Source organism: Corynebacterium sp. A21, assembly GCF_052266655.1.
In the GTDB taxonomy this organism is placed as follows: Bacteria; Actinomycetota; Actinomycetes; order Mycobacteriales; family Mycobacteriaceae; genus Corynebacterium.
In genome coordinates, this window is sequence record NZ_JBQPQY010000005.1 from 1 (window position 1) to 115,343 (window position 115,343).

95 protein-coding genes, 6 tRNA genes and 1 rRNA gene (1 of these 102 running past the window's edge) are annotated in these 115,343 nt (G+C 62.5%); 63 read left to right on the top strand and 39 right to left on the bottom strand.

Features of this window, described 5'->3' with window-relative positions:
- Window positions 1-182 precede the first annotated feature (182 nt).
- The 7 genes from rrf (at window position 183) to ACTU46_RS09500 (ending at window position 7,710) form a co-directional block, all read left to right on the top strand.
- Window positions 183-300: ribosomal RNA gene (gene rrf / locus ACTU46_RS09470) — 5S ribosomal RNA — on the top strand.
- Between the two features lie 1,130 nt (window positions 301-1,430).
- Window positions 1,431-1,925 carry a transposase gene (locus ACTU46_RS09475; protein ID WP_443381294.1) on the top strand — a complete coding sequence of 165 codons (495 nt, stop codon included), beginning with the start codon at window positions 1,431-1,433 and terminating at the stop codon, window positions 1,923-1,925.
- 133 nt (window positions 1,926-2,058) lie between these two features.
- Window positions 2,059-3,498, top strand: a complete 1,440-nt coding sequence (locus ACTU46_RS09480) for an MFS transporter (protein WP_443381295.1) — start codon at window positions 2,059-2,061, stop codon at window positions 3,496-3,498.
- Between the two features lie 284 nt (window positions 3,499-3,782).
- Window positions 3,783-4,661 (top strand): sugar phosphate isomerase/epimerase family protein, encoded by an 879-nt coding sequence (locus ACTU46_RS09485; protein WP_443381297.1) that lies wholly within the window; start codon window positions 3,783-3,785, stop codon window positions 4,659-4,661.
- A gap of 12 nt (window positions 4,662-4,673) precedes the next feature.
- Complete coding sequence (locus ACTU46_RS09490; RefSeq protein WP_443381298.1) at window positions 4,674-5,687, top strand: Gfo/Idh/MocA family protein; 1,014 nt, start codon at window positions 4,674-4,676, stop codon at window positions 5,685-5,687.
- 11 nt (window positions 5,688-5,698) lie between these two features.
- Window positions 5,699-6,862: a Gfo/Idh/MocA family protein gene (locus ACTU46_RS09495; RefSeq protein ID WP_443381300.1), complete on the top strand. Its 1,164-nt coding sequence runs from the start codon at window positions 5,699-5,701 to the stop codon at window positions 6,860-6,862.
- Window positions 6,862-7,710: a sugar phosphate isomerase/epimerase family protein gene (locus tag ACTU46_RS09500; protein WP_443381301.1), complete on the top strand. Its 849-nt coding sequence runs from the start codon at window positions 6,862-6,864 to the stop codon at window positions 7,708-7,710. Before ACTU46_RS09495 ends, ACTU46_RS09500 begins: the two co-directional genes overlap by 1 nt.
- A 303-nt stretch (window positions 7,711-8,013) precedes the next feature.
- Here the strand turns inward: ACTU46_RS09500 and ilvD are convergent, their stop codons facing one another.
- Window positions 8,014-9,726: a dihydroxy-acid dehydratase gene (ilvD, locus tag ACTU46_RS09505; RefSeq protein WP_443381303.1), complete on the bottom strand. Its 1,713-nt coding sequence runs from the start codon at window positions 9,724-9,726 to the stop codon at window positions 8,014-8,016.
- A 205-nt stretch (window positions 9,727-9,931) separates the two neighbouring features.
- Between ilvD and ACTU46_RS09510 the strand changes: the two genes are divergently transcribed.
- Both ACTU46_RS09510 and ACTU46_RS09515 read left to right on the top strand, forming a co-directional pair.
- Window positions 9,932-10,711, top strand: a complete 780-nt coding sequence (locus ACTU46_RS09510; protein ID WP_443381304.1) for an ABC transporter ATP-binding protein — start codon at window positions 9,932-9,934, stop codon at window positions 10,709-10,711.
- A gap of 17 nt (window positions 10,712-10,728) precedes the next feature.
- Window positions 10,729-13,281, top strand: a complete 2,553-nt coding sequence (locus ACTU46_RS09515; RefSeq protein WP_443381306.1) for an ABC transporter permease — start codon at window positions 10,729-10,731, stop codon at window positions 13,279-13,281.
- 130 nt (window positions 13,282-13,411) lie between these two features.
- Here ACTU46_RS09515 and ACTU46_RS09520 read toward each other — a convergent pair whose 3' ends face one another.
- Genes ACTU46_RS09520 through ACTU46_RS09530 form a run of 3 tightly spaced genes read right to left on the bottom strand, consistent with a single transcriptional unit; the run spans window position 13,412 to window position 15,583 of the window.
- Window positions 13,412-13,801 carry a fluoride efflux transporter FluC gene (locus ACTU46_RS09520; protein WP_443381308.1) on the bottom strand — a complete coding sequence of 130 codons (390 nt, stop codon included), beginning with the start codon at window positions 13,799-13,801 and terminating at the stop codon, window positions 13,412-13,414.
- On the bottom strand, window positions 13,798-14,151 hold the full coding sequence (locus ACTU46_RS09525; protein WP_443381309.1) for a fluoride efflux transporter family protein: 354 nt from the start codon (window positions 14,149-14,151) through the stop codon (window positions 13,798-13,800). Before ACTU46_RS09525 ends, ACTU46_RS09520 begins: the two co-directional genes overlap by 4 nt.
- A gap of 10 nt (window positions 14,152-14,161) precedes the next feature.
- The gene (locus ACTU46_RS09530; protein ID WP_443381520.1) at window positions 14,162-15,583 is read right to left on the bottom strand and encodes an alanine/glycine:cation symporter family protein; all 1,422 of its coding nucleotides are present in this window, start codon (window positions 15,581-15,583) and stop codon (window positions 14,162-14,164) included.
- 354 nt (window positions 15,584-15,937) lie between these two features.
- On the opposite strand from ACTU46_RS09530, the gene pgm reads away from it, so the two are divergent.
- The 3 genes from pgm (at window position 15,938) to ACTU46_RS09545 (ending at window position 18,880) form a co-directional block, all read left to right on the top strand.
- Entirely contained in the window at window positions 15,938-17,596 is a 1,659-nt protein-coding gene (gene pgm, locus ACTU46_RS09535; RefSeq protein ID WP_443381311.1) for a phosphoglucomutase (alpha-D-glucose-1,6-bisphosphate-dependent), read from the top strand.
- A gap of 244 nt (window positions 17,597-17,840) precedes the next feature.
- Entirely contained in the window at window positions 17,841-18,566 is a 726-nt protein-coding gene (locus ACTU46_RS09540; RefSeq protein WP_443381313.1) for a DsbA family protein, read from the top strand.
- 241 nt (window positions 18,567-18,807) lie between these two features.
- Window positions 18,808-18,880 (top strand) — tRNA-Ala (locus ACTU46_RS09545).
- Between the two features lie 337 nt (window positions 18,881-19,217).
- Here ACTU46_RS09545 and ACTU46_RS09550 read toward each other — a convergent pair.
- On the bottom strand, window positions 19,218-20,555 hold the full coding sequence (locus ACTU46_RS09550; protein WP_443381315.1) for an MFS transporter: 1,338 nt from the start codon (window positions 20,553-20,555) through the stop codon (window positions 19,218-19,220).
- Window positions 20,556-20,898: 343 nt separating this feature from the next.
- Between ACTU46_RS09550 and ACTU46_RS09555 the strand changes: the two genes are divergently transcribed.
- Both ACTU46_RS09555 and ACTU46_RS09560 read left to right on the top strand, forming a co-directional pair.
- Complete coding sequence (locus ACTU46_RS09555) at window positions 20,899-21,288, top strand: tautomerase family protein (RefSeq protein WP_443381317.1); 390 nt, start codon at window positions 20,899-20,901, stop codon at window positions 21,286-21,288.
- Window positions 21,289-21,367: 79 nt separating this feature from the next.
- A complete protein-coding gene (locus tag ACTU46_RS09560) occupies window positions 21,368-21,853 on the top strand; it encodes a winged helix-turn-helix transcriptional regulator (protein WP_443381319.1) in 486 nt (161 codons plus the stop codon).
- Between the two features lie 64 nt (window positions 21,854-21,917).
- On the opposite strand, the gene ACTU46_RS09565 is transcribed toward ACTU46_RS09560, so the two are convergent.
- Window positions 21,918-22,520: a TetR/AcrR family transcriptional regulator gene (locus tag ACTU46_RS09565; protein WP_443381321.1), complete on the bottom strand. Its 603-nt coding sequence runs from the start codon at window positions 22,518-22,520 to the stop codon at window positions 21,918-21,920.
- 169 nt (window positions 22,521-22,689) lie between these two features.
- Here ACTU46_RS09565 and ACTU46_RS09570 point away from each other — a divergent pair, with 169 nt between their 5' ends.
- Both ACTU46_RS09570 and ACTU46_RS09575 read left to right on the top strand, forming a co-directional pair.
- The gene (locus ACTU46_RS09570) at window positions 22,690-23,769 is read left to right on the top strand and encodes an alkene reductase (RefSeq protein ID WP_443381323.1); all 1,080 of its coding nucleotides are present in this window, start codon (window positions 22,690-22,692) and stop codon (window positions 23,767-23,769) included.
- A gap of 105 nt (window positions 23,770-23,874) precedes the next feature.
- Window positions 23,875-24,591, top strand: coding sequence for an SDR family oxidoreductase (locus ACTU46_RS09575; protein ID WP_443381325.1), 717 nt, complete (start codon window positions 23,875-23,877; stop codon window positions 24,589-24,591).
- Window positions 24,592-24,760: 169 nt separating this feature from the next.
- On the opposite strand, the gene ACTU46_RS09580 is transcribed toward ACTU46_RS09575, so the two are convergent.
- Window positions 24,761-25,522, bottom strand: coding sequence for a DUF6882 domain-containing protein (locus ACTU46_RS09580; RefSeq protein ID WP_443381327.1), 762 nt, complete (start codon window positions 25,520-25,522; stop codon window positions 24,761-24,763).
- A 152-nt stretch (window positions 25,523-25,674) separates the two neighbouring features.
- Here ACTU46_RS09580 and ACTU46_RS09585 point away from each other — a divergent pair, with 152 nt between their 5' ends.
- Together ACTU46_RS09585 and ACTU46_RS09590 are read left to right on the top strand one after the other, a co-directional pair.
- The gene (locus tag ACTU46_RS09585) at window positions 25,675-26,100 is read left to right on the top strand and encodes a pyridoxamine 5'-phosphate oxidase family protein (protein ID WP_443381329.1); all 426 of its coding nucleotides are present in this window, start codon (window positions 25,675-25,677) and stop codon (window positions 26,098-26,100) included.
- Between the two features lie 86 nt (window positions 26,101-26,186).
- On the top strand, window positions 26,187-26,462 hold the full coding sequence (locus ACTU46_RS09590) for a DUF7218 family protein (protein WP_443381330.1): 276 nt from the start codon (window positions 26,187-26,189) through the stop codon (window positions 26,460-26,462).
- Here the strand turns inward: ACTU46_RS09590 and nadE are convergent.
- A complete protein-coding gene (gene nadE / locus ACTU46_RS09595) occupies window positions 26,459-27,298 on the bottom strand; it encodes an ammonia-dependent NAD(+) synthetase (protein ID WP_443381332.1) in 840 nt (279 codons plus the stop codon). The two genes, ACTU46_RS09590 and nadE, sit on opposite strands and share 4 nt — an antisense overlap.
- A 201-nt stretch (window positions 27,299-27,499) precedes the next feature.
- On the opposite strand from nadE, the gene ykgO reads away from it, so the two are divergent.
- From ykgO to nrdE, 4 genes are all read left to right on the top strand, one after another.
- Window positions 27,500-27,622 carry a type B 50S ribosomal protein L36 gene (gene ykgO / locus ACTU46_RS09600; protein WP_018341343.1) on the top strand — a complete coding sequence of 41 codons (123 nt, stop codon included), beginning with the start codon at window positions 27,500-27,502 and terminating at the stop codon, window positions 27,620-27,622.
- Between the two features lie 579 nt (window positions 27,623-28,201).
- Complete coding sequence (gene nrdH / locus ACTU46_RS09605; protein ID WP_443381334.1) at window positions 28,202-28,435, top strand: glutaredoxin-like protein NrdH; 234 nt, start codon at window positions 28,202-28,204, stop codon at window positions 28,433-28,435.
- Window positions 28,436-28,571: 136 nt separating this feature from the next.
- Complete coding sequence (gene nrdI / locus ACTU46_RS09610; RefSeq protein WP_443381336.1) at window positions 28,572-29,036, top strand: class Ib ribonucleoside-diphosphate reductase assembly flavoprotein NrdI; 465 nt, start codon at window positions 28,572-28,574, stop codon at window positions 29,034-29,036.
- A 211-nt stretch (window positions 29,037-29,247) separates the two neighbouring features.
- Entirely contained in the window at window positions 29,248-31,359 is a 2,112-nt protein-coding gene (gene nrdE / locus ACTU46_RS09615) for a class 1b ribonucleoside-diphosphate reductase subunit alpha (RefSeq protein ID WP_443381522.1), read from the top strand.
- Window positions 31,360-31,698: 339 nt separating this feature from the next.
- Here nrdE and ACTU46_RS09620 read toward each other — a convergent pair whose 3' ends face one another.
- Together ACTU46_RS09620 and ACTU46_RS09625 are read right to left on the bottom strand one after the other, a co-directional pair.
- Window positions 31,699-32,412 carry a FadR/GntR family transcriptional regulator gene (locus tag ACTU46_RS09620; RefSeq protein ID WP_443381337.1) on the bottom strand — a complete coding sequence of 238 codons (714 nt, stop codon included), beginning with the start codon at window positions 32,410-32,412 and terminating at the stop codon, window positions 31,699-31,701.
- Window positions 32,413-32,614: 202 nt separating this feature from the next.
- A complete protein-coding gene (locus ACTU46_RS09625) occupies window positions 32,615-33,103 on the bottom strand; it encodes a ferritin (protein WP_443381339.1) in 489 nt (162 codons plus the stop codon).
- A 556-nt stretch (window positions 33,104-33,659) separates the two neighbouring features.
- On the opposite strand from ACTU46_RS09625, the gene nrdF reads away from it, so the two are divergent.
- Window positions 33,660-34,667, top strand: coding sequence for a class 1b ribonucleoside-diphosphate reductase subunit beta (nrdF, locus tag ACTU46_RS09630; RefSeq protein ID WP_443381341.1), 1,008 nt, complete (start codon window positions 33,660-33,662; stop codon window positions 34,665-34,667).
- Between the two features lie 483 nt (window positions 34,668-35,150).
- The gene (locus tag ACTU46_RS09635; RefSeq protein ID WP_443381342.1) at window positions 35,151-35,318 is read left to right on the top strand and encodes a hypothetical protein; all 168 of its coding nucleotides are present in this window, start codon (window positions 35,151-35,153) and stop codon (window positions 35,316-35,318) included.
- Between the two features lie 317 nt (window positions 35,319-35,635).
- Here the strand turns inward: ACTU46_RS09635 and ACTU46_RS09640 are convergent, their stop codons facing one another.
- Window positions 35,636-36,085: an SRPBCC family protein gene (locus ACTU46_RS09640; RefSeq protein WP_443381344.1), complete on the bottom strand. Its 450-nt coding sequence runs from the start codon at window positions 36,083-36,085 to the stop codon at window positions 35,636-35,638.
- A 775-nt stretch (window positions 36,086-36,860) separates the two neighbouring features.
- Between ACTU46_RS09640 and ctaD the strand changes: the two genes are divergently transcribed.
- The 3 genes from ctaD to ACTU46_RS09655 all read left to right on the top strand — a co-directional run bounded on the left by ctaD (window position 36,861) and on the right by ACTU46_RS09655 (window position 40,748).
- A complete protein-coding gene (ctaD, locus tag ACTU46_RS09645) occupies window positions 36,861-38,612 on the top strand; it encodes an aa3-type cytochrome oxidase subunit I (protein WP_443381346.1) in 1,752 nt (583 codons plus the stop codon).
- 96 nt (window positions 38,613-38,708) lie between these two features.
- Window positions 38,709-40,001 (top strand): phosphoserine phosphatase SerB, encoded by a 1,293-nt coding sequence (serB, locus tag ACTU46_RS09650; RefSeq protein ID WP_443381348.1) that lies wholly within the window; start codon window positions 38,709-38,711, stop codon window positions 39,999-40,001.
- Complete coding sequence (locus ACTU46_RS09655; protein WP_443381350.1) at window positions 40,002-40,748, top strand: aminoacyl-tRNA hydrolase; 747 nt, start codon at window positions 40,002-40,004, stop codon at window positions 40,746-40,748. It abuts the gene before it with no gap.
- A 108-nt stretch (window positions 40,749-40,856) separates the two neighbouring features.
- On the opposite strand, the gene ACTU46_RS09660 is transcribed toward ACTU46_RS09655, so the two are convergent.
- Both ACTU46_RS09660 and ACTU46_RS09665 read right to left on the bottom strand, forming a co-directional pair.
- The gene (locus ACTU46_RS09660) at window positions 40,857-42,833 is read right to left on the bottom strand and encodes an ATP-dependent DNA helicase (RefSeq protein WP_443381351.1); all 1,977 of its coding nucleotides are present in this window, start codon (window positions 42,831-42,833) and stop codon (window positions 40,857-40,859) included.
- A 114-nt stretch (window positions 42,834-42,947) separates the two neighbouring features.
- Window positions 42,948-44,258, bottom strand: a complete 1,311-nt coding sequence (locus ACTU46_RS09665) for a hypothetical protein (RefSeq protein WP_443381353.1) — start codon at window positions 44,256-44,258, stop codon at window positions 42,948-42,950.
- Window positions 44,259-44,685: 427 nt separating this feature from the next.
- On the opposite strand from ACTU46_RS09665, the gene ACTU46_RS09670 reads away from it, so the two are divergent.
- The 3 genes from ACTU46_RS09670 (at window position 44,686) to ACTU46_RS09680 (ending at window position 50,306) form a co-directional block, all read left to right on the top strand.
- Window positions 44,686-46,539: a dynamin family protein gene (locus ACTU46_RS09670; RefSeq protein ID WP_443381355.1), complete on the top strand. Its 1,854-nt coding sequence runs from the start codon at window positions 44,686-44,688 to the stop codon at window positions 46,537-46,539.
- Window positions 46,539-47,990: a dynamin family protein gene (locus ACTU46_RS09675; protein ID WP_443381356.1), complete on the top strand. Its 1,452-nt coding sequence runs from the start codon at window positions 46,539-46,541 to the stop codon at window positions 47,988-47,990. The genes ACTU46_RS09670 and ACTU46_RS09675 overlap by 1 nt, the downstream gene beginning before the upstream one ends.
- Before the next feature lie 93 nt (window positions 47,991-48,083).
- Window positions 48,084-50,306 (top strand): Hsp70 family protein, encoded by a 2,223-nt coding sequence (locus ACTU46_RS09680; RefSeq protein WP_443381358.1) that lies wholly within the window; start codon window positions 48,084-48,086, stop codon window positions 50,304-50,306.
- Window positions 50,307-50,373: 67 nt separating this feature from the next.
- Here the strand turns inward: ACTU46_RS09680 and ACTU46_RS09685 are convergent, their stop codons facing one another.
- Together ACTU46_RS09685 and ACTU46_RS09690 are read right to left on the bottom strand one after the other, a co-directional pair.
- On the bottom strand, window positions 50,374-50,937 hold the full coding sequence (locus tag ACTU46_RS09685; protein WP_443381359.1) for an RNA polymerase sigma factor: 564 nt from the start codon (window positions 50,935-50,937) through the stop codon (window positions 50,374-50,376).
- Window positions 50,938-50,951: 14 nt separating this feature from the next.
- Window positions 50,952-51,329 (bottom strand): hypothetical protein, encoded by a 378-nt coding sequence (locus ACTU46_RS09690; RefSeq protein ID WP_443381361.1) that lies wholly within the window; start codon window positions 51,327-51,329, stop codon window positions 50,952-50,954.
- 388 nt (window positions 51,330-51,717) lie between these two features.
- On the opposite strand from ACTU46_RS09690, the gene ACTU46_RS09695 reads away from it, so the two are divergent.
- Window positions 51,718-51,987 carry a hypothetical protein gene (locus ACTU46_RS09695; RefSeq protein WP_443381363.1) on the top strand — a complete coding sequence of 90 codons (270 nt, stop codon included), beginning with the start codon at window positions 51,718-51,720 and terminating at the stop codon, window positions 51,985-51,987.
- A gap of 133 nt (window positions 51,988-52,120) precedes the next feature.
- Here ACTU46_RS09695 and ACTU46_RS09700 read toward each other — a convergent pair whose 3' ends face one another.
- Entirely contained in the window at window positions 52,121-53,455 is a 1,335-nt protein-coding gene (locus ACTU46_RS09700) for a nicotinate phosphoribosyltransferase (protein ID WP_443381524.1), read from the bottom strand.
- Window positions 53,456-53,656: 201 nt separating this feature from the next.
- Between ACTU46_RS09700 and clpS the strand changes: the two genes are divergently transcribed.
- The 5 genes from clpS to ACTU46_RS09725 all read left to right on the top strand — a co-directional run bounded on the left by clpS (window position 53,657) and on the right by ACTU46_RS09725 (window position 57,182).
- A complete protein-coding gene (clpS, locus tag ACTU46_RS09705; protein WP_443381364.1) occupies window positions 53,657-53,956 on the top strand; it encodes an ATP-dependent Clp protease adapter ClpS in 300 nt (99 codons plus the stop codon).
- A gap of 5 nt (window positions 53,957-53,961) precedes the next feature.
- Complete coding sequence (locus ACTU46_RS09710; protein ID WP_443381366.1) at window positions 53,962-54,507, top strand: DUF2017 domain-containing protein; 546 nt, start codon at window positions 53,962-53,964, stop codon at window positions 54,505-54,507.
- A 1-nt stretch (window position 54,508) separates the two neighbouring features.
- Entirely contained in the window at window positions 54,509-55,459 is a 951-nt protein-coding gene (locus ACTU46_RS09715) for a P1 family peptidase (protein ID WP_443381367.1), read from the top strand.
- A 123-nt stretch (window positions 55,460-55,582) separates the two neighbouring features.
- Window positions 55,583-56,440: a hypothetical protein gene (locus tag ACTU46_RS09720; protein ID WP_443381369.1), complete on the top strand. Its 858-nt coding sequence runs from the start codon at window positions 55,583-55,585 to the stop codon at window positions 56,438-56,440.
- 64 nt (window positions 56,441-56,504) lie between these two features.
- The gene (locus ACTU46_RS09725; protein ID WP_443381370.1) at window positions 56,505-57,182 is read left to right on the top strand and encodes a rhomboid family intramembrane serine protease; all 678 of its coding nucleotides are present in this window, start codon (window positions 56,505-56,507) and stop codon (window positions 57,180-57,182) included.
- Window positions 57,183-57,269: 87 nt separating this feature from the next.
- On the opposite strand, the gene ACTU46_RS09730 is transcribed toward ACTU46_RS09725, so the two are convergent.
- Entirely contained in the window at window positions 57,270-58,217 is a 948-nt protein-coding gene (locus ACTU46_RS09730; protein ID WP_443381372.1) for an aldo/keto reductase, read from the bottom strand.
- Window positions 58,218-58,386: 169 nt separating this feature from the next.
- Between ACTU46_RS09730 and ACTU46_RS09735 the strand changes: the two genes are divergently transcribed.
- The 5 genes from ACTU46_RS09735 to ACTU46_RS09755 all read left to right on the top strand — a co-directional run bounded on the left by ACTU46_RS09735 (window position 58,387) and on the right by ACTU46_RS09755 (window position 62,105).
- A complete protein-coding gene (locus ACTU46_RS09735; protein WP_443381374.1) occupies window positions 58,387-58,866 on the top strand; it encodes a MarR family winged helix-turn-helix transcriptional regulator in 480 nt (159 codons plus the stop codon).
- A gap of 25 nt (window positions 58,867-58,891) precedes the next feature.
- Complete coding sequence (gene murI / locus ACTU46_RS09740) at window positions 58,892-59,713, top strand: glutamate racemase (RefSeq protein ID WP_443381526.1); 822 nt, start codon at window positions 58,892-58,894, stop codon at window positions 59,711-59,713.
- Window positions 59,714-59,865: 152 nt separating this feature from the next.
- Window positions 59,866-60,633 (top strand): MBL fold metallo-hydrolase, encoded by a 768-nt coding sequence (locus ACTU46_RS09745; protein WP_443381376.1) that lies wholly within the window; start codon window positions 59,866-59,868, stop codon window positions 60,631-60,633.
- A 99-nt stretch (window positions 60,634-60,732) separates the two neighbouring features.
- Window positions 60,733-61,479, top strand: a complete 747-nt coding sequence (gene rph / locus ACTU46_RS09750; RefSeq protein ID WP_443381378.1) for a ribonuclease PH — start codon at window positions 60,733-60,735, stop codon at window positions 61,477-61,479.
- Window positions 61,479-62,105: a non-canonical purine NTP pyrophosphatase gene (locus ACTU46_RS09755; RefSeq protein ID WP_443381380.1), complete on the top strand. Its 627-nt coding sequence runs from the start codon at window positions 61,479-61,481 to the stop codon at window positions 62,103-62,105. The genes rph and ACTU46_RS09755 overlap by 1 nt, the downstream gene beginning before the upstream one ends.
- A 140-nt stretch (window positions 62,106-62,245) precedes the next feature.
- Here the strand turns inward: ACTU46_RS09755 and ACTU46_RS09760 are convergent, their stop codons facing one another.
- Window positions 62,246-62,620, bottom strand: coding sequence for a DUF3817 domain-containing protein (locus ACTU46_RS09760; protein ID WP_443381382.1), 375 nt, complete (start codon window positions 62,618-62,620; stop codon window positions 62,246-62,248).
- A complete protein-coding gene (locus tag ACTU46_RS09765) occupies window positions 62,620-63,063 on the bottom strand; it encodes a hypothetical protein (RefSeq protein ID WP_443381384.1) in 444 nt (147 codons plus the stop codon). Before ACTU46_RS09765 ends, ACTU46_RS09760 begins: the two co-directional genes overlap by 1 nt.
- A 79-nt stretch (window positions 63,064-63,142) precedes the next feature.
- On the opposite strand from ACTU46_RS09765, the gene ACTU46_RS09770 reads away from it, so the two are divergent.
- The 3 genes from ACTU46_RS09770 (at window position 63,143) to ACTU46_RS09780 (ending at window position 73,117) form a co-directional block, all read left to right on the top strand.
- A tRNA-Leu gene (locus ACTU46_RS09770) sits at window positions 63,143-63,224 on the top strand.
- 366 nt (window positions 63,225-63,590) lie between these two features.
- Window positions 63,591-63,788: a hypothetical protein gene (locus ACTU46_RS09775; protein WP_443381386.1), complete on the top strand. Its 198-nt coding sequence runs from the start codon at window positions 63,591-63,593 to the stop codon at window positions 63,786-63,788.
- A 236-nt stretch (window positions 63,789-64,024) separates the two neighbouring features.
- On the top strand, window positions 64,025-73,117 hold the full coding sequence (locus tag ACTU46_RS09780; protein ID WP_443381387.1) for a fatty acid synthase subunit beta domain-containing protein: 9,093 nt from the start codon (window positions 64,025-64,027) through the stop codon (window positions 73,115-73,117).
- A gap of 298 nt (window positions 73,118-73,415) precedes the next feature.
- Here ACTU46_RS09780 and ACTU46_RS09785 read toward each other — a convergent pair whose 3' ends face one another.
- Window positions 73,416-74,093, bottom strand: coding sequence for a hypothetical protein (locus tag ACTU46_RS09785; protein WP_443381389.1), 678 nt, complete (start codon window positions 74,091-74,093; stop codon window positions 73,416-73,418).
- A gap of 106 nt (window positions 74,094-74,199) precedes the next feature.
- On the opposite strand from ACTU46_RS09785, the gene acpS reads away from it, so the two are divergent.
- Entirely contained in the window at window positions 74,200-74,607 is a 408-nt protein-coding gene (gene acpS / locus ACTU46_RS09790) for a holo-ACP synthase AcpS (RefSeq protein WP_443381391.1), read from the top strand.
- Window positions 74,608-74,658: 51 nt separating this feature from the next.
- Here acpS and ACTU46_RS09795 read toward each other — a convergent pair whose 3' ends face one another.
- Together ACTU46_RS09795 and bcp are read right to left on the bottom strand one after the other, a co-directional pair.
- The gene (locus tag ACTU46_RS09795; RefSeq protein ID WP_443381393.1) at window positions 74,659-75,339 is read right to left on the bottom strand and encodes a TetR/AcrR family transcriptional regulator; all 681 of its coding nucleotides are present in this window, start codon (window positions 75,337-75,339) and stop codon (window positions 74,659-74,661) included.
- Between the two features lie 20 nt (window positions 75,340-75,359).
- Entirely contained in the window at window positions 75,360-75,836 is a 477-nt protein-coding gene (bcp, locus tag ACTU46_RS09800) for a thioredoxin-dependent thiol peroxidase (protein WP_443381395.1), read from the bottom strand.
- Between the two features lie 144 nt (window positions 75,837-75,980).
- Here bcp and ACTU46_RS09805 point away from each other — a divergent pair, with 144 nt between their 5' ends.
- The 3 genes from ACTU46_RS09805 (at window position 75,981) to ACTU46_RS09815 (ending at window position 78,913) form a co-directional block, all read left to right on the top strand.
- Window positions 75,981-76,262, top strand: a complete 282-nt coding sequence (locus ACTU46_RS09805) for a DUF3618 domain-containing protein (protein ID WP_443381397.1) — start codon at window positions 75,981-75,983, stop codon at window positions 76,260-76,262.
- Window positions 76,263-76,713: 451 nt separating this feature from the next.
- Window positions 76,714-78,165: an aldehyde dehydrogenase gene (locus ACTU46_RS09810; protein ID WP_443381399.1), complete on the top strand. Its 1,452-nt coding sequence runs from the start codon at window positions 76,714-76,716 to the stop codon at window positions 78,163-78,165.
- Between the two features lie 103 nt (window positions 78,166-78,268).
- Window positions 78,269-78,913: a hypothetical protein gene (locus tag ACTU46_RS09815; RefSeq protein WP_443381401.1), complete on the top strand. Its 645-nt coding sequence runs from the start codon at window positions 78,269-78,271 to the stop codon at window positions 78,911-78,913.
- Between the two features lie 31 nt (window positions 78,914-78,944).
- Here ACTU46_RS09815 and ACTU46_RS09820 read toward each other — a convergent pair whose 3' ends face one another.
- From ACTU46_RS09820 to uxaC, 6 genes are all read right to left on the bottom strand, one after another.
- Complete coding sequence (locus tag ACTU46_RS09820; RefSeq protein WP_443381403.1) at window positions 78,945-79,496, bottom strand: isochorismatase family protein; 552 nt, start codon at window positions 79,494-79,496, stop codon at window positions 78,945-78,947.
- A gap of 138 nt (window positions 79,497-79,634) precedes the next feature.
- Window positions 79,635-80,105 (bottom strand): gluconokinase, encoded by a 471-nt coding sequence (locus tag ACTU46_RS09825; RefSeq protein ID WP_443381527.1) that lies wholly within the window; start codon window positions 80,103-80,105, stop codon window positions 79,635-79,637.
- A 70-nt stretch (window positions 80,106-80,175) separates the two neighbouring features.
- A complete protein-coding gene (gene manD, locus ACTU46_RS09830; RefSeq protein ID WP_443381405.1) occupies window positions 80,176-81,411 on the bottom strand; it encodes a D-mannonate dehydratase ManD in 1,236 nt (411 codons plus the stop codon).
- A 185-nt stretch (window positions 81,412-81,596) separates the two neighbouring features.
- Entirely contained in the window at window positions 81,597-83,102 is a 1,506-nt protein-coding gene (locus ACTU46_RS09835; RefSeq protein ID WP_443381407.1) for a glycoside-pentoside-hexuronide (GPH):cation symporter, read from the bottom strand.
- Between the two features lie 84 nt (window positions 83,103-83,186).
- A complete protein-coding gene (locus ACTU46_RS09840) occupies window positions 83,187-84,572 on the bottom strand; it encodes a mannitol dehydrogenase family protein (protein ID WP_443381408.1) in 1,386 nt (461 codons plus the stop codon).
- Window positions 84,569-85,975, bottom strand: coding sequence for a glucuronate isomerase (gene uxaC / locus ACTU46_RS09845; RefSeq protein ID WP_443381409.1), 1,407 nt, complete (start codon window positions 85,973-85,975; stop codon window positions 84,569-84,571). Before uxaC ends, ACTU46_RS09840 begins: the two co-directional genes overlap by 4 nt.
- A gap of 240 nt (window positions 85,976-86,215) precedes the next feature.
- On the opposite strand from uxaC, the gene gntP reads away from it, so the two are divergent.
- Window positions 86,216-87,574, top strand: a complete 1,359-nt coding sequence (gntP, locus tag ACTU46_RS09850) for a gluconate permease GntP (RefSeq protein WP_443381411.1) — start codon at window positions 86,216-86,218, stop codon at window positions 87,572-87,574.
- Between the two features lie 66 nt (window positions 87,575-87,640).
- On the opposite strand, the gene ACTU46_RS09855 is transcribed toward gntP, so the two are convergent.
- A complete protein-coding gene (locus tag ACTU46_RS09855; protein WP_443381413.1) occupies window positions 87,641-88,750 on the bottom strand; it encodes a LacI family DNA-binding transcriptional regulator in 1,110 nt (369 codons plus the stop codon).
- Window positions 88,751-88,868: 118 nt separating this feature from the next.
- Here ACTU46_RS09855 and ACTU46_RS09860 point away from each other — a divergent pair, with 118 nt between their 5' ends.
- Window positions 88,869-90,143: a glutaminase gene (locus ACTU46_RS09860; RefSeq protein WP_443381415.1), complete on the top strand. Its 1,275-nt coding sequence runs from the start codon at window positions 88,869-88,871 to the stop codon at window positions 90,141-90,143.
- Here the strand turns inward: ACTU46_RS09860 and ACTU46_RS09865 are convergent.
- From ACTU46_RS09865 to ACTU46_RS09875, 3 genes are all read right to left on the bottom strand, one after another.
- Window positions 90,140-91,981: a hypothetical protein gene (locus ACTU46_RS09865; RefSeq protein WP_443381417.1), complete on the bottom strand. Its 1,842-nt coding sequence runs from the start codon at window positions 91,979-91,981 to the stop codon at window positions 90,140-90,142. The genes ACTU46_RS09860 and ACTU46_RS09865 overlap by 4 nt on opposite strands.
- Window positions 91,982-92,271: 290 nt before the next feature.
- Window positions 92,272-92,344, bottom strand: a tRNA-Lys gene (locus ACTU46_RS09870).
- 64 nt (window positions 92,345-92,408) lie between these two features.
- A tRNA-Lys gene (locus tag ACTU46_RS09875) sits at window positions 92,409-92,481 on the bottom strand.
- Between the two features lie 727 nt (window positions 92,482-93,208).
- On the opposite strand from ACTU46_RS09875, the gene ACTU46_RS09880 reads away from it, so the two are divergent.
- Window positions 93,209-94,426 carry a L,D-transpeptidase gene (locus ACTU46_RS09880; protein WP_443381529.1) on the top strand — a complete coding sequence of 406 codons (1,218 nt, stop codon included), beginning with the start codon at window positions 93,209-93,211 and terminating at the stop codon, window positions 94,424-94,426.
- A 274-nt stretch (window positions 94,427-94,700) separates the two neighbouring features.
- A complete protein-coding gene (locus tag ACTU46_RS09885; RefSeq protein ID WP_443381418.1) occupies window positions 94,701-95,693 on the top strand; it encodes an MsnO8 family LLM class oxidoreductase in 993 nt (330 codons plus the stop codon).
- A gap of 10 nt (window positions 95,694-95,703) precedes the next feature.
- On the opposite strand, the gene ACTU46_RS09890 is transcribed toward ACTU46_RS09885, so the two are convergent.
- A complete protein-coding gene (locus ACTU46_RS09890) occupies window positions 95,704-97,506 on the bottom strand; it encodes an ABC transporter ATP-binding protein (RefSeq protein WP_443381420.1) in 1,803 nt (600 codons plus the stop codon).
- A gap of 218 nt (window positions 97,507-97,724) precedes the next feature.
- On the opposite strand from ACTU46_RS09890, the gene ACTU46_RS09895 reads away from it, so the two are divergent.
- A complete protein-coding gene (locus ACTU46_RS09895) occupies window positions 97,725-98,339 on the top strand; it encodes a DUF308 domain-containing protein (protein ID WP_443381422.1) in 615 nt (204 codons plus the stop codon).
- A 96-nt stretch (window positions 98,340-98,435) separates the two neighbouring features.
- A complete protein-coding gene (locus ACTU46_RS09900; protein ID WP_443381424.1) occupies window positions 98,436-99,482 on the top strand; it encodes an ankyrin repeat domain-containing protein in 1,047 nt (348 codons plus the stop codon).
- Window positions 99,483-99,500: 18 nt separating this feature from the next.
- Here the strand turns inward: ACTU46_RS09900 and nagB are convergent, their stop codons facing one another.
- The 4 genes from nagB to cmrA form a co-directional block, all read right to left on the bottom strand.
- Entirely contained in the window at window positions 99,501-100,256 is a 756-nt protein-coding gene (gene nagB, locus ACTU46_RS09905) for a glucosamine-6-phosphate deaminase (protein WP_443381425.1), read from the bottom strand.
- 442 nt (window positions 100,257-100,698) lie between these two features.
- Window positions 100,699-100,771, bottom strand: a tRNA-His gene (locus ACTU46_RS09910).
- A gap of 48 nt (window positions 100,772-100,819) precedes the next feature.
- Window positions 100,820-101,455 carry an oligoribonuclease gene (orn, locus tag ACTU46_RS09915; RefSeq protein ID WP_443381427.1) on the bottom strand — a complete coding sequence of 212 codons (636 nt, stop codon included), beginning with the start codon at window positions 101,453-101,455 and terminating at the stop codon, window positions 100,820-100,822.
- A 91-nt stretch (window positions 101,456-101,546) separates the two neighbouring features.
- Window positions 101,547-102,347: a mycolate reductase gene (cmrA, locus tag ACTU46_RS09920; RefSeq protein ID WP_443381429.1), complete on the bottom strand. Its 801-nt coding sequence runs from the start codon at window positions 102,345-102,347 to the stop codon at window positions 101,547-101,549.
- Between the two features lie 146 nt (window positions 102,348-102,493).
- On the opposite strand from cmrA, the gene ACTU46_RS09925 reads away from it, so the two are divergent.
- Window positions 102,494-103,600 carry an alkene reductase gene (locus ACTU46_RS09925; protein ID WP_443381430.1) on the top strand — a complete coding sequence of 369 codons (1,107 nt, stop codon included), beginning with the start codon at window positions 102,494-102,496 and terminating at the stop codon, window positions 103,598-103,600.
- 66 nt (window positions 103,601-103,666) lie between these two features.
- Here the strand turns inward: ACTU46_RS09925 and ACTU46_RS09930 are convergent.
- Window positions 103,667-103,743: transfer RNA gene (locus ACTU46_RS09930), tRNA-Arg, on the bottom strand.
- Window positions 103,744-103,892: 149 nt separating this feature from the next.
- On the opposite strand from ACTU46_RS09930, the gene ACTU46_RS09935 reads away from it, so the two are divergent.
- The 8 genes from ACTU46_RS09935 (at window position 103,893) to ACTU46_RS09970 (ending at window position 114,782) form a co-directional block, all read left to right on the top strand.
- Window positions 103,893-106,088: a cytochrome c oxidase assembly protein gene (locus tag ACTU46_RS09935; RefSeq protein WP_443381432.1), complete on the top strand. Its 2,196-nt coding sequence runs from the start codon at window positions 103,893-103,895 to the stop codon at window positions 106,086-106,088.
- Between the two features lie 245 nt (window positions 106,089-106,333).
- Entirely contained in the window at window positions 106,334-106,918 is a 585-nt protein-coding gene (locus ACTU46_RS09940) for a single-stranded DNA-binding protein (RefSeq protein WP_443381434.1), read from the top strand.
- A 51-nt stretch (window positions 106,919-106,969) separates the two neighbouring features.
- Entirely contained in the window at window positions 106,970-108,640 is a 1,671-nt protein-coding gene (gene ettA / locus ACTU46_RS09945; RefSeq protein ID WP_443381436.1) for an energy-dependent translational throttle protein EttA, read from the top strand.
- A 639-nt stretch (window positions 108,641-109,279) separates the two neighbouring features.
- Entirely contained in the window at window positions 109,280-110,746 is a 1,467-nt protein-coding gene (locus ACTU46_RS09950) for an MFS transporter (protein WP_443381438.1), read from the top strand.
- On the top strand, window positions 110,746-112,623 hold the full coding sequence (locus ACTU46_RS09955) for a bifunctional sugar phosphate isomerase/epimerase/4-hydroxyphenylpyruvate dioxygenase family protein (protein ID WP_443381440.1): 1,878 nt from the start codon (window positions 110,746-110,748) through the stop codon (window positions 112,621-112,623). Before ACTU46_RS09950 ends, ACTU46_RS09955 begins: the two co-directional genes overlap by 1 nt.
- A gap of 39 nt (window positions 112,624-112,662) precedes the next feature.
- Entirely contained in the window at window positions 112,663-113,520 is an 858-nt protein-coding gene (locus ACTU46_RS09960) for a shikimate dehydrogenase (protein WP_443381442.1), read from the top strand.
- A 204-nt stretch (window positions 113,521-113,724) separates the two neighbouring features.
- Window positions 113,725-114,162 carry an acyl-CoA thioesterase gene (locus tag ACTU46_RS09965; RefSeq protein WP_443381444.1) on the top strand — a complete coding sequence of 146 codons (438 nt, stop codon included), beginning with the start codon at window positions 113,725-113,727 and terminating at the stop codon, window positions 114,160-114,162.
- Window positions 114,159-114,782, top strand: coding sequence for a hypothetical protein (locus ACTU46_RS09970; protein WP_443381446.1), 624 nt, complete (start codon window positions 114,159-114,161; stop codon window positions 114,780-114,782). Before ACTU46_RS09965 ends, ACTU46_RS09970 begins: the two co-directional genes overlap by 4 nt.
- A gap of 27 nt (window positions 114,783-114,809) precedes the next feature.
- Here ACTU46_RS09970 and chrA read toward each other — a convergent pair whose 3' ends face one another.
- Window positions 114,810-115,343, bottom strand: partial view of a chromate efflux transporter gene (gene chrA / locus ACTU46_RS09975; protein WP_443381448.1) — the 3' end only. Its footprint extends 642 nt past the window's final position; the window shows 534 of its 1,176 coding nt (coding positions 643-1,176); its start codon lies beyond the right edge, outside the window; it ends in the stop codon at window positions 114,810-114,812.

Genomic DNA, 115,343 nt, shown 5'->3' on the forward strand with positions numbered 1-115,343 from the left:
ACATAAACATGGTTTGTTTATAGCGTGGCGATCATCTTTGTGGTGGTTGTTTTGTAACGAGCGGCAATTATATTGTTGTTTGCGTCTACTGTGCAGTGTCTGACATGACACGCATACCAGGTCCCATCAATACACGTGTGTGTTGGTGGGGGTGGGGTGTGGTTGTTGTGTTGGTTGGTTGTGTTGGTGGTTTATTGCTGCAGGGTCACGCCCGGTCCCTTTCCGAACCCGGAAGCTAAGCCTGTTCGCGCTGATGGTACTGCACCTGGGAGGGTGTGGGAGAGTAGGTCGCTGCCAACGCTTTAACTTAATGATTGATGATGGTCCCGGTGTGTCACCCCTTGTGGGGTGGCATACCGGGGCTTTTGTCATGCCCTGAGCATGATTGTGGGGCCCGGTCGGGGGGTGTGTTCGCACCCCCCTTTGGCCGGGCCCCTTTTTTGTATGTCCGGGAGCAGCGTGGGGTGCCGGCGTGTCTGGGGTGAATGGGTTTGCTGGGGTGGGTGTGTTTTCGTGGTTGGGGTGGCTGGCCGGGAAACACCGCGAGCTAACCAGCGTTGTGATGTTTCCTCGTCTGCTCTCCAGTCATAGTTGGAGGCTCTCCGCGGCCGCTGGGCATCTACGGTGCTGACCCGAGCTTTCTTCTAGATGCCTGGCTTTGAGGACGGCGTCGATAAGCTGGGCGGATCCCCCGATCCCTGCGTCTTAGCCTGGCGCATGTCGATTTGAAACTTCCAGGAACCCCTGCGTGGACGACGTGTGTTTCGTCAAAAATACCTGCCAAAAGAGGGCTGAAATTCCGGTTACTTCAGCATCCCCGTCTGCCCATTAAGCTCGCCAAGAATTTGGAGATTCGCTATCTTATTTGGTCTGGTCAGGAAACAGCAGGTCGTCATGCGCTCAGCGCTGTCGTAAATCTGCTCAATCAATGATAATTGACCTGCCCATCGGCTTGACTGATGTTTCCTGATGAGGGTCTTTCCCTGAGGGTGGACGGACCTTAAGGAGGCTGATTTCTGACCACTATGTCTGTATCAGGGTGACAGACACTCCGCGGTTTTCTGACTGGAATTCTAGAGATGAATTCACCGAATCGTCTTGCTCAGGTGGCAGGCCAACGGTGAGGTCTCTATAGGCGCCGGAGCAGAAGGCCCCCACCCCGGGTACCTTTGGACCTTCAACGTCTGCTCAAGGGCCGCATGGGCGTAGCTGCAACTGCGAGGGCACTGGGGGTCGACCTGAGCACGTGATGCCTGCCGAGGCTTGGTCTACGACAATCCGCACGACCTGGATAGGGTACGCATTCTCAGGGTGGACGAACATATCTGGAACTGCACTCACTGAGCCGGCGAGGAGGACTCCTATGCCGCAGTCCTGGTAGACCTGACCCCGGTCGTCGGTGGGGAAGGCCTGACACGGCTGATCGACATGTGGTCCCCAGGAGAAGTGCCCATGTCCTACGGTCCTGGCTGAATGTCAGAGACCAGGACTTCCGGGATCGGGTACAGGTGGTGCGTATAGATGGGTTCACCGGATATGCATCGGCCGTGGAGGAAAAGCTGCCAGATGTGGTCAATATAATGGGATGCTGCCGGATCATCGAGGTCTGCCAGAAACACACCTCACCGGCCTTGACGGCCAACCTGCACCCATCCAACTTTGGCACCCCGGACAACCACAGTTCCACCGCGTCCACCCCACCCACACTCCGCTCCCAGGCGCGCAAAACTCATTGCGTTGAGTGGAGCAACAAAAATCTGCGTTTAACGGTACCCCCATACTTTTGGAGTCCTACTTATTTCCTCCCGGCAACTTGGGGATGGGAGAAAAATGTGACCGGGGACATATCTACTGGTGCGGGCGAGCTTTTTGACAAACCATGTGCGGCTCAATTGATGTGGGTGATCCACTGCCCACCCCAGTGACTGGCAGGACACTACCCCCAGTGATTGTGGGGCAGATCACATAAGCTTCATATTGATAGCATGTATCACCAATGGCGTGGTTGAATTCATTCCAACTTAACCTGTTCGATTTCCGTTCAACTTGGAGATACTCATGAACACAGCTATCGCCACAAAGGCGCCTTTGACCGTCGAACGTAGTGTTCGTCCCTTCGGCTTCCGCGACAAACTCGGCTACATGTTCGGTGATTTCGGAAATGACTTCACCTTCATCCTCCAGTCCACTTTCTTCATGATCTTCTATACCAATGTGGTGGGTATTCACCCGGGCCACGTTGGTGCGCTTCTGTTGGTTGCTCGCCTCTTTGATGCATTCACCGACGTAGCGATGGGTATCATCGTCGACCGCTTGCCAAACGGTCGCTCCGGCTACAAATTCAAGCGCTGGGTCAAATGGATCGCCATCCCGGTCGCTATCGCGTCGGCGCTGATGTACATGTCCTTCGTCGCTGATTTCGATTCTTATGCTGCGAAGGTCGCATGGATGACTGCAACATACTTCCTGTGGGGCTCCATTTGCTATAGCGCGATCAACATCCCTTATGGCTCGATGGCTTCGGTTGTCTCCTCAAACCCAGATGATCGCTCCCACTTGTCCGCATGGCGTTCCACCGGTGGCAACCTAGCGAACATCGTTATCTCCTCTCTTCTGCCACTGGTTATTTATGTCACTAACGAAGCTGGCGTCTCCATCTTGTCTGGCGAGCGCATGATGTGGTCTGCGATTGTCTGTTCGATCTTGGCTGTGATTTGCTACTACATCCTGTACACGCAGACTAAAGAGCGTGTGGTTGAAGATGAGGGTGCGCAGGTGGAGAGGACCAGCATCGGCAAGATGCTGGGATTGGTTTTGAGCAACCGTGCCTTGCTTGGCCTCATCGTTGCGGCGTTGCTCCTGCTGCTCTCCTTCATGTTCCTCGGAGGCATGCTTGGCTATCTCTTCTTGGAGTACTTCCGTGATGGCCGTTTGCAATCCCCGGCCTCCTTCGTCGCCCTTGTCCCATCCCTCTCCCTGATTCTGCTGTCGCCCTGGCTGGCCAGGAAGTTCGGCAAGGCTGAAGTTGCTATCGTCGCGATGTTCCTCGCAGGCATTGTCCTTCTGGCTGCATACTTTTTGAAGATCGACAATCCAATTGTGTGGATCAGTTTCTATGCAGTGGCAATGTTCGCGGTAAACACCTTCAACTTCCTGGTGTGGGCTTTCATTACCGATGTCATTGACTATCAGGAAGTTCGTACCGGTTCCCGTGACGACGGCACTGTGTACGCCGTTTACTCCTGGGCGCGCAAGCTGGGACAGGCAATTGCAGGATTCCTCATCGGTGCTTCGCTCGCGTGGGTGGGATTCGACTCCGCCATCGCGGCGCAAGGAGCCCAACAATCTGAGGCGGCAATCAACGGTGTGTACTTCCTCGCTAACGTCATCCCCGGGGTCGGCTGTCTTCTGGTCGCTCTTGCCCTGCTGTTCTTCTACCCGCTCAAGAAGAAGAAAGTGGAAGAGAACGTGGCAATCCTTGCCGCCCGACGAGGCTAAATAGGTGTTGTCGCTGAAGTGACTAGGTCCCATGAAAGTTCTAACAAAAGAACTTTCATGGGTGGCGGATCCCCTTTCCCGGCATCATGCTGGTGGCAGGGTGCCCACCGCACGGGGGCCAGGTCCAGCGCATCCCATGCAAAGGCGCAATCCGCGGCAGGGCAGGCGCCGTGGGGTCAGGGGTGGCGTCGAAAAGCATCAGAAGAGGGGGATGGGAAAACCTCCAATGATCCTACCAATTTGCACGTTTTGCCTGTAAAGTGACTTGAAACGCAGGGTTGTGGTTGATTCCTGCAACGTCACAGAAGCTGAGGGACATTTTGTTTACTATCACTGGTTTTGCTGACGAGATTGCGCATGATCTCGACGAACAAATTGCATTGTTGAAGAAACTCAATATCAATTATGTTGAATTCCGCAGCGCCTGGGGAACGAAGGTTTTGGATCTCACTCAGGAAGAGCTGCACTCAGCTAAGTCGAAACTCGATGCTGCCGGCATTTCTTTATCTGCTGTGGGTTCCGATCTTGGAAAGATCAACATCACTGATCCTTTTGAGGGGCACTTGGAGCGCGCTCGACATGGAGTTGAGGTAGCGAAGTTCTTTGGTGTGAAATTTATCCGCATGTTCTCTTTCTTCATTCCGGAAGGTGACAACCCGGATGACTACCGCGAAGAGGTTATTTCCCGTACTCGCGCGATGGTTGAGTTGGCCGAAGATGGTGACATCACTCTTCTCCATGAGAACGAGAAGGGGATTTATGGGGACTCGCCACAACGAGTCAGGGATTTGATGACGACCATCGACTCTCCTCATTACCGCGCGATTTTCGATGCCGCGAACTACGTCCAGACCGGTTTCAAGCCTTTTGATGAGTCTTGGCCGATCGTTAGGGACCATGTCGACTATGTCCACATCAAGGATGCAACAGTTCCATCTGCGGAGGATCCTATTGGCATTATCAAGCCTGCGGGACAAGGCGATGGCCAATATCCCGAGCTCCTTGCCGAGCTTCAGAAGAACGGATACGAGGGTTTTCTCTCCATCGAGCCGCACCTCGGTGACTTCGATGAATTCGGCGGGTTGTGTGGACCTGACCAGTGGACAAGCGCATATGACGCGCTGACCGACATCCTGGATAACCTCAACACCCAATACAACTAAGGAATAGCCATTATGAGGAATGCTGCGCTTGTGGGATGCGGCGATGTCGCAACCGTGCATAGTGAAGCTCTGCAGGCATTGGGAGAAGAGCTCGGCATCCGATTTGTCGCGGTAGTTGATTCCAATCTTGATGCAGGTCGAGCACTTTCTGCAAAGACCGGTGCAACGGCGTACGGCAGTCTGGACGAGCTTTTTTCTGCAGAAGAGATCGACGTTCTGCATATCACCACTCCGCATGATCAACACATCGATCTAGCGCTTGAAGCATTGCGCTACGGGGTAAACGTTGTTCTGGAAAAACCTCTGGCTCATGAATTGACTGAAGCCCAGCGGCTTGTCGATTACCTGGAAGCACACCCCGATGCACCGAAGGTTGGCGTGTGCTTCCAGAACCGCTACAACATCTCTTCCCAGGAATTACGCCGGTTGCTTGATTCCGGTGAACTGGGGAAGGTTAATGGTGCTTATTCTTCTGTGGTGTGGACCCGAACCCCGGGCTACTACACCGTGAAGCCGTGGCGCGGCCAGCAAGCTCATTCCGGTGGCGGATTGCTGATGAACCAGGCAATTCACACCCTCGATCTGCTGCAGTGGTTCCTTGGACCTGCCACCGATGTCACCGGTCTGGTCTCCACGGACAAATACGCCGATGTGGTCGACGTGGAAGATACCGCACACGCATATCTGGGGCATAGCTCCGGAGTGCGGACCAGTTTCTACGGCACTTTAACTAATGCGCGTCACCGTCACGTTGAGATTGAACTCGACTGTGAGCGTGCGTTGGTTGAACTCCGTGACGGGCTCACGGTGACCTGGAATGACGGCCGAGTTGACCGTTATGAAGAGCGCACCCAAGAAACAGAAGGCAGAAGTTACTGGGGAGTAAGCCACGAACTGCTCATCCGGGACTTCTATGAACGGCTCAATGATTCCGAACCATTTTGGATCAACCCGGCTGAAGCAATGGCTTCACTGAACATTGCCAAAGCAATCTATTCCTCCTCGGAGAATCAGAAATCTACCTAGAAAGAAAACACATGAATAAGAAAATTCGTCTCGGAATTATCGGCTTCGGTGCCGAAGGCAGCATGTACGCGAAATTCCTCAATGAGGGTCGTGTGAACAACATGGAGATCGGCGCAATCTCCGACATCCTTCCGGAGAAGAAGGAGGCCGCGGATGAGTACGGTGTTTCTTTCTACGAGGATTATAAAGAAATGATCACCTCTGGTGATGTTGATGCCGTGGTGACCACCGTTCCTCACTACCTTCACCCGGAGATGGGTATCTTCGCGCTGGAGAATAACGTGCATGCGCTCGTCGAAAAGCCTGTTGGTGTTTACACCAAGCAAGCTAATGAGCTGATCGAGCTGGCTAAGACCAAGCCAGAGCTTCAGTTCGGGGTGTTCTTCAACCAGCGCACCAATGAGCTCTACAAGGACTTGAAGGCGATCATGGATTCCGGCGAATTGGGCAACCTTCGCCACACCTCCTGGATCATCACGACCTGGTGGCGTCCGCAGGGTTACTACAACCAGTCCGATTGGCGCGCCACCTGGGGCGGCGAGGGCGGCGGCGTGCTGGTGAATCAGGCGCCACACCAGCTCGATCTGTGGCAGTGGCTCTGTGGCACCCCGGAGCGGGTCTTCGCTCGCGCAGAATACGGCTTTAAGCGTGACATCGCTGTTGAAGATGAGGTCAATGCTCTCGTTAGCTTCCCTAACGGTGCTACCGGCACATTCATCACCTGCACCCACGACATGATCGGCACTGACCGCCTGGAGATCCTCTGCGACAAGGGCAAGATCGTCGTTGATGATTCAAAGAAGGTCACCATCTCTCGTTTCGTTGAAAACGAGGAGACCCTTTCCCAGGGCATGGGCATGGACGTTGTGGAGAAGCTGTTCACCGGCCAGCTCGATATGAGCCAGTACGTTTCCGTGGAGACCAAGGAATACGAGTCAGTCTGGGGCGAGCAGCACTGCGAGGTGATGCGTAATTTCGCCGGTGCAGTTAATGGCGAAGAAGAACTACTCGCACCAGGCAGCGACGGAATCTATGGCGTCCAGTTGGCCAACGGCATCCACCTGTCTTCCTGGACCGGCAAGGAAGTCGACCTGGTCAACTTTGATGAAGCAACTTATCTTGAGCAGCTCAACAAGCGCATCAAGGACGAAGGAAAGTTTGAGGAGCGTAACTAATGGCTGACATTGGCGTACAGATGATGATGCTCAAGGATCAGGTTGCCGAACAAGGCATGTACCACGTCCTTGAAAAACTCAAGGAACTCAACATCGCCTCGGTTGAGGTTTCTCAAATTCCGATGAATGAAGAGAACACCGCCGCGCTCGAGCGCGGCATCAAGGAACTCGGCATTGAAGTTGGAGCACTTTCCGTAGCTCTGGGCCAATCCTCGGCACCGGGTGTGGACAAACTGGAAACTGATTTCGACAAGATCGTCGCGGACTGCACGCGCCTTGGCGTCAAATTCACCCGCATCGGCATGCTGCCGTTCCAGGCAATGACCTCAAAGGAAGCTACGGAAAAGTGGGCAGCTGAGGTTGAACCCTATGCAGCTCGCCTGGCAGCAGAGGGAATCACACTGTGCTACCACAACCACCACGTTGACCTGCATAAATTCGGCAATGAGCGTATTTTTGACATTGTTCGTCGCGTCGCTCCATCGCTGTTCTTTGAGGTTGATCTGCACTGGGTTCAGCGCGGTGGCATGGCACCTCTGGACATGCTCAAAGAATACGAGGGTGTGTGCAAACTGATCCACGTGAAGGATTTCCGTGTCACCGAGTTGCCGCAGGAAGCAATGGACCTTTTCAATGAGGGCAATTTCATGGACGGCTACGACAAGTTTGTCAACATCGTCGAATTCGCTGAAGTCGGGCAAGGCAACATGAACTGGCCCGAGCTTCTCCCCGCAGCTAAGACCGCAGGTGCCGAGCACTTCTTCATCGAACAGGACCTGACCTACGGCCGCGATCCCTTCGACTGCATCAAGGATTCCCGCGATTACCTCACCTCTATCGGCTGGTAACCTCAGCCACGACAAACGCCCGGCTGGACTTTTCCAGCCGGGCGTTTATCGTGTGCCCATGAATCCTGGATCCACCGAAATTTTCGGGGTAGTTGTTCGGGGGCGTCCGCGTAGCTGGTGGATCTATTTCCACATACCCGGTAGGGACAAAGCTCTGACGAGAGTCTTCTGGGGTTACCCCAGCTAGCTCGGCCACCGGGCAACCGGTGTTGCGGTCGTTGATCACCTATGACCACTAAAACCCCGGAATCAATCATCCAGGATTATTATTCCTTGACCGTGGCTATTAGTCACGACGCAGTACTAGTAACAGACCGCTCCCACAGCAGCGGAGTGAACCAGCTTCGCGTACTTGCCGAGCACACCGTGCAGCCGCGGGTTCTCCGGGATCACCCAGGCTGCTTTCCGTCGCGCCATCTCCTCCGGGGAGATGTCGACGTCGATGGTGCGCTCAGGGATGTTGACCCGGATGGGGTCGCCGTCCTCAACGAAGGCGATGGGACCGCCGTCCACGGCTTCCGGGGCAACATGGCCGATGACCAGCCCGGTGGAACCACCGGAGAAGCGGCCGTCGGTGATCAGCAGGACGTCCTTGCCGATGCCTGCTCCCTTGATTGCCCCGGTGATGGAGAGCATCTCACGCATTCCGGGTCCGCCCTTCGGGCCCTCGTAACGGATGATCACCACATCACCCTTCTGGAGTTCACCGTTGAGCACGGCATCCATGGCGGGCTGTTCCCGTTCGAAGACTCGGGCGGTGCCTTCGAAGACTTCGGCGTCGAAGCCGGCGGTCTTGACCACGGCACCCTCCGGGGCAAGGTTGCCCTTGAGGATGGAGAGTCCGCCGTGTGCGTGGATCGGGTTATCCAGGGCGCGGAGGATTTTGCCGTCGGGGTCCGGCGGGTTGATGCCGGCGAGGTTCTCCGCGACGGTCTTACCCGTGACGGTGAGGCAGTCACCGTTGAGCAGCCCGGCGTCGAGAAGCGCCTTCATGACCACCGGGATGCCGCCGATCTTGAAGACATCGTTCATCACGTACTCGCCGAAAGGCTTGAGGTTACCCAGGTGCGGCACCTTGTCGGAGACCATGTTGAAGTCTTCCAGGTGCAGCTCCACCTCTGCTTCCTTGGCGATGGCGAGCAGATGAAGCACCGCATTGGTGGAACCACCCAGGGCCATGACCACGGCCACGGCATTGAGCAGTGATTCCCGGGTGATGATGTCGCGGGTGGTGATGCCTTGCTCGAGCAGGTGGTAGACCGCCTTGCCGGATTTGCGGGCGTACTCGGTGCGGTTGCGGTGGATCGCCGGGGGAGCGGCGGAACCCGGCAGGGACATGCCCATCGCCTCGGCGGCTGAGGCCATGGTGTTGGCGGTGTACATACCGCCGCAGGCACCTTCACCCGGGCAGACGGCGCGTTCCACCGCATCGACGTCGGCCAGGGACATGTTGCCTGCCCGGCACGCACCGACGGCCTCGAAGGCGTCGATAAGCGTGACCTCCTTTTCGGTGCCGTCCTCGAAGCGGGCGGTGCCAGGCATGGTGGAGCCGTTGTAGAGGAAGACGCTGGCGAGGTCGAGTCGGGCGGCAGCCATGAGCATTCCGGGGATGGATTTATCGCAACCGGCCAGCAGGACGGAGCCGTCGAGCCGCTCTGCGGACATCACGACTTCCACGGAGTCGGTGATCACCTCACGGGAGACCAGGGAATAGTGCATGCCCTCATGGCCCATGGAGATGCCGTCAGAGACGGAGATGGTGCCGAACTCAAGCGGATAGCCGCCTGCTTCGTGCACACCTTCCTTGGTGAACTCGGCGAGCTTTTTCAGTGTCAGGTTGCAGGGGGTGATCTCATTCCAGGAGGAGGCCACACCGATCTGCGGCTTTACCCAGTCATCGTCACCCATGCCCACGGCGCGGAGCATGCCGCGGGAGGCGGTGGATTTCAGTCCATCGGTGACGTCTCGGGAGCGGGGTTTGATATCAACGGATGGGGTGTCAGGCTGGCTAGTCATGTGACCAGTCTAGGGCACTTTTTAAGGTTGTGATATAAACCGCATAATGGGGGTTTCACCTGCACCGAAGAGCGTCGAAAATCGGGGAAGATCCGGGTAACCCCCGATGTGGATGTCCGGACCCTGAGGTAATTTTAATGGCAGTTAGTTTAGTGAGCATTTAATGCACGGCCAGTAGAACACATTCCGAAGGAGACATATTTTAATGTCAGAGTCAGAGCAGCGACCGATGACCGAGAGCACCCTGTCCGAGGGGGAGGCCGCTGCCCGGGCAGTGAACCTGCGTAAGGAGTACGGTGCCGGGGATACCTCGGTCACCGCGCTCCAGAGCGTGAACGTGTCCTTCATCCGCAATGAGTTCACCGCGATCATGGGCCCCTCCGGTTCCGGCAAGTCCACTCTGATGCACTGCATGGCGGGGCTGGATTCGGCGACCTCCGGTCAGGCCTTCATCGGCGAGACAGATCTGTCCTCCCTGAAGGACAAGGACATGACGAACCTGCGGCGTGACCGCCTGGGCTTCATTTTCCAGTCCTTCAACCTGGTTCCCACGCTCACCGCGCAGGAGAACATCACCCTGCCCACCGATATCGCCGGCCGCAAGGTCGATCAGGAGTGGTTCGGCTACATCACCGAGCGCCTGGGGCTGAGCAATCGTCTCAACCACCGCCCGGCGGAGCTCTCCGGTGGCCAGCAGCAGCGTGTGGCCTGTGCCCGGGCACTGGTCTCCCGCCCGGAGATCATCTTCGGTGATGAGCCCACCGGTAACCTGGACTCGAATTCCTCGGCTGAGGTGCTCAATATTCTGCGCAATGCGGTGGATGAGGATGACCAGACCGTGGTCATCGTCACCCACGATGCCAAGGCCGCCTCTTATGCCGATCGCGTGATCTTCCTTTCGGACGGCAAGATCGTCAAGGAACTGCGCGACCCGGCGATCGACGACATTCTGGCCACCATGGCCGGGATCGAGCGTAAGAACTAATGGCCAAGGACACGACAATGCGGAAGGTGAGCCTCCGCAATCTCTCGGCTCATAAGCTCCGGATGGCGCTGACCATCATCGCCGTGGTGCTGGGTACCGCCTTCATCTCCGGTGCCTTCATGTTCACCAACGCCCTCTCCAGTACCTTCACCTCAGCGGTCGCCACCGCCTATGAAGGGGTTGATGTTTCGGTCAGCCCTGATCAGGAGGCCGGCACCACCGGGATTTCACAGGAGATCCGTGACGCCGTCGCCGCCAATGATGGGGTGGCACAGATCAACTTCTCCGGCTCCACCACCGTGGTGCTCGCCGACGCCGAGGGCAATGCCATCCAGACTGCGGGGATGCCTGCCGGAATCAGCATCTGGTATGACCCAGCGGACGCCGTTGCCCAGAGCGGGGAGATTGTCGAGGGCGCTGCGCCGGAGGGCGCGGCGCAGGTGATGATCAATGACTCGGCCGCCGAGAAATTCGACATCACCGTCGGGGAGAAACTGCTGGTGGTGGATCCCCAGCAACGCACTGAGGTCACCGTCTCCGGCATCTACGAACCTGCCGTTGACGCGGGACCCGCCATCAGCGTCTCCATGGCTGAGGACGGTTACCTGGAGCGCTACACCGACGGGGTGAACCTGCCCTCGCTCGCGGTCGCGGCGGCTGAAGGGGTGGATCCCACTCAGTTGGTCGATGAGCTGCGGACTGAGCTCGAGGGGGTGAGCGTGGAAACCGGCGAGACGCTGGCGGCGGAAGCCAGCGAGGCGATGGAGCTGGCGCTGAGCTTCGTCAATTACTTCCTCCTCGCCTTCGGTTTGGTGGCGTTGCTGGTGGGTACCTTCCTGATCGCGAACACCTTCTCCATGATCGTCGCCCAGCGCACCAAGGAGTTCGCCCTGCTGCGCGCGCTGGGTGCCTCCCAGAAGCAGATCACCCGCTCGGTGGTCTTCGAGGCACTGATTGTCGGCATCGTCGGCTCGGCCATCGGTGTGGTGGTGGGCCTCGGCCTGGTGCAGGGCATCAAGGCACTGCTCGCCGCCTTTGATCTGGCGCTGCCGGAATCCGGTCTGGGTCTGACCCCGGCATCGGTGATCGTCCCGATTGTGTTGGGTGCACTGGTCACCGTCGTCTCCGCCTGGATGCCCGCGCGTCGGGCCGGGGCGGTTAAGCCGGTGGAGGCCATGCGCACCACTGAGTCAGCGGCCGGTTCCTCACTGAAGGGCCGCACCATCATCGGTGCTCTGCTTATCACGATCGGTGTGCTTGCGGCCCTGGCTGGTGCCTTCCTTGAGGATGCCAGCACCGGTAACCGCGCCAGCCTGGTCGGCGTCGGTGCCCTCGGCGTGATCATCGGTTTCTTCCTGGCAGGCCCGGCGTTCTCCCTCCCGGTGGTTCCCGGTGTGGGCCGCGTGATCGGCGCCCCCTTCGGGGCCGTCGGCAAGCTGGCCGCCACCAACTCCAAGCGCAATCCGCGGCGCACCGCCACCACCGCCTTCGCCCTGACTCTCGGGGTGGCGCTGGTGACCGCTATCGGCATGCTGGGCGACACCATGAAATCCTCGATCTCCGACATGATCGAGAATGACTACCACGCGGACTACATCCTCTCCGGTCCCACCAACGGCAGTTTCCCGGTGCCCTTCGAGGCCACGGAGGCGGTCCGGGAGACCGCCGGCGTGGGTGAGGTGGTCACTTTGGGCATGGCCCCGATCTACGTCGATGACCTGGCGACCTATGGCCCCGGTGGTTACGGTTCCACGAATATCGTCGGCGGTGATGCCGCCGAGATGATCAAACTGGAGGTCACCGCCGGGACATCTGACTTGAGTGGCACCGAGGGGGTGGCCGTGGATTCCACCGTCGCCGCCGAGAAGGGCTGGGCGGTCGGTGACACCGTGCAGGTGAGCTCCCCGCTGAGCTTGGAACCAGTGGAGTCGGAGCTGGTGGGTATTTTTGAACCCAACTTCACCCTGGGACGGCTGATCGTCAGTCAGGAGCTGGCGGATGCCATGTTGCCTCCGCAGGCCCAGATGTTGTTGAACATCGGCGTGATGGGGGATGGCAGCGTTGATCTGGATCAGCTCCGCAGCAACCTGGAGACCTCGGTCAAGGACTTCATCGTCGTCCAGGTCATGACCGGTGAGGAGATCGCCGGTCAGGCCACCCAGGCGATCGACATGATGATGAACATCCTCTACGCGCTGCTGGCGTTGGCGGTGATCATCGCGATCCTGGGCATCGTCAATACCTTGACCCTCAACGTGATTGAGCGCCGTCAGGAGATCGGCATGCTCCGCGCGGTGGGCGGACAGCGCACCCAGGTGCGCACGATGATCACCCTGGAAGCTGTCCAGATCGCGGTCTTCGGTGCGATCATGGGCATGCTCATCGGTCTCTTCCTGGGCTGGTCCTTCATTAAGGTGCTGGCCGGGGAAGGATTAGATTCCCTGTCCATCCCCTGGGACAACCTGGGCTGGACCTTCCTGGGCTCCATTGCGGTGGGCGTGCTTGCCGCGATCTGGCCGGCGCAGCGGGCGGCGAAAACCCCCGCACTCGACGCCATCGCACAAGAGTAGGGAATTCTCCTTCGGCAGACTCCCGCCTCCGCTACCACTGCGGCGGCGGGAGTTTGTGTTTCCCGGTGGGCGTGCTTATCGACGCCGCGTTCCCCACTGCCCGCGGGCACCCCGACCAGGCGAGCCAGGATCAGAGGAAGGAACCCAGCTCCCAACCGACCCAGCCCACCAGCAAGCCACCTGCCAGGGTTGCCACCAGGTACCGCAGCAGGTGCCGCCAGGAACGCTCCCGCAGCAGTGAGCCAAGCTCCCCGGCCAAGGTCGACCAGGTGGACAGTGCCCCACTGAATCCGGTGCCCAGGGCCAGCTGCCACAGCACCGGCACACCACTTCCGCTGGTACCCAACCCGGAACCGAGGAGCACCCCCAACACCAGACAGGCGCTGAGGTTGGCGGTCCAGGTGCCGCGCAGCCCGCCGGGGCGGTGGCGGAGCAGGCCGCGCAGCGCGCCGCCGAGGAAGGCGCCGAGTGCTACGGCCAGGGCGGCGAGCAGCAGCTCAGGGGCGCTGAACCCGCTCACTTTTCCGCCTGCCCGCGGCGTCGATTAGCGCTCTGGAGATAAGTGCGGCGTGCCTGGTCCCCCAGCAACCAGGCCCCCACGCAGCCGAGCACGCTCAGCCCCAGATATGCGGCCGCTGGGAGGGGAGGCTGCGCCAGGGACAGCGCAATGAAGGTGGAGAAGGTGGTGAAGCCGCCGAGGACACCCGCCCCGAGAAAGGCACCGGGGCGCAGCAGCCCCATGAGCAGTGAGCCGAACAGGTTGATCACCAGGATCGGCCAAAGTTGGTCGATGAAGACCCCGAGCAAGGCACAACGGGCCAGCGCACCTAAAGCTGCGCCGGCCCCGATCCGCAGCGCCTCAGAAATCACCTGCCCCAGGTTACTGCCAGACCATCTTCTGTGATTCCCGGAAAGCCTTGACCTCGGCTTCGCTGGCCGTGAGCTTCGGATCGAACTTGAGATAGGCCCTGGTTTCGCGGGCCACGAAACCCGAGAGAATCAGTAGGCCGATCAAGTTCGGCAGCGCCATCAGACCGTTGGCCAGGTCGGAGAAGTTCCAGACCACCGTCAGCTCAGTGGTGGCACCAATAAAGACAACCACGGTGAACAGCAGGCGGTAGGGCAGTGACCAGCGACGTCCCAGTAGGGAGACCACGTTGCGCTCGCCATAGTAGGACCAACCCAGAATGGTGGAGAAGGCGAAGAAGACCACGGATAGCGCCACGATCATGCCGCCCCAGTCGCCAGGCAGACCATGGCTGAAGGCGACGGCCGTCATGCCACCGGCCCGGTCCGCACCGAGGTCCCAGACACCGGTGGTGACGATGACCAGCCCGGTGATGGAGACGACGATGAGGGTGTCGATGAAGGTCTGGGTCATGGAGACCAGACCCTGGCGAACCGGGTGGGAGGTCTTCGCGGCGGCGGCGGCGATGGCTGCGGAACCCATGCCGGACTCATTGGAGAAGATGCCTCGGGCGACACCGAACTGGATGGCCATCATGATGCCGGAGCCGACGAAGCCACCGGCGGCGGCGGTGCCGGTGAAGGCATCGGTGAAGACCAGGGCCAGACCGGCCGGGATATCAGCGGCATTGATGATCAGCACGACGATGCCCGCCACCACATAGATGACAATCATCATCGGCACGAACGCGGAAGTGATGCGGCCGATGGCCTGGATACCGCCCAGCAGCACCGCGCCGATTCCGACGAACATCACCACGCCGGTGAGCATCGGACTGATGCCGAAGGTGGTTTCCAGGCCGGTGGCGACGGCGTTGGACTGGGTCATGTTGCCGATGCCGAAGGAAGCGATGATGGCGAAGATGGTGAAGGAAAAAGCCAGGATCTTGCCGACGGGTCCCTTGATACCGCGCTTGAGGTACTCCTGCGGTCCACCGACCTGCTCGCCCTTTTCATCGGTGGTGCGGAAGCGGACACCCAGAAAGGCCTCGGTGTACTTGGAGGCCATGCCCAGCAGACCGGTCACCCAGATCCAGAACAGCGCGCCGGGTCCGCCGATACTGATGGCGGTGGCGACGCCGACGATATTGCCCACACCGACGGTGGCGGCCAGTGCGGTGGTCAAGGCCTGATAGTTGGAGATATCGCCCTTGGAGTCCCCATCCTCGGGGCCGTCAAAGAAGGCGTGCCGCATAGCGCGGCCGAGGGTACGGAATTGGATCCCGCCGAGGCGGATGGTCAGGTAGAGGCCGGTACCGAGGAGGAGGGGGATCAGGAGGAATGGCCCCCAGACGATCGAGGACAGATTGCCGAAGACGGTGGTCAGCGTTTCCATGTCCATGCCTTTCCATTGATGGGTATATCCTGTGCGGGAATTGGGGAGATTGAAGCCTGGAATAGGGTGATATTTTCCTATTTAGGGCAGTTTCTGTGACTTAAGATACGCCCATAGCGCTGAGGTTTCGGGTGATTCGGCGCCTAATTGGCGGTGCACCCCCGCAGTGCTGGGCGGCGGCGGTCCGAGGTGCCCGGACATCCGGTGGGTGAGGGTGAGGAGGGGGGTGTAGCTCACCCCCTGTAGTGCCTGCAGGAATGTCCGGCGCGGGGAATGATGGGGAGCGTAGTAAATGACCGCCGTTTTCGGATATAGATCCGCAATACATGAAGAACCGTGCCGAAGGAGAACCCCATGGCCCATGAACGCGCCGGGCAGCCCGCCCGCCCCGAGGACCTGATTGACATCGCTGAACTGGTCACCGCGTACTACACGCGCACCCCGGACGTGGAGAACCCTGATCAGCAGGTGGCCTTCGGTACCTCCGGTCACCGGGGATCCTCCCTGGACAGCGCCTTCAATGAGCACCACATCCTGGCAACCACCCAGGCCATCGTGGATTACCGCAACCAGAACTCCTGGGCCGGCCCATTGTTCATCGGCCGCGACACCCACGCCCTTTCGGAGCCGGCCATGGTCTCTGCCCTCGAGGTACTGCTGGCCAATGACGTCGAGGTGCTTGTCGACGCCGCGGGCCGCTACACCCCGACCCCGGCAATCTCCCACGCCATCCTGCGCTACAACAAGGGGGTGCAGTGGGGTGCCGCAGGCCCCTCCCGCAAGCTCGCTGACGGCATCGTGATCACGCCCTCCCACAACCCGCCCCGCGACGGTGGCTTCAAATATAACCCCTGGAACGGTGGTCCGGCCGACACCGACGCCACCGACTGGATCGCGGCCCGGGCCAATGAGCTGCTTCGCGGCGGTTTGAAGGACGTCAAGCGCACCGCCGTCACCGGCGTCCTCGACGAGCGCACCACGCGACATGACTTCATGGGCGAATACGTCGCAGATCTGCCGAATGTCCTCAACATCGAGGCCATCCGCAACTCCGGTCTCGCCATCGGTGCGGACCCGATGGGTGGCGCTTCGGTGGATTATTGGGGCGCCATCGCCGAGACCCACAAACTCAACCTGACTGTGGTCAACCCGCTGGTGGATGCCACCTTCCGCTTCATGACCCTGGACACCGACGGTCAGATCCGCATGGACTGCTCCTCACCGAACGCCATGGCCTCGTTGATTGCCAACCGAGACCGCTATGACATCGCCACCGGCAATGACGCCGATGCCGACCGCCATGGCATCGTCACCCCGGATCACGGTCTGATGAACCCCAACCATTACCTGGCGGTGGCGATCGAGTATCTCTTCGCCAACCGGCCGCAGTGGGGTGCCGAGACCGCAGTGGGAAAGACCCTGGTCTCCTCCTCCATGATTGATCGTGTGGTGGCCAAGCTCGGCCGTCAGCTCAACGAGGTTCCGGTCGGCTTCAAATGGTTCGTACCCGGCCTGATCGACGGCAGCGTCGGCTTCGGCGGCGAAGAGTCCGCCGGCGCCTCTTTCCTCCGCCATGACGGCACCGTCTGGTCCACCGACAAGGACGGCCTGATCCTCAACCTGCTGGCCGCTGAGATCACCGCTGTCACCGGCAAGACCCCCTCCCAACGCTATGCCGAGCTCGCCGAAGAGTTCGGGGCGCCGGCTTATGCGCGTACCGACGCCCCGGCGAACCGCGAGCAGAAGGCGATCCTGAAGAAGCTCTCCCCGGAACAGGTCACCGCCACTGAGCTGGCTGGCGAGGCCATCACCGCCAAGCTGACCCAGGCCCCCGGCAACGGTGCGGCCATCGGCGGACTGAAGGTGACCACCGAGAATGCCTGGTTCGCGGCCCGCCCCTCCGGCACCGAGGACAAGTACAAGATCTACGCTGAGTCCTTCCGTGGGGAAGATCACCTCAAGCAGGTTCAGCAGGAGGCCCAGGCCTTGGTCAGCCAGGTTCTGGGCGAATAAAACCTGCTTGTGCTGCTACTTCACCCTGGGAGTGGGGAAGTCGCAGCCCCGGAGGTTCGGGGCCCGGCCGATAGTTCCGCCGTGCGGATTCTTAGTTACCGGCGCTGTGCCGGGGAGCTGTCACCGCTGGATCTGTGACGCAGCCACTAAGTCAGATAAAGTCGGAGACGTTGAAACCTCGGGGCCGACAGTCCCGGGACCGGAGGGGATTCGAAGTCGACCCCCAGAAACAGCAAGGTGCACCGTGAGTAACAAGATCAAGTCGCCCAATGAGAAGAGCAACGGATTTATCTGGGCGATCGTGGCCGTCCTGGTCATTGCCGTCGTCGTCGTCGGATACATCGTCTACTCCTCCAAGGACGCGAAGACCGAGTGGATCGCCGAGCGTGAGTTCCAGGATGTCCAGTTCGACGCTGTGCGCGACGGCGACATGATCACCCTCAAGTCCGACCAGGCCACCGAATCGACCCCGGTGGTCGGTCTCTTCGAGGACTTCAGCTGCCCGCACTGCGGTGAACTGGCCATCGCCACCGATGCCCAGCTGAAGGATGCGGTGGAAGGCGGCGAGCTCGTGGTCAACATCGAGCCGCTGCACTTCCTGGACCGTGAGAACACCTCGGGCAACTCCCACCGTTCCCTGGCCGCCGCTCTCTCCGTGCTGGAGCACGGTGACGCCGACCTCTACTGGAACTTCCGCACCCTGCTGCTGGAGAACCAGGACGATATCGTCAACAAGTGGGAAGATGAAGACTTCGCCGCCGCCGCCACCACCCTGGGCGCCCCGAGTGCGGTGGCCGAATCCATCAACAATGGTGAATTCCAGGAAGATGCCGCCGCTATCGGCACCGCCAACGCCACCTACCTGCAGGAACAGACCGGCAGCCTGTCCTCCCCGCGCATCATCCAGGATGGCAAGGACATCGCTGAAAATGACCTGAACAACTGGGTGGAGATCGCCAAGCAGGGTTAATTCCAGACTGCTTTTGGTTGTGTGAACCCGGGGGCCCGCTACAGTGAAAACACTGTGGCGGGCCTTGGTTTTTAGACGTTGGGAATCGGCGTTCTTCGGGAAGATACCGGATTCCTGGTTGTTGTTCCCCGGCGGTTTCGGTTGTCGGGGACAGTTCGGGTGTACTACTCGGGGTTAAGTCCGCTACCAGCGGATTTGGTCCCTCTCGGTGGCTCCGTGTATCTTTACAAGAGTTGTTTGAGGGGCTATGGCGCAGCTGGTAGCGCACCACACTGGCAGTGTGGGGGTCAGGGGTTCGAATCCCCTTAGCTCCACTTCATATGGGAACCTCCGTTCAGATCTTCAGGATCTGGACGGAGGTTTTCTCGTTGTATCGGTGGGTTGGTCCTGCCGGGGGCGGTGTTTAGCACGCCCGGATCCGCGGTTGTACGTTCAGGGCGTGGATAAATAGCTGCAAGAAGGCCTGCGTCGGGCCCGAAACAGCGCTTTTCTGGGCTCCTTGCAGCTATTTATCCTCTTGGGTGGGTTTCGCGGGGGTGGGTTGCTTTCCCCGAGGTGGAGCGCTGGAAACCGAGTCCCCGAAAGTCAGGAATGGATCGAGTTCGAATTCGGCGAGAGGGCCTCGGTCCGAGGATCGCCATCGGCGGCTGATTAGGCTGTGCCGGCCTTCTTGGCCCGCAGCGCGAAAGTCATGAGAACGAGCACAGTGGCGCTGAGTGCGGTCAACGATAGGGCGGCAATAACGACTGCAGTGGTCAAAGTGCCGTTCGTTGCGACCATGCCGACGCCGATAGCGGTACCCGCTTGGAGGGCATAGGCGACCAGGTAAAGCAGAGATAAGGTCGTGCCGCGGTGCTGCCCGGAAGCAACCTGGTTGATGAAACCGAGCCCTCCGGTGAAGGCGAAGGAGTAGGCGATGCCGCCGATGATGCACCAGCTGAGGAACAGGGAGACGGACCCGAACGTGCTGGCGGCGCCCATGAGCCCGAGGCTGAGGATCGTCAGGACTGCACCGATGGAGACGGAGGTTCGGGGCGGGATCCGCGACAGGAACAGCGCGGTGAGGCCGATGGCCAGCGAGGAGCTGCCGAGGAGAACCCCGACGATCGCGGTGTTTCCGGTCTGTGCGAACTGGGTGATCATGTGGGCCCCGAGGGAGAGGAAAATCGCGCCCACACAATAAGCCAGCGAGACTGACAACGTGGCGATGGTGAACTGCAGCCTGATGCCGCGGGGAACACTGGGGGCCTGCGGCCGCCAGCGACGGGCACGGGGCGGGCGGTCGTCGGGGGAGAGGATCAGTGCCGCGATAGATGCCACAGACAGGGTGAGCAGGACGATGTAGCTCCAGAACAGGGGCAACGGGGCGAACTGCGCGAGCACACCACTGAGCACCAGAGCAAGCGTGAGACCGGTCGCAGTGGAGATGGTTGCCATGGAACTGGCGAGTCGGGGATTGGCGCTGGTGTTGTTCTCGATGAGCGACGCAGTTCCCGCTCCCATCGCCAACCCGGCACCAGCTCCTTGCAGCACTCTGCCCATGAACAGGAACGCCACATTAGGGGCGAAGGCGAAAAGGATCGCGGAGACGGCAATGAGGGCGACTCCGGCAATCATGACAAGTCGTCTACCGAACTGGTCGGAGAGATTTCCGAAGAGCGGCAGGACGATGATGAGTGCGAGTTGGTAGGTCGCGAACACGGTGGTGATGGTGAGGGGAGTTAGCTCCCACTGCTCTGCGTAGATCGGGTACAGCACGCTGGGTGCCCCGGAAGACCAGAGCACCAACGCGAGCACCGATGCTGAAGCCCAGAACGCCCCACGCCTTCCCAGTCGTCTTCGCTCGGGTGAAGAGGAGGTGTGCTCAGGTGATGTTGCCCCATGATCAGACCTCAGGCGGGGTCCGGGTGGATGATCAGCCAGGTGCTCGGTGCGATGGTCTTGGCTGGGGTGTGCGGGAGCCATCGGCCGTTGGGGTGGAATTGTCATCAGCTATCCTCTGGGAACTTGATAATCGGGGCCCAACCTCTGCAGGCTCTCTTGGACAGAGCCTCGCGGGTTCTTCCGGGCCTTGCCAGCGCAGGGGAGCTTCCGCTGCGGGTTCACTCCGGCCGCGAACTTTATTGACCATCCCCACCCGGTGCCGAGGGCGTACTGCGATACCCGCAGGCCAGGTCGGCGTCCAGACGTGGTGTATCGCATGGGTGGTCTCCTTCAAGAGAGGATTTCCAGGTTGCAGTTCGCTGGAATCAACCCTACTGATGCTAGGTTGGCTATGGAAACTCAGGTGAAATATTGCGGGCCGAAAGGCGTGCAGAAGGAGTCGTTGACGATGCCGGTATTCCAGGTCCACATTCCCGATCAGAGGTTCTCGCCGGAGCAGAAGCATGCCCTGGCAGGAGCTCTGCCGGAGGCGCTCAATGAGGCATTGGGGATTCCCGTTGATGATCAGTTCGTCGTCATCACTGCGCACAGCCCGGATGATCTTTATCTGAACTCCACCTACATGGGGATGCAGCGAAGCGCGGATGCAATCATCATGACCGTGCTCTTCACAGCCGAGCGTTCGGCGGCAGACAAAAAGGTACTGACGAAGGTTTTGTGCCGCAAGGTCGTGGAGACGCTGGGTATCAGCGCCGATGATGTGTTCATTGCCTTGATCCCGGTGCCGAAGGAGAACTTCTCCTTCGGTAGGGGTGAGCTGCAGCTCGCTCCCGAATAGTGCATCTTGAAGGTGTCAGGCAGCTCCATTCAAGCATCGCTGCAGGAGTGGTCAGGCAGATCCTGGAGAGGAATAATCTATGCCCCGTAAATCTCGAATTCTGATGAATACGTTGGACAGTCAGTGCGCCATCGCCAGATCTCTCGGGGTGCTGAGTGATCCCTGGAGCTTTTTGCTTCTCCGCGAGGCACTCCTGGGGAGACGTACCTTCGCGCAGTTCCGGGACTCACTGGGTATCGCGAGTGATGTGCTCACTACGCGGTTGAACGCACTGGTGGAGCACGGTGTGCTGGAACGGACTCCCTATCAGGAGCCGGGGCAGCGGACACGCGAAGCCTATGATCTCACCGCAGCCGGCGCTGAACTGAAGATCGTGCTGGTGGCGATGCAGCAGTGGGGCGAATCTCATATTCCGCGGGAGGGAACGGGAAACGTGCTTCCGGTGACTCGCGATGGACATCAGCGCGTACGGGCCGCTTTGGTCGATGCGCAGGGCGCAATAGTGGGCCAGGAGGAAGTGGAATTCATTCGCTTCAGCGACGCTGATGATTCCGGTACCGAGTAGTCGAGCAAAGCGGGCTTGGTTTGTGGTGCAATCAGGGCGATGCAGCGGACAGTCCCCGCTGACATCAGCGGGGCAGGATCACCGCGATCTGCTCGCGGATATTCTTGATAATTGCTTCGGTGTCGGCGGTCGAATGTGAGCCGCTGGCCATCGTCAGGAACGTGATCGAGGAGACGACCCTGGCCAGGGTGGCGGCATCGGCGTCAGGGATGGTCTCCTCGCGACAGAGAACCTCTGCGTAGGCTTTTTCGGTCTCGGCGATGATGCGCAGTGCTTCGGCATGGTGTGGCTCGCTGGGGTCCCCGAAGACCATCTCGCGCAGGTAGGTGCGCCCGTTGTCGACCTGGGCGCGGTTGCACTCCACGATGGGCGTGGCGATTGCCAGCACGGCGTCGAGCATGTCGGGTGTCTGCTCGGCAGCCACTGTCCCGCGAGCAAGCGCCGTGGCGTAGTGCGTGTTCTGTACGAGCAGTAGCAGCTCGCCCTTGGTCTTGGCATAGAGGAACAGGGTGCCGGTGCCGATGTCGGCTTTGTCCGCGATCTGCTGGGTAGTGACATCATCGACGCCCTGTGTGGCAAACAGTTCACTGGCGGCAGCGATGATGCGTTCGAGTTTGGCCTGCTTGTTCCGCTCGCGTCGACCGGGCGACTGTGGTGTGACTGACATGGACGGTCCTCCTGGAATAAACTATGACTATACTCATTTATGAGTACAGTCACTGCAAAATGGGCTCGTATGTGCCTGGACTCATTCTTCCACGGCGACATGAGAGTGCCTCTTACCCAGGTCGCCGCAGTGGCCGCTTCTGACCATTCGATGTAAAGGAACTAGTTTCATGACTTCACCTTCTTCTTTGTGGCAATCGTTTACGCTGGGACGCGTCGAGCTCCCGCACCGACTGGCCATGGCTCCGATGACGCGCAACCGGGCGAATGCCGATGGCACTCCAGGGGAGTTGATGGCGGAATACTACGGTCAGCGTGCGACCCTTGGTCTGCTGATCACTGAGGGAACTCAGCCCTCCGCGGACGGGCAGGGCTATGTCAACACCCCGGGCATCTACACGCCCGAGCACATCGAAGGGTGGCAGAAGGTCGCCGACGCGGTGCACGAGGGCGGTGGGCACCTATTCGTCCAGCTGATGCACGTGGGCCGGACCTCGCACCCGGACAATACCCCGCACCACCGCCAGCCGGTCGCACCCTCCGCAATCGCTCCCGGGGAAGAGGTTCACACCTCCACCGGCCCGCAGCAGATCCCGACACCGCGCGCGCTGAGTACCGAGGAAATTCAAGACGTTATCGGTGAGTTCCGTCATGCCGCAGCCTCGGCGATCGAAGCTGGCGCAGATGGGGTGGAGATCCACGCCGCCAACGGGTACCTGCTCCACCAGTTCTTGTCTCCCAACGCCAACCACCGCACCGACACCTACGGCGGCTCGGTGGAGAACCGGGCCCGGTTCGTCATTGAGGTCGCGCAGGCCGTTGCTGAGGAGATCGGCGCGGACCGCACCGGCATCCGTATCTCCCCGGCTTTCCCCCTCGGTGGTATCAACGAGGGTGACACCGAATCGGTGCACGCCCAGTACCGCTACCTGGTCGGCGAGCTCGCGAAGCTGAACCTTGCCTACCTGCACGTGCATCACCTGGGAGATGACGAGCTGCTGCGTTCCTTCCGGGAAGTATGGCCGACAGCGGTGCTCGTGGTCCGCTACGGACGGGAGCGTGGGCAGATCGCTGCCGACATCGACGCCGGGCTGGCGGACATTGCGCCGCTTGGTCGGTTCGCGCTGGCCAATCCCGATATCGTCGAGCGGTTGCGCACGGATGCCTCGTTGAATGAGTTGGACCCGACCACCATCTATGGCGGAGATGCCGCCGGATACACCGATTACCCGGTCTTTATCCACGCCTAGCATCATTCCCGTGAACCGCCCGAAAGTGTTCATATTCCTCACTCATCGGGCGGCTCATATCTTGCCCAACTTTTCTTCAGCCAACCTCATATGAAAGAAGTGCTCATGCCCTCACTCAATGGAGCCGTCGTTCTCGTTACCGGAGCCAACGGTGGAATCGGTACCCAGTTTGTCCGCGAGGCGCTCGCCCGCGGCGCGGCCAAGGTCTACGCCACCGCCCGAAACCCGCGTACCTGGGATGATGGCCGCGTTGTCCCGCTCCGCCTCGATGTCACCGACCCGGTCTCCATTCAGGCCGTCGTTGATGCCGCACCAGACGTGACCGTGCTGATCAACAATGCTGGCGCCGGCGCCTCCACCCCTGGCATCCTGAGCCAAACTGATGAGGAAATCCGGTCGAATGTCGAGACCAATTTCCTTGGTCCGATCTTCCTTACCCGCGCGTTCGCACCCATCCTCTCGTCGAAGGGCGGGAACACGGCGATCATCAACATCCATTCGGCACTGGCTTGGTACGCCGTCATGGGGATCTATTCAGCTACCAAGGCCGCATTGTGGTCTGCGACAAACTCCCTGCGACTGGAGCTGCTCCCCGCAGGGGTCCATGTCGTCGGCGTGCACGTCGGTTGGGTGGACACAGCCATGGCGGCACACATCACTGACTCGAAGGTCGACCCCGCCGTACTTGTATCCAAGGTGTTTGATGCCACCGAGGCGGGGGAGTTTGAGGTCCTCGCCGACGACACCTCCGTGCAACTGAAGGCCGGACTCAGTGCGCCTTTAGCAGCGCTCTATCCGCAGCTCGGTGACACCGCAGTATAGCCCCGGCGTCTGGTCGGGCTGCAGTTCTGATGGGGACCTCCCGTGAAGAAATCGGCCCGGGCCAGGCACCTGACCGCTGTATTATCTGCACCGGATCCTCGTTCGGGCGGGGGATCGTCGTGGCGCGCGGAGCTGCCGGGGCGGAAGGCCGGGGAATGGCGGGGTCTGCTCAGCCCTTCACTCCCACGGTGCTCAGTCGTCCCTGTTCGTCATATTCCACCGACACCTTGAGCAGCTGCCCCAGCTCGCTGGCCAAGAGCCAGGTGTTCGGGGTCTGCATCGGCTCGAAGCGCCAACCCAACAGCCGTGCCATGCCCGCCAGCGACCAGCCGATATCATCGCAGTTCTGCAAGAGTCGGGGCAGCCGGGAGAGTACCTGCGGGAAATCCGGCTTCGGCGGTGCCTCGGAGAGATTGGTGTGCAGGTACACCGCCCGGGCGCCGGCCTCCCCGGTAGGGACGCTCGAGTAGAGGATCTCCGGCCCGAAGATCTCTACCGCGGCCTGCCCGGCGTCATGGCTGAGCAGATTGATCTGGTGGGCCTGCTGCTCCCCTTCGAAGGTGTAGGGGATCTCCTCGGTGGAGAAGGCGGCGAGCTGTTGTTCGACACCGAATTGCTGAACACCCCGGGCCGCGGGATTCGGGCCGGTACTTTTCTCGTGATCGGCGGAAAAACCCCAGAGCATGGTGGTCGGATCCACCGCGATGGTCGCCAGGAGGAAAGGCTGGCTGGTGATGCTGGGAGTTGTGCTGCCTGGTACGGCAGCTGCTGTACCCTGATCCTGGCTGCTGAAGGAGAAAATAGGCGTCTGGGTATCGATGAAATACTCGTTTGGCCCCAATTTTTCCTCGAGCCATTCATTGAAGAGTTCTTGGCGGATCTGGGAGAAGAGAGTGGCGCGTTGTGCAACGCGGCGGATCTGATTCATCATGGAACCAGGTTAAGGGAAATCCTCACCTGTCAAGGTGTCCGGCTGGTGGAGAAGCTACCCCTGCCCACGGTAGGAGGTGAATTCCCTCACCAACACCCCTACCTGGCACACAACCGCCCCACGCCGCCGGTGAACCGGGGATAATGGGAGTCATGACTACAGATGACAGTGTCTTTCAGGTTCTGAATATTGAAGAGTCCCGCGAGAAGCTGAACTCGGTGAAGCTCGGCCGCGTTGTGGTGCGCCGCAGCGATGACATGGATATCTTCCCGGTTAACTTCGTGCTGGATGAAGCGGGACGGGTCTACCTGCGGACCGCCGAAGGCAGCAAGCTGTTCACCGTCGGCCTCAACGCCGATGTCCTCTTTGAAGCCGATGAGGTCAAAGACGGGCACGCCTGGTCCGTCGTGATCAAGGGCAAAGCGGAGATACTCAAGGACATCAAGGAGATCCACTTCGCGGACACCCTGGATCTCAAACCCTGGGCGCCGACGCTGAAGTACAACTGGGTGCGCATCACCCCGGTGGAGGTCAGCGGCCGGGCCTTCGCGATTACCGAGGAGCCAGAGCGCTACTGATCGCTTATCGACGCCGCGGGCTCCTCGGCCGTGCTCGGTTGAGATAGCTAGGCTCGGGGGTAGGCGACCTGAAAGGGGAGACCCCCATGGTGGAGAAGAAGGCCGATCCCGGCCCCAGTGTCAAAGACAACGAAGTGTATGAAGCCCTCCGCGAGGACGGTGCGAGCAAGGAGAAGGCAGCCCGGATCGCCAATGCGGCAGCCAACATCTCCCGGGAGGAGGTGGGCCGCAAGGGCGGTGAAGCCGGATCCTATGAGGGCTGGACCGTTGAGAAACTGCATGAGCGGGCCGCCGAACTAGAGATCGAGGGCCGTTCCAGCATGAATAAGGCGGAACTGATCAAGGCACTGCGAAACCATTAGGCGCGCCACCACTGATCCTTCGGGCCGGCCGGCAGATGACGCTTGTGCTGCCCGATCCGCCAGAGGTGTTCGAGTCGTTCCCGGGCGTGCTCGGGTACCTGCTTTCCTTCGAGGTAGTTGTCGATGTGCTCATAGGAGACCCCGAGTGCAACCTCATCGGGAAGCGCGGGGCGGTCATCCTCCAGATCAGCGGTGGGCACCTTCTCCCAGAGCGCTGCCGGGGCGCCCAGGTGCTTGAGCAGATCCGCTCCCTGGCGCTTGTTCAGTCCGGCCAGGGGTAGGAGGTCCGCAGCGCCATCACCATGCTTGGTGAAGAACCCGGTGAGGTTCTCTGCAGCATGATCGGAGCCGATCACCAGCAGTCCCTTCTCGCCGGCGAGGGCGTACTGGGCGACCATCCGCTGCCGGGCCTTGATGTTTCCGCGGTTGAAATCCCGCAGGGTCGGCTGGCTCAGCGTCGAGGCGACTTCTCCGGCGATGGCCGCAGTGGCGGTCTTGACGTTGACGCCGGTGACCTGGTCGGGGGAGATGAACTCCAGCGCGGCGCGGACATCATCCTCATCGGCCTGGACCCCGTAGGGCAGGTGCATCGCCCAGAACTCCGCGGCACCGCCCTCGGCCCGAATCTGCTCCACCGCCAACTGTGCCAGCCGGCCCGCCAGGGTGGAATCCTGTCCGCCGGAGATGCCCAGGACGAATCCACTGGCGTGGGCACTGCGGAGATAATCAACGAGGAAGGACACCCGGGTGGCCACCTCGACTCCCGGATCGATCTCGGGCTGGACACAGAGAGCGGCGATGATCTGGGACTGGAGGGTATCCGGCTGAAGTGACATGAGACCACTCTAGTCCAGCTGTTTCGGGGAACGGTGGGTGGAAAGAGTTGGTGTTTTGTTGTTTTAGGGAGTCCTGGGGTAACATTTCACCTCGTGTCATTGACCGTGGATTCGCCGGGTTAATCCAGGCTGGAGTCATGGCTCAATGAAATTTCACCTAGTCGCAAGATTCAACTTCGCGCATACAGAAAGGAGCGCCCGATGAAGGTTCGTAAGTCACTTCGGTCGCTGAAGAACAAGCCGGGCGCTCAGGTTGTGCGTCGCCACGGTAAAGTTTTCGTGATCAATAAGAAGGAGCCGCGTTTCAAGGCTCGCCAGGGCTAAGAACTCAGGTTCCCTGAAAGCCATTCATCCCCTCCGGGATGGATGGCTTTCGGCATGTTCGGGGTTGGTTCCCGAGGTTTCGGCGGTGAAGAAATAGCTGCAGGGCGGGGCATGTTTGGAGCCCGAAGCCGTGATTTTCGGGCTTCCTCTAGCTAGGTGTCCACGCCCGGCGGGTGGGAGATGCTGTCCTGCAGGCATCGGCCGCGTTATGTCCCCGGGGCCGGGGAGGGTCTGGCTGGCGGCGGATTATCGCGCCCCGAAGATAACAATTGGGTAACGTCAAATTTGCTCCCCTGCGGAAATGACAGGTTTGTTATTCAAAAGCATCGGCCATGATCTTCAGGCAGGGTCTAGATGTAGTCTTGGCGCGGCTCTCATCCTGGGAATTCCACTCTTGTAACTACTACATGTAGTACTATTTGCAGGTTAGCGGCACAAAGTATAGTGTCGATGGTGTCGCCAGGAAGGGCACGGCAGCTAGTGCGGAAAGTCTTGCAGAGCTGATACCGAAGCCGAAGAATCAATCTCCTGGCAAGAAGATTTAGCGGCCCAGCGCTACCCAGAGGACGAGGAATAATCATGGCAATCACTCTCTACACCAAGCCCGCCTGCATGCAGTGCAACGCAACCAAGAAGGCTCTGGACCGTGCCGGTCTGAACTACGAGAGCGTCGACATCAGCATGGATGACGAAGCGCGTGACTACATCATGGCCCTGGGTTACCTCCAAGCGCCGGTGGTCGAGGTCAACGGCGAGCACTGGTCCGGATTCCGTCCGGAGCGCATCCGCGAGCTCGTCGCCCAGGCTGCCTAGCCTTCGCTGGCCCCCGAGCCCCGGTTAAGGGGCCGACGGACTGCGGCCGGCGCGGCCGTCGATAAGCAGTACTGCATCACCATTACGCCGCCTACTAGCATTGGGCGGCTTTCGCAGTTGAAGGGAAGTGATCGAAGTGTTGGTCGTGTATTTCTCCTCAGCAACAGGAAACACACATCGCTTCGTGGAAAAGCTGGACCTGCCGAGCATGCGGATTCCGCTGCACCGGAGTGATGAACCCTTGATTATCAACGAGCCCTACGTGCTCGTGTGCCCCACCTACGGTGGCGGCGCGGGCATGACCCAGCAGAACTCGCGGCCGGTGCCACCGCAGGTGATCCGCTTTCTCAATAATGAGAAGAACCGCAGCTTTATCCGCGCGGTGGCCGCCGGCGGAAACAATAACTTCGGCTCCGACTTCGGCAAGGCCGGTGAGATCATCTCCGCCAAATGCCAGGTGCCCTATGTCTACCGTTTCGAGCTCATGGGCAATGAGGAAGACGTCCGGGTCTTCCGGGCCGGGTTGGTGGACAATGCCGAAGCGCTTGGTCTTGAGCCACTCCAAGACCCGGTGGTGGCGCATTCCTCGGGCGGTTCCTAGAATTGCCGGAGTGCCCCGGAAACCCGCGGGCTGATCCTGTCAGCGAGTGCCGCCCTCGGGGTGGCCCGCAGGGGTCCGCTGGAATCCGAACCCGCCCCAGCTGGTTTGAAACTAATAGAGTCAGAATCTCAAGCACATCGCTTAGAAGCACATTGAAAGGTGCAAAAACGTGTCTCCCCAGGAAACCGCTGTTGCCGAGCCCATCACCCCGATGGAGTTGGACTACCACGCACTGAACGCCCTGCTCAACCTCTACGATGAGGACAGCAAGATTCAGTTCGACAAGGACCGGATGGCTGCCCGTCAATACTTCCTGCAGCACGTCAACCAGAACACCGTCTTCTTCCACAACCTGCGGGAAAAGCTGAACTACCTCGTCGAGAACAACTACTACGAGCAAGAGGTGCTCGAACCCTACGAGTTCGAGTTCATCAAGGCACTGTTTAAGCGTGCCTACGGCCACAAGTTCCGCTTCAAGACCTTCCTGGGTGCGTACAAGTACTACACCTCCTACACGCTGAAGACCTTCGACGGTCGTCGCTACCTCGAGCGCTTCGAAGACCGCGTCTGCATGGTTGCCCTGACCTTGGCCGCCGGGGACAAGGAGCTCGCGGAGAACCTGGTCGATGAGATCATGGCCGGACGTTTCCAGCCCGCCACCCCGACCTTCCTGAACTCAGGCAAGGCCCAGCGCGGCGAGCCGGTCTCCTGCTTCCTGCTGCGCATCGAGGACAACATGGAGTCCATCGGCCGCGCCATCAACTCCGCCCTGCAGCTGTCCAAGCGCGGTGGCGGTGTGGCCCTGCTGCTGTCCAACCTCCGTGAGGCCGGTGCCCCGATCAAGAAGATCGAGAACCAGTCCTCCGGTGTCATCCCAGTGATGAAGCTCCTCGAGGATTCCTTCTCCTACGCCAACCAGCTGGGTGCCCGTCAGGGTGCCGGTGCGGTCTACCTCAACGCGCACCACCCGGATATCCTCAGCTTCCTGGATACCAAGCGCGAGAACGCCGATGAGAAGATCCGCATCAAGACGCTTTCCCTCGGCGTGGTCATCCCCGACATCACCTTTGATCTGGCCCGCAACGACGATGACATGTACCTTTTCTCGCCTTACGATGTCGAGCGCATTTACGGCAAGCCCTTCGGCGATATTTCCGTCTCCGAGCTTTATGAGGAAATGGTCGAGGACGACCGGATCAGCAAGACCAAGATCAACGCCCGCCAGTTCTTCCAGACCCTGGCTGAGGTGCAGTTCGAGTCCGGCTACCCGTACATCATGTTCGAGGACACCGTGAACCGTGCCAACCCGATCGAGGGCCGGATCAACATGTCCAACCTCTGCTCGGAGATCTTCCAGGTCAACACCCCCTCCACCTACAACGAGGACATGACCTACGAGACCATCGGCGAGGACATCTCCTGCAACCTGGGATCCCTGAACATCGCCATGACGATGGACTCCCCGGACTTCGCCAAAACCATCGAGACCTCCATCCGCGGCCTGACCGCCGTGACCGAGCAGACGTCCATCGACTCCGTCCCCTCCATCCGGGTGGGTAATGAAGCTTCCCGCGCCATCGGCCTGGGACAGATGAACCTGCACGGCTACCTCGGCCGCGAGCACATCTACTACGGCTCCGATGAAGGTCTGGACTTCACCAACGCCTACTTCGCTGCCGTGATGTTCCACGCGATCCGCTCCTCCAACAAGCTCGCCCAGGAACACGGCACCACCTTCGGTGGCTTCGAGAACTCCGAGTACGCCTCCGGTGAGTTCTTCGAGCGCTATAACCCGGCTGAGTTCGCCCCGACCACCGACAAGGTCAAGGAGATCTTCGCCAACTCCACGATCGAAACCCCGACTGCGGCGGACTGGGCACAGCTCAAGCTCGACGTGATGAAGCACGGCCTGTACAACCGCAACCTGCAGGCTGTTCCGCCGACCGGCTCCATCTCCTACATCAACAACTCGACCTCCTCGATCCACCCGATCGCCTCCAAGATCGAGATCCGTAAGGAGGGCAAGATCGGCCGTGTCTACTACCCGGCCCCGCACCTGGACAACGACAACCTCGACTACTTCCAGGACGCTTATGAGATCGGCTACGAGAAGGTCATCGACACCTACGCCGTGGCCACCAAGTACGTCGATCAGGGTCTCTCCCTGACCTTGTTCTTCAAGGACACCGTGACTACCCGTGACCTCAACCGCGCGCAGATCTACGCCTGGCGCAAGGGCATCAAGTCCCTGTACTACATCCGGCTGCGCCAGCTGGCCCTCGAAGGCACCGAGGTTGAGGGCTGCGTCAGCTGCATGCTCTAAGCCTCAGATGATCGAACTGAGCAACGTGGCCTGAAAGTCTGGGCCGGATTCGAAACGGCTGCCTCCCCATCCGAAATGGATGGGGAGGCAGCCGTTTTTGGGATTCCGTTAGGCGTCGTTGCCCGGGAGCTGCGGCCGGGGCACGTGCGCAGCGTCGAGAAGCATCGCCGGGGGAATGTATGCGCTGAACCTTATTGCGCCGCTGTGCACGAATCTAAGGCGTCAGGGCACCGAGTGAGCGGGGAGCGGGGCGCCGGGCTGACATGACAAAACTGCGCCGCCGGAGATCATGGTGATCTTTCGGCGGCGCAGCGGGGCGGGATCGGGTGTTGCCTGAAGCTAAGCGGAAAGGAAGTCCCTGACCTCTTCCAGCAGCTTCTCGGAGTGGCGTTCTGCGGCGGGGCCATCACCGGATTGAATCGCCTGAGCGAGTTGCAGGTGCCACTCGAGTGCTTCCTCATCCGGACGGTCGGGCTGGAGACCGAAGGCGGTGCGGCCGCGGAGGACGGTGACGATGGGTGGGATCAGCGCGGTGAACATCTCATTGCCGGAGGCCTCAAGAAGCAGGCTGTGGAAGGTGATGTCCAGTTCGAGGAACTCATCGGAGGCACCCTTCTCAGCCATACCGAGGGCGTTGAGCTCCTCCGCCAGTTGAACCAGACGGCTACGTTCTGCCGGAGTGGCATTTTCAGCGCAGAGTCGGGCGGCAACGGGCTCGACCCCGATCCGTAGTTCATTGAGCGAGCGCAGCTGTCCACGGCGCTCGTCTGCGGATTCCAGCCGCCAGCCAATGATCGACTGGTTGAAAACGACCCAATGTGACCGGGGCTGGACGGTGATCCCGACACGTCGTGAGGATGAGACGAGTCCCAGTTGTTCCAGGGCTCGCATTGCTTCTCGGGCGACGGTGCGGGAGATATCGAATCGTTGGCTGAGATCCTGCAGGGTAAAGGTCTTCCCCTCGGGAAGGACACTGCTGATGATCTCCCGTCCCAGTTGATCCAGGACACTGTCCAGGAGTGGGGCGGCGGGACCATGACGGGGGCTCGTCATTGGATTCTCCTCTATTTGAAAGAACTCGGAACATGCTCATAAATCTCGATGATTAGTGAAATCCACCGAGGCGGAACAACGACTGCGATGTTGTTTTGTCTATGAAATGGTTCCAGGTTATGTAATAGATAGAATAATACTCCCATCAGGCAGTGCTCCGAGGGGAATCCGGGAAATCAACGAAGGGCCGAGGGGTGGGGAACTAGCGGGCGCCGAGTTCGCCGTCGATGCGCAGAATGCCGGAACCGGAGTTGCCGACGATCTTGATGCGGTCGAGAATTTCGTCGATGGTGGCTTCTTCCTCGACCTGCTCCGCGAGGAACGTGTCGATCAGCGGACGGGAATCGTAGTCCTTGTGGGTGATCTGAAGCTCTGCGAGGCGGCGGATGCGCTCGGAGATCATCTTCTCGTGGTTGAGGGCGGCCTCGAAAGCTTCGAGAGCGGACTCGACCTTGACGATCGGTGCGGAGATGTTACCGATCTGGGGGAGGACATCGCGATTGAGGAGATGCTGGGAGAACTTGGCAGCGTGTACCTGCTCTTCCTCGGACTGGTTCTTCATCCAGTCGCGCATGCCCACCAGGCCGAGATCATCGAGGGCATAGGAGAGTTGGAGGTAGACGAGGGAGGCTTCGAGCTCTGCGGTGATCTGCTCGTTGAGGGCCTGCTGGAATTCTTCGTGAATGGTCATGCCACAGATCATAAATCAGCTTTTCCGGGGTGTCACCTAAGGTAAGGCCTGCTTAACTGGTATTTTTGACAGAATTGTGAAGCAATGGTAGCCAAAGTTAGGCTCCCCTCGCCGGGGGAAGTGCTCCATAATGGCCCATTTTTGAAAGTTGCCGGGTCCGAAGAGCGCCTTTTCCTTCGGAAAGTGGGCGGTTGGGACATCTCGAGATGTGTCTGCCCTCATTACTTTTCTTTTGCTGTGGGTCTGGGCCACATTCCTGAGGGTGGGTTGGGGTTTCATCGGCTGGGCGGGGGATGGGGAGGGGCGTGAATGGGGTGCGGTGCGGAATAGACAGGTGGCCGATGTGGGTTAAGGTAGATGGCTGATTCTCCGGGATTCCTCCGGATCCTCCTGATCGGGTCCGGGCCTGGCCGGAACCTGAAATTCACGGCGCTATGAGGTGTTGAGCTGCGTGTTTCGGTCCGATGCCAAACTAGTCTTATAAGTTGATAGAATCTGCCAGAGACTGGCCCGACTCTGCGTCGGGCCCCACGTTTTAGCTAAGGGGAATAGATAAATGTCCGATGATTCTGCCCCGCAGGATGCATACGAGCCCTTCATCGAGGCTCACCCGCAGCCGGTTGTCGCCATCAACTGGAATGAGATTCCCGATGATAAGGATCTCGAGGTCTGGGATCGCCTGACCTCCAACTTCTGGCTGCCGGAGAAGGTTCCGGTGTCCAATGACGTCAAGACCTGGAAGACCCTGACGGAGGTGGAGAAGCGGGCCACCATGCGGGTGTTCACCGGTCTGACCCTGCTGGACACCATCCAGGGCACAGTCGGTGCCATCTCGCTCATGCCGGATGCGCAGACCCTGCATGAGGAGGCGGTGTACACCAACATCGCCTTCATGGAGTCGGTGCACGCGAAGTCCTACTCCAATATCTTCATGACGCTGGCCTCGACCCCGGAGATCAATGATGCTTTCCGCTGGTCCGAGGAAAACGAAAACATGCAGCGCAAGGCGAAGATCATCCTCTCCTACTACGAGGGTGATGATCCGCAGAAGCGCAAGATCGCTTCCGTGCTCCTGGAGTCCTTCCTCTTCTACTCCGGCTTCTACCTCCCGATGTACTGGTCCTCGCATGCGAAGCTGACCAACACCGCCGATATCATTCGTCTGATCATCCGTGATGAGGCGGTGCACGGCTACTACATCGGTTATAAGTATCAGAAGGCCCTGGAGCGGGAGACTCCGGAGCGTCGGGAAGAGCTCAAGCAGTACGCCTTCGATCTGCTCTACGATCTCTACGAGAACGAGACCCAGTACTCCGAAGATCTCTATGACGATCTCGGTTGGACCGAGGACGTCAAGCGCTTCTTGCGCTACAACGCCAATAAGGCGCTGAATAACCTCGGTTATGAGGGGCTGTTCCCGGCGGATGAGGCCAAGGTCTCGCCGGCCATCCTTTCTGCGCTGTCTCCGAATGCCGATGAGAACCATGACTTCTTCTCCGGCTCCGGTTCCTCCTACGTCATCGGTAAGGCTGAAATCACCACCGATGATGACTGGGATTTCTAGGAGTTAATCTCCGAAGTTCCGGCTGAAAAGCCTGTTCAGAGGCCCGAATCTGCGAAATCTCGCAGGTTCGGGCCTCTTTCTTGTCCTCTCTGAAAAGGCATGAGGAGGACAGAAAAGAACAGGAATATCCGTTCGGGATGGCATGTGGCCGAGGCTGTGCCACTTTGTGCCCCTCGTCGTGAACGGCAGAGCTCAATTTCTGCAGAATTCCGGGGATCTTGGTGCTTCTACCGGGGGAGGGGCACAGAGGGGCTCGGCATCATCGTGGATCAGAGTCCCAGGCCCTGCTGCTGTTTGATCGCGTCGTAACTACATCTTTGGACATCCTGATGATCTTGACCGTGAGATTAAACTGGCGGCGCTCTTCGCTGTTCTAGCGAAGGAGCGATGACAGTGGCAGTAGGAATGGGGCTGTGGCACGCGGACGGCGACAAGCTGAGTTAGATCATGTCAACTGCGATTGGGCTAGAGTCGCAGATGGAGGTGTACATCGAGTCCGATCCGACGATGCTCGGCAAGACGCTGTTGATCATCGGCAGGAAGGAACTCCACCCCGCAGAGCTCCGCGAACGAGCAACACGAATGGCCGTCGACGCTCGGCAAGACCCGGAGACATTCTGCGGTGCAATGAAGCGCGTCGCCGACCAATGAGGGGTCAACCCAGAAAACACTCAGTGATTGGGTAAAGAAAGAAGAAATCAACGAAGGCGTACGCCCGGCCTCGGAGTTACCACTACTGAGGTAGCTCGTATTCAGGAGCTTGAACGCGAGGTACGTGAGCTGCGGAGCGCGAACCAGATCCTTGAAATCAGCTTCGGCTTTCTTCGCGGCGGATCTAGACCATCCATCCCGCTGAATGAGAAAGTGGCATACTACGCATCCCGGTCCAGGGTAGCCTCTGCGCGCGAGCAACGTGACCAGGAACTCGCCCTTAAGATCACTCGAATTCGCACCGCTCACTATGGGCTCTACTTCGTGGGTGCCGGGCGATGCTCTAGCAGTGCCTTCAACCGCTGATCATCACGTCGGCCGTCGCGGCGCAATATTCGGGTCAGCAGGGGATCTGCGAAACGACTGACGCCGGAGGTCTGAAACTCCATTCGGCAGATGACTCGGCTCCCGAGATCGGTCGGCGTCACCTCATAGACTGCGTGGCCGCTCATCTGGCCGTCAGGGATCTCAAAGCCGAGCCGGAACGGCGGGTCATAGAGGGTGATCCGATTGCGGGACTTCAGTTCGCGGCCGGCGAAGCGACGAGCGAAAACATGCTCACTGCCAACCCTCACCGGCCCTGGTGGCATGCGCTGCACGGAGTGTAGTCCCGTTTGCCACAGCGGCGCGTTTGTCATGTCGGCGATGAAGTCGAACACATCAGGCACAGGTCGTTCGATCTCCACGGACGTCTCGACGATAATCATGTTATCCTCCGATGCCGCGATACTTTTAGCGCACAAGCCCAGTGAAATATAGATTACGCCGCAAACGTCCGATCGACTACCGGTGATTTCCCCGTCGTGGACACCGTGCGTTTAGGTTCGCGTTGAGGTCTGCGCAGTGCGCGAATACGCGGGGGAGTGTGCCGAGCACTCACCCCGAGGGGAAACAATGTGCAAGTTGGCGCGGAGCGGGCGCGCCCCCGCTGCGACCCCAAGAATCCGCGGGATCACGCGGCCGGTTAGCTTCCAGTACCGCCTGCGTCGCCGGCCCCAACGGGCTGGGCGGCACAGGCGTTTCTTGTTTCCCGGGGCAGTGCTTATCGACGATCCCTGCTCCCGGGGCCTGCTATCCCGCGCGTCGCTGAGGGGGTGTGGGGTGCCTTCGTTTTGGGGTCTGAGGGGAACATTTAGGCTGTGATCGGACGTCTTTGGCCGGGAAATGGCCACCTGGATCATCCTTTAGCTTGACCCCGGCCGGGGGTGGGGGATGAGCTTCAGCGGTGCCGAATTCTGTGATTCTACATAGTTCGGATGTGGCGGCAATCACTCCGGCGCTTCCTGGTGTTCTGACTCCTTCGGCCGGAAGGGGGCTTAGTGCAGGGGCTAACTACCTGAACTCGGGTTTCGGCTATAGACTCAGTCCGGTGACCGGCCCCCCGTGGCTGGAAAATATTCTTACACTTCCTTTAAGATAAGGCGGTGTAAAACTTGGACGGCCCTGATCTTCGCAGGGCTGTCTCGTAGTCAGGAGGACTCTATGACCGCTGTGGCGCCGAGGCTCGACGATTACGTCGAACCGACAAGGCCTACACCGACTGGGCATGCGCGCACGGGCTCTAAGGCTTGGCTCATGCTCACCACTACCGACCATAAACAGCTGGGCATCATGTATATCATCATGTCCTTCTTGTTTTTCTTTGCCGGTGGTCTGATGGCACTACTGATCCGCGCGGAGCTTTTCACGCCGGGTCTGCAGTTCCTCTCTAACGAGCAGTTCAACCAGCTGTTCACCATGCACGGCACCATCATGTTGCTGGCTTATGGCACTCCGATCGTCTGGGGCTTCGCCAACTTCGTGCTGCCGCTGCAGATCGGCGCGCCCGACGTCGCCTTCCCACGACTGAACGCCTTCGGTTTCTGGATCACTGGTGTCGGCGGCATTCTCATGCTCTCCGGCTTCCTGACCCCGGGTGGTGCCGCTGACTTCGGTTGGACCATGTACTCCCCGCTGTCTGACAAGATCCACACCCCTGGTGTGGGTGCTGACCTGTGGATCCTGGGTGTCGGCCTGGCTGGTATCGGTAGCGTCGCCTCCGCGATCAACATGATGACCACCATCCTGTGCCTGCGAGCACCCGGCATGACCTTGTTCCGCATGCCGATCTTCGTCTGGAACATCTTCGTCACTTCCATTCTGGCGCTGCTGATTTTCCCGCTGCTGCTCGCGGCGGCCCTGGGTGTCCTCTATGACCGCAAGCTCGGTGGACACATCTTCGACCCGGCCAACGGTGGCGCCATCCTCTGGCAGCACCTGTTCTGGTTCTTCGGCCACCCCGAGGTCTACGTCCTGGCGTTGCCGTTCTTCGGCATCATCTCCGAGATCATCCCGGTCTTCTCCCGTAAGCCGATGTTCGGCTACATCGGACTGGTCTTCGCGACCCTGGCCATCGGCGCCCTCTCCATGGCGGTGTGGGCTCACCACATGTTCGTCACCGGTGCGGTGCTGCTGCCCTTCTTCTCCTTCATGACCTTCCTCATCGCCGTTCCCACCGGTGTGAAGTTCTTCAACTGGGTGGGCACCATGTGGAAGGGGCATATCTCCTGGGAGACCCCGATGATCTTCGCGGTCGGCTTCATGGGAACCTTCCTCTTCGGTGGTCTGACCGGCATCATGCTGGCTGCCCCGCCGCTGGACTTCCACCTGGCTGACTCTTACTTCCTGATCGCCCACTTCCACTACACCCTCTTCGGTACCGTGGTCTTCGCCTCCTACGCTGGCGTTTACTTCTGGTTCCCGAAGATGACCGGTCGTATGCTGGATGAGCGTCTGGGCAAGATCCACTTCTGGTTGACCTTCGTCGGCTTCCACGGCACCTTCCTCATCCAGCACTGGCTGGGCAACATGGGCATGCCGCGTCGTTACGCCGACTACCTGGACTCCGATGGCTTCACGATGTTCAACCAGATCTCCACGGTGTTCGCCTTCGTCCTTGGCTTGTCGGTCATCCCCTTCGTCTGGAATGTCTTCAAGTCCTGGCGTTATGGCGAGGTCGTCACCGTTGATGACCCCTGGGGTTATGGCAACTCGCTCGAGTGGGCCACCGCCTGCCCGCCGCCGCGCCACAACTTCGTCTCCCTGCCGCGGATCCGCTCTGAGCGCCCCGCCTTCGAGCTGCACTACCCGCACATGGTGGAGCGCATGCGCCGCGAGGCACACACGGGTGAGCACGATTTCCGGTCTGAGAAGACCGACTCACCGACTCCGGCAGAAGTTCGCAGCAATATCTAACAGGAACTGTGCCCCTGACTAAGACTTGACCCCTGGGTGTCCCACACTCGGGGGTTTCGTCGTGCACATTCATCTCAACATGGAAGAATCATTAGCGTGACGCAAACTGAAACAGTTCAGGAACAGGACAACACCGGCGATTACGCCGTCGCACTGCGTGAAGGTTTGACCCCTGCGGTCATCACCGTCACCGGTCGCAACCGCCCCGGGGTGTCGGCAGCCTTCTTCCGGGTGCTCTCCGCCCATGATATCCAGCTGCTGGATGTCGAGCAGTCGGTCTTCCGGGGGTATATGTCCCTGGCCGCCTACGTGGGAGTGGATCCCGCACGCGTGGAGCTGCTGACCGAGGGCGTGACCGAGACCCTCAAGGGATACGGCCAGAAGGCCACCATCGAGTTGGAGGAGGAGATCATCTCTGCCCGCCCGCGCTCCAGCCACGTTGTGGTGGTGCTGGGCAACCCGGTCAACGCGGAGGATGTCTCCCGGGTTGGTCAGGTGCTGGCAAACTATGATGCCAACATCGACAAGATCCGTGGCATCGCCGATTACCCGGTGACCGGTCTCGAGCTGAAGGTGACCGTCCCCAACACCGAGCCGGGTGGTGGCCAGGCACTGCGTAAGGCACTCGCTGCCCTGACCCCGGAACTCGGGGTGGATATCGCCATCGAGCGGGCGGGGCTGCTGCGCCGTTCCAAGCGTCTGGTCTGCTTCGACTGCGACTCCACGCTGATCACCGGTGAGGTCATCGAGATGCTTGCCGCGCGCGCTGGCCGTGAGGCTGAGGTCGCGGAGGTCACTGAACGTGCGATGCGTGGGGAACTCGATTTCGAGGAATCCCTGCGCGAGCGGGTCAAGGCACTTGCCGGGCTGGACGAATCAGTCATCGCGGAGGTCGCCGCCGAGATCGAGCTGACCCCGGGCGCCCGAACCACCATCCGCACCCTGAAGCGGATGGGTTATACCACCGCGGTCGTCTCCGGCGGTTTCATCCAGGTCCTCGAGGGCCTGGTCGATGAACTCCAGATCGACTACGCCCGGGCCAACACCCTCGAGATCGTGGACGGCAAGCTGACCGGTCGGGTCATCGGCGAGGTGGTGGACCGCGCCGCGAAGGCCAGCTTCCTGGAGGAGTTCGCCGAGGCTTCCGGACTGAAGATGTTCCAGACCGTCGCCGTCGGTGACGGCGCCAATGACATCGATATGCTCTCGGCCGCCGGCCTGGGTATCGCCTTCAACGCGAAGCCCGCACTGCAGGAGATCGCCGATACCTCGGTCAACAGTCCCTTCCTGGATGAGGTGCTCTACATGCTGGGCATCCCGCGCGAGGAGATTGACGCTTCCGACCTGGAGGAAGGCACCTACCGTCGGGTGTCGCTCGAGCAGAACTAGATGATCGAGGAACAGCAGCTGAAGTTGGCGCATTCTCTGCTCGCGGCGCGGGTCTCCGACCGGCCGCGGGGTGAGGATCCGGATCGCCCGGAGACCGTGCAGGCGATGCAGATCGCGTTGCACATCCCCAAGGCCACCCCGCCCCGGCGGGATGAGCTGCTGGAGGCCGCGGCGATCGCGGTGGTCAAGGTCTGCCTCGACCCCAGGGTGAGTACTGATCCGGAGTTCCGTTCCGGTCTGGAGAACTGGTACGACCATCTCATCCGGAAGGTCACCCGTCGCGCCCGGAACAAGAACTGGGAGGTGGCCCAGACGGTCCCCGGAGTCACCGTGGAGGTCGGCTCCGCCCAGGCCCGGGCCTTCCTCCCCTCGGCGGTGTCCGAGGTGCCGCCGGAGCTCAGAAAGCTGCAGATCTCCGGTACCGAGCTGCCGGAGTCGGAGTCACGAGAGCTGCCGGTCGAAGGCGGCGAGCTGCCGCGGGTCTATATTGACGCGGGTTTGGCGATGACCACCGGCAAGGCTGCCGCCCAGGTGGGGCATGCCTCGATGCTGTTGGCGGCGAACCAGAACTTCGAGTGGGTGCGACGCTGGGCGGAGCATGACTTCGCGCTCCATGTCCTCGAGATCGACAGCGTGCTCTTCCATACGCTGGCCCAGGCTCCTGAGGCGGTGGCGGTCCATGATGCCGGTTTCACCGAGGTTGCGCCGGACTCCATGACGGTCTTCGCTCTCCCCGGTCGAATCTAGGCCCGTTTATCAGAGCCCGCTTATCGACGTCGCCATCAACCCCGCAGTGCACTGCACCGCGGGGTTGACTGCTGCCGGAGGTCCGGCAGGGGAGGGCGTTGATAAGCGCTAACGCGCGGTCAGCCGCTTCAGGGCACCACGGACCACACGTGGATCCGTGGTGGGCCAGAAGTCCGGCATCGAGGCACGCAGGAAGCCACCGTAGCGTTTGGTCACCAACCGGTTGTCCAGTACCGCGACCACACCGCGGTCATTGACGCTGCGCAACAGCCGGCCCGCACCCTGGGCCATGAGCAGGGCGGCGTGGGTGGCGGCGACCTCCATGAAACCATTGCGACCCTCGGCATCCGCCGCTTCCTTGCGGGCCTGGAGCAGTGGATCATCCGGTCGGGGAAAGGGAACGCGGTCGATCAGGACCAGGGAGAGGGAACGCCCGGGTACGTCGACTCCCTGCCAGAGGGTGAGGGTGCCGAAGAGACAGGTGTTCTCCGACTTGGCGAACTTGGACACCAGCGCACTGGTGGAGTCATCGCCCTGACAGAGGACATCAAAGGGCAACCGCTTGCGCATTGCCTCAGCCGCCTGGACCGCAGCGCGTTTGGAGGAGAACAACCCCAGGGTGCGGCCACCGGCCGCCATGATCAGATCATGGATCTCATCCAGGGTTTCCTCGGGCAGGCCATCTCGACCGGGGCCGGGGAGGTGCTTGGCGGTGTAGAGGATGCCGGACTTCCGGGGATCGAAGGGGGTGCCCGCATCGAGGGAATCCCAGGTCCCCTTGGACAGGCCCCAACCGGCTGCCATCGCATTGAAGTTTCCGCCGATGGTCAAGGTTGCGGAGGCCAGCACCACCGTGTTCTCGGCGAAAAGCCGGGTGTTGAGCAGCCCGGCCACCGACAGTGGCGCCACCGTCAGCGCGGTGAAGTTCTCGCCGCGGCGGTCATCGCGGCGCAGCCACACCACGTCCTGCTGCTTGGCGGCATCGGATTCCGCGAAGACCTCCAGGATCCGGACAATCGCATCATGCTGCTCCTGGAGGTGGTTGGCCAGGTTCTGCCGCTCGGCAAACTTCTCCGGATCATTGGCGGCCTCACCCTCCGGCTGGCGGTTGATGGTCTCGCGTACGGACCACAGTCCGTCACGTACCGCGACCATCTGGGACTTCACGGAATCATCGATGTCCTCCCAACGGCCCTCCGGCAGGGGGGTCAGGATTTTTTCCCAGTCCTCCGCCAGCTCGCTGAGTTTCTCATCGCGGCCCTCAGCACCGAGTTTCCCGGCGCGTTTGGCGGAGAGTTTCAGGGTGCTGGCGGAGATTTCAGCGGTGGCGACAGCCGTGATCCGGCCGTCGAGTTCATGGGCCTCATCGACGATGACGACCTCATGCTCGGGGAGGATGTTGGTGTCGGCGAGGGCGTCGATGGCCAGGAGCGCATGGTTGGTGACCACCACATCGGCTTCCCGGGCTTTGGCGCGGGCCAGCTCAGCGAAGCATTCTTCACCGTGGGGGCACCGCGAAGCACCGAGGCATTCCTGGGCGGTCACCGAGACCTGCTTCCAGGCGAGATCCGGTACCCCGGGTTCGAGGTCATCCCGGTCACCGGTTTCGGTGTCCTGTGCCCATTCATTGATCCGGACCACGTGCTTGCCCAACCAGGAGAGATCTTCCTCGGGGATCAGGGATTCTTCCTGGTCTCCGGCAGCCTGGCCGATCTTGTTCATGCAGACGTAATTGGAACGTCCCTTCATGATGGCGAAGCTCGGCTTGTGGGGCAGGACGGGTTCCAGGGCCTCGGCCAGGCGGGGGAGATCGCGGTTGACCAGCTGGCGCTGCAGAGCGATGGTGGCGGTGGAGACGATCACCGTTGAATCAGTGGCCTGGGAATGACGGATCGCCGGCACCAGGTAGGCCAGGGACTTACCGGTACCGGTACCGGCCTGGACCGCCAGATGTCTCTCGGTGTCCAACGCCTTGGTCACGGCATTGGCCATGTCCACCTGGCCCTCACGGCGGGCACCGCCGAGTGCCGTCACGGCGGTATTCAGCAGGTCCTCGGTGGATTGGGGGTCAGGTTGCTCGCTCACGGTCGCCCAGTCTATCGCCCACACCGGACAGTCCCTAACAGCGCTGCGGACCCGGCCGCCTGAGGGGGAAGTCTCAGGCGGCGCTGGGCCCGCAGCGGGAGCTTTATTCAGTAATTAGACGAGATCGGTGGCGGCGTCTTCGTAGCCGCCATCCTCGGCACCGGGCATCATCGGGGCGAGGTTCTCGGTGGTGACATCCTCCATGGTGTCGTAGACACCGTCGCCGTCGGTGTCACCGAGCCGGGAATCGCCGTAGCCGTCGAAATCCTCGTCAATCAGGGCTTCATCGCTGTTTCCGTCGCCGTCGGTGTCGGTGTGCTGCTCGTCGACCCGGCCGTCGCGGTTGGTGTCGAGGTAGGTGACATCGGTGGTGCCGTCGGCATCGGTGTCGACGAACATTTCATCGGCCATGCCATCGCCGTCGGTATCGGAGGCGAAGGTATCGGGGAGCTGGTCGCCGTCGGTGTCCAACCCCAGGGTCTCCGCGGTGCCGTCACCGTCCAGGTCGAAGGCCACGGCATCACCGAAGCCATCGCCGTCGAGGTCGACCTCTTCGCCCTCGACGCCATCGAAGGTGTGGGTGTCGCCGCTGGGGTTGGCGGCAGCCGGGGCGGTGGTCGGGGTGGCCTCCTCCGCGGGTGCTGCTTCAGCCGCAGGGCCCGCTTCAGCCGCAGCCTCGACTGGGGCTTCTTCAACCGGTGTCGGGGTGGCCGCAGCCTCGGTCGGGGCTTCTGCGACGGGGGCCGCTTCAGCTGCAGCCGGGGCCGGGGCTTCCTCAGCCGGTGCCGGGGTGGCAGCGGCATCAGCGGCACCCGCGGCGTCGGCACCCGTTCCGGCGGAGCTAGCACCGAAGGCGTCGTCGCCGAGCTGCTGCTGGATCTCGTTGGGCTGGCCGGCTCCGGCACCGGTGGTGCTGGTGGAATCGACGCGGCCGTCGCCGTCGTGGTCGTAGTGGGTGGTGTCGAAGGTGCCGTCGCCATCGGTGTCATAGGCCACCGCATCTGTCACACCGTCACCGTCGAAGTCGGAGACCTTCACATCTGCCTGGGCATCGCCGTCGGTGTCCACCTCGACCTTGTCTGCCAGACCATCACCATCGGTGTCGGCGACGGTGGTCTCCAGGTGGCCGTCATTGTTGATGTCGGTGCTGACCCGGTCGATGACACCGTCGTCATCGAGGTCCTCGAGGGAGGTGTTGATCACACCGTCGCCATCGGTGTCGAGGTCGGTGCGCTCGGCCTTGCCATCGCCGTCGCGGTCGGAGACGCGGGCATCAGCGATGCCATCGCCGTCCATGTCAGCCTGGACGGTGTCGATCTTGCCGTCGTTGTTGGTGTCCTGTCCACCCATGATGCGGCCGGTGGTCACGTTGCCCTCGGAATCGGTGACGGTGATTTCGTTGGGGTTTGCGTTGTTTGCGGACATGATGTGGACCTTCCTCAGTCAATTGATGGAACAAGAATTGTGGTGCGGGTCTCGCTCGGCTGCGTTTCCCAGTATGAACCAGGACGCTTTGTCCGTCCTGTTAACCGTTGAATGGACGGGGACCGGAAATGTTCCCGGAGTTCTGGAAACTTTTTTCGACCACCACCGGCGGAGCGGAGAACCCTGCATCTTTCGGGGGCATCCCGGATAATGTTGCGGCAGGTACCCAAGCCTCTGGAATGAGGAGCCGGTGGTGGAGCACCGGGAACAAATGCCGTGCCCCGGTCATTTCACGGAGGTAGTTCCGGAACCGCCACCCCGATGGGGGCGGTCACTGAGTCGGGGGCCGAGGACCTCAGCTCATCCCGCCGGCACCAGGCTGGAAAATACCCGACATTGGAAGCGAATGGGGAGGTGAGGCGCAGATATGGCCTCTACATCAACACAGAATCAAGGCGGCGCAACTGTCACGGTGAAGTCCCGCACCGCCGCGGAATCGGTTGGCCGGGCCGCGGATATTGCGCTGCGCTACAAGCTGGATGCGGCGGCGGGGCACACCCGCGCGCTTCTCGACGCCCGCTTCCGCACCGGCACCGTGGTCGTGCTCGGGGAGATCAAGCGGGGTAAATCCTCACTTGTCAATGCCTTGGTCGGTCATCGGGCACTGTTGCCGGTGGATGTGCTCACGTGCACCAGTGCCCCCATTCGGGTGATAGCGGTGGGGCAGACTCCGGCAGCCACCGTCCAGATTCGCCTCATCCGGGGCGATCAGCGGGAGCTGATCCCGGCCGCCGAGCTCGCCAAGTGGGTCACCCAGGAATCGGTGGCCGACATCGAGCGCACCGGCTCTGAAGAAGAGATCGCGGCACTGCCCACCGCCGCCGAGATCGAGGTCCCCTTCCCGGAACTGGCCGGAGTGACCATCGTGGACACCCCGGGCGTCGGCGGCCTGGATGAACATGCGGTCCACGCGGCACTCCAGGAGGCCCGGCAGGCCGGGCTGCTGCTGATGGTCTGTGACGCCTCCAGCCCGATCACCGCCCCGGAGATGGATATTCTGCGGCGCGCACGGGAGTCCGCGGGTGGGGTGGTGGTGGCAGTGACCAAGACCGACAAGAACACCCGCCGCTGGCGCAGCATCGTCGCCGATGATGCCCGCCTCATCGAGAAACATCTCGGTGTCGCGGTGCCGGTGATCGGCATCTCCAGTCTCCGTGCCATCGATGCCGCCGAGTCCGCGGACCCGGCGCGCCGGGCGGAGCTTGAGGAGCGCAGCGGTATCGCGGAACTGCGCCGGGTGATCCTCGCGCATGTGAACCGGCCCCGGGATCAGGGGGTGCACGCTGCCCTGGAGGCCGCGCGGGCGATGATGACGCGGATTTTGGCGGATATCACCGCAGATATCCGGATCAACGAAGGGGCCTCGGCGGCGGTGGCGGAGCTGGAAGTGGAACGGACCCGCCTGGAGCAGCTGCGGGAGGAGTCTTCTGAGTGGGAGCAGATCTTCGGCCGGGATGTGCAGGTGGCCCGCAACCGGATCACCGTGGGCCTGGACCGTGACCTGGATCAGTTGCGGGAGGACTGGACCAAGCGCATCGGCAAGGAGGGGCTGAAGGTGTTGCGCTCCAAACCGCAGGTGTTCACCAGCCAGATTGAGGTGGATCTGCAGCTGGTGATGGAGCGCTCGGTCGCGGAGCTGATGACTGAGGTGGAGAAGCAGTCCGGGGCGCTGTTCCCGGATAACCCGGAGCTGCGCGGTGAGATCAACGCTGCGGTGCTGGATTCGATCGCCCCGACAGATACCGCCTCCCGGGAGGTGGCCTCCAAGATCAAGGACATCCTTGACCCCAGCGTGATGATGATGGGGGTGATGGGTGCCGGGGTACTCACCGCGATCATCCCGATCGCCCCGCTGGCCGGGGCCGCCTGGATCGGTGTCAACATGGGTTATCGGGCGATGCGCAATGGCAAGCAGCACCTGCTGACCTGGTTGCGGGAAACCACGATGACCACCCGATCAACCACCACCCGGATGCTTGACACCGTGATCGCCACCGCCCGTACCGAGATACTGCTGCGGCACCGTTCCCTGCTGCGACGCCGGATCCGGGAGCTGCAGGCCAAGATCGATGAGGCCCGGCAGGCGGCGAAGGATTCAGAATCTGAACGACGGACCAAGGTCACCCGGCTCAAACGCAATGAGGAGATCATCACCGCCATGGTCAAGGAACTGGATGCTCACTTAAGTCGCCGGAGCCCGGCAGGGAAGGCGCGGAACTGATGGGTCAACAACGTCAAGCCCAGAGCGAACAGTTGCTCACCCTACTCAGTCAGGCGGTCGACGCCCTGGCACAGGGCGGCGGGGATCTGCCCCAACAAGCGAAGAGCATGCGGGAGATGCTCACCCGGGCTCCCCGGGTGGCGGTGGTGGGCCGACTGAAGTCCGGTAAGTCCACCCTGGTCAACGCTTTGACTCAGCATCGGATCGCGGCCACCGGATCCCTGGAGTGCACGATGGTGGTCAGTCATTACCTCGATGGTGCGCCCGCCCGGGCGGAGGTCCTGGACCTGGATGGTCAGGTCCGTCGTATCCCCCTGGGTGATGGCCCCCTGACGGAACTGGGCCGTCCGGTGGATGAGGTGGACCATGTCCGCCAGTATCTGCCGAATGCGCGGCTGCGTGAACTCAGTCTGATTGACACCCCCGGCACCGCGACGCTGACCGTGGAAAACGAGGCCCGGACCCGTCGGATGCTCATCGACGGCCAGCAGGACACCCGCCGGGCAAGTTCCTGGGCGGACTCCATTGTCTTTCTCGCCGATTCCGCCCCTCGTGAGGATGAACGCACCTTCCTCTCCCAGCTGGGGATGACCCCACTGACCATGATCGGGGTGCTCTCCCGGGCGGATTCCTTCGGGGAGGGAGCTTTCGGACAGCGTGATCCGATAGCGCATGCGCAGGAACATTCCGGGCGGATCCTGCGGGATCTGGGTGGGGCGGTTTCCACGGTGCTGCCCTTATCCGGGCTGTTGGCGGAATCTGCCCTGACCGGTCGGGTCACCAATGAGGTGGCCCGGAGTCTGGCTCAGTTGGCGGAGCTGGACCGCGAACAGATCATCGAGTTCATTGAGGTTGAGGATCCCGCCACGGTGCTGCCCGGTTTCAGTGTGGCCGCCCGGGACCGGCTGATCGACATCCTCGGGGAATACGGCATCGTCTTCGGGCGTCGGGTCGCCGCGGAAGGAGGTGCCGTCGGGCTGCTCAACTGGCTGACCCAGGTCTCCGGGGTGGAGCGCCTGACCGCCACCCTGACCGGGGAGATCAAGTTCTTCGCTGAGCTCCAGCGCGCGGTGCGGGTCCTGGACCTGCTGGAGGATCTGGCAGGTTCCCACCCGGAGCGTGAGCATGTGCGCTGGGTGCGTTCGGTGACCCTTTCACAACCGGCGATGCACTTCGTCCTGCTCTACCGCAGCTACCGCGACACCTACCGGTCCACCCCGGATTCCCGGTTGCTGCCGCAGTTGCACCTGGCAATCGTGGCGACCTCGCCTGCCGGGGTCGTCGCCACGCCGGCGCATACCCCCGCAGTGGAGGTCCGTGCCGAGCTTGAGAGCCGATTGGGTGAACTACAACAATTGGCGATGACCCCGCTCTCAGCTGCGGAAGATGAGGCCCGGGAGCGGCTGATCGGGGCTTATCAGCAGGCACTGCGGGCCCTGGCCGGAGATTAATCCACCACACCGGGGCGGTAAATCATTTAGCATGCGGTGTACAGCGTCGACGGTGACCACTAACGGCGGACAACAAGGAACCCAAGGACTGACATGAGTGAAACCTGGAACCTGGCCATCGATTTCGGTACCAGCAACACTGCGGCCGCCCACACCGCCCCGCTCTCCGGGACCGTGGAGACCTTAGCGTTGAGCCACCGCGGCAACCTGATGCCCTCCGCGGTGCACACCGATTCCGGTGCCGGTCACCTGCTCTCCGGTGATACCGCGCTGAGCAAGGGCCGCCGCGATCCGGCCCGCCTGGTTCCCAGCCCCAAACGCTATATCGACCATGATGTGATCCAGCTGGCGGGGGCGGATGTTCCGGTCGTCGAGGTCATCGCCACGGTGCTGCGCTCGGTGATTGAACGTGGCATGGCCCAACATGCTGGCACCCGCCCCGCTACGGTCACCCTGACCCACCCGGAGGCATGGTCGGTGCACTCGGTCGGACAATTGGTTGCCGCCGCCGAGGCCGCCGAGATCGCCGCCGCTGATATCCGGCTGATCTCGGAGCCTCGGGCCGCCGCCATCCACTACGCCGCGCAGCGTTCGATTCCGCAGGGCGGGCACGTCGCCGTCTTCGACTTCGGTGGTGGCACCCTGGATATCGCGGTCCTGCGTGCCCAGGACAACGGTAACTTCGAGGTGGTGGCCACCAAGGGGGACAACAGCCTGGGTGGGCGCACCATCGATAATCTGCTCTTCCGCTGGGTGATCGAGCAGGTGGGCCATGATGATCCGGACCTTTCGGATTACCTGCGGAGCGCCCCGATCTCGGTGATGCACTCCCTGGAACTCAATATCCGGGAAGCCAAGGAGATCCTCTCCGACACCTCCTCGGCGACGATCACCGTCTCCACCCCGAAGGGGGAGAGCGACCTGCTGCTCACCCGCGAGGAATTCAACCAGATCATCGACTCCTCGGTGCAGCGCGGCTGCGAACTGACCAGCGCCGCACTTGAGCAGGCCGGGGTGGATACCTCCCAGACCCCGATCTACATGACCGGCGGTTCCTCCCGGATCCCACACGTGCAGAACCGGTTGGCAGAGGTCGGTAGCGTGATGACCCTCGACGACCCGAAGACCGTGGTCTCCCGGGGTGCGTTGACCGCCACCATCATGAACTTCTCGCTGCGTGCGGAGGCCGTTGTCGCCAGCGGGGGCAACCGCCGGGATGCCAGCGCCGCAGCTGCGGCTGCCGGTGCCCTCGGAGGTGCCGCCGCAGCGCAGAACCCCTTCGCCCAGGGAGCTCCGAACCAGAACGCGGCCGCAGCCGACCCGACACCGCAGGAAAACCCCTTCGCCCAGGCACACGGTGGGACGTCGCCGAGCCAGCCGCACCCGGAGACCCGCGCTGAGCCGGTTCCCGCCGGCGCCGGGGCAGGGGTCGGGGCTGCGGCCGCTGCCTCGGGGCCCTCGACGAGCAGCTTCGAGCAGGGTCCGAACAAAGGTGAGTACAAGGGCCCGAGCTCGCACTCACCCGCTGCTCCCTCATCGAAGGGGACCGCCGGCGGCGGGGCCAAGCTGCCGCTGCTCATCGGCGGAGCCGTAGTGGCCATGGCCGTGGTCGGTGGCGGTATCTGGTTCGCCACCAGTGATCGGGGTGCGGAGGCGGGGGAGAATACCGCTGCGGAGACCTCGACCGCTGCCTCCGGTGCGCCGGAATCCGCGGAGCCGAACACCAGCAGCGCCCCGAGCACCGCAGCAACAGCTGCCGCAGGTGCCGGTGGGGAGGCCACTGTGGCGGAGAGCGGACTGCTCGCTGAAGCAACCACCACGAAGACCAACAGTGACATGTTCCAGACCGTTGGTACATTGTTCCCCGGCTCCGAGAGTTTCCTGCCTTCGGCGGTGCTGGCGAACATGGAAAACTGCGACACTGCCGCGGATAATTTCTGGCGCTTCGGCATGGGCGGCGCGGCCTATGCCGGCGACTCCCAGGCAACCACCCACAGCTGCCTCGGCAGCGAGGCAACCGAGGCTGTCCAGGAGTCCATGGGGATGGAGGGGGTGCTCTACACCAGCCTTGACCTGCAACAGGGCGAGGATGCCACCGTGATCTATGACCTGGCCCGCGACCCGGGCCAGACCATCGAGGAATTCCAGGACGCCGGAGATGGCCGCCCCCATGTCTTCCGCAGTGGTGAGGGCGATGACCCCGGAGTCATGGTTGTCTACTACCCGGATGAGGAGTTCCTGGTGCTGGGCTCGGTCGGCATCGGAAATGAGCAGCATGCAGAGCAGTGGGCCAGGGACTACGGCTTCCTCGTCTGAGCCGCACCACCACGCAGAGAACCCCGCTGATTATTAGGCTCAGCGGGATAGATCTTTAGCCGGGAATTCAGGCATGATCCACGCCAGCGGCGAGCAGGCTCTCCTTGAGACGGCCCCGCGCCCGGTTGATCCGGCTCTTGACCGTCTGCACCGGGACGCCCTGCTGCTCGGCGACCTCCTGATAACTCAAGCCGCCGTATTCCCGCAGTACCAGGGCCTCCCGGAAGTCCTCCGGTAACCCGGCGAGCGCCTCACGCACCACCATGGTTGAGCTGACCTGGGAGTCCACCGGGGAGTCCGTCGATGCCTCGGTGAGCCCGGCATCCGGGTCGAGAATTTCGCGCCGGGCCCGGACAATCTGCAGGGCCGCATTCGAGGCGATGCGATACGCCCAGGTGGAAAAACGCGCCCGGGGTTCAAAGCGGTGCAGGTTGCGCCAGATCGCGCTCAATGCATCCTGCATCGCATCCTCGGCATCCGGTTGATTGCCGGTGATCGACCAGGCCACCGCCCACATCCGGCGCTGCGCACCCTTGATGAGTTCGGTGAAGGCCCGGTGGTCGCCGGCCTTGGCGGACTCGAGAAGCGCAAGCTCCGCTTCCCGGTTCCACGTGTTCTCGGAATCAGTCATGGTGTGCTCCCTCCCTAGAATCCGGCCAGCGGGTCGGTATCGGGGAAGGGCTCATCAGCGGCTGCATCCAGGGCGGAATCGCCAAAAGGGTCAGCGGAGTCGGTGGTCTCTTCCCGTAGCTGATCCCGGAAATCCACCTCGCTGTCCCAGGGGTCGAGTGCTGCGTCGCCGGCAAAAGGGTCCTGCCCCGGGTCGCCGGAATCCACCGGGATCAGCTCCGCCCCCGGATCCGGCGTAGCCGGGTCCGTGGCCACCGCAATCATCGATTCCAGCTGCTCGGCGCTGAGCTCCGGGACATCGAAAAGCGTCTCGAAAGGGGGGAGCACCGCCGCGGAATCTCCCGGGGAGTCTTCTTCCGGGAAAAGCTCCGGATGAGAGTCCTCTGCTGTCATATCCATACACCTCCTCTCCACAACCGTGGAATGCCCCGGGTGGGGGAGTTGTTCCCGGCGGCACGGTTGTGGATCTGCGTTGGTGATGACTCTAATCGGAGCGGGGCTCGGCCACCGGAGAAACCTGACTGCGGTGAACCCGGTCAACCCGGTCGGAGGTAACGATGGGCTCAAAGATTGATAACTAATGCTTTATGTGTCTCCGGGGGTGGTTAGCTGAGGGAGGCACCACAAAAAGGCCACCCGTGCAGACGGCTGCCCCCTTTGAGAGGAACCACGGGAGGTAGATGTGTAGTTCCGGGAAACGATTCCGGGATCAGGTGCGACAGGTTAAGTAAGAACATAATTCTTGGAAGTTCCTGCCAACTCAGCCTGAAAGGGCATCATCATGAAGCTCCGCAAGACTCTCCTCGCACTTAGTGCCGCCGCAGCGCTGGCAGCCTCCACTGCCGCTGCGACACCTGCGATGGCACAGACCTCTGATGATCTCCTTCATCAGAGCGCCGTGACCAGCTCCGAGCTCTACCAGGAGGCATTGGGAAACCCGCTGACCCAGGGCAGCACCGTGTTTCTGACCGTGGGCTCAGGCGGGCTGTGGCTGATCGGGTGCATGATCCAGGATTTCATCGCGCCGGGCACCGCTGACTGTTCCTTTTAATCTTGGGAGGTCCGGAGCCGAAAGCACCGGGGACGGCTCCTTTCCGGAGCCGTCCCCTTTCGATATCAATCAGACTTGCCACAAACATTTCCGGGGGACCTGGCACCGCCCCCGGAGATCTGGCACGGGAACACTAATCCCGGAAACCGAGGAAACGGGTGTGCAGCGCCGGCTCATCACGGGAGAGTGCGAGGCCCTCCCAGGGGAGGGTGACCAGCTGCGAGGCCAGGTAGGCGCGGGATTCCACCAAGGTAGGCAGGTCCTCGGCGACCTCACCAGCAGTCATCAGCGGGATGCTCAGTTCGGTGTAGGTGAGATTGCCGCAGGCAGGGCGTTCATCCTCGAAGGGATAGACAATTTCTTCGATGGCGGTACCGGAAGTGCGGTGGGTGCGCATGGCCTTTTTGGCGCCGCCCTGCATGGCTTTACCGCGGGAGCGCTTGGCCACCGGATTGCCGTCCACCTCGACGAGCTTGTACACCATGCTCGCGGTCGGGGCCCCGGAGCCGGTGACCACGGAGGTGCCCACACCATAGATATCGACCGGGTCGCCGCGGAGACCGGCGATGGCGAATTCATCCAGGTCGGAGGAGACCACGATGTTGGTGTTGTAGGCGCCGAGTTCATCGAGCTGCTTTCGCACCCGGCGGGTCAGCGCCCCCAGATCACCGGAATCGATGCGGACGCCGCCGAGTTCAGTACCGGCGACCTCAATGGCGGTGTTCACTCCCTGGGTGATGTCATAGGTGTCCACCAGCAGGGTGGTGTCCAATCCGAGTGCCTCGATCTGGGAGCGGAAGGCCTCTGCCTCATTCGGGGTGCCGTCCTCGTTGATGTGCAGCAACGTCCAGGCGTGCGCCGAGGTGCCCGAGGCCGGGATGCCGTAGCGGTAGGCGGCCTCCATGTTGGAGGTGGCGGAGAAGCCGGCGAGGTAGGCGGCACGGGAGGCAGTGACCGCGGCATATTCGTGGGTGCGACGCGATCCCATCTCGATGATCGGTCGACCATCAGCGGCGGTGACCATGCGGGTGGCGGCGGAGGCGACGGCGGAGTCGGCGTTCATGATCGAGAGGATCACGGTCTCCAGAAGGACGCACTCGGCAAAGGTGCCCCGCACCGTCAGGATCGGGGAGTAGGGGAAGTAGAGCTCACCTTCGCGGTAGCCGTCGACTTCGCCGGAGAAGCGGAAGTTCCGGAGGTATTCGACGGTCTCCGGGCTGAGGAAATCGAGGCTGGCCAGCTGCTCCTCAGTGAAGACATAGTCCTGGATCGCCCGGAGAACTCGGGCGGTACCGGCGACGACTCCATAGCGGCGCTCATTCGGCAGGCGACGGGAAAAGACCTCGAAGGTGCAGATGCGGTGTGCGCTGCCATCGGCCAGCGCGGCCTCCAGCATCGTCAGCTCGTATTTGTCCGTCAGGAAGGACGTGGAACGCTTCGACGGCAGGGAGGACTTGTCAGAGGAAATCACATGGTCCACCTTAATGCAGCATCAGGGTAGGGCTCCCCCGAATCCCGCATCGGAATGTGCCCTGTTCCACACAATTGGGTCCGCTTGACTAGGCTGAGGGACATGAAAGGGCCAATGAACAGCAATTCGGATCAGCCTGCGGAGCTCACTGACGGCCTGCCTCCGGGGTCCGGGTCACCGGAACCCGAGGGGCACTTGATGAGTTCGCCGATGGCCACCCCTGAGGTCGAGGAAGCTCTCGAGGTCAATGTCGCCTCGGCGGAGAATCTCCCCTGGTTGTGCATCGTCTGGGATGATCCAGTCAACTTGATGAGTTATGTGACCTATGTTTTCCAGACGGTGCTGGGCTACAGCCGGAAGAAGGCGAATGAATTGATGATGCAGGTCCACAGTGAGGGAAAGGCCGTGGTCAGCTCCGGGGAGAAGGACAAGGTCGAAGGCGATGTGAAGAAGTTACATACCGCTGGTTTGTGGGCCACCATGCAGCAGGCAGGATAGTTCTCATGCAGGCATGGAAAAAGAAGAAGGGCTTGATGCGGGCAGCGAAGTACAGCTGCATCCTCGAGCCGATGGAACGAGAGGTCCTGGGGGATCTCTCCGCCACGGTCTCGGAGGCGCTGATCCAGCGGGCGCAGTCTGCGCCGAAGGATGATCTCGCAGAGCTGACCGGCATTCCCTCGGGGCACAAGGACACTCCAGCGGACCCCTCTCTCGCCCGGCTGCTGCCGGATTTCGAGCGCGAGGGCGATGAGGAATACGACGGGGATAATTCCCTGCTGCGTTCCTTCCATGAAAATGACATCACCAAGGCCAAGCTGGCTAATCTGCAGGTCATCAACACCGCGTTGGGTCCGGACGGTGGGGTGGCCATCACCTTGACAGAGCAGGAGGCCCAGTCCTGGGTCGCCGGAATCAATGACATCAGGCTCTTTGTCGCCGCCGGTGAGGTCCGCGGTGGAGAGGCCGCTGAGCAGGACCGCGATACCCTGGTCGAATGGCTGGCCTTCAATCAGGACTCGCTGCTCACCGCCATGATGGGCGCCATCTAGGGTGCCCTCGCTCATCGACGTCCCGGGCATCCGGCTCGGCCACCACAGTCAGGGCGATACCGGGGTCACCGTTCTCGTCGCCCCGGCAGGGGCGGTCGGGGCAGTCGATGTGCGTGGTGGGGGACCCGGTACCCGGGAGACCGACCTGTTGGAACCGCACAACACCGTCGAGCGTATTCATGCGGTGGCCCTCTGCGGAGGTTCCGCCTTCGGGCTGGCCGCCGCCGATGGGGTGATGCAGGTATTGGAAGAACAGGGAATCGGCTTCCCGGTGTTCGGTCCTGATATCCCCGGACCGATTGTGCCGATTGTCCCGGCTGCGGTGATCTTTGATCTGGCGGTCGGCGATCCCCGGAACCGGCCGGGTCCGGCCCAGGGGAGAGCCGCCACCGTGGCAGCGCTGCACCCGAGCCCCGGCACCGATCCCACCGACACCGGTTCCCTCGGCGCCGGTTGCGGGGCCACCGCCGGGCGGCTGCGCGGTGGCTTCGGTCAGGCGCTGACGCAGGTGAAGCAGTGGCAGCTCGGTGTCGGTGTGGTGGCTAACCCCGTGGGTGAGGTCATCGATCCCGCGAGCGGTCACTTCTACGGTGACCCTTCCCGCCCCGCAGCCAATGCCGCGGCGTTCCGCGAACTGCCCACCAAGGGGGTGCAGCTCAACACCACCATCGGGGTGATCGCCACCGATGCCCCGTTGACCAAGGCACAGGCCAAGCGGGTCGCGATGGCCGCCCATGACGGTATCGCCCGGGCGGTGCGCCCGGCGCACTTACCGATGGACGGGGATTCTCTCTTTGTCATGGCCACCGGTGACGGCTCCGGCGTCGACATTGTGGAGCTGGCGCAGCTGTGTGCCGCAGCGGCCGAGATGACCGCGGCGTCGATAGTCAGTGCCGTGATGACGGCGGAACCCGGGCTGGGGCTGGTCGCCCACCGGGAACTTTTGAACTAGCTGTCAGCGCGCTGTGGGTTCGGCCAATTCGAGGGGTGGCTTGTACATTATGTAGGTCATCAGCCCGGGACCAGTGTTCCCGCAGGAATATGTCTGTAGGCCCGGCGAATTGTGGAAGGAAGCATGCACGCTCGAAGATCCCGTGGCCTGGTTGCCCTCTCAGTGATCCTGGCCACCGGCCTGGGCCTCGCTGCCTGTACTACTTCCGGTGCCCCGGAGAAGGACCCGGACCCGGTGCCCACCCAGGTGATCGAATCGATCAAGGAGGAGCCGGTGACCTACCAGCTCGATGAGATCGCCACCCGGGTTTCCGATGAATTAGACACCGAGGTCGGCATCACCGTCTTTGACGCTGAGGGCGTGCAGCAGGCAGGTACCCTGCTTTCCGGGGCAGCCTGGTCTTCGATCAAGGTACCGCTGGCGCTGGCCGCGATCCGCAACGATGAGGAGACCATCCCGCTGCTGCAGGCGGCGATCGAGTTCTCCGATAACGACGCCGCCGAGCTGCTCTGGGAATCCCTCGGCGATGACCGTACTGCCCGGGAGAAGGTGGAGGAAGTGCTACAGGAGGCCGGGGACGAGATCACCGTCGTCGACGGCGACCACTTCGACGAGAACTCCCGTGGCTTCGGCGACACCGAATGGCTCCCCGCCGCCCAGGCGAAGTTCGCCTCCCAACTGCGCTGTATGGAAGGTTCCGAACCCCTGCTGGAATCCATGGGCACTATCACCGAGGAACAACGCTATGGCCTGGGGCAGGTGACGGGTGCCATTTATAAGGGTGGCTGGGGACCGGATGAAAACACCGGGGATTACCTGGTCCGGCAATTCGGGCTGCTGCCGGTCGAGGCCGGCGAAGTCGGGGTGGCCATTCTGGTCAAACCGGAGGACGGTACCTATGAAACCGGGCAGCTGGCGCTGACCCGCTTGGCGGAGGCACTCGCCAAGGCGCTGGTCGACGCCGCTCCCACCGCCTGCTGATTATCGGCCCGGGCAGCTTCCCACCTCACGGTGGACCCGATAGCTGGCTATTCTGGGAGTCATTATGAGCTTCCAGAACCAGTTCGCTCCGCAACCTGCATTGAGGACCTCGCGGTCCGCCACGCTGCGGACACAGATCAAGAATCATTTCGGCACCGGCCTGCTCTACGCTATCGCCTATGTGGTGGTGATCTGGGCGGTCCACCTGGTCAACACCGCCCTGGGAGGGCTGCCGACCTACTTCGGTATCCACCCGCTGGACCTCTCCTCGATCTGGCATATCTTCACCTCACCGTTGCTGCACGCCAACTTCGAGCACCTGATCTCAAATACGCTGCCTGGCGCGATCTTCTGTTTCCTCATCGGAATATCCGGACACCGGGTGTTCTGGGAGGTCACCACCATTGTGATGCTGGTGGCTGGCGTAGGTACCTGGATTTTCGGCGGCATCGGCACCAACCACATCGGTGCCTCCGGGATGGTCTACGGCTGGCTAGGTTATCTGCTGATCCGCGGAATCTTCAACCGCAGCTTCTCGCAGATCCTCCTTGGCGTGCTCCTGGGGATGGCCTACTCGGGCTATGTTTTCGGAGTGATGCCGGGAACCCCAGGTATCTCCTGGCAGGCACACCTCTTCGGCGCGATCGGCGGCCTGGGGGCAGGCACCTTCATCACCTCTGATGACCCGAAGGAACTCCGGGCGAAGCGACAGCAGAAAGCCCTGGCGAAGAAGCGGACATAAGCCATGCTGGCATGCTGGCTAAAGCGAAGGAACACCTCCCCACTCACACGTGAGCGTGGAGGTGTTCTGCGGTATTAACCAGGTGGGTTAGTGGGCGAAGGAAACGGAAACCTCATCGAGGGCGGCAACCTCAACCTCGGCGAGCTGCAGCTCCGGAGCAGCCATCAGAGCAGGGAGCTGCTCGGGGGAGGAAACCGAGGCGATCGGGGCGGTGATGCCCTTAGCCAGTGCCCATGCCAGGGCGACCGTGCTCGGCTCGGCGTCATGGGCCGCGGCGATCTCAACCAGCTTGTCGACGACCGCGAAACCCTCCTCGGTGGCGTAGCCGCCGAGGAAACCCTCACGGGCCGCACCGGAGAGATCCCCAGCCTGGCGGTACTTACCGGTCAGCATGCCGGAGGCCAGGGAGAAGTAGGGGAAGACCGCGGCATTGAATTCTGCGGCGATCGGGGCGTAACTCTGCTTGAGGTCAGCGCGGTGCAGCAGGTTGTACTGCGGCTGCAGCGCGACCGGCAGTGCCGGGGTGTGCTGGGCTGCCTCGAAGAATTCCCAGGTCCGGGCCGGGGAGTGGTTGGATAGCGCCAAGTGGCGGATGCGACCGGATTCGATCAGCTCGACGGCCACCGCCACCTGATCGGCGATGGCGGTGTTCTCATCGTCGTGGTGGAAGTAGTACAGGTCGATGGTTTCCACACCGAGGCGGGCGCGGGAAGCGTCGACCGCGGCGAAGACGGTCTCGCGGGACAGGCCGTTGTGCGGCTCCAAGGCACCGCCCTTGGTGGCGACGATGACCTTGCCGTAGGCGTTGCGTTCCTTGAGCCACTCGCCGATCAGGGCCTCGGACTCGCCACCGCGGTGACCGGGGACCCAGACGGAGTACATGTCGGCGGTATCGATGAAGTTGCCGCCGGCGGCAGTGAAGGCATCAAGCACGGCAAAGGTGGTCTCCCGGTTGGAGGTCCAGCCGAAGGTGTTGCCACCGAGGTTCAGCGGGAAGACCTCGAAGTTGGTGCGCGGGATGCGGATGGTGCTCATCGGTGGTTCCTCCACGGATATCGTGTTTTCTTTCGGGAATCCACCCTAAGCCACAAAGCTTGATGCTGCAGTTAATCGGCTGTGGGTGATCATAATCCAATGTAACTGATAGGCGGAACACCCTCCCGCAATGCATCACACTTCAATTAACCCGTTATGATGCTCTGATATGAGTGAGGAATCGGTGAAGTGGTTAAACGAGGTTGAAGCAGAAACCTGGCTGAATGTCTGGTCTATGCATGTCTGGCTGCCAAACCGGCTGGATGCGCAGTTGAAGAAAGATTTCGGGATCAGCCATTATGACTACTTTGCGATGGCTCAGATCTCCATGGCGCCGGATGCCAAGCTGCGGATGAGTGAACTGGCGGCGGTGTCTGACATGACCCTGTCCCATCTCTCCCGGGTGGTCACCCGGCTGGAGAAGCAGGGCTGGGTGGAGCGCACCCCGGATCCGGATGACGGCCGTTCCACCCTGGCGGAGCTGACCGAGGCCGGCTGGGAGATCGTCCGTGCAGCCGCCCCGGATCATGTCGCCGAGGTGCGTCGCCGGGTCTTCGACAATCTCAGTGAAGAAGAAGTAGCACAGCTGAACCGGATCTCCCGGAAGATCGTTGATGCCCTCGACCCGCCGAGGAAGCCCCGTGCCTGAGGACAGGAGAACAGGCTTCCCAGGCCTGATCCCGGGGACCCCGGCTGATCCGGCCGCCCCGATCGGCATCTTCGATTCGGGGGTCGGTGGACTGACGGTGGCGCGCACCATCATGGACCAGTTGCCGAATGAATCGGTCATCTACCTCGGTGATACCGCCAACGGCCCCTATGGTCCGCTGCCGATCGCCGAAGTCCGCCAGCATGCCACCCGCATCGCCGATGAACTTGTCGAACGTGGCTGCAAGATGCTCGTCATCGCCTGCAACACCGCCTCCGCGGCGTTCCTGCGCGATGCTCGGGAGCGTTATGAGGTCCCCGTGGTCGAGGTCATCCAGCCAGCGGTGCGCCGGGCAGTCTCCACCACCCGCAACGGCAAAATCGGTGTCATCGGCACCGAAGGCACCATCAAGTCCGGCGCCTACCAGGACATGTTCGGTGCCAATCCCAATGTGCAGGTCCACGCCCGGGCCTGCCCCAGCTTCGTGGACTTCGTGGAGCGCGGCATCACCTCCGGCCGACAGATCCTCGGCGTGGCCGAAGCCTATGTCGAACCGCTGCAGGCCGCCGGCGTCGATACGCTTGTGCTGGGCTGCACCCACTATCCGCTGCTCTCAGGCGTGATCCAGCTGGCCATCGGAGACAACGTCACGCTGGTCTCCTCGGCGGAGGAATCAGCCAAGGACGTGCTGCGTGAGCTCAGCCTGCGTGACTTGCTCGCCGCGCCGACGGAAGCGGGACCCACCCGGATTTTCGAGTCCACGGGCGATCCTGAACTCTTTGAAAAACTGGCCACCCGGTTCCTGGGGCCGAGTGTCCCGCATGCCGTGAGATCATCCGTCCGCTAGCACCGCAGTGCCCGCTGCCACTGCGGTGTCGTTAAGCAAGACGCCCAAAAGCGGGCCTGTGACCTGCGCCGGGTCAGTGCCTGCGGAGATTTTCAGTCTCTCTTTGCTGTGTTTCGGTCGAGAAAAGCTGGGATCCATGGCAAAGTGAGCGCATGAAGTTGACCATCATCGGCAGCTCCGGAAGCGTGGGTGCACCAGAAAACCCAGCCTCCGGATATCTCATTTCCGTGGATAATTCCCCCGCCATCCTCATGGATATCGGTCCGGGAGCCCTCGCCGGCCTGCAGAAGTTACAGGACCCCGCAGACTGCCACCTGGTGCTCTCCCACCTGCACGCCGATCACTGCCTGGATTTTCCCTCCTTGTTAGTCTGGCGGCGCTTCCACCCCACGCATTCGGCAGCCGGGCGCAAGCTCTTCTTCGGCCCAGCGGATTCTCCCGCGCGGCTCGGCCGACTCAGCGCCGACCATCCGGAGGGAATCGATGATTTCAGTGACACCTTCGCTTTCAGCGCCTGGGAACATGGGCGGACCGAGATCCTCGATCGCGTGAGCATCACCCCCTATTCCGTGGTGCACCCGATCGAGGCTTTTGGTTTCCGATTGGTGGAGCACACCACAAATAAGGTGCTGGCCTATTCCGGTGACAGCGCCTACACCGACGCCCTCGTCGATTGCGCCAAGGACGCCGATGTCTTCCTCTGTGAGGCGACCTGGGGCGATGGCACCCAGCCGCAGCCGCCGCAGATGCACATGTGCGGTGCCGAGGCTGGCCGTATCGCGCGGCTGGCCGGGGTGAAGAAGCTGGTGCTCGTCCACATCCCGCCGTGGGGCGATCCGGAGGGCGCGCTGCGCTCGGCCCGTAAGGAATTCGACGGCCCCGTCGAACTGGGCCCGGCCGGGATGGAGATTGAATTCTAGCCCCGGCGCTGAGCAACACCCCGTGACCCCGGATTTCCGTGGGTCCGTCCGGGTGCGCCGAGCAGGTCGGGGGAGCCGGCTGCCACTAAGCTGACAGCCATGACTTCAACTACTGCCATCTTCACCCGTGCTGACGGCCGCGCCCAGGACCAGATGCGCACCGTCAAGATCACCCGCGGGTTCACCTCGAACCCGGCTGGCTCCGTGCTCGTCGAATTCGGTAATACCCGCGTCATGTGCACCGCCTCTGTCGAACTCGGCGTCCCGCGTTTCAAGCGGGACTCCGGTGAGGGCTGGTTGACCGCCGAGTACGCCATGCTGCCCTCCTCCACCCACGAGCGCATGCCCCGGGAATCCATGCGTGGCAAGGTCAAGGGCCGCACCCATGAGATCTCCCGCATGATCGGCCGCAGCCTCCGCGCAGCAGTCGACCTGTCCGAGCTTGGCGAGAACACCATCAACATCGACTGCGATGTCCTCCAGGCCGATGGTGGCACCCGCACCGCCGCCATCACCGGTGCCTATGTCGCCCTGGCTGATGCGATCGCCGTGCTCAAGAAGCGTGGCGTGGTCCCCGGCAACCCGCTGCAGCCCCCGGTGGCCGCCGTCTCCGTCGGCATCATCGACGGCCATGTCTGCCTGGACCTGCCCTATGAGGAGGACTCCCGCGCCGATGTGGACATGAATGTCGTCATGACCGAGTCCGGCCGCTTCGTTGAGCTCCAGGGCACCGGGGAGAATGACACCTTCGACCGCACCCAGCTCGGTGAGATCCTCGATGTCGCCGCCAAGGGCTGCAATGAGCTCATTGCCGCGCAGCGGGCCGCCCTGGACCAGGCACTCTGATGCAGCTGCTGGTCGCCTCAAACAACGCCAAGAAACTCCGGGAACTGCAGCGCATCCTCGATGCCGCCGGCATCACCGGTGTGGAACTTCTGCCGCTGTCCGCGGTCGCCGCCTATGAGGAACCCGTGGAGAACGGGCGCACCTTCGCCGACAACGCCCTGATCAAGGCACGAGCCGGTGCCGCGAACACCGGTTTGGCGACGATCGCCGATGATTCCGGCCTGTGCGTGGATGAACTATCCGGCATGCCCGGTGTGCTCTCCGCACGGTGGTCCGGCAAGCACGGTGATGATCAGGCCAACAATGACCTCCTCCTCGCCCAGCTCGGTGATGTCCCCGCTTCACGTCGTGGGGCGGGCTTCGTCTCCGTCTGCGCGCTGGTGACCCCCACCGGTCAGGAATTCGTGGCCGAAGGGGAGTGGCGTGGTCATCTGCTGCGCGAACCGGTCGGGGAGAACGGCTTCGGCTATGATCCGCTCTTCGTCCCGATGGAAGAATCCCTGATCGAGGGGGCTGGCCGGACCTCGGCGCAGTTGAGCGCGGCGGAGAAGGATGCGCTCTCCCATCGTGGGAAGGCTTTGCAGCAGCTGGTAGGCAAGATCGCCGAGTTGGCTGCCGCGTCCTGATTCACCCGGACCTTGATCCCGGGGGAAAACGGCAAACGGCCGGGGGAGGCAGACTGTCTGGTCTGCGGCCCCCGGCCGTTATTTCGCTCCGGACCTGTTGTGGGTCCGGCAGTTAATGCCGGACCTTTAAGGTCGCTCTTCTAAGGCTGGGCGAGCTGGAACTTCTCGCTGACCTCACGGCGACGGTTCTTCTCCACGACAAAGGAGAGGAAAGGCACTACACCGGAGATAGCGGTGGTGGCCCAACGGGCCGGATCCCAACGGGCCTTCAGCCCCAAGTTCAGGGTACAGATCAGGTAGATCATGTAGGCCCAGCCATGGAAGATCGCCACGAAGGTAGCCCAGCTAGGCAGCTCGATCTTCAGGACATACTCCATGATCATGCGGATACACAGCAGGATCAGGAAAATACCGGTGATCCAGGCGGTGCCGGAGAAGAGGTTCAGCGCCAGGCGCACCCGCTTCTTCCGCTCGGGATGGACCTGTGGTGCGGTGACAGTGGACTGCTGGGACATCAGTGGCTTTCCTTAGATCCGTCGGCGGAGCGGGCGTTCCCGCCATCTGCTGCGCCACGGCGCGGGGTATTCAGTGCATTGAAAGTGTCTACGTCGATGGTGGGACGCGGTGGGAGGAAATCCTCATCAATGGAGGTGGTCTTCTCCTCGAAGATGCGCTTATCCGCCTCATAGAGGGTGTTGATATCGCCGGCCTCGTTCTGTGCGTCAATCATCTCATTCTCGTACTTCAGCCACATCCGGTAGGCCACGACGAAGAAACCACCGAAGAGCGGCCACTGAAATGCGTAGCCGAGGTTCTGGAAAGTGCCGGAACCCTCCTGAAATCGTGACCACTGCCAATACGCAAGAGAGACACAGGCGACCACGGCGATGGCGAGGAAGACGATGTGGGAGACCCGCACCTTCTTTCGATCCCTGAGGTTACCGTTGTTTTCACTCACGCCCTTAGGATACCCAAGTACCCCCGGAAAGCGGATTCGCGCTCAATGGTGGTGACGAAGTACACTTTCTAATCGTTAAGCGCCCGTGGCGGAATTGGCAGACGCGCTGGATTTAGGTTCCAGTGTCTTAGGACGTGGGAGTTCAAGTCTCCCCGGGCGCACTACATATACCCGGTTAGTATCGCCGGGTCGATGGCCGGTCTCAATGACCGGCCATTCTGCTTTTCGGCCTGAGGATCGGGGACCAAGGGCGCCGGTGTCTCCAGGACAGAGTGAAGGGTAGGTCTCGAGGATCGGCCGAATGCCCTCAGAATTCATCTAATTCGCCCGATCCTCGAGACCTACCCTTCATGCTCCCCGTAATAGACCAGCGCCCACCGGCACCGTCCGGCAGGAGTACTCGGTCGGGGCTCTTCTATAAGCGTCGGCAACAGTGCGGTTCTTCTTCGTAACACCAGGGGTGTCCCCGGCGTCCTGTGGACTGTCAGTGTGGCCGCCGGGCAGTGATGCCTACTACTCTGGGCGCCATGAGCATCTCGAACTCATTCGACGCCTGGCTTGAGGAACGTGGTCTGACCCCCATTGTTGAGGTCGTTCCGGACCATTCTTGCCAGGAATTCCTGCCCGCCGATGGTGTGATACTTGTCCCTGCGGATGGGATCAGTGGAAAATCCCACACTTCACTGGGGGAGACTATCGAACTCCTCAGGGAGCTTCTGGCTTAGTGGCCCAGCCTGCGAAAAGTTCTGAACTCCCACCTTAGAAAGTGTTACATCCCCACTTCAGGGGGCACAAAACTTCCCGGAAAACATGCCCAGAACATGTCACGACACGACCCTGCCGATACCAAAAGATGACGCTTTCCTCATGATTTTGTGGCATATTTGGCAGACGAAACTTCAGGGCACTTCTCTGCCTTGGGTTAGACATGAAACGTTGGAAACACAGGAGCGAGCTTCACGTGACCGAATACAGCACCAACCTCGGGTTGGACCGTCTCATCAACCGCTTCGACAGCGAGCCCTTCGCACTGGCTTTCGCCGGGCAGGGTTATGACTGGCTGAAGACGCTGCGCGTCGCAGTCGCGGCCGGCAGCGGCTCCCTTGTCGCTGCTGTGGTCGAGGAGGCAGCACAGAAGCTTGTCGCCGTCGCCGATGAACTGGCGGGCACCCGCCCGCACGGCTTCGATCCCGTTACCTGGGCCCGCGAAGAGACGGACCCCGGCTTTGATACCGCCCAGGCCGCGATCAGTGTCCCGGGTATCTTCACCTCCCAGCTCGCCACCGGCGAATCCCTGAAGCGTCAGGGGCTGGACCTGAGCCAGGCTGTCGCCGCCATCGGTCATTCCCAGGGCGTCCTGGGTGCCGCCTGGCAGCAGGAGCGCGGCACTGCCGCTGAGGTCATGGCCATCGCCGAGCTCATCGGTGCCGCCATCACCCGCACCTCGCGTATTACGGGTCTGATCCAGCAGGGCGATTCCGCCCCGATGATCGCCATCTCCGGGATCACCCGCGAGCAGCTTGAAGCGGTCATCGCCGCAGTCTGCGCTGAGGTTCCGGAGGAAATCCGCCCGGTCGTCGGCCTGCGTAACGGCCGTGAGGCTTTTGTCCTGGTGGGCCGCCCGCACGATAACGAGAACGTTATCGCTGCGCTGAGCAAGCTGGCCGCCCGAGACGCGAAGAAGATCGAGAACAAGGAGCGTGGCGGACAGCCCTTCGCCCCGAAGTTCTCCCCGCTCAACGTGCAGACCGCTTTCCACCACCCGGCGATGAATGCCGCGGTGGAGCAGACCGTCACCTGGGCGACCGCTGCTGGCCTGAATGGTGAGCTCGCCCGCGAGCTCGCCGAGCAGGTCCTGACCTCCTTCGTGGACTGGCCTGCTGAGGTTGATTCCGCAGTGGAGTCCGGCGCCCGTTGGATCTTGGAGATGGGACCGGATGGCGGCGTCGATCCGTTGACCTCCCGCATCGTCGCCGGTCGCGGCGTCGGTACGCTCGTGGTCTGTGGCACCGAGGGGCAGGCGACGCTTTTCGACGCCGGTCTCGCACCCGCACTGCCCGTCGATTTCGCCGACTTCGCCCCGCGTATCGAGGAGCGTGACGGCCAGACCCGGCTGGTCACCCGTTTCACTGAGCTGACCGATTACTCGCCGATGATGCTCGCCGGCATGACACCGACCACGGTGGATCCGGCGATTGTCGCCGCAGCCGCCAACGCCGGTAACTGGGCTGAGCTCGCCGGTGGTGGCCAGGTCACCCCGGGCATCCTCGAGGAGAACCTCGACCGGCTCACCGAGATGCTGGACCCGGGTGTCAACGCCCAGTTCAACACCATGTTCCTCAACCCCGAGTTGTGGCGCATGCAGGTCGAGGGCAAGCGTCTGATCCCCAAGGCCCGTGCCAATGGTGCCCCGATCGACGGCATCGTCATCTCCGCCGGCATGCCCGCCCAGGATGAGGCCGTGGCCCTGGTCAAGGAGCTGCGCGATGCCGGTTTCCCCTGGATCTCCTTCAAGCCGGGTGCCGTCAAGCAGATCAAGAGCGTTCTCAAGGTCGCCGCTGCGGTCCCGGACATCCCGATCATCGCCCAGGTTGAGGGCGGCAAGGCCGGTGGACACCACTCCTGGGAGGATCTCGATGACCTCCTGATCAACACCTACGCGCAGATCCGAGCACACGATAACGTGATCCTCGCGGTCGGCGGCGGCATCGGCACCCCCGAGCGTGCCGCTGACTACATCACCGGTACCTGGGCTGAGGCCTACGGCCTGCCCGCCATGCCGGTCGATGCCATCATGATCGGCACCGCCGCCATGGCCACCAAGGAGTCCACCGCCTCCGAGGCCGTCAAGCAGGCCCTGGTTGAGACCAAGGGCATTGAGGGCTGGGTCGCCGCCGGCGGCGCCGCCGAGGGGATGGCTTCGGGCCGTTCCCAGCTGGGCGCGGACATCCACGAGATCGACAACTCCTTCGCCAAGGCTGGCCGACTTCTCGACGAGGTCGCCGGTGACGTTGAAGCAGTAGCCGCCCGCCGCCAGGAGATCATCGAGGCGATCGCCAAGACCGCCAAGCCTTACTTCGGTGAGCTCGAGGAGTTCACCTACCAGCAGTGGCTGGAGCGCTACCTGGAGCTGTCCGGCCCCTACCAGGGCCAGTGGACCGACGCCTCCTGGTTCAAGCGTTTCACCACCCTGCTGGACCGGGTCGAGGCCCGCCTGAGCGAGGTCGACCACGGTGAGTTCACCCCGCTGGTCTCCCTGGACATCGAGCAGGATCCGACCGCGGCCATCAAGGCCATCGTCGAGAACTACCCGATCGCCGCCACTGAGCTGGTGCACCCGGCGGATGCCTCCTGGTTCGTCAACACCCTGCTGCGCAACCCGGGCAAGCCGGCCAACTTCGTGCCGGTCATCGATAAGGATGTCCGCCGCTGGTGGCGTTCCGACTCACTGTGGCAGGCCCACGATGAGCGCTACACCGCAGACCAGGTCTGCATCATCCCCGGTACCGCCGCTGTCGAGGGCATCACCATCGCCAACGAGCCGGTCGCCGACCTGCTGGCGCGCTTCAACCAGGCTTCCGTCGAGCGTCTCGAGACTGAGGGCGAAGCCCCGGTTGAGACCGAAGCCACCGTTGTTGAGCGCGTGCTCTCCGCCACTGGCACCTACTGGGCTGGCCGTCACGCCACCTCCTTCACCCAGCGTCTGGGACAGCCGGAGGCCTGGGTCCTGGGAGAAGACAACCAGTCCGCCACCCACGCACCCACCGGTGCTGTGCTGGCAACCGAGGATGCCGAGCACGCTGTGCTCACCGTCCCGCTGGCCGGTTCCACCGCCTTCGGTACCGTCACCGAACTCAACATCCGTTTCACCCTGCCCACCGACGCCGTGATCAGCGCCGTCCCGCAGGTCACCCAGGCTGATGCCGAGGTGGCCATGGCCGAGCTGACCCGCGTGGCAGCCGGCGGCGAGCTGGCACCGGTCAAGGACGGCGTCGCCTCCTGGACCACCACCCTCGATGCCGGCGTTGCCGCGGACTACGACAACGTGACCATCGGTCACCTGCCGACCGCTATCGCCGCGCGTACCACCGCTCCCGACGTCCTGGTCGGGCGCGCCTGGCCAGCCGTGTTCGCCGCCGTGAACTCCGCGATCATCCCTGGCACGGATTCCGCTTCCGTGGTCGAGGGCATGCTCTCCCTGGTCCACCTCGAGCACCACATCACCATGCTCGATGAGCTGCCGAACCTGAACAACGGTCCGGTGGAGCTCAAGGTCACCGCCACCGCTGATGAGGTCTCCGACACCGACATGGGTCGGCTGGTCGTCGTCCGCGCGAAGATCGCCGTGGGCCGATCCCAGCTGGCCACCCTTTCCGAGCGTTTCGCCATCCGCGGCCGCAACGGCAACACCACCGCGCGTACCAACACCTCGGCACTGCCCTCAGTCGTGGACACCCCGCGCAGCTTCCGTTCGCACGCCAAGGTCACCGCACCTTCGAGCATGCGTCCCTTCGCTGTCGTCTCCGGTGACCGCAACCCGATCCACGTCTCCGAGGTAGCTGCCGGCCTGGCCGGTCTGCCGGGTGTGATCGTGCACGGTATGTGGACCTCTGCGATCGGTGAACTGATCGCCGGCGGCGGCTTCGCCGAGGAGGGGACCGGTACCACCGCCCCCTCCGCGGTCGTCGAGTACACCGCCACCATGCTGGCCCCGGTCCTGCCGGGAGAGACCATCGAGTTCAACGTCGAACGCGCCGGGGTGGATGACCGCCCGGGCCGCGGCGAGGTCCGCACCGTCACCGCCTCGGTCAACGGCAACCTGGTCCTGACCGCCACCGCGGTCATGGCCTCCCCGAAGACCTTCTACGCCTTCCCGGGACAGGGCATCCAGTCCCAGGGGATGGGCATGGATTCCCGCGCCTCCTCCGCCGCGGCCCGCGATGTCTGGGAGCGTGCTGACAAGCACACCCGTACCAAACTGGGCTTCTCCGTTCTGGAGATCGTCCAGAACAACCCGACCGAGGTCTGGGTCGACGGCGAGCGCTTCCACCACCCGGACGGGGTCCTCTTCCTGACCCAGTTCACCCAGGTCGCCATGGCCACCCTCGGGGTCGCCCAGATCGCTGAGATGGATGAGGCTTCCGCGCTTAACCAGCGGGCCTTCTTCGCCGGCCACTCCGTCGGTGAGTACAACGCCCTGGCTGCGTACTCCGGCGTGCTGACCCTGGAGTCGGTCGTGGAGATCGTCTACCGCCGCGGACTGACCATGCACCGCCTGGTCGACCGTGACGCCAACGGCAACTCCAACTACGGTCTCGGTGCCCTGCGCCCGCATAAGATCGGCATCAAGGTCAATGATGTTGAGGCCAAGCCGGTCCACGACTTCATCAATGAAGTGTCCCAGGCCTCCGGCGAGTTCCTGGAGATTGTCAACCACAACCTGTTGGGCAAGCAGTACGCCATCGCCGGTACCCGCAAGGGCTTGGCTGCGCTGGCCGCCGAATCCGAGAAGCGTGGCCCGGGGCAGCGTGCCCTGGTCATGATCCCGGGTATCGACGTCCCCTTCCACTCCTCGCACCTGCGTGATGGGGTGGGCGACTTCCGCGCGCACCTGGATTCCCTGCTGCCGCATGAGTTTGACCTGGACGTCCTGGTCGGCCGCTACATCCCGAACCTGGTGGCCCGTCCCTTCGAGCTCTCCCGTGACTTCATCGAGGACATGCTCAAGGTCGCTGAGTCGGAGCTGCTGCGCGATCTCCTGGACAACTTCGAGGAGCGCGCCAAGAATGAGGTGGCGCTCGCCCGTATCATTCTCATCGAGCTGCTGGCCTGGCAGTTCGCTTCCCCGGTCCGCTGGATCGAGACCCAGGATCTGCTGATCCGCGCCACCGAAAAGGGTGGCCTGGGTGTCGAGCGCTTCGTCGAGGTTGGCGTCGGTGCCGCCCCGACCCTGGCCAACATGATGGGCGGCACCCTGGCGCTGCCGAAGTACCATGATGCCGATCTTGAGGTCTTCAACGTCGAGCGTGAGCGCGCGATCGTCTTTGCCACCGATGAAGTGGTACGCGAGGTCGCCGAGGAGGTTTCCGAGGCTCCGGCTGAGGCCGCCGCCCAGGCGACTGAAGCTGCGGCCCCGGCCGCCACCGAGGCTCCGGCCGCTCCGGCGCCGGCTGCCGGTGGTGCCCGCCCCGCGGACATCTCCTTCACCCCCTCGGATGCCACCGAGATGCTCATCGCGGTGTGGACCAAGGTCCGCCCGGATCAGATGGGTGCCACCGATTCCATCGAGACCCTCGTCGAGGGTGTCTCCTCCCGCCGTAACCAGCTGCTGCTGGACCTGGGCGTGGAGTTCGGTCTCGGCGCCATCGACGGTGCCGCTGATGCTGAGATCGGTGACCTGAAGGTCACCGTCTCCAAGATGGCCAAGGGCTACAAGGCCTTCGGTCCGGTGCTGGGCGATTCCGCCGCTGACGCGCTGCGTCGCATCACCGGCCCGACCGGCAAGAAGCCGAACTATATCGCCGAGCGGGTCACCGGCACCTGGGAGCTGGGACAGGGCTGGGCCGACCACGTCGTCGCCGAGGTTGTCATCGGTTCCCGTGAGGGTGCCTCCCTGCGCGGTGGCGAGCTGGCTTCCCTGGCTCCGGCCGCGCCGGGTAATGCCGGTGAGCTGGATGCGCTGATCGACGCCGCCGTCCAGGCCGTCGCCGCCAAGCAGGGGGTGGGCGTGGCCCTGCCGTCTGCCGGTGGCGGCGCCGGGGGAGTCGTTGACTCCGCCGCCCTGGGCGAGTTCGCTGAGCAGGTCACCGGTAAGGCCGGTGTGCTGGCCGCCACCGCGCGGACCATCCTCCAGCAGCTGGGTCTGGACAGCATCGACTACACCACCGGTTTCGAGGATGAGGATGCTGACGCAGCCCTCTACGACCTCGTCTCCCGCGAGCTGGGTTCGGACTGGCCCCGCCAGGTCGCTCCCTCCTTCGACGCCAACCGCGCCGTGCTTCTCGACGACCGTTGGGCCTCGGCCCGTGAGGACCTCACCCGCGTTTCCCTGGGCGAGCTGGCCGCCGAAGATATCGATGTCACCGGCACCGGCGAGGTCGTCGCAAAGCAGGCCGAGTTCCTCGGTCTGCCGGAGCTGGCCGCCGCGGCCCGGGAGATCCCGAAGCTGGCCTATGCCAAGGATGTCGCCGTGGTTACCGGTGCCTCCCCGAAGTCGATCGCCGCGGCGGTCACCGAGGAGCTGCTGGCCGGCGGTGCCACCGTCGTGGTCACCACCTCCAACCTGAACCATAAGCGTCTGACCTTCTACAAGGAGCTCTACGCCGGCGCTGCCAAGGGCAACGCCGCACTGTGGATCATCCCGGCGAACCTGTCCTCCTACGCTGATCTGGATGCCGTCATCGAGTGGGTCGGCTCCGATCAGTCCGCCACCGTCAACGGTCAGAAGAAGATCACCAAGAAGGCCTTCATCCCGACCCTGCTGTTCCCGTTCGCCGCACCGCGCGTGCAGGGAACCCTGGCGGATGCTGGCCCGCAGGCCGAGTCCCAGATGCGTCTGCTGCTCTGGGCCGTTGAGCGCCTGGTGGCCGGACTGTCCGAGCTGGGTGGCGATGTCAACGTCGGTCACCGCCTGCACGTGGTTCTCCCGGGCTCCCCGAACCGTGGCCGCTTCGGTGGCGACGGTGCCTACGGCGAGTCCAAGGCCGCCCTTGATGCGCTAGTCACCCGCTGGCACGCCGAGACCGTCTGGGGCGATCGCACCTCCCTGGTGCACGCCCTGATCGGTTGGGTCCGCGGCACCGGCCTGATGGGCGGCAACGACCCGATGGTCGAGATCGTCGAGGCCAAGGGTGTCCGCACCTACGCCACCAACGAGATCGCCGAGCTGCTCGTTGGCCAGGCTTCCGCCGAGATCCGTACGCAGGCCGCTTCGGCACCTGTGGTGGTCGACTTCACCGGTGGTCTGGGCGAGGCTGACATCAACCTCGCTGAAATGGCCCGGGAAGCTGCTGCCCAGGAACCTGCCGCACCGGCCGAAAAGGTCGAGGAGCCGCGCACCATCGCGGCCCTGCCGACCCCGTACCGCCGTCTGAACCAGACCACCCCGGAGTTCTCCGGTCAGGTCTCCCAGTCCCTGGCGGACATGGCCGTCATCGTCGGCGTCGGCGAGCTGGGCCCCTACGGCTCCGCCCGTACCCGCTTCGATGCCGAGCTCAACGGCGACCTTTCCGCCGCCGGTGTCACCGAGTTGGCCTGGACCATGGGTCTGATCCACTGGGACACCGACCCGAAGCCGTCCTGGTATGACGCCGAGGACAATGAGATCCTCGAAGAGGAGATCTTCGAGCGCTTCCACGATGAGGTGCTGTCCAAGGTGGGTGTGCGTCGCTTCCACGACGATTTCCACATGGTCAACAACCTCGCACCGGAGCTGACCACCGTCTACCTCGATCGCGACCTGAGCTTCAACGTGGCCGATAAGGCTACCGCGAAGACCTTCGTGGACTCCGAGCCGGACAACACCTCCGCCTACTTTGACGCTGAAGCGGAGGAGTGGACCGTGGTCCGCCACGCCGGTTCCGCAATCCGCGTGCCGCGCCGCATGGCGATGTCCCGCTTCGTCGGCGGCCAGATCCCCGAGGGCTTCGACCCGGCTGTCTACGGCATCCCGGCCGACATGATCGACAACCTCGATCGCCTGGCACTGTGGAACCTGGTCTGCACCGTAGACGCTTTCCTCTCCTCCGGTTTCAGCCCGGCCGAGCTGCTCGCCGGACTGCACCCGGCACGGGTGTCCTCCACCCAGGGCACCGGTATGGGTGGCGTGGAATCCATGCGCTCGCTCTACATCGACGGTCTGCTGGCTGAGCCGCGTGCCAACGACATCCTGCAGGAAGCACTGCCGAACGTCGTCGCCGCACACGTCATGCAGTCCTACGTCGGTGGCTACGGACAGATGATTCACCCGGTCGCAGCCTGCGCCACCGCCGCGGTTTCCGTGGAAGAGGCCATGGACAAGATCCGCGTGGGCAAGGCTGACTTCGTGGTCGCCGGTGGCCTGGATGACCTCTCCACCGAGGGCATCACCGGCTTCGGTGACATGGCTGCCACCGCTGATTCCGCCGAGCTCGAGGGCAAGGGCGTGGAGCACCGCTTCTTCTCCCGCGCCAACGACCGTCGTCGTGCCGGCTTCATCGAGTCCGAGGGCGGCGGCACCATCTTGGTCGCCCGGGCCTCTCTCGCCGCTGAGTTGGGCCTGCCGGTCCTGGGTGTGCTGGGCTTCGCCGAGTCCTTCGCCGACGGTGCCCACACCTCCATCCCGGCGCCGGGTCTGGGTGCCCTGTCCGCCGCCCGCGGTGGCATGGACTCCCGCCTGGCACAGTCGCTGGCCGCAGTCGGTGTCGGTGTCGATGAGATCTCGATCCTCTCCAAGCACGACACCTCCACCAACGCCAATGACCCGAACGAGTCCGACCTGCACGAGCGCATCGCCGCCTCGATGGGTCGTACCGATGGCAACCCGCTCTACATCGTCTCCCAGAAGTCGCTGACCGGCCACCCCAAGGGTGGCGCCGCAGCCTTCCAGATGGCCGGCCTGCTGCAGGTGCTGCGCTCCGGGCAGGTCCCGGCGAACCGCTCGCTGGACTGTGTCGATCCGGTGCTGGCCCACCACGAGCACCTGGTCTGGCTGCGCAAGCCGCTGGACCTGGCGGCCAAGGCACCGAAGGCCGGCCTGATCACCTCGCTGGGCTTCGGCCACGTCTCCGCGCTGGTTGCCCTGGTTCACCCGGGTGCCTTCGTGGAGGCCCTGCGTACCGAGCGTGGCGAAGACGTCGCCGCCGCATGGCAGCAGCGCGCCGAGCAGCGTGAGGAAGCTGGCCTGCGCCGCATCGTTTCCGGCATGCTGGGCACCACCGCGCTCTACGAGCGTCCGACCGACCGTAACCTCGGTGGCACCGGCGTCGCCGTCAAGGAGCGCGAAGCAGCCATCCTGCTGGATGAGGATGCCCGCCTGCGTGACGGGGTCCTCCGCACCGGTGCTGAGCTGAAGTAGGTTTTCAGCTGCTCTTCCATGACTGGTTGCCGGGTTTTCCCGGCTGATTGAGGGTTAGTTCAAGGGGGTGTCCCCGGCTCAGAGAAATTCTGAGCCGGGGATTTTCCCTTTTCTGGGTTCGGCGTATCTGTTCCGGTCTGGCTGGAAACTCTGGGGTGACGGGTAGGTCTCGAGGATCAGCCCAATTGTCCTTGTGGAGGTGCTATCTGGTCGATCCTCGAGACCTAAACGTCAAACCCCAGGTGGGGTAGACAGCCCGCCAGGCACACCGGCTCAGGCCGCTTTCGCGGCCGGGGCTTCAGTCTTCCTGGAGCTGAAGTAGCTGGAGGAACGCCGCGGTGTGGCGGGTGGGCACCCAGCAGTAGAAGTTTTCGCCGTCGTAGATGAGGTCGTAGTTGGTGGGGCTGACACTCGCCGCGATTTCCCGCACCGCTTCTTTATCACCGAGGTCCAAATCGATCCGGATCTTGTGGGTGACGCGACGCTGGCCGAAGGTGTAGCTCAGCGTGCCGCGCCCGGTGTGCTGGAAATCCATGCGGGAGTTGACGTTACTGAGCAGCTCCGATGTTTCTGCGGCGGCGACCGCCTCCCAGAGCAGATCCACGTAGGCGTCCTCGTCACTGACGAAGTCCCGGTCGGGGAGCAGAACCCGGTTGAAGAGCGGTTCCAATTCCGGCCCGCGCAGTTTGAGAAGCTGCCGGAAGGGCTGCTTGATAAAGGCAGGCATCCCACCCTTGCAGCGGTAGGCCGTGTAGGCGATGTCGATGGGGAAGGAGGGGTAGAAGCCGAACCTGCGCAGTTCCGCCAGTGTGTCGGCCAAGAGCTGCTCCTGCTGTTCACTGAATACCCAGCCCTGTTCGGCGGCATACTCTCGGGCGCGGAGGAGCGAGTGCTCACCGCGACGCTCATGAGAGGACGCGGGTTCATCAGCGCGGTTCCAGCGGAACAGCTTTCCCCAGAAACCACTGTCTGCCATGGATGTGTGACTCTCCGTTGATATTGCCTATTTCTCTGCCGATGGTAGTCCGCCCGGGCATGTTCCGCGCTCTGAGTTGGGCTACCTGACGTGGAATGATGGGTGGGTGACCTATATCGGAGTGGACCTGGTGCATATTCCCGCTTTCGCCGAGCAGTTGGCGAGGCCGGGCAGCACCTTCGAGAGTGTATTTTCCGCCACGGAACTACGCGTGGCGGCGGCTAAACCGGATCGTGCGACGCACCTGGCCGGCCGGTGGGCGGCTAAGGAGGCCTTCATCAAGGCCTGGTCGCAGGCGCTCTATGGGCGCCCGCCGGTGATGGCGCCGGACCAGGTGCCCTGGCAGGAAGTGGAGGTCCGTCCCGACCGTTGGGGCCGGGTGGCCTTGGAGCCGGTGGGTTCGGTGGCCCGGGCGGTGGCGGAGTCGATCGGGGAGATCCACTGCGCCCTGAGCATCAGCCATGACGGGGACTACGCCACCGCCAGCTGCCTGATCAGCCTGCGTGGTGCTTGAGCAACCCCGACCGTGCTCGCGGTGGCCACCGCGAGCATTGATAAGCGGGGGTTAGGAGGCAGCGACGGCGAAGAGGTAGGCCACCAGCATCCGCTTGATCTCCTCGACGACGTTGTTGAAGCGCACGTCCTCACGGGCCATATCGCGCACCGCATAATTCAGCAGCGAGGAGACCGTGTGCACCAGCAGACCGGAGAGCTGCATCCGGTCCTCATAGGTGGCGTCGTGGGCCAGCGGCTCGACTACGGCGGCGATGATCTCGAGCATCTGCTTCTCAGTCGCGGCAGCTGTGGCGCGGGTGGCGGGGGTGGACTGGATGGCGTGCCAGACCGCACGGCGGGAGGGGTCATCCCGCCAGAGGACGGCCAGGTGCTCGATGAACTCATCGAGGATATCGGGCCACTGCGGGGCCGGGACCCGCTCCGAGAACTGGCGCAGCGCAGCCACATTCTCGGCGGTGTCCACGCGGTCGAGTTCACAGATCAGGACGTACTTATTGGCGAAGAACTGGTACAGGGTGCCGATGGGAACCTCGGCCCGCCGGGCCACCTCATCGAAGGTGAAGGACTCGAAACCGTGATCGACCAGCACTGAGCGGGCGGCGGCGAGGATACGGTTGAAACGCTCCCGGCTGCGCTGCTGCGCAGGTCGACGTCGCGGAACCAGGATCTCCGAGAGATCGGGGGATTGGTTCGCGCCGCTGTCCGGCTGCTCCGGCATCTCCTTCGTCATATGATCAGTCAACTGGTCCTTTAGGGCAGATCGCGAATAACGCGGGCCACGTGGCCGGTGGCCTTCACGTTGTACATCGCCAGGCTGAGAGTGCCGTCGGCCTCCACCAGGAAAGTGGAACGGATGACACCCTGCACGATCTTGCCGTAGTTCTTCTTCTCGCCGAAGGCCCCGTAGGTCAGCATGACCTCCTTGGACTCATCGGAGAGCAGCGGGAAATTCAGCTCGTGGTCCTCGCGGAACTTCACGAGTTTATCCACCGTGTCCGGGGAGATACCGAGGACCTTGATACCCAGCTCGCCCAGCGGGGCCAGGGAATCCCGGAAATCACAGGCCTCCTTGGTGCATCCCGGGGTGTTGGCCCGCGGGTAGAAATAGACCAGCACGCGCTCACCAGCGGCGGCGAAGTCCGACAGTGACGTCGTGGTTCCGGCGTCATTGGGCAGTGAGAATTCGGGGGCTTTATCCCCGACCGTGAGGCGGATCGATTCAGTCATGCCCACTAGCTTAGCGTTCCAAAAGCAGAGCCAGAGTCGGGTGATTACTTCAGGGCCCTCATGCGCGGGGTGGCTGGGCTAAAGTACGTTGAGGTGTGACAGACTTAAGGGCACAATCTGAACTGAGGAAACCGGGAGAAAATCGTGGCACGCAATATCGATGACATCCAGCGCGAGATCGAGCGCACCCGCCGGCAGCTGGCCAGTACCCTCGATGAGCTGGCTGACCGTACCAAGCCGCAGAACCTGGTCGATGACGCCAAGCGTCAGGCCAACAGCAAGTTGCAGGACCCCAATATCCAGAAGGTTCTGGCCGGTGTCGGTGCCCTTATCGTCGGTGGTGTCGTCTTCGCCGTGTTCCGCTCCCGTAAGAAGAACAATGATCTCAAGGAGATCCAGCGCATGCTCGCAGAGCGTATGCAGTAGAACACTTCAATGAACCCACCCCGGTGGGGGAGAAACACTCAGGCGGATGCACTTTGGTGCGTCCGTTTTTGTGTTCCCGAGGGCAGATTGGAGCAGGGAGGGCGGGCGAGGACCTCGCTGGAAGTGTGACATTTCGGGTGAATAGCTAGCGGCTTCAGGTGTGATATCCGGCTGGGGGAGGGTGCTGATAAGGGCCGTTCGGGGACCGGTTATCTCGCGGAACCGTGGTTTCGGATGCGGGTCCGGTGGCGCCTACCTCCGGCTTTGAAGATTCCCTTTATAAAAAGAGTGACCTGAACTATGCTGGCCCCGGAAGGTGGGTAAGGTAACATTTTCTATTCGTTCCTGCCATGAACAGTTACAGAATTCGCGCTGCAGCAGGGCCGGTCCCGGGACTACTGCAGCTGTTCCTTAAATGATGTTCCCGACTAAGCCGGAGGCTCAAGAGCACATGGAAACTAAGCTGATCATTGACAACAAGGCCGTTGACGCTTCGGATGGAGCAACCTTTGAGCGGGTCCATCCGCTCAGTGGTGAAGTGGTCACCACCAGTGCTGCCGGAACCGTCGAGGACGCCGTCGCGGCCGTGGAGTCTGCCGCCGAGGCCTTCAAGGAATGGTCACAGACCGGCCCCAGTCAGCGCCGCGTGATCCTGAACACTGCCGCTGACATTCTGGAGCAGCGGGCCGATGATTTTGTTCAGGCCATGGTCGCGGAAGTCGGTGCCGCCGCGGGCTGGGCCCACTTCAACATCTTCCTCACCACCCAGTGTCTTCGTGAGGCCGCCAGCCTGGCCTCCCATATCGTCGGCGAGACCATCCCCACCGACCGTCCGGGGGTGTTCTCGATGACCGTGCGCCAGGCTGCCGGCGTGGTCTACTCCATGGCACCGTGGAACGCCCCGGGTGTGCTGGGGATGCGCTCCATCGCCTATCCGCTGGTCTGCGGTAACACCGTGGTCTTCCGCGCCTCCGAAGGGAGCCCGCGCAGCCACCAGATCCTCGCTGAGGTGCTGCATGAGGCCGGTTTGCCAGCCGGTGCCCTCAACTTCATCTCCAGTGCTCCGGAGGATGCCGCCGCCGTCGCGGAGGCCGTGATCGGACATCCGGCCGTACGCCGGGTGAACTTCACCGGCTCCACCGGTGTAGGCCGCAAGATCGCCGAGACCTGTGGCCGTTACCTGAAGAAGCCGCTGCTCGAGCTCGGCGGCAAGGCTCCGCTGGTGCTGCTTGACGACGCCGATGTCGACGGCGCGGTAAGCGCCGCGGTCTTCGGGGCCTTCATGTACCAGGGGCAGATCTGCATGTCCACGGAGCGCATCATCGTCGATGAGGCCATCGCCGATGAGTTCGTGGAGAAGTTCACCGCCCGCGTCGCCCAGCTCAAGGCCGGTGACCCCCGAGATGATGGGACTGTCGCCATCGGCCCGATGTACCGTGCCGACTCCGGTGCGCGCATCAACGCCATGATCGATGATGCTCTGGCCAAGGGGGCCACGCTGGTCAACGGTGACAAGGCTGACGGCGCCGCCATGGCCGCGACCGTCGTGGACCACGTTAAGCCGGGGATGAGCATCTATACCGACGAAACCTTCGGCCCGATCACCACCATCATCCGGGTCAATGGGGTGGAGGAGGCCATCGCCACCGCCAATGACAGTGAGTATGGTCTGGCAGCGGCGGTTCACGGCAAGGATTCCACCCGGGCCCTGGCTGCCGCCCTGCGTATTGAGGCTGGCCATGTGCACATCAATGGTGCCACCGTGCAGAATGATGCCAACGCGCCCTTCGGCGGCGTGAAGCAGAGCGGTTATGGGCACTTTGATGGCCGCCAGGTAATCAATGAGTTCACTGAGCTGAAATGGGTGACCATTGAGCCGGCGGATCAGCAGTATCCCCTTTAAGGAATGGTACTGACCTGCCTTTATAGGGCGGACTGGTATCAAATATAAAAGATCGCTAAGCTTATGGAGACCTTAACTTACTCTGATCTTTAGGTGTTCATACGTGAAGCGAGTTCTCGCTGCGGTGTCGATGGCTATCGCCGTCACCCTCTCAGCGTCTGCCTGCGCCGCTGAGGCTCCCATTTTGCCCGGCGGCGCTTCGGCGACCACTGAGGCGGCCGAAATCGAGGTCAACACCGCAGACCTTGAGTTTGTGATCAAGGTCAAACCTCTCCTCCAGAACTCGGTGGAGATCGGAAGACTCATTCTGGCGGAGCCGGACCTGAATCCTGAGGTCCGGCTCATTGCGGAGAACAGCGTGGCACGGGCTCAGGATGAGGTCATTCAGCTCAATGCCATGCTCGAGGAATGGGAGTTCGCCACCGGGGACCTACGGCCCCATGCTGAAAATGCGATCGACGCCACCGCGGCCATCGATCCGAGCGGTTCCCAGAATCTGGTCGGGGGGCTGGATGACGCGAGGATTCTTCAGGACAGTCCTGCTGGACAGCAGGAGATCACCTACCTGCTCCTGCTCCGGCAGCAGCTGAGTGAGTCCATCATGCTGGCGGAGAATTCGATCGAATTGGGGGAGTCATCCGGGCTTCGGGTGATCAGCGAGCAGATAGTGGCGGTCAAGGCTGGCCGCATTGCCAAGATTGATGGGTACCTGCAGCACATCGAGGTAGAGCCGCGCGAACTGCGCTGAGGAAAGGGGCTGCGCCCCCTTCCGCTCCGGGTTAAATCACGCTTACCTCGGCGTCGGCCAGCTTCTTGAGTGCGAGCTTGCCGCGTTCCTCGTCCACCGGGGCGCAGAGCCGTGCAATCACCCGGACCGTGAAGCCCAGCCGGACCGCGTCGAGCGCGGTGGCCCGCACGCAGTGATCCGTGGCGATACCCACCAGATCCAGCTCAGTGATGCCCCGTGCGTTGAGCCATGCGGCCAGGCCCACGCCATCGCCGATTCCTTCGAAACCGGAGTAGGCGGCCTCGTAGGCTCCCTTGCGGAAGACTTCGTTGAGCTTCTCGGTGTGGATCGACTCATGGAGTTTCGCCCCCGGGGTTCCGGCGACGCAGTGCGGCGGCCAGGAGTCGCGGAAGTCCGGTTCATCAGAGAAGTGATCACCGGGGTCGACATGATAATCCTGGGTGGCTACCTGGGCGCTGTAGCGCGCACCGGCACTGATCTGGTGGTCCGCGATCAACCGGGCGACCGCTGAACCGCGGTCGGTGGCCAGCGCACCTCCGGGGCAGAAATCATCCTGGACATCAACGATGACAAGCGCTCTCATGAATTCTCCTGAAGGTGGGTGCGTGAGCTATGCTGCCCCCAGCCTAGGCGCGATCGCGGGGTCGGGGTCGCGGCGTCGAGAAGCGAAAATCGCCCGCCGCCAGAGAATCTGACGGCGGGCGATCATCATGGGTGAAACCTAGCCGCGGAGCCAGGCCGCAGCATCCCCGGCGACCTTCTCAGGAGCCTCGGCCACATTGAAGACCGCCCCGGATTCATCCTCGGCGAGCTGCTCGAGGATGGCGATCTGGGAATCAAGCAGCTCCGGCGGCATGAAGTGGCCCTCACGGTGCCCCATCCGCTCCCACAGGACCTCCCGGTCGCCGTGGACATGAACGAAACGCGCATCGGGAGCGAACTCCCGGATCAGGTCGCGGTAGCTGCGCTTGAGTGCGCTGCAACCGATGACACCACCCTCGGGGTGATCATCCAACCAGCGGCCGATCAGTTCCAGCCACGGCCAGCGATCCTCATCGTTGAGGGGCTGACCGGCCGCCATCTTATCGATGTTGGTCTGCGGATGGAGATCATCGCCATCGGTATAGGGCAGGCCGAGCCGCTCGCTGAGGAGCAGACCGGTGGTGGTTTTTCCGGATCCGGAAACCCCCATCACCACGACGTGGTGCGGAGTGCCTTGCTCGGGCATCGGTATCACTCAATTCTCCCTCGTTGAAACGCGATTACCAGTTGTGGACGGTACCGTCGTTGAGACGGTTGTAGGGCAGGTAGGCCTGCTCATAGGGGAACTTGGCAGCTGCCTCTTCATCGAAATCGACACCCAGGCCCGGCTTATCACTCGGGTGCAGGTAGCCGTCCTCGAAGGTGAGGGACTCGTGGAAGACCTCATTGGTCAGCGCGGAGTGCGGCATGTACTCCTGCAGGCCGTAGTTGTGGATGGACAGGCCCAGGTGCAGCTGCGCGGCGAAGCCGACCGGGGAGACATCGGTCGGGCCGTGGAAGCCGGACTTGATCTGATACATCTCGGCGAAGTTCATGACCTTCTTCAGCGGGGAGATGCCGCCGAAGTGGGTGGAGGCGCAACGCACGTAGTCGATCAGCTGCTCCTGGATCAGGTCCTTGATGTCGAAGATGGAGTTGAAGACCTCACCGATGGCCAGCGGGGTGGTGGTCTGGCTACGGACGTAGCGCAGCGCCTCCTGGTTCTCGGCCGGGGTGCAGTCCTCGAGCCAGTAGAGGTTGTAGGGCTCCAGGGACTTGCCCAGCTGGGCGGCCTCACGGGGGGTCATGCGGTGATGGCCATCGTGCAGCAGCGGCAGGTCTGCGCCGAACTCATTGCGGACGGCCTCGAAGACGGTGGGGATGTGGCGCAGGTAAGCGCGGGTGTCCCAGTCCTCCTCAACCGGCCAACCGCCACGGTTGGCGGGCTCGAAATCATAACGCTCGCCGGAGGACTGTGACTGGGCGGCGACACCGTAGAGCTTCTCGATGCCCGGGACAGAGGTCTGGACGCGGATGGACTTGTAGCCCAGCTCCATCTCATAGCGGATGGAATCGAAGAGTGATTCGGTGTCGGTGCCGGAGGCGTGGCCGTAGGCCCGGCAGCCGTGGCGGGAGGCACCGCCGAGCAGCTCATAGACCGGCATGTTGGCCATCTTGCCCTTGATGTCCCACAGCGCCATGTCGACGGCGGCGATGGCGGCCATGGTGACCGGGCCACGACGCCAGTAGGAGGCGCGGTAGAGGAATTGCCAGGTGTCCTCGATATTACCGGCTGCGCGGCCGACCATGAGCTGGCAGACGTGGTCCTTGAGGTAGGAGGCGACAGCGAGCTCGCGGCCATTGAGGGTGGCGTCGCCGATGCCGACCACACCGTCTTCGGTGGTCAGTCGGAGGGTGACAAAGTTACGGGAAGGGGAGGTGACGAAGACCTCGGCCTTGGCGATCTTTACGCTCATCGGGTTGATCCTTTCGGGAATTCAGTCTGAAGAGTGAAGGGGGGTTTCCCGGCCGGTTCTCACTGGCCGGAACAATGGTCGTATCTTATCTGCTAGGGGAGGGGATCGGGGGGCTTTTGCCCCCTGTGCCTCCATAATGCCTGGTATCGGGGGCGAAGATCAGTGATTCAGTGGGCTTCGGGGGTCTAATTCGGGGAGCTCTGAGAACTTGACTCCGCTGTCTTCCCCGACTGCGCCAAGCGCTCGGCCTCCCGGGCGGCGTGCACCGAGCCATAACGTTGACGCTTGTCCTGGATCTCGGCCAGCACCTCCCGGAACTTCGATTCGGTCAGCGGGTAGGACATCATGAGCAGGCCCGCCGCCAGCAGACAGCCGCCGGCGAAGATGAGGAACCAGAAACTCATCCCGGAGACCACCTCGGTGGGTTGAATATCCAGGCTGGCGTTGTATCCGGCGAACGCCAGGATCAGGGAGGCCAGCGCCATGCCGATGCCCTGGCCCACTTTGCGGGTGAAGGAGAACGCGGCGTAGGTGGCGCCCTCGGTTCGGACACCGGTCTTCAATTCGCCGTATTCCACGGTGTCCGCCTCCATCGCCCAGGTCATCGTGTTGAGCACCGCGATACCGGCGCCAGCGATGAATAAACCGACCAAGGCCACCGGGAAGCTGTCCAGGAAGGCAACTGCCAGCCAGAAGAGAATCAGACCGGCTGCGCCGATGAAGGAGAAGACGACGAAGCCACGGCGCTTACCCATCCGGCGGGTGATCATCGGGCCCAACGGACCCATGTAGAGCACCGCTCCGGAGGTGATGATAATGACCACGGTGGAGAGCCAACCGCCGGTGGTGAAGCGGCCGAGCATGTCTCCGGCGATGTAGATACCCATCGAGGTGATCACATTCAGCCCGGTCAGGTAGAACAGCGAGGAGGCGCACAACCGGAGCAATGGGACGTTTGTCCGCAGGGTCAGCAGGGTCTCACGGAGACTGACTTTGGCCACCTCGCGTTCCACCACCTCCTTGGAGGTGAAGAAGGTGATGAGGAAGAAGAAGACTCCAATGACCATGAAGATTCCCGCGGTGAGCAGGAATGTCTGCTGGAGGTCCTCGGCGGTCCGGATCAGCGGGGCCAGAATGAAGGACAGGATCAGGATGGTCAGGCCACCGCCGACCATGCGGGCCGCTGCCATCCGGGAACGGTCCACCGCATTCTGGCTCATCGCGCCAGCCAGGGAACCGTAGGGGATGTTGACCAGCGAGTAGAGCAGACCCATCAGCGCATAGGAGATTGTCGCCCAGCCGACCTTGGCCCAGTAATCATCCACCGGAACCCAGAAGCACAACAGGTTCGAGGCCAGCAGTGGAATGGAATACCACAACAGGAAGGGCCGGAACTTGCCCCAGCGGGTCATGGTGGAATCAACCACCCGGCCGGCGAAGATATCGGCGAAAGCGTCCCAGATCTTCACGAAGAGGAAGATCATGGCGGAGTGCTCCGGCCGGATTCCCACCACATCGGTGTAGAAGACGAGCAGGAACAGGCCGGTCATCTGGAAGGCGATATTGCAGCCAGCGTCGCCGAAGGCGTAGCCGGCCACCCGGAAGAAGGGTATCTCGCCCTTCAACGTGATCGGGTGGTTCCCCTTGCCGGATCCTCCTTGGAGGTCGGCGGGGGCTTGAGCGGTGGACATCAGTGCTCTCCTGAATCTGGAGTGGCGGGCCAGCAGCCGATCCGATGGCGGTGGGGGCCATCCGGCTGGTGACACATGGGGTGGTTATGCCTTCTGAAGCTCGGCGACCAGACCGCGGATCTGGCCCAGCACCTCATCCTCGGCGGCGAGATCCTCATCAAGGGCGGCGAGCAGCGCCTTGACCGGATCCGCATTCTTCTTGGCCACCTCAAGCTCAGCCGCACGGGAATCCTGGATCTCCGCGGTTTGCAGCAGGAAGGCGATCCAGGCAGCGATGGAGAAGAGGGCACCTTCACCCGCGCGCTGCTGCGCCAATTCGGCCTTGAGAATCGGGACTGCGCGCATCCGCTGCTTGGTGCCGCCGTCGATACCGATCTGCGCCAGGAAGTGGGCGATCCGCGGGTTGGTGAAACGCTCGATCAGTGAGTCGCGGTAGGCCGGAACCTGCAGCTCTTCGGAGCTGAGATGCGCCGCTGCCTCATCCCAGAGCTGTTCGACGCGGGCGCGGACCGCCGGGTCGGCGATGGCCTCAGCCACGGTGCGGTGACCACGCAGCTGGCCGTAGTAGGCCATCAGTGAATGGGAGCCATTGAGCAGCCACAGCTTGCGGGACTCGAAGGCGTCGATGTCCGTGACGAACTCCACCCCGGCGCGTTCCCAGTCGGGACGACCGGCGGGGAACTCACCCTCGATGACCCAGCTGGCGAAGGGTTCGGTGACCACCGGGGAGGCATCAGTGAAACCGGTTTCAGCGGCGACCTCGGCCAGTAGTTCCGGCTCGGTCTTCGGCGTGATCCGGTCGATGGAGGTCGAGGGGAAGGTGACCTCGGCCTCGATCCAGGTGGCGAGTTCCGCGTCGACCTCGCGGGCCAGCTCCACGATGGAAGCCTGGGTGAGCGGTCCGTTAGCGGCGATGTTATCGCAGCTCATGATGGCCATGCCGCCGGCGTGTGCCGCACGACGGGCCGCCAGTCCACTGACCAGTCGTCCGGCAGCGGTGGCCAGCGACTCGGGGGAGAGGTTCTCCTTGAGCTCGGCGATATCCGCGGACACCTCGGTATCGGTGGTGTCCAGTGAACCATCCGCCGCCAGGTGGTAGCCGGCTTCGGTGATTGTCAGGGTCACCACGGCAACCTCGGGACGTGCCATCAGGGCGCGCAGCGTCGTGACATCAGTGGCCGGGTGGGCCTGGACCAGGGAGCTCATCAGTTCCGGGGAGTCTCCCTCACCGGAACGGGTGACCAGGGTGAACAAACCATCCTGGGCGGTGAGCAGGTCCGCCATCTTGGGACTGCGGCCGGTGAAGGAGGCATAACCCCAGGCCGGCTGCTGGGGGTCCACTTCCGCCTGCTGGGTGTAGTACACCTGGTGGGCGCGGTGGAAGGCACCGAGCCCCAGGTGGATCAGGCGGACCGGGGCGGGGCCGGCGGCCTGGGCGGTTTCTCGGTTGAGCGGTTGCGGGTTGCTCATAGCTTGAACACTCTCCTCGGGGAAGCATCGATCAGATCAACAATGATGTCGGCGGCACGGTCTTCGCTGAGACGGTGCTCGGCGACCAGACGGGCCAGGTAGCCGGCCTCGACGCGCCGGGAGGTGTTGTGGCGGGCGGGGATGGAGCAGTAGGCGCGGGTGTCATCGATGAACCCGGAGTAGCGGGAGAAGCCGGTGGTGCCGGTGGTGGCGGCACGGAAGCGATTCATCGCGTCGATCTCGTCGATGAACCACCAGGGGGCTCCGACGAAGGTGGAGGGGTAGTAGCCGGCCAGCGGGGCCAGCTCGCGGGAGTAGACCGTCTCGTCGATGGTGAACAGAACCAGGTGGAAGTCCTTGTTCTCACCGAAATCGCTGAGCAGCGGGCGCAGTCCGCGGGTGTACTCCAGCTGGAAGGGGATGTCATTGCCGGTGTCGGCACCGAACTTCTTGGCCGCGGATGCGGAGTGGTTCCGGTAAACACCCGGGTGAATGGTCATCACCAGGCCGTCCGACTGGGCCATCTCCGCGAAGCGGTAGGTCATGTTCGCCTCGAAGGCCAGGGCCTCGGCGAAGGTGGCCTCACCCTTCATGCCCTTGTCCAGCAGGGACTGTGCCTCTGCGGGGCTCAGCGGGGTGGAGTCCGCGTTGTGGGTGCCGTGATCCGAAGAGGTGGCACCGTGATTGATGAAGTACTGGCGGCGGTTGCGCATCGCCTGCAGGTAGCCCTCGTAGCCGACCTTGCCCTCGCCCGCGGCGTCGACAAGTTTTGAGACATTCGCGGCGAAGTCGGGGCGGTACATCTTGGTGTAGGCGTCCGGGCGGAAGGTGGGCAGCACCCGCGGGGAGAAGGTGGGGTCCTCAGCCAGGGTCTTGTGGTGCTCCAGGGTGTCCATCGGATCATCGGTGGTGGCCAGGACCTCCAGACCGAATTCCTCGGCCAGGGCGCGGGGGCGGAAATCGGGGCGGGCGAGGATCGCGGCGAGCTCATCGTAGATCTCATCGGCGTTCTCGGCGCTGATGCGGTCCGGGTTGATGGCGAAGACGTGCTCGAACTCCTGCTCGAGCCAGTAGCCGGAGGCGGTGCCGGTGAACAGTCCCCAGTTGCTGCAGAAGATTCGCCAGGCCTCGCGGGGGTCGCACTCGTGGCCACCGACACCGAGATCGGCCAGGTCCACGCCCGCCGAGTGCAGGATGCGGGTGACATAGTGGTCCGGGCTGATCAACAGTGCCGTGGGATCCAGGAAAGCGGCATCGGTGGTGAACATCGCCGGGTCGAGATGGCCGTGGGGCGAGATGATGGGTAATTCCTCGACATTGGCCAGCAGTCGCCGGGCGATGTCTCGGGTGGCGGGGTCGGCGGGCAGAAGCCGATCCGGGTGGGAGGCATGTGACGGACTCATGGTTCAATTCAAGACTGTTCTTACTCTCACAATCAATGAGTTGCCAGAAGTTTCCGCCGGTTCACCCGGCGTACATGTGGAACTACAGTTCTGGCGCAATGATTTTATTCGATGATCCACCACTTTTCCGCGCTGGATGTGTGATCCCGCCACCGGAATGAAGATCTGGATCACCACCATCTTCCGATGCTGTCCTGCCCCTCGGGACAGCGCGGGATTCCACTGCAACCCGGAGAATCAATGGACACCATAGAAATGGATTTCCTGCACATCGTGTGGGTGGTCCTCGGCATCGGTCTCATGCTGCTGCTGAATATCAAATGGAAGATCAACGCGATGGTGGCGCTGCTTCTCGCCGCCCTGCTGATCGGCATCCTCGAGGGTTTCCCCCTCATGGATCTGCTGGACACCATCCAGAACGGGTTCGGTTCGACGCTGGGATCGCTGGCGATCATCGTGGTCTTCGGCGCGGTGATCGGCAAACTCATGGTGGATTCGGGTGCCGCCGCGCAGATCGCCGACACCCTGATCGCGAAGATGGGCATTGGCAAGGTCAAGATCGCCATGGTCATCGCGGGCACGGTGTTCGGTCTGGCGATGTTCTACGAGGTGGCTTTCATCATCCTGGCCCCGCTGATCGTCGCGGTGGCAGTGGAGGCGAAGGTGCCCTTCATGAAGATCGCCATCCCGGCGGTCGCGGCCACGACCACCGCCCACTCGCTCTTCCCGCCGCAGCCCGGCCCGGTGGCTCTGGTGGACTCTTATGGTGCCGATATCGGCATGGTCTACATCCTCGGCATCATCGTCGCGATTCCGACCATCGCCATCACCGGCTGGGTGTTGCCGAAGTTCCTGGGCAATCTCGATTACCCCATTCCGAAGCTGCTGCGCGCCGAGGATCCGGTTCCGGTGGCGGAACGGCCCTCCTTCGGTCTCTCGATGTTCGTCCCGCTGATCCCGGCCATCCTGATGATCGCCGCCACCATCGCCAATATCTGGCTGGTGGAGGGCACCACCACCGCCAATATCATCAACTTCCTCGGCTCCTCCGTGGTCTCGGTGTCCATCGCCCTGGCCGCCGCACTCTACTTCTTCGCCATCCGCCCCGGCCGCGGCATCTCCTGGGGCATGGACACTTTCGACGGCGCGATCAAGGGCATCGCCATGGTCGTGCTGATCATCGGTGCCGGCGGTGCCCTCAAGCAGGTCATCATCGACACCGGCATCGGCGACTACATCGGCACCCTGATGAACGCCACCTCGCTCTCGCCTTACCTCATGGCCTGGCTCATCACGGTGCTGATCCGACTGGCCACCGGACAGGGCGTGGTCGCCGCGATCACCGCCGCCGGCATCATCTCCGGTGCCCTGATGGATCCGAGTGGAACGTTGCTCGGCGTGAATCCGGCACTGCTGGTGCTGGCCACCGCCGCCGGCTCCAACACCTTCACCCACATCAACGACGCCAGCTTCTGGCTCTTCAAGGGCTACTTTGACCTCTCGGTCAAGGACACCCTGAAGACCTGGGGTCTGCTGCAGCTGTGCAACTCCCTGGTCGGACTGGCCATGGTCATGCTGCTCAGCGTGTTCATCGGCTGAGCCCCCAGGCCGGCTCCACCGGGGCCGCGCTGACCGAGGCTGACCGAGGACGTCGAAAAGCCGGGCCTAATCCTGCCGGGGCCGGCGCATCGAGGACTGCCGCACGATCAGGCGGGTAGGTAGCACCCGTGGTTTGACCAGCGGGGTCTTCACCCCCTTGATCAGGGCGATCAGGTTCGCGGCAGCCACCCGGCCGACGGTGGTCAGCGGGCCGGCCACGGTGGTCAGCCCGGGGGAGACGATGGTGGTGAGCTCGGTGTTGTCGAAACCGACCACCATCACATCCGCCGGGATCTGCAACCCGTTGAGTTGGGCCTGCTGCATGAAGCCGATGGCCACCAGATCGTTGAAGGCGAGGACCGCATCCGTGGGGTGTTTGTGCCAGGCCTCGAAGGCACGCCGGCCGCCCCGGATGGTGGGCTCATCCACGAGGTTGCGGTGCACACTGATCCGGGCCAGGCGCCGGACCAGCTCCAGACTCAGTGTCGTGGAACGGGTGAAGGTGACCATGGGGGTGGCGGTGTCGGTATTGCCCACCGCCTCAATCAGACCACGCCAACGGGTGGCATCAGCCCAGGAGTTCTCCGGGCCGGCGAGGTAGGTGATGGAGCGGGCACCCTGGCTCTCCAGGTGGATCGCGGCCTTGATCGCCCCCTCATAGTTATCCACCATCACGCTGGGTACCCCCTGCACCGGGCGGTTGAGCACCACCGTGGGAATCGTCCGGGCGATCTTCTGGATCTCCCCGGAACTCAATCGGGAGGATGCCAGTAACAGGCCATCTACATGGGGGAGTAGCCGTTCAATCGCCTGTTGCGAACGTGGCAGGGATTCGCTGGCATCAGCGACCGTGACCAGCATTTTCTGGGTGAGGGCGGCGTGCTCCGCGCCGCGCAGCAACTCCAGGAAGAAGGGATTCTGGATGTCCGCGGAGATCATCCCGATGAGATTGAAATTGGTGCCCTGCGCGCCGATCCCCCGGGTCCGGGTAGCCAGGACGGTGCGGTAGCCCAGTTCATCGGCCGCCGCCCGGATCTTTTCCGCGGTCTTGAAACTGACGCGGTCCGGACGGGAGAAGGTACGGGAGACCGTGGAGGCGGCGACCCCGGCCAGTTCGGCGACATCATAGATGGTCACTTCCCGGCTGACGGAGGGATCCTCTTCGGGCTGCTTCATGGACCTCAGTATAGGTAGGCTCGGCGAGGCCAAGCCTGGGGCGTGCTTCATTAAGCGGAGATCGCCCGTAAACTGCCCCTGGACCTGCCCGCAATGCTGAACTTCGGAGGGAAACCCCATGGAAAACCCCATCCCGGATTACCTGGGGGCGTTGCTCGACACCGTCAGGGATGACACCTCCGGCCACGTCGCCGACTATATCCCCGAGCTCGCCGCCGCCGACCCGAACCCGCTGGGCATGGCGATGTGCACCATCAACGGCCGGCTCTACGGCGCCGGGGATGATGAGCGCGAGTTCAGCATGCAATCGGTGTCCAAGCCCTTCGTCTACGCCCTCGCCCTGCAGAACCTCGGCTGGGAGAAGGTACAGCAGACGGTGGGCACGGAACCCTCGGGGGAGGCCTTCAATGAGCTTTCATTGGATCATGAGACCAATCGCCCGATGAACCCGATGATCAATGCCGGTGCCATTGCCGTCAACCAGTTGATCAACGGGGAGGACTCCACCGTCGAGGACCGGGTGGAGGTGATTCGGGAGTTCTTCTCGGAGTTGGCCGGCCGGGAACTGCGGATCAACCGCGACTTGTGCGCCTCGGAGCTCGACCACGCAGACCGGAATCTCTCGATCGCCCACATGCTGCGCAACTATCAGGTGATCCAGGATGCCGCACATGATGCGGTGCTCAGCTATACGCTGCAGTGTTCCATCGAGGTCACCGCCCGCGACCTGGCGGTGATGTCGGCGACCCTGGCCAACGGCGGGATGCAGCCGGTGACCAGGAAGCAGATCCTCAACCCGGATGTCTGCCGGATGGCGTTGGCGGTGATGGCTTCCGCGGGCATGTATGACGCTGCCGGACGCTGGCTGACCACGGTGGGGATCCCCGCGAAGTCAGGGGTCGGTGGTGGGTTGATCGGCACGCTGCCGGGTCAGCTGGGCATCGCCACCTACTCACCGCGGTTGGATGCGCAGGGCAATAGTGTGCGCGGGGTGAAGCTCTTCCAGAAACTCTCCAAGGACATGGGACTGCATCTGATGGCCGCGGAGCCTTATGGTGATGCCGCGCTGCGTAATATCCACACCGAGGGCGAGGTTTCCGTGATCCGGCTGCAGGGCAAGGTCAATTTCTCCGCCGCGGAGACGATCCTCCATGAGATCGCGGTCCACGATTTCACCGGTCAGCGGGTGGTCCTCGATATTGAACGGGTGTCCAGCTTCAACAAGGTCGGCCGCCAGATGATCAAGGAGGGCCTGCGCCGCTATCGGGAACAGGGTTTCGACGTCGCCATCTACGACCCGGCAGGAACCCTCACCGATCTCCAGTACAGCGACGGCACCCAGGCCGAGACCCTGCACTCCCTAGAAGAACACTCCCTGGAGGAAAAGGACTAACTGCTTATCGACGCCGCGGTCTGGCCCACTGCGGTCTGGTCCACGGCCGGCTGGTCCGCCGCGGCGAGCAGCCCGAGCTGGCTCTCACCCACACAGAACCCGCTGAGACCTTCCCCCGGGTGAAGATGAAGCTGCGCACCACCGCCCGGCAGGGTGACAAAGACCTGGTTCAATCCGGCGGTCACGGGCACCTCAACAGTGGCGCCATTGAGCGCGACCCCCACCACCCCCGCCGTCGCGGCGAAATAGTTGAACTGCAGCACCCAGTCACGGTCGAGCAGGGGACCATCCAACTCCAGGCTGGCACCCTCGGCATCGACCCGGACCCCGCAGCCGGGCTCGGTACCGGGAACAGTGCTGCGGAAAGTGACCAACGCGGCGTCGATAAGCCTTCCCTGGCGGTCGACCAGCACTGGCTCCGATACCGCGGCGGCCGTCGCGCCGGGGAGCAGCTGGGACAGCAGGTTATGGGGGTTGACCACCGGCAGCAGCACCTCCAGGGGCACCGCCTGATCCAGGATCGGTTCCCCGCGCTCGGCGAGCTCCGCGCGCAGGTTGGCGAAGTAGCTGCGGCCCGGCTGATCGGCCCACACCCGGGCGTAGCTGAGGTTGCTGAAGGCGGCGGAGAACAGCCATAACAGGAGAACTCCGAACACCAGCATCCGGCGGGGCGTGGTGATGCGGTCCGTGCGGGTGCGGTGCCCCCGGACACGGTGGGCGAGCAGAAATGCCAGGGTCAGCGCAGCCAGGACCGCGACCTCGGAGAGATGTCGCAGGGTCAGGATGATCTCGACCGAGGTACCCGGACCGGAGCGCGCGATCGCCAGCGCCCCGATCGGCAGCAGCGGATACAACAGTACCGGCAGCCAGGCGAAGAGCAGTCGCGGGCGTTGCCAGGTGGTCCAGCCGAGGAGGCCGATGAGCACCAGCAGGCCGGCGATGATGGTCAGCGGCCCCGGATCCGCAAAGGGCGGGCCCGGATGCCAGCGGTCCCACTGCCAGGGACCACCCGCAGCAGTGGGCAGCAATGCCCACCCATAGCCCTGACTGAGCAACTCCAGCAGCGTGGTGGAATCCCCGGCGGGCACCTCGGCGGTGGGCAGCGGACCCGGTGCGGGTTGGACGGCCCGCGGATCGCCAATGAACACCAGGTAGACCACGGACCAGAGGATCGTCGGCACCGCCAGAATCACCACGAGCTGGGTGATCCCCCGGAGCTGTGGACGCAGCCGACCGCTCGCCAGCGAAAAACACAGGAGGATGAAGATAACCAAGGGCCCGAGGAAGAGGGCACGCTCGTTGAAGAGGAACCCGCCGATCAACCACAGGACAGCGGCCGCCAGATGCGTGGTTGCGCCAGTTGACTGAGCTGAGCTTCGTGACTTAATTGAGCGGCGGCGCAGCGCGAGTATGGCGTGCCCCAGCATCATCGCCAAGGCGGCATGCATCGGCAGGGCATTGACCGCCGCCGCCAACCAGGTGGTCGCGGAAAGCGTCAACGGGCTCAGCAGATAAATCCCGAGGGGCACCGCCGACCAGGGCAGAACCAGCTGGCGGACGCGAAAGGTGGCGGGGCACAAGATACAGCTGGCCCAGGCTACCGCCGCAGCGGCCGTCAACTGCAGCAAGGCCACAGTGAGTACCGCCGCGGACCAGTTCAAGGGAGCCAGGTGTGCGAGCAACCATTCCACCAACCAGGCGGCCGGCATGAGATGACCATCATGATCGGCGAAGAGTAGTGCCGGATCCGGGGTGGGGTGCAACCTCGCCTTACTCTGCAGGGTGAGATCATCCCAGTAGAACCAGCCCTGGGCGGCGATGAACGTCCGGGCCAGCACTCCGATCAGGATGAGACCGAGAAGTACCCCGCAAGTGGATCGGGACGCGATGCGGTTCCTGATGTGCTGACTCCTCCGGGCTGCGCTGATGGTCAGTGCTTCTGGTCATGCTAGCTTCCGGGCGCCGGCAGGGGACTACCGCAGCGGGGCGGGTCTTGAGAATAAGAAAAACTCCCGAAAACCTGTTGTGGCAAGTTTTCGAGAGTTTCTCCGTGCGCCATCAGGGAATCGAACCCCGAACCCTCTGATTAAGAGTCAGATGCTCTACCAANTTTTCGAGAGTTTCTCCGTGCGCCATCAGGGAATCGAACCCCGAACCCTCTGATTAAGAGTCAGATGCTCTACCAATTGAGCTAATGGCGCATGATATTTATTTTTGTAGAAAACTCCCCGAAACCTGTTGTGGCAAATCTCAGGGAGTAATCCGTGCGCCATCAGGGAATCGAACCCCGAACCCTCTGATTAAGAGTCAGATGCTCTACCAATTGAGCTAATGGCGCATGATCATCGAGTGGGACATTCCGTTAAGGGGTGTCTCGCTCGGCAACGAGAGAAAGAATATCAACGAAGTGGACTGCAAGTAAAATCACCAGGTCAAAGGTCGAATTTTGGGTAGTCTTGGGGTTGGTTGCCGGAGGTATCGCCAAGGATGGTGGCGCGTGGGGCAGTCGCGGCGTCGATAAGTGAGTTTTCGGGAGGTGCCGGGTTGGTTCGGGAAATCCCATCCAGTAATTAGATCAGAGTTCGCGGCGTGGCAGAATGTGCGCACGACTCCCAGAATGAGCCCGGATTCAGGGCTCGGCTCGGGGTCCGGTTTGAGCCGCAAGCACCGGGCCAGACGATGGGCATCTGGCTGTCTGCTGATCTTTGTCCGACCCTAATCACCTGTCATGCGTCGAATTGCGGGGAAATCAAGGTGGAGTGGCCGTATAAGTTGGGGTAATTAGTCGGGGAATTATTGGGGGAATCGACCGGGGACTCATTAATGTGATTTATTAAGAGCAATAATTTCGCCGTCCAATTAATAATAGACATGGTGCAGGTCACATGCCTTTTCCGAGTTGAGATGTCCGGGTTGTCGTTCTTATCTCCGGTTGTGGGAAACGGTCGTTGACTTTGCAACGATTGTATTAATGTCAGGCATGTTCAAGGTGTTTGTGTCATCTTTCTTCTGGTTATACCGATAATGTTGAATGAGTGTCAGTTTCGAGTGAAGGTGTGGAGAATATGACGAACCGGGTATCTGGATCGCGCGGATTCCGTCAGATGATGGCTGTGGTGACGGTGTCATCCCTGTTGCTTGTGGGCTGCACGATTGATCGGGATGGCGATAGCACTCGAGATTCGGCGACGACCGATGCCGCAGGCATCCAGGTGGCGGATTCCCAGGCGCCGCCGAAAATCTCCGTTAAGGACAAGGCAACCGATATCAGCCCCGGCGTTCCGGTGACGGTGTCCTCTGAGGACAAGGGCCTGGAAAAGGTCACGATGACCAATGAAGACGGCAAGCAGATCAAGTCCAAGCTCTCTGATGATGGAATGACCTGGACCACCGCCGAACAGCTGGGCTTCAACCGGACCTATACGGTCAAGGCCACGGATAAGAACGGGGTGTCCCAGTCCGTCACCTTCCAGACCTCGACCCCGGCGGCAACCTCCGGTGTGGCGCTGTCCCCGCTGCCGGACTCCACCGTCGGTGTCGGCCAGACCATCGGATTCCGCTTCGCCAACTCAGTTGATGATCGTCAGGCTGCGCAGGATGCCATTGAGGTCAAGACCGAACCGGCTGTCGAGGGCGAGTTCTACTGGCTCAATAATTCTGAGGTGCGCTGGCGCCCGGCCGAGTATTGGGAGCCCGGCACCACGGTGTCCGTCACCGCTGATATCTACGGCGTCGATCTGGGCAACGGCTACTACGGCGGCGATGACAACGCCACCAACTTCACCATCGGAGACCGGGTGATCACCGAGATCGACGATGCCACCAAGACGATGACGGTCTACCGCAACGGTGAAGCGCTGCGGACCATCCCGGTGTCCCTGGGGCGGGACAATGAAACCTGGGCCACCCCGAACGGCACCTACATCATCGGTGATGAGCACAGTGAACTCCTGATGGACTCCACCACCTTCGGGCTGGGCTATGAGCAGGGCGGATACTCCACAATGGTGGATTATGCGACCCAGATGTCCTACTCCGGCATCTACGTGCACGCCGCACCCTGGTCCGTTGGCCAGCAGGGACACAGCAACACCTCCCATGGGTGCATCAATGTCACCACCGAGGCCGCCGCCTGGTTCCAGGACGTGGTCAAACGCGGTGACATTGTCACGGTGAAGAACACGGTCGGGGAGACCCTCTCCGGCTATGACGGCCTGGGTGATTGGAATATCCCCTGGTCGGTCTGGGGCGAGGGCAACGTCGACGAGACCTCTGCCTGGTAACTCCCCGGAGCCTGATCCCGAACACATCCCGCCTTTCCCGATACCTGGGGGAGGCGGGATGTGTGCTGTTGGTGGGGTGCTCGGCCAGGCCATGGTTGAAAGTCATGATGAAGGGTAGGTCTCGAGGATCAGCCCAATGACCCTCAGAATTCATCTAATTCGCCCGATCCTCGAGACCTACCCTTCATCCTCATTCCTGCGGCCAGCAGGAGGGTGAAGTCGGCTGGCCGGCCAGCCCAGGAGGTATCTGCCTGCGGGCAGGCATGATGGAGTAATGGCTTCTGAACTGCGTTTGTCCATCCTCGACCGGGCGAATATCCGAACCGGCGGTGAATCGCCAGATGCGGCGGCGCTGCGGGCGGTGGTGGACCGGGCGATCCACACCGAGAACTTGGGTTTTGAGCGTTTCCTGGTCGCCGAGCACCACGGGGTTCCCGGCATCGCCGGTTCCACCCCGACGCTGCTGGCCACCGCAGTGGCGGCGGCGACCACCACGATCCGGGTGGGGACCGCCGGAATCATGTTGCCGGCGCACCCACCCCTGGTGGTCGCCGAGCAGATCCTGACCTTGGCGGCCCTGTTCCCGGGGCGTATCGACGCCGGGATCGGCCGCTCACTCGGCTTCACCCCGGGGGTGCGTGGGGCCCTGCGCCAATCCGAGGATGCCGCCGAGAGGTTCCCGGCGGATCTGGCGGAACTGCTCGATTTCTTGCAGGGCGCCGGTGCCATCACAGCGCGACCCCAGGTGTCGGCGACCCCACCGGTGTACGTACTTGCCAACAGCCGCTCCATTCATGCGGCGGCGGAAGCAGGGCTCGGGGTGATCGTCGGCGGGCCGAAACTCTTCGATCGCTCGGGGTCCACCCATGAGGGACTGGCGAAATACCGGAAATACTTTCGGCCCTCGGCACTGCTCAGTCAGCCGCAGGCGATCATCGCCGCGAATATCGCGGTGGCCGAAACCACCGCGCAGGCAAGGCAGCTGCTGCTACCGGAGGCCTGGGCGCTGGCGATGTCGCGGAAGATCGGGTCCTTTGAGGCCTTGCGTCCTGCCGCAGAGCTGGATCTGGGGCAGCTGCGAGACCGGGACCGCGAGCGGGTAGAGCACAATATTGAAGGCTCCATCTACGGCACCCCGGACGAGGTGGATGCGCAGTTGGCCGAGCTGATTGAGTTCACCGGGGTGAGCGAGGTGGTGGCCACCGGCGGGATGCAGGACCTGTCCGGGCAGGCCCACTCGGATGAACTGCTGGCTGGGCTGTTGTAGTCCGGCCGTACTACTCGCCGAGGAGCTGGCGGGAGGCCAGCTCGCGGTAGAGCTCACTGGAGGCCAGCAGCTCCCGGTGGGTGCCGCGGTCCTCGATCAGGCCGTTCTGCATCACGATGATCTGATCGGCATCGGTGACCGTGGAGAGACGGTGTGCCACCACGATCAAGGTCCGGTCCCGGGCGGTGGCGTTGATGGCGTCGAGAATTAGCTGCTCATTCTGGGAATCGACTGCCGCGGTGGGCTCATCGAGCAGCATGATCGGGGCGTCGCTCAGCAGTACCCGGGCCAGTGCGAGTCGCTGACGTTCACCGCCGGAGAGGCTGACCCCACGCTCGCCGAGCGGGGTGTCCAGGCCCTGGGCACCACTGAACCGCTGGTCGAGGTTGACCTGCCCCAGGGCATCCCAGCACTGTTGATCGGTGGCCTCGGGTGCGGCCAGGTGCAGGTTGTAGCGCACCGACCCCGCCAGTACCGGGGCATCCTGTTCGACGTAGCCGATGGCGCTGCGCAGGTTTTTGCGGCTGATTGTGGTGATGGGGTGGCCGTCGATACGGATCTCCCCGGCGGTGGGATCATAGAACCGCTCCAGGAGGGAGAGCGTGGTGGATTTTCCGGCGCCAGAGGGGCCGACCAAAGCGGTCATGGTACCGGCCGGGACGGTGAAGGAGACCTGCTTGAGGATGGTGCCCTCCGCCTCATAGCCGAACTCCACCGCGTCGAAGACGACCTCGCCCTCACTCAGGTGGACCACTTCGCCGTCGACGGGCTCCGCCGGGGAATCCAGGACCTGGTGGATCCGGGTGAGCGCACCCAGCGCACTACGCACGGTGGTGACCGCACCGAAGAGCGTGCCCAAGGGCATGGCCACCATGAAGAGGAAGAGGACGAAGGTGACCAGATCGGCCACGGCGATATCGCCATTGGCCACCCGCACCCCACCGATGCCGAGCACCGCGAGGAAGGAGATCTGCATGGCGGCGCCGGCCATCGGCCAGAGCAGGGCCTCGATCTTGGCGATCTTGATGCTGGCGCGGAAGGCATTGTGCGCCTGGCCGTCCAACTCCTCATTCATCCGATCCTGGGCGTTGTGCGCCCGGATGGTCCGGATGGCACCCAGGGAGCGTTCCATGTCCGCGCCGAGATTGCCCAGGGCCTCCTGAGTCTGCACGGTGTACTTCTGGATCAGAGAGCTGACCGAGACCATGATGGTCATGGTCAGCACCAGCACGCCGAGGACCACGCCCAGCATCAGCGGATCCAGCAATGCCATCAGAATGATCGCGCCGACGATGGTGACCACGGAACCCAGGGCATCGACCAGCCCGCCGGTGATGGCGGTCCGGACCAGGGTGGTGTCCGAGCCAATGCGGGTGACCAGATCACCGGTGCGCTGATTATCGAAGGTCCGGATCGGCAGACGGAGCATCCGGGAGATCAGCTGGCGGCGGGTGGTGAAGACTGCGGATTCCGCGGTACGCCCCAGCAGGTACATCTGTACCGCGCCGAGCACACTGGCAGTGAGGAGCAGCGCGATCAGGGTCCAGACATAAGGGGCGATCGCACCCTGTCCGACCGAGCTGATCAGCTGGTTGATCACCATCGGCTGAGCCAGGCTGACCGCTGCGGAGACCGCGGAGAGGATGATCGCGGCGATCAGCGGCACCTTGTGGTTGCGCAGCATCAACCAGAGTGCGCGCAGCGGTGGGGTGGTGGCTGGCGGGAGGTTGAGTTTCTTCCGGTCTTCAGCCGTGGGGGTAGTTTCGGCTTGGTCGCTTTGAGCTGTGGTGCTTTTGGCTTGGGTGTCAGCCACGGCGGTCCTGTTCGGGGTCGTTCGGAGAGATGAAGTGCCCATGCTACTAGATGATGATGTGTCAATCATTTTCGCTATTGGAAATGGTGACAGACCTTATAGATTCCGGGAGAATGAGATAAAATGCAGGTCAGAACCCCCTTCCCAGGGGATCGTTCCGGATCCGTGGCCAATTGAATGTGTAGCTGCCGGATCCCTAAGAAAGGGTAAGCAAGCTCATGTCTGATCAAGTGATCCATTCCACTCCCACCGCCACCTCTGAAACCACCTCCCGGGGCACGATCCCCCTCGAACTACGGGAGGTCGGATTCAGGTCAATGCTGGTCCGGGGCATCCTCGGCATCATCGCCGGTATCATCCTGATGGTGGCCCCGGTCTTCTCCGTCGCCTTCCTGGCGATTTTTCTGGTGATCACCATCGGTATCTGGGGAATACTTGATGGCTTCGCCTCCCTCGGACTCGCCCTGAAAGAACGCCGACACCAGGTCGAGGGCTGGGGTTGGACGCTGGGTGGTGGCTTCGCCGCACTGCTCTTCGGTATCGCCGTCATCGTCTTTCCGCTGTCCTTCGCGGTCGTCGGCACCCTCATGGCACTGTGGTTCTTCGTCTCCGGTGTGATCATCCGCGGCATTTTCGAGCTCTTCGACCGCAACATCGGCATCGGGGGAAGCCTCATGGGCATCTTCAACATCATCTTGGGCGTGATCATGGCTTTCCTGCTGATGTCCAACCCCGGCGGGATCCTGATCGGGATGGTCTGGGTCGCCGGTCTCTACGGCGTCATCTTCGGTCTCTCCGCCGTCATCGCCGCCTTCAAGGTGCGCAAAGCCTGACTCGGGGCACGGCGGAGCTGATGAGCGGGGCCTGAGCTGCCGGGATACCATGGCGGAGAAAAACATCCCGGCTGCCTTTCCCCGGAGGAGGACCCCGTGCCTAAGTATCTGCGAAAAACTCTGCCGAAGAACTTTAGGGAGATCGTCGAATCAGGGGACATGGTCGCCTTCGCGGCGGTCTTCGAGAAGAGCTCCATCAACGCCTATGTCGCCCATTCCAAAGAACCGGCGTTGGCCACCTTCGGGATCACTACGGAACAGATCCGCTGGTTGCTCGATCATGGCGCGGACCTCCAGGCGCTCGACAGCTACGAGAACACCCCGTTGCACCATCACGCCGGATCCTGGAAAGGCCACCCGGGGTTGCTCATCGAACTCGGCGCGGACCTGGAGGCCCGCGAGTACATGGGGCAGACCCCGCTTTTCGACGCCATGACCCACCCCGTGCAGCTGCGCGTCCTACTCGCCGCGGGGGCCGAGATCGAGGCTCGGGACGCGATGGGGGACACCCCGCTGCGCCTGGCCCTGCGCCACTGCCGCAACTCGGATCTGGTCGAGACCGCCGAATCAGCGGCCCTGCTCATCGACGCCGGAGCCACGGTCACCGAGGAGATGCGATCAGCGGTCCGGGAGATCGCCGAGACCTTCGAGCACGGGCGGGCCGACTTCAATCCCGATTCGGTGGTGGCCGCCGATGCCGCCCTGGCACGGCTGTACCAGTTGTTTCAGGTTGAACCGCTCGGGCCTCGGCGCACCCACCAGGGGGCGGAGCGCATCACGGTGCAGGCCACCGGATGGCGGGAGCCGTTCACCGAGCTCTGGCACTACCTGGTGCCTGCCAGCGGGGCGGCGGCAACCGTGCAGGGCGAGGTCATCCGCATCCTCGCCTGCCTCAATGATGAGATCGGCGGCAACGGCGGGGTGAACTGGGACCACGACTTCCAGCAGATGGTCGCGGCCCTGCCGGAGTACCTCTCACGTGCCGGGCAGGCACCGGGGCTGGCGGAACTCGCCCTGATCCACGGGATGCATGGCGGCCAGGCCGAGATCGAGCAGATCAACGAACTGGCACACCTGTGCACCACCTGGGTGCTGGCGAATCCGGAGCCGCTGGCTCTCGAGACCCCCGCGTACCGGCGCTAGGTTCAGCCGGCTGGCTTCTTAATTCTCGCCGTAGGCAGCCGGATCGCTGAGCTTTGAGGCAGCAGCCTCATCCAGGTAGACCACGACATTGGGGTGACGCTGCAGGATGGTGACCGGCCAATCACGGCGGGCCTTGCCCTCCACCAGTTCCCGCACCGCATCGGCCTTGCCCTCACCGAGCGCAATCATGACGATGCTGCGGGACTCCATGATGGTGCCCAACCCCTGGGTCAGCGCCAGCTTGGGAACCTGGGAGATATCGCCCTCGAAGAAACGGGCGTTATCGCGCCGGGTCTGTGCCGTCAGCGCAATCGTCCGGGTGCGGGTGTCCTGGGTGGAGCCGGGTTCATTGAAGGCGATGTGGCCGTTGGAACCGACCCCCAGGATCTGGAAGTCCACGCCACCGGCAGCCTCAATGGAATCGTCATAGTCCCGGGCCTCGATCTCGGGGATCTCCGCCAGGCCATCCAGACCGTGGACCGCGCCCTCGGCGAAATCCACCTGGGAGGAAAAGAAACGGTCGATGAAGTTGAAGTAGCGCTCCGGGTGATCCGCCCGGATGCCGACATATTCATCAAGCATGAAGGCTTGGGCGTTGGCGAAGCTCAGCCCCTCTTCCCGATGGCGGCGGACCAGCTCCGCATAGACCGGCAGCGGGCTAGACCCGGTGGCGACACCCAGAATCGTGGCGGGATTTTTCTTCAACAGCGCCTCAATGGTGTCGGCGATCTCGGAACCGATCACCTCGGCATTGGGCTTGATGAGAACCTTCACGGATTTCCTCCTGCACCAGAGGGGATCCGCATCGAGGCGAATCTACACCGGTGGTGTCCTGATTGTTGGATGGCATGGGCAGTTGAAATGAGACAACGCGGAATGTTCGGGACTGGAGGATCACCGTCTTTACCACGTCGGAATTTGCCTAGTTTAACACCGTGCTTCTTCCCCGCCGCGGATACTCGGCGACAGGCCCCGGACCGGGGAACCCCGGAGGGGGAATCCTGGTGGTTTTGGGGGTGTGGGGATCCAGAGGTATGAATCCCGGTGGGGTTTCGGGGAGTGAAGGGTAGGTCTCGAGGATCGGGCGAATGGGGTTGAATCCAGGGGAATTCAGCTGATCCTCGAGACCTACCCTTCATTGGGCCCGCAGTCCCTGTGAAAGAAAAGAAAAACGAGGCCCGGACATTAATGAAAATGTCCGGGCCTCGTCCGTAGGGGTGGCTGACGGGGCTCGAACCCGCGACACCCAGGATCACAACCTGGTGCTCTACCAGCTGAACTACAGCCACCATCGCTGCTCTTGGCAGCGAGAACTAGCTTAACTCATCGCCCCAGGATCACAAAAACCGCTGGTAGTTAGCGGTTGCATCCCTTGCAGCGGCATGCGCTTCGGTGGAGTTCGGGCCCGGGTGGGCAACGAAGGTACTGCGGCGGTAGTAATCCAATTCGCGGATCGACTCCACAATATCCGCCAGTGCGCGGTGGGCCATGCCCTTGGGCGGCTGGTTGTAGTACACCTTGGGGTACCAGCGGCGTGCCAACTCCTTGATGGAGGAGACATCAATCATGCGGTAATGCAGCGCGGCGTCCAGCCGGGGCATCTGCTCTCGGAGGAATGCCCGGTCCGTGGCGATGGAATTGCCGGCCAGGGGAGCGGGATGCGCCGGGTCACAATGCTCCGCAATGAGCTCGAGGACGGCGTTCTCCGCCTCCTCCATGGTCACCGTGGACTCCCGGATCTGGGCGGCCAGACCATTCTCATTGTGCATATTGGTGACGAAGTCATCCATCTGCGCCAACTCTTCCTCGGTGGCGTGGACGACCAGATCAACACCTTCGCCGATGATGTTCAGGTCGGCATCGGTAACCAGGGCGGCGACTTCCACGATCACATGCCGGTGGATGTCCAGTCCGGTCATCTCCAGGTCGACCCAGACCAGACGATCATTCTTAGCGGGGGTTATATCAGTCATTCTCATCCATTCTTGCAGTTCGAGGTAGGCCCCTCTGATCTAACCATGTAGCCCCGGCACGGCGGCCGGGGCCGGGGATGAGAGGCGCTCCCTAACTCATCCGGGCGTAGAACCAACCCATGACCGGGGAGAGCAACCCGGTGGGGGCGTAGGAGGAGACGGTGTTCATCGCCTTCGACAGCGGCCCGGGAACCACCCGGCGCTTGTTCTTCGACATCGCCTCCAAGGTCTCCGCAGCGCAGGACTCGTAGGTGGTCCACAGGAAATCAGGCACCACCTTGTCCACGATGGACTGCTCCGCCGCGGGAATCTCATTGGCCCGTACCGGGCCAGGCGCCAGTAGGGTGCAGTGCACCCCGGTCTTCTTGAGCTCATAGTGCAGCGCCTCGGTGAAGGCATTGACGCCGGCCTTGGTGAACACATAGGTGGCGTTGTTCGGGATCGGAACATTGCCGGCGGCGGAACCGACATTGCAGATCGCGCCCTCGCCACGCTTGACCATGGCCGGCAACACCGCATGAGTCAGCTCGAAAACCGCGGTCGCGTTGAGCTGGAACTGGTTCTTCTCATAGGTCCAGTCCTGCTCGAGGAAGGGACCGAAGCTGGCGATACCAGCGGAGTTGATCAGGATATTGATCTCCTTATCCGCGATCGCCTCGATCAACCCGGCGACCTCATCCGGCTGGGAAAGATCTGCGGCATGGACATCGACAATCACGCCGTGAGCCTGTTCCAGTTCATCTGCCAGCTCCTGCAGCACCTGCTCACGGCGGGCGACGATGATCAGATTATGGCCGAACTTGGCCAGATCGCGGGCCAGTGCCTCGCCGATGCCCTGACTGGCACCGGTGATCAGGGCTCGGGAATTTGCGCCGGGGATGGGGAGCGGCATGGTGGGGGTCCTTCTTCTCGGTCGGTGTTCGTTGCCGTCCACGCTAATCGACGCCGCGGTGGGGTGGTGGGAGGTTGGGCGGGAAGGGGCGGGGGACAGTAAAACACCCGGGAATAAGGGAGAGGGTGAACCGGTTGAATGGTCATATGACATCCCGAATCTTTGAACCTGTCCAGTTCGGCAATCACGAACTGCGCAACCGCGTCACCATGGCACCGTTGACCCGTCAACGTGCTGCAGAAGATGGCGTGCCCACCCCCTTGCATGCCGAATATTATGCGCAACGGGCCTCAGCCGGATTGATAGTCACCGAAGGCGCGTTCCCGGCGTTCCACAACCGAAGTTTCCCCGGCCAGGGCGGTATCGCCAATGCAGAACAACAGGCTGGGTGGAAGCTGGTCGCTGATGCCGTTCACGAGCGTGAGGGAGTGATCTTCATGCAGATCATGCACGGCGGCCGGACCACCCACCCACTGCTGACCCGAGGTGCCATTCCAGAGGCGCCGAGCGCAATCGCCACGGGCGGCGTGACCCACACCTGGAACCACGGCAAGCATGAGTCACCGGTGCCCCGCACCCTGGACACCGAGGAGCTGCCGCGCATCGTGGAAGAATTCCGGGCGGCAGCCCGCCGCGCAGTTGATGCCGGCATCGACGGGGTGGAGATCCACGGCGCTAATGGCTACCTGCTGCATGAATTCTTGTCCGCGAACTCAAACCAACGCGATGACAGCTTCGGCGGTTCCCCACAAAACCGGGCTCGCCTGGTCATTGACGTTGTCCGGGCAGTGGCTGCAGAGATCGGTGCCGAGCGCACCGCGATCCGGATCTCTCCGATGAACAATATCCAGGGCATTGAGGAAACAGATCCTGAAGCCATCAAGGCCACTTACGGGGCTCTCTTCGCCGGGATTGCAGATCTGGAGTTGGCCTATATCTCCCTGCTCAAGTTTGACCTGGACGATGAGGTCGCAAAGTTTGTGCGCACCCAGGTCCAGGAAGAACTGGGCATCCCGCTGATACTGAACACCGGATTCACCGAGGTCACTCAGCTGGCGGAGGCTGAGCATCTGGTCGATGACCTCGGGGCAGATGCCGTGGCGGTCGGACGGTTGCTCATCGCGAACCCCGACCTGGTGGAGCGCTGGCGCAACGGTGATGAACTCAATGAGCCAGACGGCCAGACCTTCTACGATGGCGGCGAGCACGGGTACACGGACTATCCGCAGCTGGCCGCCTTTCTTAAGAGTTAAGGCTCCATACACAACTCAAAACAGGTCACGAGGAACTTCCTGAAGTTCCCCGTGACCTGCATTTTTTGGTGCCCCCAGCAGGATTCGAACCCGCGACCTGAAGGGTAGAAACCTTTTGCTCTAATCCACTGAGCTATGGGGGCCAGGGAGTGGTTACAACACTGCAACGCATTCCGAGAGACCACTTTAGCGCACTCAAATCACCGGGAGCCACATACCTCTCGGTGACCTACGCCTCTTAAGGCTCGGCGCGGCTAGGGATTCATCGGTGAGCGCCACTAGGGTGAAACCTATGGTGGAACCCGAGGGCGCCGATTCCAGGCCCACCGCCGGAATCGATGCAGCGCAACAACTGGCAGATATTCAGAATCCAACCCCGCAGCAGCCAACCCAACAGAACCCAAGGCAGCAGACGGCCCGGAAGTCCCGGGTCCGCGGCACCTGGCCGCTGTACCTGATCGTCGTGGTGGTTGCCGGGATCGTCGGCACCCTGATCTCCTGGGGCTTTTTGGCGGGCAACCTCGCTGCGTTGGGGCTGCCGGATCCCGGCCCGATCACCACCGCCGGACTGCCCTTCTTCCGGGCGGCGGGCTGGATTTTCGCCTCGCTGGCCGTGGGGTCCTTCCTCTTCTCGGCTTTTCTGATTTCACCGCGGGTGCCGGTCGGGGAGAACTCGGAGCCCGATAATTCTCAACTCAGGAAGGCGCCGTTGAGCGTCGATGGCCACCTGGCGTCCCGGACTGGGTCGATCGCGGCGATCTGTTTCGGTCTGATTGCCTTCCTGATGATTCCGCTGGTGCTTTCCGACGTCTCGGGCCAGCCCTTTTCGGTGACGGTCCAGCCCGCGGGCTGGAGCATGGCACTCGAGCAGGTGGCAGCGGCGCGGGTCTGGCAGTGGGTGGCGATCTTCGCCCTGGTCACCGGCGTGGCCGGACTATTCACCAGGAAGTGGATCACCCAGCCGCTGCTTTTCGCCGGTGCGATCCTGATGATCCTTCCGCTCGGCTTGGAGGGGCACTCGGCCTCCGGTGGTAACCATGATTATGGCACCAACTCCTTCCTCTTCCACCTGGTCTTCCTGGTGCTGTGGATCGGTGGTCTGCTGGCGCTGCTGGCGCACGGTCGTCGCCTGGGACCGGATCTGGATCTGGCGCTGCAGCGTTATTCAACTCTGGCGATGGTGGCGATCATCGTGATGGCGGCTTCCGGGCTGATCAATGCGGCGATCCGGATTGAGTGGTCGGACTGGTTCACCAGCAATTATGGTCTGTTGGTGGTGGCCAAGACCGCCGGTGTCATCGTGCTCGGCTTCTTCGGTCTGATTCACCGGCAGCGCACCATTCCGAAGATCAAGGCCAATTCCAATAATCGGGGTCTTTTCCTGCAGGTGGCCTTCGTGGAGCTGCTGGTCATGGCATTAATCACCGGTGTTGCCATCTCGATGGGCCGCACCCCGCCGCCGGCTCCCGAGCAAACTGACCTGTCCGTGATGGCGATTGCGGTGGGCTGGGAACTGACGAAGGAGCCGACGCTGAGCAGCATCTGGACGATGTGGCGGTTTGACCTGATGTTGGGCACCATCGCCCTGTTGCTGGCGGCGGCCTATATCTGGGGGCTGGTCAAGCTGCGCCGCCAGGGTGGGACCTGGAAGAATTCGCGCACCATGTGGTTCCTGCTGGGCTGTCTCACCCTGGGGGTCACCATGAGCTCGGGCATCGGGATGGCCATGCCGGCGACCTTCTCCATGCACATGGTCGCGCACATGATTCTGTCGATGGTGATCCCGGTGTTCCTGGTGCTCGGTGCACCGATGACCCTGCTGCTTGAGGTTGTCGCCCCTGGTGCGCCGGGTCGCCCGGGGCTGCGGGAGTGGGCCGAGGTGGCGGTGAACAACCCCATCCTGAAGCTCATTATGCATCCGGCGGTCAACACTCTTCAGTTCGTGGTCATCTTCTACATCCTCTACATGACCCCTTTCTACGAGACCATGATCTCGGAGCACACCGGTCACCTGTTGATGAACTTCGTGTTCTTGATCTCCGGCTACCTTTACTTCTGGGAGATGATCGGCCCTGATCCGAAGCCGGAGGAGCGTGCCGCCCTGGGCAAACTCGGTTGGCTGGTCTTCTCCATGCCCTTCCATCTCTTCTTCGGCGTTTATCTGATGCAGCTGAATGTGATTCTGGGGGAGAGCTTCTACGCCACCCTGGAACTGCCCTGGGACATTGATCTGCTGGCGGACCAGAAGGTCGGCGGCGGTATCGCCTGGGCCTCGGGCTCCTTCCCGCTGGCCATCGTCTTCGGGGTCCTCTTCAACAACCTCCGCAAGGAGGACCGGAAGCTGGAGAAGGAGATTGACGCCAAGGCTGAGAATGATGATTATGAGGATCTCAACGCCTATAACGCCATGCTTGCGCAGATCAGTTCCGGCGATGATCTCCAGGCGAAATACCACAATCAGGAGTTCCAGGACCCCGGTAGGTCCTAGCTCGCTTATCGACGCCCCTCCCACCACCGTTCCACGGCATGATCGCCGCGGGGCGGTGGTTCTGCTTTGACTGCTCCCTCCGACGTTTGGTTCCCGAGAATTCCTGGGGAGGACGGGGCTTGTGGACAACTGAAGTTGTCCACAGACCAGGGAACAGTGCAGGTGACGAGCGTTCCTGCGGGTGGCAGGGTCAGCGGTGTCAGTAGCGAACACACTGCACGCACGCAACCAACAAGGAGCAGATCATGCCGCAGATTCCCGCCACCATCACCGGAAACCTCACCGGGGAGATCCACCTCAAGGAGCTGTCCAACGGCTCCCGGGTGGCTCGCTTCCGGCTCGCCGCGAACCGGTCCTTCCGGGATGCCGAGGGCAACTGGCAGAGCACCGATTCCCTCTTCATCACCGTCGACTGCTGGAACCAGCTGGCCAACAACGTCAAGACCTCGCTGGCTCAGGGAATGCCGGTCATCGCGGTGGGGACTCTGTTGACCAATGAATGGACGGATAATAAGGGGGAGAAGAAGCAGCAGATTCTGCTCAAGGCCAACCACGTCGGCCTGGACTTGAACCGCTACGTGGTCAGCTCCGCTCGGAATCAGGAGGCCGGCGTGACAGTGGACGGAGTCGAACGACCTGACCCGCGCCATAACCCGACCCCGGATGAGGTCATCTCGCCACCGGAATCCGCCGATCGAGCAACCGGTGACGGGGCGACTGCCGAGTCTTCGCCAGGCCAGGAGGGCGCTGAGCGGGAACTGGTGGGTGTTGGGGTGGGTTCCGGTCCCGAATCGCAGGGCGGGGAGGGTGACACGGAACCTCCCTTTTAGGGGTGGTGAGGTACCCTTTGGGATGAATTAGCAACAACCAAAAGGGGAACAATGGGCGAGTTCATCTATACGATGCGAAACGTGCGCAAGGCCATCGGTGAAAAGGTCATTCTGGACAATGTCTTCATGTCCTTTTACCCGGGTGCCAAGATCGGCGTCGTCGGTCCGAACGGTGCAGGTAAGTCTTCAATCCTGAAGATCATGGCTGGCATGGATCAGCCCTCCAACGGTGATGCTTTCCTGGATCCGGGTGCCACCGTCGGCATCCTGCTTCAGGAGCCGCCGTTGAACGAGGAGAAGACCGTTCGTGGCAACGTCGAGGAAGGCCTTGGCGAGATCTTCCAGAAGAAGCAGCGCTTCGAGGCTATCGCGGAAGAGATGGCCACCGACTACACCGATGAGCTGATGGAAGAGATGGGCATCCTGCAGGAAGCCCTCGACGCCGCCGATGCCTGGGAGGTCGACTCCAAGATCGAACAGGCGATGGAAGCACTGCGCTGCCCGCCCTCGGATTCGCCCGTCACCCACCTTTCCGGTGGTGAGCGTCGTCGCGTGGCCCTGGCCAAGCTGCTGCTCTCCGAGCCGGACCTGCTGCTCCTCGATGAGCCCACCAACCACCTGGACGCGGAGTCCGTGCTGTGGCTGGAGAAGCACCTGGCTGACTACAAGGGCGCCGTCCTTGCCGTCACACACGACCGTTACTTCCTCGATCACGTCGCAGAGTGGATCTGTGAGGTCGACCGCGGAAAGCTGCACCCTTATGAGGGCAACTACTCCACCTACCTGGAGAAGAAGGCCGAGCGTCTCGAGGTCTCCGGTAAGAAGGACCAGAAGCTCCAGAAGCGACTCAAGGATGAGCTTGCCTGGGTCCGTTCCTCCCCGAAGGCCCGCCAGTCCAAGAACAAGGCACGCCTCGAGCGCTATGAGGAGATGGCTGCTGAGGCTGAGAAGTTCAGGAAGCTGGACTTCGAGGAAATCCAGATCCCGACCCCGCCGCGTCTAGGCAGCAAGGTCGTTGAGGTCAGTGAGCTGGAGAAGGGCTTCGATGGCCGGATCCTGATCAAGGACCTCTCCTTCACCCTGCCGCGTAACGGCATCGTCGGTGTCATCGGGCCGAACGGTGTGGGTAAGACCACGCTGTTCAAGACCATCGTCGGGCTCGAAGAGCCGGATGCCGGTGAGGTCAATGTCGGCGAGACGGTCCAGCTGTCTTATGTGGACCAGAACCGTGAGAACCTGGATCCGGAAAAGACTGTCTGGGAGACCGTCTCTGATGGCCTTGACTACATCATCGTCGGCCAGAACGAAATGCCCTCGCGTGGCTACCTCTCGGCCTTCGGTTTCAAGGGTGGGGATCAGCAGAAGCGGTCCAAGGTGCTTTCCGGTGGTGAGCGCAACCGGCTGAACCTCGCGCTGACCCTGAAGCAGGGCGGCAACCTGATCCTCCTGGATGAGCCGACCAACGACCTGGACGTGGAAACTCTCGGTTCCCTGGAAAACGCCCTGATCAAGTTCCCGGGCTGTGCCGTGGTCATCTCGCACGACCGCTGGTTCCTGGACCGCACCTGTACCCACATCCTCGCCTGGGAAGGCAACGTTGCCGAGGGCCAGTGGTACTGGTTCGAGGGCAACTTCGGTGACTACGAGCAGAACAAGGTGGAGCGTCTCGGCGCTGAGGCGGCCCGTCCGTCCCGCGTCACCCACCGCAAGCTGAGCCGCTAGTCTCTGGACCAGCCGACGCACCAGTTGCTTGAAGGCCCGCGCCCCACCGGAATATTGTCGGTGGGGCGCGGGCCTTTCGGGTATTTTAGGGGCGATATCCACTTGTGGGTTAGTCGCCGCTGGATGATTGATTCCCAGATGCCCTCGCTCCTTAAAGCGATGGGGTGAGATTCGCTCATGGTCGACTACACCCAGCTGCGGTGATCACCAGCCGACTATTCGAGACGGTCGGGGAACGTCGGTATACGGCAGCCATCAGGAGATGAAAACTGAGCTTTCTCGACTCTCTACCAAACTTTGCAGCAGCACCCCTTGTCGAACTGCTGCAACGGGGGTGCATCCCTGGTATGCACCCCTAGCCGCCCCTCAATAACCCCAGGGTTGTGGATCCCTGCTGGTCAGGAGTGTCAAAATTAAACGCGGATGTTCGTCAGGTGAACGGCTTTGAGCTGAAGGAATCGCTCCATATGGTGAGTTCTGTATCACGATCGATTCCCCTCCGGCAGGAGGCTCACATCAAAATCCCTCTCGACTACCACCACTCGCACCCCCTGTGAGCTGGGAGGTAGTGGGGATACCCTGCCGGGGCAGGCATAGAATCAGCTTTGATCCCCTCTGAATCAGGAAGCCACTCACATCATGACAACTGCAGAACAGACCTCGGGGTACGTCAAGACCCCGAAGAAGGCAGCGCTGTCGAGCTGGATCGGCTCGGCGCTCGAATACTACGATTTTGCGGTGTACGGCACCGCCGCCGCCTTGGTGCTCAACCACCTTTTCTTCCCGGCGGATACCGCCCCGGGTGTGGCGATCCTGGCCTCCATGGCCACCGTTGGTGTGGCCTATGTGGTCCGCCCCCTGGGTGCCCTGATCATGGGGCCGCTCGCGGACCGTTATGGCCGCAAGTTTGTGCTCATGATGTGTCTATTCCTCATCGGGGCCAGCACCTTCATCGTGGGCTGCCTGCCCACTTTCGATCAGGTCGGCTACCTTGCTCCGGCGCTGCTGGTGTTCTGCCGCGTGATCCAGGGCCTGTCGGCCTCCGGTGAACAGGCCAGCGCCATCTCCGTCTCCCTGGAGCACGCCACGGAACATCGCCGCGCGGTGACCGCCAGCTGGACGCTGCACGGCACGCAGTTCGGTACCCTCCTGGCAATGGCGGTGTTCATCCCCTTCACGGCCTTCCTCAGCGAGGAGGCCCTGATGTCCTGGGGCTGGCGCGTTCCCTTCTGGCTTTCCGCCGTGGTCGTGCTCGTCGCCTTCCTGATCCGTCGCAACCTGGAGGAGCCGCCGTCATTCAAGGAGACCCAGGAGGCGAAGGAACTCGCCGAGAACTCCGGCGCGGCCGTCGAGAAGCAGGCTTCCCCGCTGGCCATCCTCTTCCGCTACCACAAGGTCGCGGTGGCGCGGGTCGCCTGTGCGGCGATGATCAACACCGTCAATGTCGTCTTCACGGTCTGGTCGCTGTCCTTTGCCACCTCGATCGTGGGGCTGGACCGTTCCACCATGCTGATGGTCCCGGTGGCCGCGAATGCGGTGGCCCTGCTGAGCATCCCGCTCTCGGGCATCCTGGCGGACCGGATCGGTCGTCGCCCAGTGTTCATCATCGGTGCCCTCGGTTCGGGTGTGGCCATGAGCGCCTACCTCAGCGCCATCTACTCCGGTAACTGGCTGGCCATCTTCTTTGTCGGTGTGCTCATGTCGGGCCTGCTCTACTCCATGGCCAACGCCGTCTGGCCCGCCTTCTACGCTGAGATGTTCCCGACCTCGGTGCGGGTGACCGGCCTGGCCCTGGGTACCCAGATCGGGTTCGCGCTTTCCGGCGGCTTCGCCCCAGTGCTGGCCTCCTGGCTGGCCGGTACGGAAGGGGACAACTGGCTCACGGTCGGTATCTTCGTCGCTGCAATCGGCGTGCTCTGTGCCTTGGCGGGAATCTCCGCGAAGGAGACCAAGAACCTCAACCTCAATGAGATCGATGCGCTTCACACCGCCCGTGGTGAGGCCGCCGATCTGGCCCGCGCCGGAATCACCGCCGAGAAGCGTCGCACCAGCCTGATCATCGGACCCGATGGCCAGCCCGTAGAACAGCAGGAGGCGAATCTCTGATGCGTACCTCAATTGCCACAGTCTGCCTCTCCGGCACCCTGGCAGAGAAGCTGCGGGCTGCCGCAGACGCCGGTTTTGATGGGGTGGAGATCTTTGAGCAGGACCTGGTGGTTTCCCCCCATTCCCCGGAGCAGATCCGGCAGCGGGCGGCCGACCTGGGGCTGACCCTTGATCTCTTCCAACCCTTCCGGGATTTCGAAGGAGTGGACCCGGAGCTGTTCCAGGCGAACCTGCACCGGCTGGAAGCCAAATTTGCCCTGATGAACCGACTCGGCATCGAGACCATCCTGCTGTGCTCGAATGTCGCCACCGCCACCATCGACGATGATGAGCTCTTTGCGCAGCAGCTGAGCACCGCTGGCGAGCTGGCCCAGCGCTATGGCGTCAAGATCGCCTATGAGGCGCTGGCCTGGGGCAGGTTCGTCAATGATTTCGAACATGCCCAGCGCATTGTCGACGCCGCGGACCACCCCGCTGTGGGCACCTGCCTGGATACCTTCCATATTCTTTCGCGGGGTTGGGATACCGCCGGTGTCGCCGAGATCGCGGCGGAGAAGATCTTCTTCGTGCAGCTTGCCGACGCCCCGAAGCTCAGCATGGACATCCTATCCTGGTCGCGCCACCACCGGGTCTTCCCCGGCGAAGGTGACTTCGACCTGGTGCGTTTCATGGGTTTCCTCGCCGAGGCCGGCTACACCGGACCGGTGTCACTGGAGATCTTCAACGATTCCTTCCGCCAGGCTGAGGTCGGCCGCACCGCGGTGGATGGCTTGCGTTCCCTGCGTTGGCTGGAAGACCAGACCTTCCGCGCCCGGCAGGCCGCCGGGGTGAAAGATCCTGCCGGCACGCTCGCGCTGCAGCCGCTTCCCGAGGTCGCGGATCCGAGCATGGTGGACTTCGTGGAGATCTCCACCGGTCGGCTGGGGGAGACCACCAAACTGCTGCACCAGCTGGGCTTCTCCCTCGGTGGTTACCACCGCACTAAGGAGCAGTACCAGGTCTGGACCCAGGGTCAGGTCCGCATCATCATCGGTGATCAGGGGCCCACCGGCGCACCTGCCGCGATCACCGCCCTGGGGTTCCAGACCGAGAACCCGGCGGCCGCTGAATCCCGGGCCCATGTGCTGCAGGCGCGTCCGGTCTCCCGGGAAACCGGCTCTGATGAGGTGTTGTTGCGTGGGGTCTACGCACCGGATGGCACCGAGATCTTCTTCGGGGAAACCCCGGACAACAAGGTCCATCCCGCCTGGCTGCAGGAGTTCGGCCACGGGGCGGCCGAAGCCCCCGAACCTGCCCTGATCGATGGGCTGGACCACATCAACCTGGCCCAGCCCTGGCAGTACTATGACGAGACGGTGTTGTTCTACACCTCACTCATGGCGCTGGAGGCCACCGCCCATGAAGAATTCCCCAGCCCCATCGGGTTGATCCGCAATCAGGTGATGCGCTCGGCGAATTCCGCGGTGCAACTGTTGCTCAGTGTGGCCCCGGAGGATGCGGAACAGGGCAGGTTCCTGGCTGCTGCCTACCCGGAGCACCTGGCCCTGGCCACCACCGATATTGTGGCGGTGGCGCAACGCGCCCGCCAGCGGGGGCTGAAGTTTCTGCCCGTCCCGGAGAACTACTACGAGGATCTCACCGCGCGGTTCCAGCTGGACCCGGAATTCCTGGCGATTCTGCGCGAGCATGAGCTGCTCTATGACCGAGATGCCCATGGCGAATTCCTGCACTTCTACACCGGCACCCTGGGCACCATGTTCCTTGAGGTCGTGGAGCGGCGCGGTGGATTCGCCGGCTGGGGCGAGACCAATGCCCCGGTCCGGCTGGCTGCCCAGTACCGCAGTGAACGGGACCGTGCACGCGGTATCCCGAACTGATACACCTGTACCTCAACACAGAAAGCACCCGCGTACCCCATGAGTAAAGACAGCATTCTGCTCGGTCTGATCGGCGATGGCATCGCCCAGTCCCGGACCCCCGCCATGCACGAGGCGGAGGGACTGGCCCACGGGGCCGCCACGGTCTACCGTCGGCTGGACACCGCCACCCCCACACTGCACAGCATGCCGCTGCCGCAGATCCTTGAGGCGGTGAAGAATCTCGGCTTCAACGGACTCAACATCACCCACCCGCACAAGCAGGCCGTGTTGCCATTGCTGGATGAGGTCTCGGAGCAGGCTCGGGCGCTGGGCGCGGTGAACACCGTGGTCATCTCTGCCGAAGGCACGCTCAGTGGCCACAACACCGATGTCACCGGCTATGCCAGGGGCTTCCGGGAGGGGCTTGCCGACGTCGCGAAGAACACCGTGGTGCAGGTCGGCGCGGGAGGCGCCGGTAATGCCGTGGCCTACGCGCTGGTGAGCAACGGCGTCAAGAAGCTCCTGGTCGCCGATCTGGACCTGGCCCGCGCCCAGGAGCTGGCGGCGTCGATCAACGCTGCGATCGGGCGGGAGGCGGTTGAGGGTGTGAGTGCCGAGGGCGTCGAACAGCTCATCGCGGAAGCTGATGGCGTGGTCAACGCCACCCCGATGGGTATGCTCGCGCACCCGGGTACCGCCTTCGATACCGCGTGCCTGACCCCGCGGCACTGGGTCAGCGATGTGGTCTACGTGCCCCTGGAGACCCAGCTGCTGGCGGCTGCCCGGGTGCTGGGCTGTGCCACCCTGGATGGCTCACGGATGGCGGTCTATCAGGCCGTGGATGCCTTTGAACATTTCACCGGTTGGGAAGCTGACCCGCAGCGGATGCGGGAGACCTTCCTCTCACTTGGCTGACCCCACTCCTTAAAGTCGACCATGGCGGGTAGGCTGTGCCTGATTTGTGTTCGTTGCCCTAAGTAACGGACTGGCATTCCCCGCGGTCGGGGAGTGCGTCTAAGATCGAGACAGTGAGATCGCGGCCCTGTTCTGCAGGGATCGCGGTCAGCTTGAAACACTGATCCACGTACGCTCCTAATAGAGGAATAGAGACTCATCTCCATGGTTGCCCCCGCAGACTCCACGCTCCACACGATGTTGATCCCGGTCCGCTGGTCTGATTTCGACCGCTACGGTCACATCATGAACGCCTGCTACATCGAGATCGCCCAGGAGGCACGACTGGCTTTCGCCGAAGATGAGTTCGTTGCCCGGGGGATGGATTTCGCGGTTTTCGTCCGCCACCTCGACGTCGACTACCTGCGTCCGGTGCTGCCTGATACCACCGATCTGACTGTGGAGACCCAGGTCGTGGAGCTCGGTAACACCAGCTTCACCACCCGACAGGAGATCAAGGACCGCCAGAACCGCGTGGCCTGCGTCGTCGAGTGCGTCCAGGTGGCCATCGACACCGACACCTCCCGCCCGCGCGCGCTCAACCATGCCGAGCGCAAGGTCCTGACCCAGACCGCCGATTCCGTCGAGCAGCTCGCGAATTGATTCAGGAAACTCTGGCGCTCCGCGAAGGCTCGCCCGGCCTGCAGGCACTGCTCGGCCGGGCCGTGGGGCTGGATGCCTCCGCCTCCGCGCGACTGCGGCAACGCGGCGAGCAGATCGAGGTCTTCGTCACCACGCCCTTCGAGGTGGTGGGCTCTCGTCGTGCCACCGGCACTGTCGGCCGTGACGGCGCGGTGGTGGGTGCCCATGAGCTCCTGCAGGCGTTGCAGAATGACTCCACCGAGATCGGCTTGCCCCGGGATCCCAACTGGCCAGGGGCACTCCCGCCGGTCAGTGGATTCGCCCTGGTGGATACCTTGCCGGTGACCGTGGTGCGGGAGTTGGCGGACCAGGGGCAGGCCCTGGCCCGGCAGTTCTCCGGCCCGCTGGGCCCGCCGGCCAATATGCTCAACCAGACGGTGCTCACTGTCTCCGGCAACGGCCTCGAAGCCGAGGTCTCGATGCGGATGATCTTCACCTGCACCGCATTGGGTCTGATCCCCGGTTTCGCCGCGCCCATCGAGATCCCGCGCCACCTGCGGGTCTCCGTCAGCGGCCGTTGGGTGCGTATCGACGCCCCCTACGGCTCCGTGTACCGCTCGACCGGGCTGTCGCTCTTCTAGGCGCCCCGGTTTTCTAGTACAGGCGAATCAGAGCAGCAGCCCGCCCGCCACTGCGGCACCCACCGCGACTGACCAGGGTGGCAGCTGCAACTTCGCCAGCGCCAGCCAGCACACCGCGGCGATCGACAGGCTGGGAAGTCCGTTGATCCCGTGGGTGAACACCGGATCATAGAAGGCGGCGGCGAGCAGGCCGACCACCGCGGCATTGACTCCCTGCAACGCCCGTCGCAGCCAAGGAATGCTGCGCCACCGGTGCCAGAAGTGCAGACCCGCGATGATCAGCAGTGCTGCCGGCAGGAAAATCGCCACGGTGGCCAGCAGTGCGCCGGGGATTCCGTTGAGCACCGCGCCGAGATAGGTGGCGAAGGTGAACATCGGGCCAGGCACCGCCTGTGCCAGGGAGTAGCCGGCCAGGAACTCACCCTGGTCGAGCCAGCCCGGCGCCACCGTCAGCTGTTCCAGCAGCGGCAGCACCACGTGGCCGCCACCGAAGACCAGGGCACCTGCCTGCACGAAAGCGGCGGCCTGGGCCAACCAGCCGGAGGTGCCGCCGGAGCCGAT

Coding starts and splice junctions, on each gene's coding strand:
- ACTU46_RS09860 (WP_443381415.1), top strand. CDS start 88,869: ATGGAAAACCCCATCCCGGATTACCTGGGGGCGTTGCTCGACACCGTC.
- ACTU46_RS09760 (WP_443381382.1), bottom strand. CDS start 62,620: ATGTCCCAGCAGTCCACTGTCACCGCACCACAGGTCCATCCCGAGCGG.
- ACTU46_RS09680 (WP_443381358.1), top strand. CDS start 48,084: ATGAGTGAAACCTGGAACCTGGCCATCGATTTCGGTACCAGCAACACT.
- ACTU46_RS09510 (WP_443381304.1), top strand. CDS start 9,932: ATGTCAGAGTCAGAGCAGCGACCGATGACCGAGAGCACCCTGTCCGAG.
- ACTU46_RS09835 (WP_443381407.1), bottom strand. CDS start 83,102: ATGTCCACCGCTCAAGCCCCCGCCGACCTCCAAGGAGGATCCGGCAAG.
- ACTU46_RS09730 (WP_443381372.1), bottom strand. CDS start 58,217: ATGAGCACCATCCGCATCCCGCGCACCAACTTCGAGGTCTTCCCGCTG.
- ilvD (WP_443381303.1), bottom strand. CDS start 9,726: ATGACTAGCCAGCCTGACACCCCATCCGTTGATATCAAACCCCGCTCC.
- ACTU46_RS09585 (WP_443381329.1), top strand. CDS start 25,675: ATGACTACAGATGACAGTGTCTTTCAGGTTCTGAATATTGAAGAGTCC.
- ACTU46_RS09725 (WP_443381370.1), top strand. CDS start 56,505: ATGAGCTTCCAGAACCAGTTCGCTCCGCAACCTGCATTGAGGACCTCG.
- ACTU46_RS09590 (WP_443381330.1), top strand. CDS start 26,187: ATGGTGGAGAAGAAGGCCGATCCCGGCCCCAGTGTCAAAGACAACGAA.
- cmrA (WP_443381429.1), bottom strand. CDS start 102,347: ATGCCGCTCCCCATCCCCGGCGCAAATTCCCGAGCCCTGATCACCGGT.
- ACTU46_RS09515 (WP_443381306.1), top strand. CDS start 10,729: ATGCGGAAGGTGAGCCTCCGCAATCTCTCGGCTCATAAGCTCCGGATG.
- ACTU46_RS09895 (WP_443381422.1), top strand. CDS start 97,725: ATGTCTGATCAAGTGATCCATTCCACTCCCACCGCCACCTCTGAAACC.
- uxaC (WP_443381409.1), bottom strand. CDS start 85,975: ATGAGTCCGTCACATGCCTCCCACCCGGATCGGCTTCTGCCCGCCGAC.
- clpS (WP_443381364.1), top strand. CDS start 53,657: ATGAGTTCGCCGATGGCCACCCCTGAGGTCGAGGAAGCTCTCGAGGTC.
- ACTU46_RS09695 (WP_443381363.1), top strand. CDS start 51,718: ATGAAGCTCCGCAAGACTCTCCTCGCACTTAGTGCCGCCGCAGCGCTG.
- ACTU46_RS09655 (WP_443381350.1), top strand. CDS start 40,002: ATGATCGAGGAACAGCAGCTGAAGTTGGCGCATTCTCTGCTCGCGGCG.
- manD (WP_443381405.1), bottom strand. CDS start 81,411: ATGAGCGTAAAGATCGCCAAGGCCGAGGTCTTCGTCACCTCCCCTTCC.
- ACTU46_RS09775 (WP_443381386.1), top strand. CDS start 63,591: ATGAGCATCTCGAACTCATTCGACGCCTGGCTTGAGGAACGTGGTCTG.
- ctaD (WP_443381346.1), top strand. CDS start 36,861: ATGACCGCTGTGGCGCCGAGGCTCGACGATTACGTCGAACCGACAAGG.
- ACTU46_RS09880 (WP_443381529.1), top strand. CDS start 93,209: ATGACGAACCGGGTATCTGGATCGCGCGGATTCCGTCAGATGATGGCT.
- ykgO (WP_018341343.1), top strand. CDS start 27,500: ATGAAGGTTCGTAAGTCACTTCGGTCGCTGAAGAACAAGCCGGGCGCT.
- ACTU46_RS09755 (WP_443381380.1), top strand. CDS start 61,479: ATGCAGCTGCTGGTCGCCTCAAACAACGCCAAGAAACTCCGGGAACTG.
- ACTU46_RS09575 (WP_443381325.1), top strand. CDS start 23,875: ATGCCCTCACTCAATGGAGCCGTCGTTCTCGTTACCGGAGCCAACGGT.
- ACTU46_RS09530 (WP_443381520.1), bottom strand. CDS start 15,583: ATGGAAACGCTGACCACCGTCTTCGGCAATCTGTCCTCGATCGTCTGG.
- ACTU46_RS09570 (WP_443381323.1), top strand. CDS start 22,690: ATGACTTCACCTTCTTCTTTGTGGCAATCGTTTACGCTGGGACGCGTC.
- nrdE (WP_443381522.1), top strand. CDS start 29,248: ATGGAGTTGGACTACCACGCACTGAACGCCCTGCTCAACCTCTACGAT.
- ACTU46_RS09490 (WP_443381298.1), top strand. CDS start 4,674: ATGAGGAATGCTGCGCTTGTGGGATGCGGCGATGTCGCAACCGTGCAT.
- ACTU46_RS09795 (WP_443381393.1), bottom strand. CDS start 75,339: ATGACGAAGGAGATGCCGGAGCAGCCGGACAGCGGCGCGAACCAATCC.
- ACTU46_RS09720 (WP_443381369.1), top strand. CDS start 55,583: ATGCACGCTCGAAGATCCCGTGGCCTGGTTGCCCTCTCAGTGATCCTG.
- ACTU46_RS09935 (WP_443381432.1), top strand. CDS start 103,893: ATGGTGGAACCCGAGGGCGCCGATTCCAGGCCCACCGCCGGAATCGAT.
- ACTU46_RS09500 (WP_443381301.1), top strand. CDS start 6,862: ATGGCTGACATTGGCGTACAGATGATGATGCTCAAGGATCAGGTTGCC.
- ACTU46_RS09735 (WP_443381374.1), top strand. CDS start 58,387: ATGAGTGAGGAATCGGTGAAGTGGTTAAACGAGGTTGAAGCAGAAACC.
- ACTU46_RS09710 (WP_443381366.1), top strand. CDS start 53,962: ATGCAGGCATGGAAAAAGAAGAAGGGCTTGATGCGGGCAGCGAAGTAC.
- ACTU46_RS09955 (WP_443381440.1), top strand. CDS start 110,746: ATGCGTACCTCAATTGCCACAGTCTGCCTCTCCGGCACCCTGGCAGAG.
- ACTU46_RS09960 (WP_443381442.1), top strand. CDS start 112,663: ATGAGTAAAGACAGCATTCTGCTCGGTCTGATCGGCGATGGCATCGCC.
- ACTU46_RS09810 (WP_443381399.1), top strand. CDS start 76,714: ATGGAAACTAAGCTGATCATTGACAACAAGGCCGTTGACGCTTCGGAT.
- ACTU46_RS09840 (WP_443381408.1), bottom strand. CDS start 84,572: ATGAGCAACCCGCAACCGCTCAACCGAGAAACCGCCCAGGCCGCCGGC.
- ACTU46_RS09565 (WP_443381321.1), bottom strand. CDS start 22,520: ATGTCAGTCACACCACAGTCGCCCGGTCGACGCGAGCGGAACAAGCAG.
- nrdH (WP_443381334.1), top strand. CDS start 28,202: ATGGCAATCACTCTCTACACCAAGCCCGCCTGCATGCAGTGCAACGCA.
- gntP (WP_443381411.1), top strand. CDS start 86,216: ATGGACACCATAGAAATGGATTTCCTGCACATCGTGTGGGTGGTCCTC.
- ACTU46_RS09885 (WP_443381418.1), top strand. CDS start 94,701: ATGGCTTCTGAACTGCGTTTGTCCATCCTCGACCGGGCGAATATCCGA.
- ACTU46_RS09825 (WP_443381527.1), bottom strand. CDS start 80,105: ATGGGGGTTTCCGGATCCGGAAAAACCACCACCGGTCTGCTCCTCAGC.
- nrdF (WP_443381341.1), top strand. CDS start 33,660: ATGTCCGATGATTCTGCCCCGCAGGATGCATACGAGCCCTTCATCGAG.
- ACTU46_RS09965 (WP_443381444.1), top strand. CDS start 113,725: ATGGTTGCCCCCGCAGACTCCACGCTCCACACGATGTTGATCCCGGTC.
- ACTU46_RS09745 (WP_443381376.1), top strand. CDS start 59,866: ATGAAGTTGACCATCATCGGCAGCTCCGGAAGCGTGGGTGCACCAGAA.
- ACTU46_RS09555 (WP_443381317.1), top strand. CDS start 20,899: ATGCCGGTATTCCAGGTCCACATTCCCGATCAGAGGTTCTCGCCGGAG.
- ACTU46_RS09925 (WP_443381430.1), top strand. CDS start 102,494: ATGACATCCCGAATCTTTGAACCTGTCCAGTTCGGCAATCACGAACTG.
- nadE (WP_443381332.1), bottom strand. CDS start 27,298: ATGTCACTTCAGCCGGATACCCTCCAGTCCCAGATCATCGCCGCTCTC.
- ACTU46_RS09820 (WP_443381403.1), bottom strand. CDS start 79,496: ATGAGAGCGCTTGTCATCGTTGATGTCCAGGATGATTTCTGCCCCGGA.
- ACTU46_RS09550 (WP_443381315.1), bottom strand. CDS start 20,555: ATGACAATTCCACCCCAACGGCCGATGGCTCCCGCACACCCCAGCCAA.
- ACTU46_RS09940 (WP_443381434.1), top strand. CDS start 106,334: ATGCCGCAGATTCCCGCCACCATCACCGGAAACCTCACCGGGGAGATC.
- ACTU46_RS09665 (WP_443381353.1), bottom strand. CDS start 44,258: ATGTCCGCAAACAACGCAAACCCCAACGAAATCACCGTCACCGATTCC.
- ACTU46_RS09625 (WP_443381339.1), bottom strand. CDS start 33,103: ATGACCATTCACGAAGAATTCCAGCAGGCCCTCAACGAGCAGATCACC.
- ACTU46_RS09480 (WP_443381295.1), top strand. CDS start 2,059: ATGAACACAGCTATCGCCACAAAGGCGCCTTTGACCGTCGAACGTAGT.
- ACTU46_RS09580 (WP_443381327.1), bottom strand. CDS start 25,522: ATGATGAATCAGATCCGCCGCGTTGCACAACGCGCCACTCTCTTCTCC.
- ACTU46_RS09855 (WP_443381413.1), bottom strand. CDS start 88,750: ATGAAGCAGCCCGAAGAGGATCCCTCCGTCAGCCGGGAAGTGACCATC.
- orn (WP_443381427.1), bottom strand. CDS start 101,455: ATGACTGATATAACCCCCGCTAAGAATGATCGTCTGGTCTGGGTCGAC.
- ACTU46_RS09785 (WP_443381389.1), bottom strand. CDS start 74,093: ATGGCAGACAGTGGTTTCTGGGGAAAGCTGTTCCGCTGGAACCGCGCT.
- rph (WP_443381378.1), top strand. CDS start 60,733: ATGACTTCAACTACTGCCATCTTCACCCGTGCTGACGGCCGCGCCCAG.
- ACTU46_RS09495 (WP_443381300.1), top strand. CDS start 5,699: ATGAATAAGAAAATTCGTCTCGGAATTATCGGCTTCGGTGCCGAAGGC.
- bcp (WP_443381395.1), bottom strand. CDS start 75,836: ATGACTGAATCGATCCGCCTCACGGTCGGGGATAAAGCCCCCGAATTC.
- ACTU46_RS09640 (WP_443381344.1), bottom strand. CDS start 36,085: ATGATTATCGTCGAGACGTCCGTGGAGATCGAACGACCTGTGCCTGAT.
- ACTU46_RS09685 (WP_443381359.1), bottom strand. CDS start 50,937: ATGACTGATTCCGAGAACACGTGGAACCGGGAAGCGGAGCTTGCGCTT.
- ACTU46_RS09670 (WP_443381355.1), top strand. CDS start 44,686: ATGGCCTCTACATCAACACAGAATCAAGGCGGCGCAACTGTCACGGTG.
- ACTU46_RS09950 (WP_443381438.1), top strand. CDS start 109,280: ATGACAACTGCAGAACAGACCTCGGGGTACGTCAAGACCCCGAAGAAG.
- ACTU46_RS09675 (WP_443381356.1), top strand. CDS start 46,539: ATGGGTCAACAACGTCAAGCCCAGAGCGAACAGTTGCTCACCCTACTC.
- ACTU46_RS09620 (WP_443381337.1), bottom strand. CDS start 32,412: ATGACGAGCCCCCGTCATGGTCCCGCCGCCCCACTCCTGGACAGTGTC.
- ettA (WP_443381436.1), top strand. CDS start 106,970: ATGGGCGAGTTCATCTATACGATGCGAAACGTGCGCAAGGCCATCGGT.
- ACTU46_RS09560 (WP_443381319.1), top strand. CDS start 21,368: ATGCCCCGTAAATCTCGAATTCTGATGAATACGTTGGACAGTCAGTGC.
- pgm (WP_443381311.1), top strand. CDS start 15,938: ATGGCCCATGAACGCGCCGGGCAGCCCGCCCGCCCCGAGGACCTGATT.
- ACTU46_RS09690 (WP_443381361.1), bottom strand. CDS start 51,329: ATGACAGCAGAGGACTCTCATCCGGAGCTTTTCCCGGAAGAAGACTCC.